The 114,182-nt window shown below is 72.3% G+C and carries 98 protein-coding genes (1 of these 98 running past the window's edge); 57 read left to right on the top strand and 41 right to left on the bottom strand.

What is annotated here, in order from left to right; all coding sequences use genetic code 11:
* From ACIBBD_RS15555 to ACIBBD_RS15540, 4 genes are all read left to right on the top strand, one after another.
* Positions 1 to 175 carry the 3' portion of an esterase-like activity of phytase family protein gene (locus tag ACIBBD_RS15555; RefSeq protein WP_399419910.1) on the top strand. It extends 860 nt beyond the left edge of the window, so the window shows 175 of its 1,035 coding nt (coding positions 861-1,035); the start codon falls outside the window, past its left edge; the stop codon is at positions 173 to 175.
* 146 nt (positions 176 to 321) lie between these two features.
* Complete coding sequence (locus ACIBBD_RS15550) at positions 322 to 4,026, top strand: ABC transporter ATP-binding protein (protein ID WP_399419909.1); 3,705 nt, start codon at positions 322 to 324, stop codon at positions 4,024 to 4,026.
* A 105-nt stretch (positions 4,027 to 4,131) separates the two neighbouring features.
* Positions 4,132 to 4,527: a hypothetical protein gene (locus tag ACIBBD_RS15545; protein ID WP_399419908.1), complete on the top strand. Its 396-nt coding sequence runs from the start codon at positions 4,132 to 4,134 to the stop codon at positions 4,525 to 4,527.
* Positions 4,528 to 4,637: 110 nt separating this feature from the next.
* Positions 4,638 to 6,062, top strand: a complete 1,425-nt coding sequence (locus tag ACIBBD_RS15540) for a S28 family serine protease (RefSeq protein ID WP_399419907.1) — start codon at positions 4,638 to 4,640, stop codon at positions 6,060 to 6,062.
* A 140-nt stretch (positions 6,063 to 6,202) separates the two neighbouring features.
* On the opposite strand, the gene ACIBBD_RS15535 is transcribed toward ACIBBD_RS15540, so the two are convergent.
* Together ACIBBD_RS15535 and ACIBBD_RS15530 are read right to left on the bottom strand one after the other, a co-directional pair.
* On the bottom strand, positions 6,203 to 7,999 hold the full coding sequence (locus ACIBBD_RS15535; RefSeq protein ID WP_399419906.1) for a glycoside hydrolase family 3 protein: 1,797 nt from the start codon (positions 7,997 to 7,999) through the stop codon (positions 6,203 to 6,205).
* A 349-nt stretch (positions 8,000 to 8,348) separates the two neighbouring features.
* A complete protein-coding gene (locus tag ACIBBD_RS15530) occupies positions 8,349 to 9,260 on the bottom strand; it encodes a LysR family transcriptional regulator (protein WP_399419905.1) in 912 nt (303 codons plus the stop codon).
* Positions 9,261 to 9,382: 122 nt separating this feature from the next.
* Between ACIBBD_RS15530 and ACIBBD_RS15525 the strand changes: the two genes are divergently transcribed.
* The 3 genes from ACIBBD_RS15525 (at position 9,383) to ACIBBD_RS15515 (ending at position 12,385) form a co-directional block, all read left to right on the top strand.
* Complete coding sequence (locus ACIBBD_RS15525; protein WP_399419904.1) at positions 9,383 to 10,306, top strand: EamA family transporter; 924 nt, start codon at positions 9,383 to 9,385, stop codon at positions 10,304 to 10,306.
* Positions 10,307 to 10,514: 208 nt separating this feature from the next.
* Entirely contained in the window at positions 10,515 to 11,759 is a 1,245-nt protein-coding gene (gene aroA / locus ACIBBD_RS15520) for a 3-phosphoshikimate 1-carboxyvinyltransferase (RefSeq protein ID WP_399419903.1), read from the top strand.
* Entirely contained in the window at positions 11,756 to 12,385 is a 630-nt protein-coding gene (locus ACIBBD_RS15515; RefSeq protein ID WP_399419902.1) for a GNAT family N-acetyltransferase, read from the top strand. The genes aroA and ACIBBD_RS15515 overlap by 4 nt, the downstream gene beginning before the upstream one ends.
* Before the next feature lie 24 nt (positions 12,386 to 12,409).
* Here the strand turns inward: ACIBBD_RS15515 and ACIBBD_RS15510 are convergent, their stop codons facing one another.
* The gene (locus ACIBBD_RS15510) at positions 12,410 to 13,372 is read right to left on the bottom strand and encodes a LysR family transcriptional regulator (protein ID WP_399419901.1); all 963 of its coding nucleotides are present in this window, start codon (positions 13,370 to 13,372) and stop codon (positions 12,410 to 12,412) included.
* A 51-nt stretch (positions 13,373 to 13,423) separates the two neighbouring features.
* On the opposite strand from ACIBBD_RS15510, the gene ACIBBD_RS15505 reads away from it, so the two are divergent.
* Complete coding sequence (locus ACIBBD_RS15505; protein ID WP_399419900.1) at positions 13,424 to 14,110, top strand: RBBP9/YdeN family alpha/beta hydrolase; 687 nt, start codon at positions 13,424 to 13,426, stop codon at positions 14,108 to 14,110.
* Here the strand turns inward: ACIBBD_RS15505 and ACIBBD_RS15500 are convergent.
* From ACIBBD_RS15500 to ACIBBD_RS15490, 3 genes are all read right to left on the bottom strand, one after another.
* A complete protein-coding gene (locus ACIBBD_RS15500) occupies positions 14,088 to 15,401 on the bottom strand; it encodes an MFS transporter (RefSeq protein WP_399419899.1) in 1,314 nt (437 codons plus the stop codon). The genes ACIBBD_RS15505 and ACIBBD_RS15500 overlap by 23 nt on opposite strands.
* Before the next feature lie 471 nt (positions 15,402 to 15,872).
* A complete protein-coding gene (locus ACIBBD_RS15495; protein WP_399419898.1) occupies positions 15,873 to 16,673 on the bottom strand; it encodes a sugar phosphate isomerase/epimerase family protein in 801 nt (266 codons plus the stop codon).
* 104 nt (positions 16,674 to 16,777) lie between these two features.
* Positions 16,778 to 17,824 carry a LacI family DNA-binding transcriptional regulator gene (locus ACIBBD_RS15490; RefSeq protein ID WP_399419897.1) on the bottom strand — a complete coding sequence of 349 codons (1,047 nt, stop codon included), beginning with the start codon at positions 17,822 to 17,824 and terminating at the stop codon, positions 16,778 to 16,780.
* Between the two features lie 288 nt (positions 17,825 to 18,112).
* On the opposite strand from ACIBBD_RS15490, the gene ACIBBD_RS15485 reads away from it, so the two are divergent.
* The 4 genes from ACIBBD_RS15485 (at position 18,113) to ACIBBD_RS15470 (ending at position 22,245) form a co-directional block, all read left to right on the top strand.
* Positions 18,113 to 19,264 (top strand): Gfo/Idh/MocA family protein, encoded by a 1,152-nt coding sequence (locus tag ACIBBD_RS15485; protein WP_399419896.1) that lies wholly within the window; start codon positions 18,113 to 18,115, stop codon positions 19,262 to 19,264.
* Complete coding sequence (locus ACIBBD_RS15480) at positions 19,261 to 20,412, top strand: dihydrodipicolinate synthase family protein (protein WP_399419895.1); 1,152 nt, start codon at positions 19,261 to 19,263, stop codon at positions 20,410 to 20,412. The genes ACIBBD_RS15485 and ACIBBD_RS15480 overlap by 4 nt, the downstream gene beginning before the upstream one ends.
* Before the next feature lie 35 nt (positions 20,413 to 20,447).
* Positions 20,448 to 21,248 carry a sugar phosphate isomerase/epimerase family protein gene (locus ACIBBD_RS15475; protein WP_399420122.1) on the top strand — a complete coding sequence of 267 codons (801 nt, stop codon included), beginning with the start codon at positions 20,448 to 20,450 and terminating at the stop codon, positions 21,246 to 21,248.
* A 220-nt stretch (positions 21,249 to 21,468) separates the two neighbouring features.
* Positions 21,469 to 22,245 (top strand): HupE/UreJ family protein, encoded by a 777-nt coding sequence (locus tag ACIBBD_RS15470; protein ID WP_399419894.1) that lies wholly within the window; start codon positions 21,469 to 21,471, stop codon positions 22,243 to 22,245.
* Positions 22,246 to 22,378: 133 nt separating this feature from the next.
* Here ACIBBD_RS15470 and ACIBBD_RS15465 read toward each other — a convergent pair whose 3' ends face one another.
* Entirely contained in the window at positions 22,379 to 23,302 is a 924-nt protein-coding gene (locus ACIBBD_RS15465) for a LysR family transcriptional regulator (RefSeq protein ID WP_399420121.1), read from the bottom strand.
* A 99-nt stretch (positions 23,303 to 23,401) separates the two neighbouring features.
* Between ACIBBD_RS15465 and ACIBBD_RS15460 the strand changes: the two genes are divergently transcribed.
* On the top strand, positions 23,402 to 24,232 hold the full coding sequence (locus ACIBBD_RS15460) for an oxidoreductase (RefSeq protein ID WP_399419893.1): 831 nt from the start codon (positions 23,402 to 23,404) through the stop codon (positions 24,230 to 24,232).
* 258 nt (positions 24,233 to 24,490) lie between these two features.
* Here ACIBBD_RS15460 and ACIBBD_RS15455 read toward each other — a convergent pair whose 3' ends face one another.
* Positions 24,491 to 24,748 (bottom strand): hypothetical protein, encoded by a 258-nt coding sequence (locus ACIBBD_RS15455; protein ID WP_399419892.1) that lies wholly within the window; start codon positions 24,746 to 24,748, stop codon positions 24,491 to 24,493.
* A gap of 85 nt (positions 24,749 to 24,833) precedes the next feature.
* Here ACIBBD_RS15455 and ACIBBD_RS15450 point away from each other — a divergent pair, with 85 nt between their 5' ends.
* From ACIBBD_RS15450 to ACIBBD_RS15425, 6 genes are all read left to right on the top strand, one after another.
* Entirely contained in the window at positions 24,834 to 26,084 is a 1,251-nt protein-coding gene (locus tag ACIBBD_RS15450; protein WP_399419891.1) for a DUF4190 domain-containing protein, read from the top strand.
* 147 nt (positions 26,085 to 26,231) lie between these two features.
* Positions 26,232 to 26,984, top strand: a complete 753-nt coding sequence (locus tag ACIBBD_RS15445) for a GntR family transcriptional regulator (protein WP_399419890.1) — start codon at positions 26,232 to 26,234, stop codon at positions 26,982 to 26,984.
* Positions 26,985 to 27,488: 504 nt separating this feature from the next.
* Positions 27,489 to 27,680, top strand: a complete 192-nt coding sequence (locus ACIBBD_RS15440; protein ID WP_399419889.1) for an SPOR domain-containing protein — start codon at positions 27,489 to 27,491, stop codon at positions 27,678 to 27,680.
* 42 nt (positions 27,681 to 27,722) lie between these two features.
* On the top strand, positions 27,723 to 28,133 hold the full coding sequence (locus ACIBBD_RS15435) for a (deoxy)nucleoside triphosphate pyrophosphohydrolase (protein WP_399419888.1): 411 nt from the start codon (positions 27,723 to 27,725) through the stop codon (positions 28,131 to 28,133).
* A gap of 295 nt (positions 28,134 to 28,428) precedes the next feature.
* A complete protein-coding gene (locus tag ACIBBD_RS15430; RefSeq protein WP_399419887.1) occupies positions 28,429 to 28,836 on the top strand; it encodes an ATP-binding protein in 408 nt (135 codons plus the stop codon).
* Positions 28,837 to 29,098: 262 nt separating this feature from the next.
* Positions 29,099 to 31,774, top strand: a complete 2,676-nt coding sequence (locus ACIBBD_RS15425; protein ID WP_399419886.1) for a SpoIIE family protein phosphatase — start codon at positions 29,099 to 29,101, stop codon at positions 31,772 to 31,774.
* Here ACIBBD_RS15425 and ACIBBD_RS15420 read toward each other — a convergent pair.
* Positions 31,737 to 33,332, bottom strand: coding sequence for a hypothetical protein (locus ACIBBD_RS15420; protein ID WP_399419885.1), 1,596 nt, complete (start codon positions 33,330 to 33,332; stop codon positions 31,737 to 31,739). The two genes, ACIBBD_RS15425 and ACIBBD_RS15420, sit on opposite strands and share 38 nt — an antisense overlap.
* Before the next feature lie 94 nt (positions 33,333 to 33,426).
* Here ACIBBD_RS15420 and ACIBBD_RS15415 point away from each other — a divergent pair, with 94 nt between their 5' ends.
* Complete coding sequence (locus ACIBBD_RS15415; RefSeq protein ID WP_399419884.1) at positions 33,427 to 34,749, top strand: hypothetical protein; 1,323 nt, start codon at positions 33,427 to 33,429, stop codon at positions 34,747 to 34,749.
* A gap of 352 nt (positions 34,750 to 35,101) precedes the next feature.
* Here the strand turns inward: ACIBBD_RS15415 and ACIBBD_RS15410 are convergent, their stop codons facing one another.
* The 4 genes from ACIBBD_RS15410 to ACIBBD_RS15395 are packed head-to-tail and all read right to left on the bottom strand — an operon-like array spanning position 35,102 to position 39,007.
* Complete coding sequence (locus ACIBBD_RS15410) at positions 35,102 to 35,869, bottom strand: succinate dehydrogenase/fumarate reductase iron-sulfur subunit (RefSeq protein WP_399419883.1); 768 nt, start codon at positions 35,867 to 35,869, stop codon at positions 35,102 to 35,104.
* Positions 35,866 to 37,830, bottom strand: a complete 1,965-nt coding sequence (locus ACIBBD_RS15405; protein ID WP_399419882.1) for a fumarate reductase/succinate dehydrogenase flavoprotein subunit — start codon at positions 37,828 to 37,830, stop codon at positions 35,866 to 35,868. Before ACIBBD_RS15405 ends, ACIBBD_RS15410 begins: the two co-directional genes overlap by 4 nt.
* A gap of 17 nt (positions 37,831 to 37,847) precedes the next feature.
* A complete protein-coding gene (locus ACIBBD_RS15400) occupies positions 37,848 to 38,681 on the bottom strand; it encodes a hypothetical protein (RefSeq protein ID WP_399419881.1) in 834 nt (277 codons plus the stop codon).
* A gap of 35 nt (positions 38,682 to 38,716) precedes the next feature.
* The gene (locus tag ACIBBD_RS15395) at positions 38,717 to 39,007 is read right to left on the bottom strand and encodes a hypothetical protein (protein WP_399419880.1); all 291 of its coding nucleotides are present in this window, start codon (positions 39,005 to 39,007) and stop codon (positions 38,717 to 38,719) included.
* A 333-nt stretch (positions 39,008 to 39,340) separates the two neighbouring features.
* Here ACIBBD_RS15395 and ACIBBD_RS15390 point away from each other — a divergent pair, with 333 nt between their 5' ends.
* The 4 genes from ACIBBD_RS15390 to ACIBBD_RS15375 all read left to right on the top strand — a co-directional run bounded on the left by ACIBBD_RS15390 (position 39,341) and on the right by ACIBBD_RS15375 (position 48,322).
* Positions 39,341 to 41,527 carry an ABC transporter family substrate-binding protein gene (locus ACIBBD_RS15390; RefSeq protein ID WP_399419879.1) on the top strand — a complete coding sequence of 729 codons (2,187 nt, stop codon included), beginning with the start codon at positions 39,341 to 39,343 and terminating at the stop codon, positions 41,525 to 41,527.
* A 231-nt stretch (positions 41,528 to 41,758) separates the two neighbouring features.
* Positions 41,759 to 43,666: a translational GTPase TypA gene (gene typA / locus ACIBBD_RS15385; protein ID WP_399419878.1), complete on the top strand. Its 1,908-nt coding sequence runs from the start codon at positions 41,759 to 41,761 to the stop codon at positions 43,664 to 43,666.
* Between the two features lie 447 nt (positions 43,667 to 44,113).
* Positions 44,114 to 44,620: a DinB family protein gene (locus tag ACIBBD_RS15380; protein WP_399419877.1), complete on the top strand. Its 507-nt coding sequence runs from the start codon at positions 44,114 to 44,116 to the stop codon at positions 44,618 to 44,620.
* Between the two features lie 387 nt (positions 44,621 to 45,007).
* On the top strand, positions 45,008 to 48,322 hold the full coding sequence (locus tag ACIBBD_RS15375) for a BTAD domain-containing putative transcriptional regulator (protein ID WP_399419876.1): 3,315 nt from the start codon (positions 45,008 to 45,010) through the stop codon (positions 48,320 to 48,322).
* A gap of 167 nt (positions 48,323 to 48,489) precedes the next feature.
* Here the strand turns inward: ACIBBD_RS15375 and ACIBBD_RS15370 are convergent, their stop codons facing one another.
* From ACIBBD_RS15370 to ACIBBD_RS15345, 6 genes are all read right to left on the bottom strand, one after another.
* Positions 48,490 to 49,275 (bottom strand): BTAD domain-containing putative transcriptional regulator, encoded by a 786-nt coding sequence (locus tag ACIBBD_RS15370; protein ID WP_399419875.1) that lies wholly within the window; start codon positions 49,273 to 49,275, stop codon positions 48,490 to 48,492.
* A 224-nt stretch (positions 49,276 to 49,499) separates the two neighbouring features.
* Positions 49,500 to 50,552, bottom strand: a complete 1,053-nt coding sequence (locus tag ACIBBD_RS15365; protein WP_399419874.1) for an ABC transporter ATP-binding protein — start codon at positions 50,550 to 50,552, stop codon at positions 49,500 to 49,502.
* A 26-nt stretch (positions 50,553 to 50,578) separates the two neighbouring features.
* On the bottom strand, positions 50,579 to 51,616 hold the full coding sequence (locus ACIBBD_RS15360; protein WP_399419873.1) for an ABC transporter ATP-binding protein: 1,038 nt from the start codon (positions 51,614 to 51,616) through the stop codon (positions 50,579 to 50,581).
* A gap of 55 nt (positions 51,617 to 51,671) precedes the next feature.
* Entirely contained in the window at positions 51,672 to 52,652 is a 981-nt protein-coding gene (locus ACIBBD_RS15355) for an ABC transporter permease (protein WP_399419872.1), read from the bottom strand.
* Positions 52,653 to 52,772: 120 nt separating this feature from the next.
* The gene (locus tag ACIBBD_RS15350; RefSeq protein WP_399419871.1) at positions 52,773 to 54,542 is read right to left on the bottom strand and encodes an ABC transporter substrate-binding protein; all 1,770 of its coding nucleotides are present in this window, start codon (positions 54,540 to 54,542) and stop codon (positions 52,773 to 52,775) included.
* Positions 54,543 to 54,621: 79 nt separating this feature from the next.
* Entirely contained in the window at positions 54,622 to 55,611 is a 990-nt protein-coding gene (locus ACIBBD_RS15345) for an ABC transporter permease (RefSeq protein ID WP_399419870.1), read from the bottom strand.
* Between the two features lie 602 nt (positions 55,612 to 56,213).
* Between ACIBBD_RS15345 and ACIBBD_RS15340 the strand changes: the two genes are divergently transcribed.
* The 5 genes from ACIBBD_RS15340 to ACIBBD_RS15320 are packed head-to-tail and all read left to right on the top strand — an operon-like array spanning position 56,214 to position 61,835.
* The gene (locus tag ACIBBD_RS15340; protein WP_399419869.1) at positions 56,214 to 57,839 is read left to right on the top strand and encodes an ABC transporter substrate-binding protein; all 1,626 of its coding nucleotides are present in this window, start codon (positions 56,214 to 56,216) and stop codon (positions 57,837 to 57,839) included.
* A 6-nt stretch (positions 57,840 to 57,845) separates the two neighbouring features.
* Entirely contained in the window at positions 57,846 to 58,769 is a 924-nt protein-coding gene (locus ACIBBD_RS15335; protein ID WP_399419868.1) for an ABC transporter permease, read from the top strand.
* Positions 58,762 to 59,808 (top strand): ABC transporter permease, encoded by a 1,047-nt coding sequence (locus ACIBBD_RS15330; protein WP_399419867.1) that lies wholly within the window; start codon positions 58,762 to 58,764, stop codon positions 59,806 to 59,808. The genes ACIBBD_RS15335 and ACIBBD_RS15330 overlap by 8 nt, the downstream gene beginning before the upstream one ends.
* Positions 59,809 to 59,815: 7 nt before the next feature.
* Positions 59,816 to 60,799, top strand: coding sequence for an ABC transporter ATP-binding protein (locus ACIBBD_RS15325; RefSeq protein ID WP_399419866.1), 984 nt, complete (start codon positions 59,816 to 59,818; stop codon positions 60,797 to 60,799).
* The gene (locus tag ACIBBD_RS15320) at positions 60,783 to 61,835 is read left to right on the top strand and encodes an ABC transporter ATP-binding protein (RefSeq protein ID WP_399419865.1); all 1,053 of its coding nucleotides are present in this window, start codon (positions 60,783 to 60,785) and stop codon (positions 61,833 to 61,835) included. The genes ACIBBD_RS15325 and ACIBBD_RS15320 overlap by 17 nt, the downstream gene beginning before the upstream one ends.
* Positions 61,836 to 61,964: 129 nt before the next feature.
* Here the strand turns inward: ACIBBD_RS15320 and ACIBBD_RS15315 are convergent, their stop codons facing one another.
* Complete coding sequence (locus ACIBBD_RS15315; RefSeq protein ID WP_399419864.1) at positions 61,965 to 64,082, bottom strand: prolyl oligopeptidase family serine peptidase; 2,118 nt, start codon at positions 64,080 to 64,082, stop codon at positions 61,965 to 61,967.
* A 177-nt stretch (positions 64,083 to 64,259) separates the two neighbouring features.
* On the opposite strand from ACIBBD_RS15315, the gene ACIBBD_RS15310 reads away from it, so the two are divergent.
* Positions 64,260 to 64,454, top strand: coding sequence for a hypothetical protein (locus tag ACIBBD_RS15310; protein WP_189934182.1), 195 nt, complete (start codon positions 64,260 to 64,262; stop codon positions 64,452 to 64,454).
* 734 nt (positions 64,455 to 65,188) lie between these two features.
* Positions 65,189 to 65,476: a methyltransferase gene (locus tag ACIBBD_RS15305; RefSeq protein WP_399419863.1), complete on the top strand. Its 288-nt coding sequence runs from the start codon at positions 65,189 to 65,191 to the stop codon at positions 65,474 to 65,476.
* 3 nt (positions 65,477 to 65,479) lie between these two features.
* Here ACIBBD_RS15305 and ACIBBD_RS15300 read toward each other — a convergent pair whose 3' ends face one another.
* Together ACIBBD_RS15300 and ACIBBD_RS15295 are read right to left on the bottom strand one after the other, a co-directional pair.
* Entirely contained in the window at positions 65,480 to 65,689 is a 210-nt protein-coding gene (locus tag ACIBBD_RS15300; protein ID WP_399419862.1) for a DUF397 domain-containing protein, read from the bottom strand.
* On the bottom strand, positions 65,686 to 66,564 hold the full coding sequence (locus ACIBBD_RS15295) for a helix-turn-helix domain-containing protein (RefSeq protein ID WP_399419861.1): 879 nt from the start codon (positions 66,562 to 66,564) through the stop codon (positions 65,686 to 65,688). Before ACIBBD_RS15295 ends, ACIBBD_RS15300 begins: the two co-directional genes overlap by 4 nt.
* Before the next feature lie 356 nt (positions 66,565 to 66,920).
* Here ACIBBD_RS15295 and ACIBBD_RS15290 point away from each other — a divergent pair, with 356 nt between their 5' ends.
* A complete protein-coding gene (locus ACIBBD_RS15290; protein ID WP_399419860.1) occupies positions 66,921 to 70,475 on the top strand; it encodes an AAA family ATPase in 3,555 nt (1,184 codons plus the stop codon).
* A gap of 8 nt (positions 70,476 to 70,483) precedes the next feature.
* On the opposite strand, the gene ACIBBD_RS15285 is transcribed toward ACIBBD_RS15290, so the two are convergent.
* Positions 70,484 to 70,783, bottom strand: a complete 300-nt coding sequence (locus tag ACIBBD_RS15285) for an NIPSNAP family protein (protein ID WP_399419859.1) — start codon at positions 70,781 to 70,783, stop codon at positions 70,484 to 70,486.
* A gap of 171 nt (positions 70,784 to 70,954) precedes the next feature.
* Between ACIBBD_RS15285 and ACIBBD_RS15280 the strand changes: the two genes are divergently transcribed.
* The 5 genes from ACIBBD_RS15280 to ACIBBD_RS15260 all read left to right on the top strand — a co-directional run bounded on the left by ACIBBD_RS15280 (position 70,955) and on the right by ACIBBD_RS15260 (position 75,388).
* Entirely contained in the window at positions 70,955 to 71,131 is a 177-nt protein-coding gene (locus tag ACIBBD_RS15280) for a hypothetical protein (protein ID WP_399419858.1), read from the top strand.
* 117 nt (positions 71,132 to 71,248) lie between these two features.
* Positions 71,249 to 71,542 carry a hypothetical protein gene (locus ACIBBD_RS15275; protein WP_399419857.1) on the top strand — a complete coding sequence of 98 codons (294 nt, stop codon included), beginning with the start codon at positions 71,249 to 71,251 and terminating at the stop codon, positions 71,540 to 71,542.
* A gap of 27 nt (positions 71,543 to 71,569) precedes the next feature.
* A complete protein-coding gene (mshB, locus tag ACIBBD_RS15270; RefSeq protein WP_399419856.1) occupies positions 71,570 to 72,433 on the top strand; it encodes an N-acetyl-1-D-myo-inositol-2-amino-2-deoxy-alpha-D-glucopyranoside deacetylase in 864 nt (287 codons plus the stop codon).
* Positions 72,433 to 72,843 (top strand): DUF6113 family protein, encoded by a 411-nt coding sequence (locus tag ACIBBD_RS15265; RefSeq protein ID WP_399419855.1) that lies wholly within the window; start codon positions 72,433 to 72,435, stop codon positions 72,841 to 72,843. The genes mshB and ACIBBD_RS15265 overlap by 1 nt, the downstream gene beginning before the upstream one ends.
* A gap of 154 nt (positions 72,844 to 72,997) precedes the next feature.
* Positions 72,998 to 75,388: a hypothetical protein gene (locus ACIBBD_RS15260; protein ID WP_399419854.1), complete on the top strand. Its 2,391-nt coding sequence runs from the start codon at positions 72,998 to 73,000 to the stop codon at positions 75,386 to 75,388.
* 102 nt (positions 75,389 to 75,490) lie between these two features.
* Here ACIBBD_RS15260 and ACIBBD_RS15255 read toward each other — a convergent pair whose 3' ends face one another.
* Positions 75,491 to 76,324, bottom strand: coding sequence for a transglutaminase-like domain-containing protein (locus ACIBBD_RS15255; RefSeq protein WP_399419853.1), 834 nt, complete (start codon positions 76,322 to 76,324; stop codon positions 75,491 to 75,493).
* Positions 76,321 to 77,379: a GNAT family N-acetyltransferase gene (locus tag ACIBBD_RS15250; RefSeq protein WP_399419852.1), complete on the bottom strand. Its 1,059-nt coding sequence runs from the start codon at positions 77,377 to 77,379 to the stop codon at positions 76,321 to 76,323. Before ACIBBD_RS15250 ends, ACIBBD_RS15255 begins: the two co-directional genes overlap by 4 nt.
* 141 nt (positions 77,380 to 77,520) lie before the next feature.
* Here ACIBBD_RS15250 and fdxA point away from each other — a divergent pair, with 141 nt between their 5' ends.
* Together fdxA and ACIBBD_RS15240 are read left to right on the top strand one after the other, a co-directional pair.
* Positions 77,521 to 77,841, top strand: a complete 321-nt coding sequence (gene fdxA / locus ACIBBD_RS15245; RefSeq protein WP_003998156.1) for a ferredoxin — start codon at positions 77,521 to 77,523, stop codon at positions 77,839 to 77,841.
* Between the two features lie 121 nt (positions 77,842 to 77,962).
* The gene (locus tag ACIBBD_RS15240) at positions 77,963 to 79,063 is read left to right on the top strand and encodes a bifunctional succinyldiaminopimelate transaminase/glutamate-prephenate aminotransferase (RefSeq protein ID WP_399419851.1); all 1,101 of its coding nucleotides are present in this window, start codon (positions 77,963 to 77,965) and stop codon (positions 79,061 to 79,063) included.
* Positions 79,064 to 79,195: 132 nt separating this feature from the next.
* Here the strand turns inward: ACIBBD_RS15240 and ACIBBD_RS15235 are convergent, their stop codons facing one another.
* The gene (locus ACIBBD_RS15235; RefSeq protein WP_399419850.1) at positions 79,196 to 79,630 is read right to left on the bottom strand and encodes an ATP-binding protein; all 435 of its coding nucleotides are present in this window, start codon (positions 79,628 to 79,630) and stop codon (positions 79,196 to 79,198) included.
* Between the two features lie 334 nt (positions 79,631 to 79,964).
* A complete protein-coding gene (locus tag ACIBBD_RS15230; protein ID WP_399419849.1) occupies positions 79,965 to 80,972 on the bottom strand; it encodes a heavy metal transporter in 1,008 nt (335 codons plus the stop codon).
* A gap of 94 nt (positions 80,973 to 81,066) precedes the next feature.
* Here ACIBBD_RS15230 and dapE point away from each other — a divergent pair, with 94 nt between their 5' ends.
* A complete protein-coding gene (dapE, locus tag ACIBBD_RS15225; RefSeq protein WP_399419848.1) occupies positions 81,067 to 82,146 on the top strand; it encodes a succinyl-diaminopimelate desuccinylase in 1,080 nt (359 codons plus the stop codon).
* Between the two features lie 113 nt (positions 82,147 to 82,259).
* Positions 82,260 to 83,018: a TIGR00730 family Rossman fold protein gene (locus ACIBBD_RS15220; protein ID WP_399419847.1), complete on the top strand. Its 759-nt coding sequence runs from the start codon at positions 82,260 to 82,262 to the stop codon at positions 83,016 to 83,018.
* A 50-nt stretch (positions 83,019 to 83,068) separates the two neighbouring features.
* On the opposite strand, the gene folP is transcribed toward ACIBBD_RS15220, so the two are convergent.
* Entirely contained in the window at positions 83,069 to 83,929 is an 861-nt protein-coding gene (gene folP, locus ACIBBD_RS15215; RefSeq protein ID WP_399419846.1) for a dihydropteroate synthase, read from the bottom strand.
* A 131-nt stretch (positions 83,930 to 84,060) separates the two neighbouring features.
* On the opposite strand from folP, the gene ACIBBD_RS15210 reads away from it, so the two are divergent.
* A complete protein-coding gene (locus tag ACIBBD_RS15210) occupies positions 84,061 to 84,411 on the top strand; it encodes a DivIVA domain-containing protein (RefSeq protein ID WP_399420120.1) in 351 nt (116 codons plus the stop codon).
* Positions 84,408 to 85,058, top strand: coding sequence for a DNA-3-methyladenine glycosylase I (locus ACIBBD_RS15205; RefSeq protein WP_399419845.1), 651 nt, complete (start codon positions 84,408 to 84,410; stop codon positions 85,056 to 85,058). The genes ACIBBD_RS15210 and ACIBBD_RS15205 overlap by 4 nt, the downstream gene beginning before the upstream one ends.
* A gap of 2 nt (positions 85,059 to 85,060) precedes the next feature.
* On the opposite strand, the gene ACIBBD_RS15200 is transcribed toward ACIBBD_RS15205, so the two are convergent.
* Complete coding sequence (locus ACIBBD_RS15200) at positions 85,061 to 85,864, bottom strand: enoyl-CoA hydratase/isomerase family protein (RefSeq protein ID WP_399419844.1); 804 nt, start codon at positions 85,862 to 85,864, stop codon at positions 85,061 to 85,063.
* Between the two features lie 365 nt (positions 85,865 to 86,229).
* Between ACIBBD_RS15200 and ACIBBD_RS15195 the strand changes: the two genes are divergently transcribed.
* The gene (locus ACIBBD_RS15195; RefSeq protein WP_003966491.1) at positions 86,230 to 86,397 is read left to right on the top strand and encodes a DUF3117 domain-containing protein; all 168 of its coding nucleotides are present in this window, start codon (positions 86,230 to 86,232) and stop codon (positions 86,395 to 86,397) included.
* A gap of 112 nt (positions 86,398 to 86,509) precedes the next feature.
* Here ACIBBD_RS15195 and ACIBBD_RS15190 read toward each other — a convergent pair whose 3' ends face one another.
* Positions 86,510 to 87,262, bottom strand: a complete 753-nt coding sequence (locus tag ACIBBD_RS15190) for an O-methyltransferase (protein WP_399420119.1) — start codon at positions 87,260 to 87,262, stop codon at positions 86,510 to 86,512.
* Positions 87,263 to 87,442: 180 nt separating this feature from the next.
* Between ACIBBD_RS15190 and sigE the strand changes: the two genes are divergently transcribed.
* The 5 genes from sigE (at position 87,443) to ACIBBD_RS15165 (ending at position 92,992) form a co-directional block, all read left to right on the top strand.
* A complete protein-coding gene (gene sigE / locus ACIBBD_RS15185; protein ID WP_399420118.1) occupies positions 87,443 to 88,153 on the top strand; it encodes an RNA polymerase sigma factor SigE in 711 nt (236 codons plus the stop codon).
* Positions 88,150 to 89,130 carry a zf-HC2 domain-containing protein gene (locus tag ACIBBD_RS15180; protein WP_399419843.1) on the top strand — a complete coding sequence of 327 codons (981 nt, stop codon included), beginning with the start codon at positions 88,150 to 88,152 and terminating at the stop codon, positions 89,128 to 89,130. The genes sigE and ACIBBD_RS15180 overlap by 4 nt, the downstream gene beginning before the upstream one ends.
* A gap of 149 nt (positions 89,131 to 89,279) precedes the next feature.
* Complete coding sequence (locus tag ACIBBD_RS15175; protein WP_399419842.1) at positions 89,280 to 91,520, top strand: trypsin-like peptidase domain-containing protein; 2,241 nt, start codon at positions 89,280 to 89,282, stop codon at positions 91,518 to 91,520.
* 201 nt (positions 91,521 to 91,721) lie between these two features.
* The gene (locus ACIBBD_RS15170) at positions 91,722 to 92,162 is read left to right on the top strand and encodes a sec-independent translocase (RefSeq protein WP_399419841.1); all 441 of its coding nucleotides are present in this window, start codon (positions 91,722 to 91,724) and stop codon (positions 92,160 to 92,162) included.
* A 170-nt stretch (positions 92,163 to 92,332) separates the two neighbouring features.
* A complete protein-coding gene (locus ACIBBD_RS15165) occupies positions 92,333 to 92,992 on the top strand; it encodes a hypothetical protein (protein WP_399419840.1) in 660 nt (219 codons plus the stop codon).
* Between the two features lie 146 nt (positions 92,993 to 93,138).
* Here ACIBBD_RS15165 and ACIBBD_RS15160 read toward each other — a convergent pair whose 3' ends face one another.
* The 3 genes from ACIBBD_RS15160 to ACIBBD_RS15150 are packed head-to-tail and all read right to left on the bottom strand — an operon-like array spanning position 93,139 to position 96,185.
* Positions 93,139 to 94,272 carry an Mrp/NBP35 family ATP-binding protein gene (locus ACIBBD_RS15160; protein ID WP_399419839.1) on the bottom strand — a complete coding sequence of 378 codons (1,134 nt, stop codon included), beginning with the start codon at positions 94,270 to 94,272 and terminating at the stop codon, positions 93,139 to 93,141.
* Positions 94,273 to 94,315: 43 nt separating this feature from the next.
* Positions 94,316 to 94,912: a DUF1003 domain-containing protein gene (locus ACIBBD_RS15155; protein WP_399419838.1), complete on the bottom strand. Its 597-nt coding sequence runs from the start codon at positions 94,910 to 94,912 to the stop codon at positions 94,316 to 94,318.
* Entirely contained in the window at positions 94,902 to 96,185 is a 1,284-nt protein-coding gene (locus ACIBBD_RS15150) for a magnesium transporter MgtE N-terminal domain-containing protein (RefSeq protein WP_399419837.1), read from the bottom strand. The genes ACIBBD_RS15155 and ACIBBD_RS15150 overlap by 11 nt, the downstream gene beginning before the upstream one ends.
* Positions 96,186 to 96,468: 283 nt before the next feature.
* Here ACIBBD_RS15150 and ACIBBD_RS15145 point away from each other — a divergent pair, with 283 nt between their 5' ends.
* A complete protein-coding gene (locus tag ACIBBD_RS15145) occupies positions 96,469 to 97,227 on the top strand; it encodes a hypothetical protein (protein WP_399419836.1) in 759 nt (252 codons plus the stop codon).
* A gap of 68 nt (positions 97,228 to 97,295) precedes the next feature.
* Here ACIBBD_RS15145 and ACIBBD_RS15140 read toward each other — a convergent pair whose 3' ends face one another.
* The gene (locus ACIBBD_RS15140) at positions 97,296 to 97,811 is read right to left on the bottom strand and encodes a hypothetical protein (RefSeq protein ID WP_399419835.1); all 516 of its coding nucleotides are present in this window, start codon (positions 97,809 to 97,811) and stop codon (positions 97,296 to 97,298) included.
* Between the two features lie 23 nt (positions 97,812 to 97,834).
* Positions 97,835 to 98,950 carry a magnesium and cobalt transport protein CorA gene (locus ACIBBD_RS15135; RefSeq protein ID WP_399419834.1) on the bottom strand — a complete coding sequence of 372 codons (1,116 nt, stop codon included), beginning with the start codon at positions 98,948 to 98,950 and terminating at the stop codon, positions 97,835 to 97,837.
* 506 nt (positions 98,951 to 99,456) lie between these two features.
* On the opposite strand from ACIBBD_RS15135, the gene ACIBBD_RS15130 reads away from it, so the two are divergent.
* Entirely contained in the window at positions 99,457 to 100,041 is a 585-nt protein-coding gene (locus ACIBBD_RS15130; protein ID WP_399419833.1) for a suppressor of fused domain protein, read from the top strand.
* A gap of 60 nt (positions 100,042 to 100,101) precedes the next feature.
* On the opposite strand, the gene ACIBBD_RS15125 is transcribed toward ACIBBD_RS15130, so the two are convergent.
* Positions 100,102 to 101,325 carry an MFS transporter gene (locus ACIBBD_RS15125; protein WP_399419832.1) on the bottom strand — a complete coding sequence of 408 codons (1,224 nt, stop codon included), beginning with the start codon at positions 101,323 to 101,325 and terminating at the stop codon, positions 100,102 to 100,104.
* A 160-nt stretch (positions 101,326 to 101,485) separates the two neighbouring features.
* Here ACIBBD_RS15125 and ACIBBD_RS15120 point away from each other — a divergent pair, with 160 nt between their 5' ends.
* From ACIBBD_RS15120 to ACIBBD_RS15110, 3 genes are all read left to right on the top strand, one after another.
* Positions 101,486 to 102,127, top strand: a complete 642-nt coding sequence (locus tag ACIBBD_RS15120) for a DUF6758 family protein (RefSeq protein ID WP_399419831.1) — start codon at positions 101,486 to 101,488, stop codon at positions 102,125 to 102,127.
* A gap of 270 nt (positions 102,128 to 102,397) precedes the next feature.
* A complete protein-coding gene (locus ACIBBD_RS15115; protein WP_399419830.1) occupies positions 102,398 to 103,255 on the top strand; it encodes a PHP domain-containing protein in 858 nt (285 codons plus the stop codon).
* Between the two features lie 55 nt (positions 103,256 to 103,310).
* Complete coding sequence (locus tag ACIBBD_RS15110; protein ID WP_399419829.1) at positions 103,311 to 103,916, top strand: MarC family protein; 606 nt, start codon at positions 103,311 to 103,313, stop codon at positions 103,914 to 103,916.
* Positions 103,917 to 104,040: 124 nt separating this feature from the next.
* Here the strand turns inward: ACIBBD_RS15110 and ACIBBD_RS15105 are convergent, their stop codons facing one another.
* Entirely contained in the window at positions 104,041 to 104,193 is a 153-nt protein-coding gene (locus tag ACIBBD_RS15105) for a hypothetical protein (RefSeq protein WP_007384531.1), read from the bottom strand.
* A gap of 224 nt (positions 104,194 to 104,417) precedes the next feature.
* On the opposite strand from ACIBBD_RS15105, the gene ACIBBD_RS15100 reads away from it, so the two are divergent.
* Together ACIBBD_RS15100 and helR are read left to right on the top strand one after the other, a co-directional pair.
* On the top strand, positions 104,418 to 105,314 hold the full coding sequence (locus ACIBBD_RS15100; RefSeq protein ID WP_399419828.1) for an NYN domain-containing protein: 897 nt from the start codon (positions 104,418 to 104,420) through the stop codon (positions 105,312 to 105,314).
* 434 nt (positions 105,315 to 105,748) lie between these two features.
* Positions 105,749 to 107,896 carry an RNA polymerase recycling motor ATPase HelR gene (gene helR, locus ACIBBD_RS15095; RefSeq protein ID WP_399419827.1) on the top strand — a complete coding sequence of 716 codons (2,148 nt, stop codon included), beginning with the start codon at positions 105,749 to 105,751 and terminating at the stop codon, positions 107,894 to 107,896.
* Positions 107,897 to 107,968: 72 nt separating this feature from the next.
* Here the strand turns inward: helR and ACIBBD_RS15090 are convergent, their stop codons facing one another.
* The gene (locus ACIBBD_RS15090) at positions 107,969 to 108,844 is read right to left on the bottom strand and encodes an alpha/beta fold hydrolase (protein ID WP_399419826.1); all 876 of its coding nucleotides are present in this window, start codon (positions 108,842 to 108,844) and stop codon (positions 107,969 to 107,971) included.
* A gap of 172 nt (positions 108,845 to 109,016) precedes the next feature.
* The gene (locus ACIBBD_RS15085) at positions 109,017 to 111,710 is read right to left on the bottom strand and encodes a DEAD/DEAH box helicase (RefSeq protein WP_399420117.1); all 2,694 of its coding nucleotides are present in this window, start codon (positions 111,708 to 111,710) and stop codon (positions 109,017 to 109,019) included.
* A 508-nt stretch (positions 111,711 to 112,218) separates the two neighbouring features.
* Here ACIBBD_RS15085 and ACIBBD_RS15080 point away from each other — a divergent pair.
* Positions 112,219 to 112,956 carry a ferritin-like fold-containing protein gene (locus tag ACIBBD_RS15080; RefSeq protein ID WP_399419825.1) on the top strand — a complete coding sequence of 246 codons (738 nt, stop codon included), beginning with the start codon at positions 112,219 to 112,221 and terminating at the stop codon, positions 112,954 to 112,956.
* Between the two features lie 274 nt (positions 112,957 to 113,230).
* Here ACIBBD_RS15080 and ACIBBD_RS15075 read toward each other — a convergent pair whose 3' ends face one another.
* Together ACIBBD_RS15075 and ACIBBD_RS15070 are read right to left on the bottom strand one after the other, a co-directional pair.
* Positions 113,231 to 113,500, bottom strand: coding sequence for a hypothetical protein (locus ACIBBD_RS15075; protein ID WP_399419824.1), 270 nt, complete (start codon positions 113,498 to 113,500; stop codon positions 113,231 to 113,233).
* Between the two features lie 169 nt (positions 113,501 to 113,669).
* The gene (locus ACIBBD_RS15070; protein ID WP_030784015.1) at positions 113,670 to 113,897 is read right to left on the bottom strand and encodes a DUF3107 domain-containing protein; all 228 of its coding nucleotides are present in this window, start codon (positions 113,895 to 113,897) and stop codon (positions 113,670 to 113,672) included.
* Positions 113,898 to 114,182 lie beyond the last annotated feature (285 nt).

Here is a 114,182-nt window from a genome sequence, read left to right as displayed (position 1 = left end):
ACGCGGAGCGACGGCGAAGCAGCCGCAGCCGAACCCCCTGCTGGACAACATCGAGGGCATGGTGATCACGGGCCGCGGCAGGGGCGGGCTGAAGGTGCTGCTGGTGAGCGACGACAACCAGAACGCGGCCCAGACGACGCGGTTCCTCCTCCTCCGGGTGAGCACCGCGGGCTGAGGGGCGCGGGGAACCGCGCGAGCAGCCACCACGGCGCCGCACCCGCTCCGCGGCCGCCCGCGGAGCGATGTGTTGCGGAGGGATGAAATCCGCTTCGGTACACGTTGGTGCCTTCTGGAAGATCAGGACGATCGGAGGGCACCGGCGTGGAACCGCAACGGGGATGGGCACGACGACTGTGGGGCTACGCCTGGCGACACCCCGGGGACGTCGTCCTCGCCCTCGGCTCCTCCCTCGCCGGCATGGCCGTGATGGCGTTGGTCCCGCTGATCACCAAGGTGATCATCGACGACGTGATCGGCGACCACAGCCGCGCCATGGCCCCCTGGGCGGGCGCCCTGATCGGCGCGGCCCTGATCGTCTACGTCCTCACCTACATCCGCCGCTACTACGGCGGCCGGCTCGCCCTGGACGTCCAGCACGACCTGCGGACCGACATGTACGGGACGATCACCCGCCTCGACGGCCGCCGCCAGGACGAGCTCTCCACCGGCCAGGTCGTCGGCCGCGCCACCAGCGACCTCCAGCTCATCCAGGGCCTGCTGTTCATGCTCCCGATGACCATCGGGAACGTCCTGCTCTTCCTGATCTCCCTGGTGATCATGGCCTGGCTGTCCCCGCCGCTCACCCTGGTCGCGCTCGCCGTGGCCCCCGCCCTGTGGTGGATCGCCCGGCGCAGCCGTACGAAGCTGCACCCCGCCACCTGGTACGCGCAGGCCCAGGCCGCCGCCGTCGCGGGCGTGGTCGACGGCGCCGTCAGCGGGGTCCGCGTGGTGAAGGGCTTCGGGCAGGAGGAGCAGGAGACCGGGAAGCTGCGCGAGGTCGGCCGCCGGCTCTACGCGGGGCGCCTGCGCACCATCCGGCTCAACTCCCGGTACACCCCGGCCCTCCAGGCCGTCCCCGCCCTCGGCCAGGTCGCGATGCTCGCGCTCGGCGGCTGGCTCGCCGTCCGCGGGCACATCACGCTCGGCACCTTCGTCGCCTTCTCCACCTACCTCGCGCAGCTCGTCGGCCCGGTCCGCATGCTCGCCATGGTCCTCACGGTCGGCCAGCAGGCCCGCGCGGGCACCGAACGCGTCCTGGAACTGATCGACACCGAGCCCTCCATGAAGGACGGCACCAAGGAGCTCCCGGCCGACGCCCCCGCGACCGTCGAGTTCGACGACGTCTCCTTCGCCTACGAGGACGGCCGCCCGGTCCTCGACGGGCTCAGCTTCGAGATCCGCCCCGGCGAGACCCTCGCCGTCGTCGGCTCCTCCGGCTCCGGCAAGTCCACGGTCTCCCTGCTCCTGCCCCGCTTCTACGACGTCACCCACGGTGCCGTCCTGATCGGCGGCCACGACGTCCGCGAGCTCACCCTCGACTCCCTGCGGGCCGCGATCGGCCTGGTCCCCGAGGACTCGTTCCTGTTCTCCGACACGGTCCGCGCCAACATCGCCTACGGCCGGCCCGACGCCACCGACGAGGAGATCGAGGCCGCCGCCCGCGCCGCCCAGGCCGACCGTTTCATCGCCGAGCTGCCCGAGGGCTACGCCACCACGGTCGGCGAGCAGGGCCTCACCCTCTCCGGCGGCCAGCGCCAGCGCATCGCGCTCGCCCGCGCGCTCCTCACCGACCCGCGCCTGCTCGTCCTCGACGACGCGACCTCGGCGGTCGACGCCCGCGTGGAGCACGAGATCCACGAGGCCCTCAAACACGTCATGGAGGGCCGCACCACCCTCCTGATCGCCCACCGCCGCTCCACCCTCAACCTCGCCGACCGCATCGCCGTCCTCGACGGCGGCCGCCTCGCCGACCTCGGCACCCACGAGGAGCTCCAGGAACGGTCGGCGCTCTACCGCCGCCTCCTCACCGACCCCGACGAGCTGGGCGGCGTCTCCCCCGGCCACGCGCGCCCCGCCGCGCCCCGGGAGGACACCTCCGTACGCGAGGAGCTGGACGCCGAGTTCGACGCCGAGCGCGGGGTCACCCCCCGGCTGTGGACCGGTGACCGCGAGCCCAAGGACACCGCCCTGTCCGGGACGCCGGCCACCCCCGAGCTCCTGGCCCAGGTCGAGGCGCTCCCGCCGGCGACCGACGTCCCGGACGTCGACGAGGCCCGGGCGGTCACCGCCGAGGAGTCGTACGGCCTGCGCCGCCTCCTGCGCGGCTTCGGCATGCCGCTCCTGGTCAGCCTCGGCCTCGTCGCCGTCGACGCCGGCATGGGCCTGCTGCTGCCGGTGATGATCCGGCACGGCATCGACGACGGCGTCACGCGCACGGCGCTGGGCGCCGTATGGACGGCTTCCCTGCTGGCCCTGCTCGCCGTCCTCGCGCAGTGGGCCGCGCAGACCGGTGAGATCAGGATGACCGGCCGTACCGGCGAACGGGTCCTGTACTCGCTGCGCCTGAAGATCTTCGCCCAGCTCCAGCGGCTCGGACTCGACTACTACGAGCGGGAGCTGACCGGCCGGATCATGACGCGGATGACCACGGACGTCGACGCGCTCTCCACCTTCCTCCAGACGGGCCTGGTCACCGCCTTCGTCTCGGTCGTCACCTTCTTCGGCATCATGGCCGCCCTGCTGGTGATCGACGTACAGCTCGCCCTCGTCGTCTTCGCGACCCTGCCCCCGCTGATCGTCGCGACCTTCTTCTTCCGCCGGGCGAGCGTGAAGGCCTACGAACTCGCCCGCGAACGCGTCTCCGTGGTCAACGCCGACCTCCAGGAGTCGGTGGCCGGGCTGCGGATCGTGCAGGCCTTCCGGCGTGAGCGGGACGGCGGGCGCCGGTTCGCGCAGCGCAGCGACAGCTACCGCAGGGCCCGCATCCGGGGCCAGTGGCTGATCTCGGTCTACTTCCCGTTCGTGCAGTTCCTGTCGTCGGTCGCCGCGGCGGCCGTCCTGATCGCGGGCGCGGGCCGCGTCGACGACGCCACCCTGACGACCGGCGCGCTGGTGGCCTACCTCCTCTACATCGACCTGTTCTTCGCCCCCGTCCAGCAGCTCTCCCAGGTCTTCGACGGCTACCAGCAGGCCACGGTCTCCCTGGGGCGCGTCCAGGAGCTGCTGCGGGAGCCGACGTCCACGAAGGCCGCCGACGAGCCGCTGGAGGTCCTCTCCCTGCGCGGCGAGATCGCCTTCGAGGACGTCCACTTCGCCTACGGTGAGGAGGAAGAGGCCCTGACCGGGATCGAGCTGCGCATCCCCGCCGGCCAGACCGTCGCCTTCGTCGGCGAGACCGGTGCCGGCAAGTCGACCCTGGTGAAACTGGTGGCCCGCTTCTACGACCCGACCTCCGGCCGGGTCCTGGTCGACGGCACGGACCTGCGCTCCCTCGACCTCACGTCGTACCGCCACCGCCTGGGCGTCGTTCCGCAGGAGGCGTACCTCTTTTCCGGCACCGTCCGCGACGCCATCGCCTACGGCCGCCCCGACGCCACCGACGCCGAGGTGGAGGCGGCGGCGCGGGCCGTGGGCGCCCACGAGATGATCGCCACCCTCGACGGCGGCTACCTCCACGAGGTGGCCGAGCGCGGCCGCAACCTCTCCGCGGGGCAACGCCAGCTGATCGCGCTGGCCCGCGCCGAACTGGTCGACCCCGACGTGCTGCTCCTCGACGAGGCGACGGCCGCCCTGGACCTGGCCACCGAGGCCCAGGTCAACCAGGCCACCGACCGCCTGGCCGGCCGTCGTACCACTCTGGTCGTCGCCCACCGGCTGACGACCGCGGCCCGCGCGGACCGGGTGGTGGTGATGGACCACGGCCGGGTCGCCGAGGACGGCACGCACGAGGAGCTGCTGGCCCGCGGCGGACGGTACGCGCAGCTGTGGAAGACCTTCGTCGGAGAGCCGGTCGGCACGGCCATCTGAGGCGTCCCGCACCCTCCCGCGTCCGCCCGCGCAACCTTTCGCCCTACGCCGTGCGTCCGTACACCAGTACGGCGATGACGGTAGAGCGGGAGGGGACCGGTAACCGTGGACAGGGGTGCGATACGCCGACGCAGGTCGGCCGTGCCGGCCGTACTGGCCGTGCTGATCACGTCCGTACTGCTCGCGCTCGTGACACCGGGCAGCGCGCGGGCCGCTGCCTCACCGTGCCCCGGCCGGAAGGTGAAGACGGTGTCGTTCTCCACCGGCGCGGTGCACGTGTACAAGAGCCGCGGCTCCGTCTGCGCCTTCACCCTCCAGAAGAACCCCGGCACCAGGAAGAAGATGTCGGTGAGCGTGCAGGCGCGGGGCCACCGTCCCAACCGGCTGGAGGGCAGCCGCACCCGCCGGATCGGGCCGGTCGACGTGTACGCCGGTAACCGGCCCGTCCTGGTCACGGGCTCGGTCGGGCGCGCCTCGGGCAGCTCGGGCTGGTTCGGCTGACGCCGCGTCAGCCCCCGGCCTCGTCCTGATGGCCAACCCCCTCTGGTGTGACGGGTGTTGCTCCGATAGCTTCCGGCGCACATCTGTCTCACAGGGAAGGGTGCACGCGCATGCGCAACGCGCTCAGATGGCTGCTGGCCCTCACCGTGCTCATAGGCACGCTGGGCACGGCCGGAACGGCGACCGCCGCCGAGCCGGAGGCCACGGACATCAAGGACCGGCTTCTCGCGATCCAGGGCATGAGCCTGGTCCAGGAGAAGCCGTACCCCGGTTACCGCTACTTCGTCCTGAACTACACCCAGCCGATCGACCACCGGCACCCTGCCGCCGGCACGTTCCAGCAGCGGATCACCGTGCTGCACAAGGACGTCAGCCGCCCGACCGTCTTCTACACCGGCGGCTACAGCGTCTCCACCAACCCCAGCCGCCGCGAGCCCACCCAGATCGTGGACGGCAACCAGGTCTCCATGGAGTACCGCTTCTTCACCCCGTCCCGCCCCGACCCCGCCGACTGGTCCAAGCTGGACATCTGGCAGGCCGCGAGCGACCAGCACCGCATCTTCACGGCCCTGAAGGCGGTCTACCCGAAGAACTGGATCTCCACGGGCGGCTCGAAGGGCGGCATGACGGCCACCTACTACGAGCGCTTCTACCCGAAGGACATGGACGGCGTGGTGGCCTACGTCGCCCCCAACGACGTCGTGAACAAGGAGGACTCGGCCTACGACCGCTTCTTCGCCACCGTCGGCACCGAGGAGTGCCGCGACCGCCTGAACGCCGTCCAGCGCGAGGCGCTGGTGCGCCGTGAACCGCTGGAGAAGAAGTACGCCGAGTACGCGGCGGCCGAGGGCTACACCTTCGACACCATCGGCGGCCTCGACCGCGCCTACGAGGCCGTCGTCCTCGACTACGTCTGGGGCTTCTGGCAGTACAGCCTGCTCTCCGACTGCGACTCGGTCCCGGCGGACGCGGCGAACGCGACGGACGACGAGATCTGGAACTCGGTGGACGCGATCTCCGGTTTCTCGTTCTACACCGACCAGGGCCTGTCCCCCTACACCCCGTACTACTACCAGGCGGGTACGCAGTTGGGCGCGCCGACGATCCACTTCCCGCACATCGAGAGGCAGTACGTCCGCTACGGCTACCAGCCGCCCCGGAACTTCGTCCCGCGCGACATCCCGATGAGGTTCCAGCCGTTCGCGATGCGTGACGTCGACACCTGGGTGAGGCACAACGCCCGTCACATGCTGTTCGTGTACGGCGAGAACGACCCGTGGGGCGCCGAGCCGTTCCGGCTGGGCAAGGGGGCCAAAGACTCGTACGTGTTCACGGCGCCCGGCATGAACCACGGGGCGAACGTGGCCGGCCTGGTCGCCGACGAGAAGGCGCTGGCGACGGCGCGGATCCTGGAGTGGGCGGGCGTCGCCCCGGCCGCCGTCCGGACGGACGCCTCGAAGGCCGAGCCGCTGGCGAAGTTCGACGCGAAGCTGGACGTCCGCGACGTGGAGCGGGAGCCCGCGCTGCGGCCGTGACGTGCGGTGAGAGGTGACTGACGGCGGGCTCGGAAGGGCCCGCCGTCAGTCGTTCGAGGGGCGGACCGGATCCGCGGACGCGCCGAGCCGTTCCGGCTGCGCAGGGGGCCGAATCCTCCGGAGGGGAAAGGGGCCCGGCGTCAGGCGTACGGCCGGTACGTCAGGCCGTGGCCGATCGGATACAGCACCCGCGTCGGGTCGTCCGCCCGCTGCACCGGCACGGGGAGCACCCCCCGCGGCTGCACGACTCCCGCGATCACCCGTGCGGCGGCCCGCAGTTCGACGTCGGTCCAGGAGTAGGTGGCCAAGCAGGCGTGCACCGGCGGCAGATGAGCCACGTCGTACGGGTTGCGGAGCGCCACGGCCACCACCGGCCGTCCCGTCGCCCGCAGTCGCTCCACCAGCGTCCTCTGCGGACTCGTGGCGGTGACGTTGTACGTTCCCGCCACCACCGCGTCGGCCTCGGCCGCGGCCGTCACCGCCCGCCCGACCGTCCCGGCGGACGGGTCCGTGCCCGTGGACAGGGCCGTCGCCGTGAAGCCCAGCTCGGTGAGGGCGGTGGCGAGGACGCTCGTGGGCGGGCCGGTGGTGCCCGAGGGGGAGGCCGGGTCGGCGCCGACGACCAGGATCCTCGGGTGCGCGCGGGGGGAGAGGGGCAGCAGCGGGCCCTCGTTGACCAGCAGGGTCGTCGTCCGCTCGGCGATCCGGTCGGCCGCGGAGAGGTGGGCGCGGACGCCGACCGTCCGCCCGACGCCGTCCCGGTCGGTGTAGGGGTCGGTGAGCAGGCCGAGCCGGGCCTTGAGACGCAGGATCCGCAGGACCGACTCCTCCAGGCGCTGCTCGGTCAGCTCGCCGCCCCGGACGGCCTGGAGGACGGCGTTCCAGGCGACGTCCAGCTTCGGCGGGTTGAGCAGCTGGTCGACGCCAGCCTTCAGCGCGAGCACGGGGACACGGTCGTCGCCGTACTTCGTCCGGACGCCCGCCATGTCGAGGGCGTCGGTGATCACGACCCCGTCGTAGCCGAGGTGGCCGCGCAGGAGACCGGTGACGACGGGGCCGGAGAGGGTGGCGGGGTCGCCGGAGTCGTCGAGGGCCGGGACCAGGAGGTGCGCGGTCATGACCGAGTCGGCGCCGGCCGCGATCGCCGCCCGGAACGGCGCCGCGTCCAGCTCCTCCCACACCTCACGGGAGTGGGTGATGACGGGGAAGCCGTAGTGGCTGTCGACGGTGGTGTCGCCGTGTCCGGGGAAGTGCTTGGCGGTCGCCGCGACCCCGGCCGACCGGTAGCCGCGGATCTCCGCCGCCGTCAGGGCGGCCACCGCCTCCGGGTCGGCGCCGAAGGAGCGGACGCCGATGACCGGGTTGGCGGGGTTCACGTTCACGTCGGCGACGGGGGAGTGGTTCTGCCGGATGCCCATCGCCCGCAGCTCCCGTCCGGCGAGGCGCCCGAGCGCGCGGGCGTCGGAGAGGGAACCGCCGGCTCCGACGGCCATCGCGCCCGGGAAGAGGGTGGCCGGTCTGCCGACCCGGCACACGATCCCGTGTTCCTGGTCGGTGGAGATCAGCACCGGCAGCCCGCGCGGCTGCTCGAGCGCGGCCCGCTGGATGCCGTCGGAGAGGTCGGCGATCTGCTGGGGGTCCTGGGTGTTGTGCGCCCAGGTGAAGTAGATGACGCCGCCCACCCGGTAACGGGCGATCAGCTCGGCGGCCGTCCGGACGCCCAGCTCCTTGAGGTTGGCGTCCACGTCGGCCTGGTCGGGCGCGGTGGCCGAGTGGCCGTACACGCGGGTGACGAAGAGCTGGCCGACCTTCTCCTCCAGGGTCATGCCGGAGATCAGGGCGCGCAGCCGGCGGTCGTCCGCGTGGGCGGTTCCACCGAGGGCGAGGGCCGTGGTGAGGCCGGCGGTGGCGGCGAGGACGGTACGTCGGGAGGGCATGTGCGCTCCTTCCGGAGGGTTCCGGGGATGCGCACGGTACCTCCCGGAGGGGGCCGCCACCGGCGCTCGGGAGGGGGCGCGCCGATGGCGGCACGCTGACGGCCGCGGTACGGCGGAGAGGGAGGTCAGCGATCGCAGCCAGCAGCGAGGGCCGACACCGCACCGAGGTGACTCATTCCGACAGCTCGGGGGTTGGACGGGCGGGGGCCGGGGCGGGTTCCCCGGCACCGGGCATTTCCGCGAGGTGGTGCCCGGGGAGACCGGGGTGACGCGAGGAGGCCTCGCGGTGGCCGTCGGCGGGCCCGTGCCGGTCGGCCCACGCGGGAAGCGCGGTGGCGCCCCCGCGCCGTCAGTGGTGCGCCGACACCTTCGGCCACTGCTCCTGGAGGACGCCGACCGTCTCCGCGATCGCCGGCCGCCGGGCCGCCCCGGTGCGCCACAGGGCGTACAGCCGTCGTACGGGCATCGGGTCGAGCGGCACCTCGACGGCCCCCGGCGGCATCGGACCCCGGCCGAGCCTCGGGACGAGGCCGACGCCGAGACCGGCGGCGACCAGGGCGACGATGGTCGGGTTCTCCTCGGCCTGGTGGACGAGGTCCGGCTCGTGCCCGGCCGCGCGCAGGGTGCGGACGAGCCAGTCGTGGCAGACGCGTCCCGGCGGCTGGCAGACCCACCGTTCGCCGCCCAGCTCCTCCCGCCGTACGGCCGTCCGCCCGGCGAAGGGGTGGTCCTCGGGCACCAGCAGGTCGCACAGGTCGTCGCCGATCACCGCCTGCTCGACACCGGCCGGGGCGGGCAGCGGTGCGATGTCCCAGTCGTGGACGACGGCGAGGTCGATGGCGCCCTTGGCGACCAGGTCGACGGAGAGGTGCGGGTCGACCTCGGTGAGCCGGGCGTCCAGAGCGGGGTGCCGGCGGGCCAGCTCGGCGAGGACGGAGGGCAGCAGTCCGCGGGCCGCCGAGGCGAACGCGGCCACGCTCAGCCGCCCGGCCGGGACGCCCCGCCGCTCCTCCAGCTCGGTCTCGGCCCGCTCGACGATCGCCAGCAACTCCCGGGCGCGGGCGGCGAGCTGCAGCGCCTCGTCGGTCAGCCGGACGCCCCGGCCCTCCCGCTCCAGCAGCACGGTCCGGGTCTCCCGCTCCAGCTTGGCGATCTGCTGCGAGACGGCCGACGGGGTGTAGCCGAGCGCGGCGGCGGCACCGCCGACGGTGCCGTGGACGGCCACGGCGTGCAGGGCACGCAGCCGCTGGAGATCGAGCATCTGACCCTCCGACCGAGGAACGACCCGGTGAACGACCCACCGTCATTGATTAGCGCTTCTTCATCCAACCATGCAGCAATCCTCGCTGGTGCTTCATGGTCGCGTGCGGCGATCCTCGACGCATGCGACCCGCTCACCTCGCCCTCGCCGTCCTCGTCGCCGCCGTCTGGGGCGTGAACTTCACCGTCATCGAGATCGGCCTCGGCCACTTCCCCCCGCTGCTCTTCTCGGCGCTGCGCTTCCTGGCGGCGGCCCTGCCCGCGGTGTTCCTCGTGGGCCGTCCGAAGGTGGCCTGGAAGTGGATCGTGGCGGTCGGGCTGGTCCTCGGGGTGGCCAAGTTCGGGCTGCTGTTCGTCGGGATGGACGCCGGCATGCCGGCCGGGCTGTCCTCCCTGGTCCTGCAGATCCAGGCGGTGTTCACCGCGGGCATCGCCGCCGTCGTCCTGCGGGAACGCCCCACGCGCCTGCGCCTGTGCGGCATGGCCGTCGCTCTCGCCGGCATCGGCGTGGCCGCCGTGGACGAGGGCGCCTCGGGCCCGCTCGGCGCCTTCGCGCTGCTCGTCGCGGCGGCGGCCTGCTGGGGCGCGTCGAACGTCCTCACCCGCAAGGCGTCCCCGCCGGACGCCCTGAACTTCATGGTCTGGGTCAGCACGGTTCCGGTCCTGCCGCTCCTGGCCCTGTCCCTCCTGACGGAGGGCCCGTCGCGGGACCTGGCCGCTCTGCGCGCGCTGGACTGGCAGGGCGCCGGCACCATCGTCTACGTCGCCTGGATCACGACCGTCTTCGGCTTCGGCGCCTGGGGCTGGCTGCTGCGCCGTCACCCGGCGTCCTCGGTGGCCCCCTTCTCCCTCCTCGTCCCCGTCTTCGGCATGTCCTCGGCCGCCGTGTTCCTGGACGAGCCGGTGAGCGCCCTGCGCTGGTGCGCGGCCGCGCTGCTGGTGGGCGGGGTGGCACTGACCTCGCCGGCCCCGGCACGGCGGGACGTGCGTCCTGGGGACGGGGCGGTACGGGGGCGGCCGGTCGCCGAGGCGGTGGGGAAGCGCTGAGGCTGCCTTCGCAGCGGGGTGCGGGCGTGCGGGGGTGCGGAATGCGGACGAGGGGTGCGGGGTGAGCGGGGCGGGTTGAGTGGGTCGGTGAGGGGGAGCGGGGCGGTGGGGAGGTGCCGAGCTGGGACGACTCCGCTCCCGTGAGACGGGTCGTCCACCCCGTGGACGGGTCCGCGCCCTGGAAGGCGGCCGCGGGATCATCAGGGCCATGGCCCTCGTCGACATCCCCGGTTCCAAGTCCATCACCGCCCGCGCCCTCTTCCTCGCGGCGGCCGCCGACGGTGTCACCACCCTGCAGCGGCCCCTGCGCTCCGACGACACGGAGGGCTTCGCCGAGGGCCTGACCCGGCTCGGCTACCGCGTCGGACGGACCCCGGACGCGTGGCAGGTCGACGGGCGTCCCGAGGGCCCGGCGGTCACGGAGGCCGACGTGTACTGCCGCGACGGCGCCACCACCGCCCGCTTCCTGCCCACCCTGGCCGCCGCCGGCCACGGCACCTACCGCTTCGACGCCTCCCCCCAGATGCGCCGCAGGCCCCTGCTGCCCCTGACCCGCGCCCTGCGCGACCTGGGCGTCGACCTGCGCCACGAGCAGGCGGAGGGGCACCACCCGCTGACCGTCACGGCGGCCGGCGTCGAGGGTGGGGACGTGGTCCTGGACGCCGGCCAGTCCTCCCAGTACCTGACCGCCCTGCTCCTGCTCGGCCCGCTGACCCGCACCGGCCTGCGCATCACGGTCACCGACCTGGTCTCGGCGCCGTACGTCGGGATCACGATCGCGATGATGCGGGCGTTCGGGGTGGAGGTCGTCAGGGAGGGGGACGTGTTCGTCGTCCCGCCGGGCGGTTACCGCGCGACGACGTACGCGATCGAGCCGGACGCCTCGACGGCGAGCTACTTCTTCGCGGCGGCCGCCGTGACGCCGGGCGGCGAGGTCACCGTGCCCGGCCTCGGCAAGGGGGCCCTCCAGGGCGACCTGGGCTTCGTGGACGTCCTGCGGCGGATGGGCGCGCGGGTCACCGTCGAGGCCGACCGTACGACGGTGAAGGGCACCGGCGAGCTGAATGGCCTCACCGTCGCCATGCGGGACATCTCCGACACCATGCCGACCCTCGCCGCGATCGCGCCCTTCGCCTCCGGCCCGGTGCGCATCGAGGACGTGGCGAACACCCGGGTGAAGGAGTGCGACCGGCTGGACGCCTGCGCGGAGAACCTCCGGCGGCTGGGCGTGGAGGTGACCACGGGCCCCGACTGGATCGAGATCCGGCCCGGACCGGTCGCACGCGGCGGCACGCAGATCAAGACCTACGGTGACCACCGCGTCGTGATGTCCTTCGCGGTGACCGGGCTGCGCGCGCCCGGAATCTCGTTCGACGATCCGGGGTGCGTCCGCAAGACTTTCCCCGGTTTCCACGAGGCGTTCGCGCGGCTGCGGAAGGACATCACCGGGTGAGTTTCGAGCTGGAGGGGCCGGTTCTCGAGGGCACGCTGGTCCGACTGGAGCCGTTGGAGCACCGGCACGCGGCCGACCTGGCGGTGGCGGCGGAGGAGAACCGGGGAACGTACGCGTACACCTGGGTGCCGAGGGCCCACGAGATCGGCGACTACGTCGACGCCCAGCTCGCCCGCGCGGCCACCGGCCGGCTCGCGCCCTACGCGCAGATGTCGCTCGCCTCGGGCCGGGCGGTCGGCGCCACGTCGTACTGGGAGCCGCGCTCCTGGCGCGGCGACGACCGGCTGGACGCCGTCGAGGTCGGCTTCACCTGGCTCGCGGGCTCCGCCCAGGGCACGGGCGTGAACGCCGAGGCCAAGCTCCTGCTCTTCCGGCACGCCTTCGAGGAGTGGCAGGTGTCCCGGGTGGACCTGAAGACGGACGCCCGCAACAGCCGCTCCCGCGCGGCCATCGAGAGCGTGGGCGCCCGCTTCGAGGGCGTCCTGCGCAACTGGTCCCGCTCCTGGGCGCCCGGCGAGGACGGCCGCCTCCGTGACTCCGCGATCTTCTCGATCACGGCGGAGGAGTGGCCCGAGCGGCGGGCGCGACTGGAGGAGCGGGTGGCACGGTTGCGGGCGCGGGCCTGACCGACGGCCACCCCGGTCGGCAGGTCAGGTCGTCCTGGCGGCGCTCGCCCCGGCCGCGGTCAGCTCGTCCGCCGCCACCGCCAGTTCCTCCCGTACGGCCGCCATCACCGGATCGCCCTCCGAGCCCGCCCGTACGGCGACGAAGACGTTCCGCGAGGGCGGCTCGCCCGCGGCCGGGAGCAGCACCAGGTCGCGGTGGACGTACAGCGAGCGGACCATGCGGGGGACCAGGGCGACCCCCTGGCCCGCCTCGACCAGGCCGGCCAGCGCGGCCCAGTCGTCGACGGCGTCGCGGATCTCCGGGGTGAAGCCGGCCGCCGCGCAGACCGCACGGGTCACCGCCCCGCAGCAGCTGAACGCGTCGCCGACGATCCAGGGATCCCGGGCCAGCTCGCGCAGCGGCACCTCGGTGCGGTCGGTGAGCGGATGGCCGGGCGGGAGGGCGACGTCCAGGACGTCGGTGAGCAGGTCCTGCCGGGTGTAGCGGCGGTCGGTGGACGGGGGCGCCGCCGCGAAGTCGACGGCCACCGCCACGTCGACCTGCCCGCCGTCGAGCGCGGTGAACAGATCCGGCGGTTCCGCCTCCACGACGTCCACGCGCAGGTCGGGCAGGCGTGCCCGCAGCGCCCGCAGCGCCGTCGGCAGCAGGCCGAGGATGCCGCTGGAGAAGCAGCCGACGGTCACCGCGCCCCGGCCGCCCTCCCCGTACGCCGCCAGATCGGCGCGCGCCCGCTCCAGCTGGGCCGCGATGATGTCGGCGTGGGCCAGGACGACCTTCGCCTGACCGGTGAGGCGCACGCCCCGGCCGTCGCGTTCCGTGAGGGGGACGCCCAGGTCGCGGGCGAGGGCGGCGAGCTGCTGGGAGACCGCCGACGGGGTCAGGTGCAGGGCGGCCGCGGTTCTCGCCACACTGCCCCGGCGCTGGAGCTCGCGCAGGACGGCGAGGCGACGCAGATCGATGGTGAAGGCTGGGCTTAACGGTTCCACGCGGGAAGATTAACTGGACCTTCTTCGCGAGTCCCGGAAATGATCGGGCCCATGGCCACACACTCCTACCTCGTCCTCCACGGCTGGCAGAACCACCGCCCCGAGGGCCACTGGCAGCACTGGCTCGCCGACCGGCTGACCGAGCGGGGACACGCCGTCACCTACCCCCCGCTGCCCGACGCCGACGACCCGTCGCTGGAGGTGTGGCTGCGCGAGCTGGCCCGTCACCTCGACGGCCTCCGGGGCCCCGGCACCGCTGAGGACCCCGGCACCACGGATAGCCCCCGGCACTCCGAACCCCGCGAACCCCGCGAACACCTCGGAGGGGCCGGCGGCCGGGGCGGTGAGCGGATCGTCGTCGCCCACAGCCTCTCCGTCCCGCTCTGGCTGCACGCCGTCGCGCGGGGTGTGCCCGGCGTCGACGCCGTCGACCGCGTCCTGCTGGTGGCGCCGCCCTCCGGCTCCGTCCTCGCCCGTCACCCCGAGGTCGCCGGGTTCGCCCTTCCCGCGCTCGACGCCCTCACGCTCCCCACCCCGACCCGCCTCGTCGCCGGCGACGACGACCCGTACTGCCCGGAGGGCGTCCAGTCCGTCTACGGCGACCCGCTGGGCCTGACCGCTGAGCTGCTCCCCGGCGCCGCCCACCTCGACCTGGACGCCGGTTACGGCTCCTGGCCGTCCGTGCTGGAGTGGTGCCTGGACGCGGACGCGGCGTTCACGGTCCGGCCGGAGCGGTAGCCGGTGGTCCCCCGGGGTCCGGCGCCGAACCCCCGTCCGGCTCCCGGCCCGGTTCGGCCTCCGGTTCCGCCGCCGCCCGGCCCCGCAGTTCCGGTGTCGTGGCGGTCACCCCCGTCACCGCCAGCAGACACAGCAGGCCGCCGGTGATCAGGGCCATCGCGCCGGAGGACCAGCCGGCCACCACACCGGCGCGCAGGTTGCCGAGGTGCGGGCCCGCCTGGCCGACGATCGTCTCGGCCGCGGTGACCCGGCCCAGCAGCGCGTCCGGGGTGCGGGTCTGGACGATCGTCGTCCGGGACAGCACGGCCACCGCGTCCGCCGCGCCGGCCAGCACCAGCATCCCGAGGCCCGCCCACGCGTTCGTCATCACGCCGAACAGGGCGAGCGCCGCGCCCCAGGTGCCGGAGGCGCACAGCATGACCGGCCCCGGCCGGGCCGACCGGGTCACCGGCCCGGAGAACGCGGACGCGGCCACCCCGCCCACCGCGAGCGCCGACAGGAAGAGGCCGAGCGTGCGCGGGTCACCGCCGAAGCGTTCGGCGTTGACCAGCGGGAAGAGGCTCGTCGGCATCGCCAGCACGGTCGCGGCCAGGTCCGTGAGCAGCGCGCCGCGCACCACCCGGTGCCCGGTCAGGAAGCGCAGCCCGTCCAGGACGCCGTGCAGGCCGGGCCGGGACTTCTCGCCCTCGGGCGGCAGCGCGGGCAGCCCGAAGGCGCCGTAGAAGGACAGGCCGAAGCTGGCGGCGTCCAGCAGGTAGCAGACGCCGATGCCCCACCAGCCGAGCACCACACCGGCGACGGCCGGGCCGAGCAGCATCATCGCCTGGCCGGTGACCTGGTTCAGGGCGAGGCCCGCGGCCACCTGGTCCCTGGGCAGCAGCCGCGGCACGAACACCCCTGCCGCGGGAGCGCCGAGCGCCCCGAACGACGACTGCGCCGCGACCAGCCCCAGCACCACGGCCACCGGCACGTGCCCGGTGAAGCCCTGCACCGCCAGCAGCAGCGAGCAGACCGCCTGCCCGACGGTGGCGAGGAGATAGACGCGACGCCGGTCCACCCGGTCCACCCAGGCCCCCGCGAACAGCCCGAAGCCGATCATCGGCAGCGCCTGCGCGAGTCCGACCGCCCCGCTCCAGACCGCGCTGTGGGTCGTGTCCCACACCTGGTACATGACGGTGACCATGGTCATGAAGCTGCCGAGGGTGGACACCGTGCGCCCGATCAGCAGCCGCCGGAAGACGGGGGAGGTGCGCAGGGGGCGAACGTCGAGGAGGGTCCGTCGGAGACTCATGACGCCGCGGTCGCGGCGACGGGCGCGACGGGCGTTGCGGGCTGCTGAGGCACGCCGCGGAGGCTAACCCGCGCCGCCGCGGCCCCGCCAGCCGATTACGGGCCGCCCTCGGGCTGTCCGCCGGTGGTTGCGGGGTGTTTCCGGGCTCGGCCGGTGGGGGCGGGCTCTCTCCGGGCTCCGCCGGTCGCCTACGGGCCGTCTTCCGGCTCCGCCGGTGGTTCCGGGCCGTCTCCCGGCCGGGCCGGTGCTCCCGGGGCGTCTCCCGGTCCGGCCGGTGCTCCCGGGCTGCCTTCCGCCCCCGCCAGTTGCCCACGGACCGCCGCCGGCCAGCGGAAGGTGCCCACCGCCCGCGCCCCGAGCGCCCCGGCACAGCCTCCCGCTCCCGCCAGTCGCCCACGGACCGCCTCCCGCCCCCACCAGTCGATCACCCGCCCCGCCGCGCACCGTCGGCCCCGCGCCTCGGTGACCGACTCACGCGGAGTCGTTGAGCAGCCGGGCGAGGTGCCCGCGCCCCGCGTCCAGCAGACCCTCCAGCGGTTCGGCGGTCTCGTACCACCGCTTCTCGTACTCCCAGCACAGCCAGCCGTCCCATCCGTGCCGCGAGAGGACCTCCACGCACTCGGCGAGCGGCAGCACGCCCGCGCCCAGCGCCAGCGGGGTGGTGTCCTCGGCCGACGTGATGTCCTTGACCTGCACGTACCCGAGATACGGCGAGAGCGCCGCGTACGTCTCCTGCGGCTGCTCACCGCCCAGCCAGGTGTGCATCACGTCCCACAGCGCGCCCACCTGCCGGTGTCCGACCAGGCCGAGGACGCGCATCGCGGCGGCACCCGTGCGGTGCGAGTCGTGGGTCTCCAGCAGGACGCGGACGCCGAGGTCGGCGGCGTACTCGGCGGCGGCCCCGAGCCGCCGGGCGGCGACGGCGTCCGCCTCGGCGGGGGACTGCGCGTCGGAACCGCCGGGGAAGACGCGGACGAACGGTGCGCCGAGGTCGCGGGCCAGACCGACGAGTGCGCGCATCTCCTCGATCACGGGCTCGTCCGCACCGGGCGCGGCCACGCGCGTGTATCCGGCGAGCCCCAGGATCTGCGCGCCCGCCTCTTCGAACACGGCGGCCGCGTCGGTCCGCTCCCGCGGTCCCAGACCGAGGTGGACCGGTTCCTCGGCATGGACGCGCAGTTCCACCCCGTGGTAACCGTGCGCGGACGCGAGCCGCAGCACGTCGGAGAGCGGCAGACCGGGAACACCGAGGGTGGAGAAGGCGAGCTTCATGCTCCTCACTGTGACCCCTGCGCACCACCCCGTCCAGCCGCCGCTCCCGTCACCCCGCACCACCCAGTCGAGCCGCCGCCCCCGTCACCCCCGGCCACTTCCCGTCACTCCCGCGGCACCCCCGAGGACCCCCGCACCATCAACTCGCCCCGGACCGTGGCGATCCCACCGGGCGGCGGCTCCTCCCGGCCCATCGCGATGCGTCCCGCCCGCGCCCCCGCCTCGGCCAGCGGCAGCCTCACCGTCGTGAGGGCGGGGACCGCGTCGATGCTGAAAGGCAGGTCGTCGAAGCCCGCCACCGACACGTCCTCCGGGATGCGCAGGCCGGAATCCCGCAGGGCCGCGCAGGCGCCCAGGGCGACGGAGTCGTTGGCCGCGACGACCGCCGTCAGGGTCGGGTCCCGGCGCAGCAGTTCCAGCGTCGCCTCGTAGCCGGCCCGCCGGTCGTAGCGTCCGTGGACCGTCCAGCGCGGGTCCTCCTCGATGCCGGCGGCCACGAGCGCCGCCCGGTGCCCCTCCAGCCGGTGCCGGGTGGTGGTGCGCTCCTCCGGGCCCGCGATGTAACCGAGCCGCCGGTGTCCGAGTCCGATGAGGTGCTCGGTGAGTTCGCGGCCCCCGCCCCGGTTGTCGAAGGTCAGCGCGATCGCCCCGGTGTCCTGCGCGGGCGGGCGTCCGCACAGGACCACCCGCGTCCCGGCCTCGCCGAGCTTGCGCAGCTTCGAGGCGACCGCCGCCGCGTGCGGCTCGTCCTCCACGGCCCCGCCGGTCAGCACCACGGCCGCGGCCCGCTGCCGCTGCAGCAGGGTCAGGTACGTCAGCTCGCGCTCCGGCGAGCCCCCGGTGTTGCACACCACCGCCAGCCGCTCGCCGCCGGCTCTGCCCCCCGGCCCCCCGATCTCCGACTGGATCGCACTGGCCATGATCCCGAAGAAGGGGTCGGCGATGTCGTTGACCAGGATGCCGACCAGGTCCGAGGTGGCCGCCGCCAGCGCGCTCGCGGGGCCGTTCAGCACGTAGTCCAGCTCGTCCACCGCGCGCAGCACCCGCTCCCGGGTGGACGCGGCCACGGGGTAGTTCCCGTTCAGTACGCGCGACACCGTCGCGGGGGAGACCTGCGCGCGGGCCGCCACGTCCGCCAGGGTCACCGTCATCTCGTCGTCCTCCGGTCGCGCATCTCGTCGTACGTCGTCGTACGCCCAGGTAGACAGCCGTGCCCGGGGCGTGGTTCCCCGGCGTGCCGAGCAGACCTTACGGCCCGGAGCCCCGGATGTTCGCCCCCTCGAACAACTCGGGATGGACACGGTCTTGTCCATACCGCTGGTCAGAGGCTAGCTTCTCCGTAGATAGAAAGCGCTTGCTGTGACGCTGATCAGGACGAGGCGTACGCGGCGCGCACACCCGCGTACGACGCTGCGTACGACGCCTACGAAGGGACTGACGTGACACGCAAGACGGTGCGTATCGCCATGAACGGCGTCACCGGGCGCATGGGCTACCGCCAGCACCTGGTCCGCTCCATCCTGGCCATCCGCGAACAGGGCGGCCTCGACCTCGGCGACGGCACCGTGCTGTGGCCGGAACCGATCCTGCTCGGCCGCCGCGAGCACGCGCTGAAGGCGCTCGCCGAGCGGCACGGCCTGGAGCACGTCTCGACGGACGTGGACGCGGTCCTCGCCGACGAGACCGTGGAGATCTACTTCGACGCCCAGGTCACCTCCGCCCGCGAGGAGGCCATCAAGAAGGCCGTCGCCGCCGGCAAGCACATCTACACCGAGAAGCCGACCGCCACCGGCCTCGAGGGCGCCCTGGAACTCGCCCGCCTGGCGAACGAGGCCGGCGTCAAGCACGGCGTCGTCCAGGACAAGCTCTTCCTCCCCGGCCTGCTCAAGCTGAAGCGCCTCATCGACGGCGGCTTCTTCGGCCGGATCCTCTCCGTCCGCGGCGAGTTCGGCTACTGGGTCTTCGAGGGCGACTGGCAGGCCGCCCAGCGCCCGTCCTGGAACTACCGCGCCGAGGACGGCGGCGGCATCGTCGTCGACATGTTCCCGCACTGGGAGTACGTGCTGCACGAGCTGTTCGGCCGCGTGAAGTCCGTCCAGGCCATCGCCACCACCCACATCCCGCAGCGCTGGGACGAGAACGGCAAGCCCTACGACGCCACCGCCGACGACGCGGCCTACGGCATCTTCGAGCTCGAGGGCGGCGCCATCGCCCAGATCAACTCCTCGTGGGCGGTCCGCGTCAACCGCGACGAGCTCGTGGAGTTCCAGGTCGACGGCACGGAGGGCTCCGCCGTCGCCGGGCTGCGCAACTGCCGTGTCCAGCACCGCTCCGCCACCCCCAAGCCGGTCTGGAACCCGGACATCCCCGCCACCGAGGTCTTCCGTGACCAGTGGCAGGAGGTCCCCGACAACCAGGACTTCGACAACGGCTTCAAGGCCCAGTGGGAGCTGTTCCTCCGGCACGTCTACGCCGACGCCCCCTACCACTGGGACCTGCTGGCCGGCGCCCGCGGCGTCCAGCTCGCCGAGCTGGGCCTGAAGTCCTCGGCGGAGGGCCGCCGCCTCGACGTTCCGGAGATCGCGCTGTGACCATCCGACTCCCGGACCCCACGGGCGCCCTGCGGACGTACGAGCCCCGCACGGAGCCCCTCGCCCTCACCCCGGGCGCCCCCTTCACCTCCCGTACGGTCTTCTCCGCGGCGCACGTCGTCGCCGACCCGTACGCCGACGTCACCCCCGACTCGGCCGCCGCCGTCGACTGGGACGCCACCCTCGCCTTCCGCCGCCACCTGTGGTCCCACGGGCTCGGCGTCGCCGAGGCCATGGACACCGCCCAGCGCGGCATGGGCCTGGACTGGGCGGGCGCGGCGGAGCTGATCCGCCGCAGCGCCGCCGAGGCGAAGGCGGTCGGCGGCCGGATCGCCTGCGGCGTCGGCACCGACCAGATCACCTCCGGCACCCTGGCCGAGGTGCGGGCGGCCTACGAGGAGCAGCTCGCCCTCGTCGAGGCCTCCGGCGCCCAGGCCATCCTGATGGCCTCCCGCGCGCTGGCCGCCGCCGCGACCGGCCCCGAGGACTACCTGGAGGTCTACGGCCACCTCCTGCGCCAGGCCTCCGACCCGGTGGTCCTGCACTGGCTGGGCCCGATGTTCGACCCGGCGCTGGAGGGCTACTGGGGCTCCTCCGACCTGGACGCGGCCACGGACACCTTCCTCGAGGTCATCGCCGCGCACCCGGACAAGGTCGACGGCATCAAGGTCTCCCTCCTGGACGCCCAGCGCGAGATCGACCTGCGCCGCCGCCTGCCCGACGGGGTCCGCTGCTACACGGGTGACGACTTCCACTACCCCGAGCTGATCGCGGGCGACGAACAGGGCTTCAGCCACGCCCTGCTCGGCATCTTCGACCCGCTGGGGCCCCTGGCCGCCGAGGCCGTCCGCGTCCTGGACACCGGCGACACGGCAGGCTTCCGCGAGCTGCTGGACCCGACCGTCGAGCTGTCCCGCCACCTCTTCCAGGCGCCCACCCGCTTCTACAAGACGGGTGTGGTCCTCCTCGCCTGGCTGGCGGGCCACCAGGCGCACTTCACGATGGTCGGCGGCCTGCAGTCGGCGCGCTCCCTGCCGCACTTCGCCCGCGCCTACGAACTCGCCGACGGCCTGGGCCTGTTCCCCGACCCGAAGCTGGCCGAGGAGCGGATGAAGACCCTGCTCGCCCTGTACGGAGTGACCCAGTGAGCGATTCCGAGTTGGCGCGCTTCTCCGTCAACCAGATGACGGTGAAGCAGCTGTCGATGCCCGAACTCGTCGACGCCTGCCGCGACCTGGGCGTCGGCAACGTGGGCCTGTGGCGCGAGCCGGTGCAGACGTACGGCCTGGAGAAGACCGCGAAGCTGGTGCGCGACGCGGGCCTGACGGTGACGACGCTGTGCCGCGGCGGCTTCCTCACGGCGATCGACCCGCAGGAGCGGGCCAGGGCGCTGGACGACAACCGCCGGGCCGTCGACGAGGCGGCCACCCTCGGCACGGACACCCTCGTCCTGGTCTCGGGCGGTCTGCCCGCCGGCTCCAAGGACCTGCGCGCCGCCCGCGAGCGCATCGCCGACGCGCTGGCCGAGCTCGGTCCGTACGCGGAGGAGCACGGGGTGAAGCTGGCCATCGAGCCCCTCCACCCCATGTACGCCTCCGACCGCTGTGTGGTCTCCACCCTCGCCCAGGCCCTGGACCTCGCGCAACGCTTCCCCGCCCACCAGGTCGGCGTGACCGTGGACACGTACCACATCTGGTGGGACGACGCGGCGCCCGAGCAGATCGCCCGGGCGGGCGCGGGCGGCCGTATCCACACCTTCCAGCTCGCCGACTGGACCACCCCCCTGCCGGCGGGCGTCCTCAACGGCCGCGGCCAGATCGGCGACGGCTCGATCGACATGCGGGAGTGGCAGGGCTACGTGGAGGCGGCCGGTTACACCGGCGCCATCGAAGTGGAACTGTTCAACGACGCGTTGTGGGCCCGCGACGGACGGGAGGTGCTCGCGGAGACCGCCCGGAGGTTCGTGGAGAACCTGAACCTGTGAGCGACGGCTCCGGGCCACTCGTGCGGTCCGCCGGGCGCCGGGCACTTCCGCGCCCGGCGGACCCGCTGCCTCACCGCTCCCTGTCCGCCGCAACGATGCCCACGCATCCCTCCAGCGCCGCGTGCAGCGACGGTAGGAACGCGGCGAGTCGGGTGTCCGACGACCTGCGCTGCCGTACCGCACCGAAGCCTCGGCGGTCGGCGGGTGCCGCCGGACGGCCGTGCACCGCGGACGACCGTCACCAGGACGGCCGCGACCTCAGGGCGTGAGCATCGGCCGGTTTCCTCGAGGACAGCCCCTTCACTCGGCCCTCGTCCTCACCGGCATCGGGCCTCTTTCACGCAGAGCACACCGCAGCCTCCGGCGGCATCACCGAGGTGGTTCGCTCACAGGTGTCCGAGCCCGTTCGCTCACCCTGGCCCTGGCGGCCTCGGGAGTGGTGCGGGTGCCGTCACAGCCGGTCGAGACCCTGATCGCCCTCTCGATCGCGGTGTCCGCGGTCCATGCGACACGGCCGCTGGTGGCACGCGGCGAGGTGCTCATCGCCGCCGGTTTCGGCCTCGTCCACGGCCTGGCGTTCGCCTCGCTCATCGGCGACCTCGGCCTCGGCCGCGGGTCGCTCGTGACCACGCTGCTCGGCTTCAACCTGGGCATCGGACTGACGCAGCTGCTCGTCGTCGCCCTGATGATGCCGTCGCTGCTCGTCCTGGCCCGCACCGCCCTGTATCCGGCGTTCCGCGTCGGGGGGGCGTCATCGGCCTCGTCTTCTCGGTGTCCTGGATGCTGGAGCGAGCCGGTCCGACCTCCGGCGACCCGTTCGAGGGCGTCCAGACACGGCTGGTCGCACACCCCCTGCTCGTCGCCGGGACGCTCGCGGCATGCGCCGCCGCCGCCCGCCTCCGGGGCCCGGTGGCCGCGAGGTCCGACCGCCACGGCCGGCAGGTGCCGGCCGTGGGCCCGGCCGTCGCCAGGACGCGTGCGACGACGGCCTCGCTGACGGGGTCGTCCACCAGACGTGCCTCGGAGCAGCCGCCCCAGCCGTGGACCTGGACCCGGGCCGACACGGACGCCTGTCTGCCATGGACCGGCCTCGCTGGAGCAAGTGGCCGTCGGGGGAAGGGGTGTGGACGCTACGTCATGGGCGGCACCGCTCCCCCCGCCACGGCCAGGCGGCAGGCCCGCGCGTACCCCCGCACCAGCGGGCGGTCCTCGTCCTCGCGGCGCCAGGCCAGGACGTAGCGGCTGGGGGCGACGCCGTGGACCGGGCGGGTGGTCACGCCGCCGAGGGTGAGCAGCGGCACGTTGCCCGTGGCCACCAGGCAGACGCCCAGGCCGGCGACGAGCGCCTCGTACGTCTCCTCGGTGCCGGCGATCTCGGCGCCGATGCGGGGCGGGCGGCCGTCGCGGGCGTCCAGGGCGAGCCAGTGGTCGCGGAGGGGGCCGGAGCTCTCGGGGAGGGCCAGGAACGGCTCGTCCAGCAGGTCGGTGAAGTCGATCTCGGCACGGGCGGCCAGGGGGTGGGTCTCCGGGAGGGCGACGTGGACGGCTTCCTCGGCGATCGGGGTCCAGGCGTAGCGGTCCTGGTCGGGCAGCGGCAGCCAGACGAAGGCCACGTCCGACTCACCGCCGGCGAGGCCGGCGCTCGGATCGGACCAGTTGACCTGGCGCAGCCGGACGACGGTCCCCGGGTGCGCGGCCGTGAACCGGGAGCGGATCGCGGGCAGTAAACCGCCGCGGCCCGGGCTGGTGCTCATCCCGACGACCAGCGTGCCGCGCTCCGCCGCCCGCGTCCGCTCCACCACGGCCGTGCCCTGCGCCCAGGCGTCGAGCACCTGCCGGGCGTGCGGCAGCAGCGCCGTGCCCGCCGCCGTCAGCGCCACGCCGTGCCGGTCGCGCCGGAACAGCTCCACGCCCAACTGCCGCTCCAGCGCGCGGATCTGCTTGCTCAACGCGGGCTGCGACACGTACAGCCGCTCGGCCGCCCGCGTGAAGTGCAGCTCCTCGGCCACGGCGGTGAAGTAGCGCAGGTCCCGGACATGGACGTCGGTCGTCATGGCCATCGGTTATCACCGTGGGTCTTGGACGGGCAACCGCCTTTTCCCACAGGCTGGTCGCACAGAGATCGACAACTGATCGACCGATGGGGAGTGGTCATGGACAAGGTGTGGCTGATCACGGGCGCGAGCAGCGGCTTCGGGCGGGCGATCGCCGAGGCGGCGCTGGCCGAGGGCGATGTGGTGATCGGCGCGGCCCGGCGGACCGAGGGGCTGGCGGACCTGGTGGCCGCCCACCCCGACCAGGTGGAGGCGCTGTCGCTGGACGTCGCCGACACGGCCGCCGCGGAGGCCGCCGTACGGGATGTCGTGGCGCGGCACGGGCGGATCGACGTGCTCGTCAACAACGCGGGCCGGACGCACGTCGGGGCCTTCGAGGAGACCACGGAAGCCGAGCTGCGGGCCCTGTTCGACGTGCACGTCTTCGGGCCGGCCGCGCTCACCCGCGCCGTGCTGCCGTCCATGCGGGAACGGCGCTCGGGCGCGATCGTGCAGATGAGCAGCATGGGTGGGCAGATGTCGTTCGCGGGCTTCTCGGCGTACAGCGGGACCAAGTTCGCGCTGGAGGGTCTGAGCGAGGGCCTCGCCGACGAGGTGCGGGAGTTCGGGATCAAGGTGCTGATCGTGGAGCCGGGCGCCTTCCGCACCGGGCTGTTCGAGACCGGCCGGGCCGGCGCCAGCGCCGACAGCGGGGTGTACGGCAAGGTGAGCGACACCCGCGGCGTCGTCTCCGGCGGTGACGGCAGCCAGCCCGGCGACCCGGCGAAGGCCGCCGCGCTCATCCTCGCCGCCCTCGAGGCGGAGGAGACCCCGCTGCGCCTGCCGCTCGGCGACGACGGCGTCACGGCCGTCCTCGGCCATCTGGACGCCGTACGGGCCGACATCGCGCCCTGGGAGAAGCGGGCGCGGGACACGGCGTTCGACGACTGACGCCCGGACGACGACCGGCGCGTCCCCCTCGGACCCGTCATGGTCCTCCTCGGACCCGCCCCGGTCCCCCCCGGCCCGCCCTGGTCTCCCTCCGCCCCGTCCTGCCCGTCCCGGTGTCATGTGTTCGTCGGCGAGCGGCGGATGGACGTCGATCCCGGTGTCATCGAGGAGCTTCGCCTCGGTGACCCGGCCGTCGGGGAACGCGCGCAGCCGCCAGCCCGGCCTCCCGTTCCTCGCGCGGCACCAGTGTGGCCCAGGTCACAGGGCCCTAGGTGGATTGCCCCGTGAGGTCGGGGACGCGGCCGGGGAGGCGGGCAACTCCCCTGCTGCCCGGCCCGCCTGACCGGCCGGCATGCCGAGCGCCTCCGCCGGCTCCTCCCGCGCGGGGCCCGCCGTGCCGTCCGCCGGCAGGGCCGGCAGCGGCCGGACTCCGGCGGCCGAGGAGACCGACTTGCCCTCGGCGGCGCCGGACCACCGCGCGGTCAGCCCGTCCACTGCCCGGATCGCCGCATTCACGCCCCCCGTACCGCCCCCGCTCGCGCCGCGCTTACCATGCGCCCAGTCGTACAACAGTTCTGCGTCAGTCAGGAGCACGGTACTCGTGTCCATACCTCCGCCCTCCGGGCCCCAGCAGCCCCAGGACCCGTACCAGCCTCCGCAGCCGCAGGGCCCGTACGCTCCCCACCCGCAGGGGCCGGCTCAGGGTCCGTATCAGGGCCCGGCCCAGGGCCCGGCCCAGGGGCCGCGCCAAGGGCCTCACGGAGGGCCGCCGTACCCGGTGTGGGGGCAGGGCTACCTGCCGCTCAGCCGGCCCGCTCCGGTCAACGGGGTCGCCATCGCCGCGCTCGTCCTCGGCGTGCTGTGCTTCCTGCCGGCCGTGGGGCTGATCCTCGGGATCATCGCGCTTCTGCAGATCCGCAGAGCCGGGGAGCGCGGCAAGGGCATGGCGATCGGCGGCATGGTGCTGTCGTCCCTCGGGCTCGCGCTGTGGGTGGTGATGCTGGCCACCGGCGGCGCCTCCGCCTTCTGGGAGGGGTTCAAGGAGGGCACCGGCAACACCAGCCTCTCGCTCGCCGAGGGCGAGTGCTTCGACGTGCCCGGCGACACCTTCCACGAGGACGTCTACGACGTCGACAAGGTGCCCTGCTCCGGTGAGCACGACGGCGAGGTCTTCGGCACCATCCCGCTCTCCGGCACCAGCTACCCGGGCGACGACTACGTCACGGACACGGCCGAGGACAAGTGCTACCCGCTCCAGGACACCTACGCGATGGACCCCTGGGCGCTGACCGACGAGGTGGACATCTACTACCTCACGCCCACCCGTGACAGCTGGAGCTGGGGCGACCGCGAGATCACCTGCGTCTTCGCCAACACCGACGAGCGCGGCACGCTCACCGGCTCGCTGCGCGCCGACGAGACCACCCTCGACGCCGACCAACTGGCCTTCCTGAAGGCGATGGCCGCCGTCGACGAGGTGCTCTACGAGGAGCCGGAGGAGTACGCCGAGGAGGACCTTCAGGCCAACCAGACCTGGGCGGGCGAGGCCGGGGACGTCACCGGCGAGCAGGCCGAGGCGCTGCGCGGGCACACCTGGCCCGCCGACGCGCAGACGGCGGTCGCCGACCTGGTGAAGGACATGGAGGACGCCGCCGGGGAGTGGGCGAAGGCGGCGGACGCCTCCGACGTGGACGCCTTCTACGAGCACTACGACAACGCCTACGACTACGTCGACGGCGACACAACCGTCACCGCGCGCGAGGCTCTGGGGCTGGCCACCACCCCGCCCACCTACGAGGAGGACTCCGAGAGCGGCAGCGGCAGCGGGGACGCAGGCGGTCTCGATGTGTGATCACGTCCATAGCGGGGAGAAAGTGCCTGGGTAAAGCCCCTCCCCGGGATAAGTCATCACATCGAGTGGTTCTCTGGCCTTTGCTTGCGTGGCACAACCCACGGTTGCCAGGCTGTAGCTGTCTGTACAACCTGATGGGAGCGGCCAGTGACATTCGGTGAGCAGCCGGCGTACCTGCGCGTCGCGGGTGATCTCCGTAAGAAGATCGTCGACGGCTCGCTGCCACCGCACGCCCGCCTCCCGTCCCAGGCGAGGATCCGCGAGGAGTACGGCGTCTCCGACACCGTCGCCCTGGAGGCGCGCAAGGTCCTGATGGCCGAGGGCTTGGTCGAGGGCCGCTCCGGGTCCGGGACGTACGTCCGTGAGCGGCCGGTGCCGCGCCGGATCGCCCGCTCCGGCTACCGCCCGGCCGGCGGTGCCACGCCGTTCCGGCAGGAGCAGGCCGACGCCCGCACGCGCGGCACCTGGGAGTCCAGCAGCGAGCAGACCGAGGCGAGCCGGGCCGTCGCCGATCGGCTCGGCATCCAGCCCGGCGACCGTGTGATGTGCACGAAGTACGTCTTCCGGGAGGCGGGCGAGGCGATGATGCTCTCCACCTCCTGGGAGCCCCTCGCCGTCACCGGCCGCACGCCCGTCATGCTGCCCGAGGAGGGCCCGCTCGGCGGCATGGGCGTCGTCGAGCGCATGCGCGCCATCGACGTCATCGTCGACAACGTCACCGAGGAGGTCGGCGCCCGCCCCGGCCTCGCCGAGGAACTCCTCGCCCTCGGCGGCGTCCCGGGCCACGTCGTCCTGGTCGTCCACCGCACGTTCTACGCGTCGGGCCGTCCGGTGGAGACGGCCGACGTGGTGATCCCGGCGGACCGCTACCGGGTGGCGTACCACCTGCCGGTGAAGTAACCGGGACCCGGCCGGGGTTTCACCCCCGGTGAGGTGAGACCGGGGTTCCTCCCGGGTGAGGTGATACCCGCGCGGCCCCCGCCCCTGGCGCACCGGCTTCCCTGCCCCCGTGGGCGAATGGTTGGCGTTCCGGCTGTCGGTGGGACGGGGGCGTTTCCGCGGGGAGGTGGCGCGTCGCGTGAGACAGCGCACACCCTTCCGGCAGTTGCCCCCGGAAACCGCGCGCCGCGAGGTCGCTCACGCGCCGTCGGAATCCGGTCGATTCCCGTCGTTCCCGCAGGTAGCCCGCCGGATGGCCGGCATGCCGCCGACCGGAGGCGTCGCGCCGCGCGCACGGCGCGTTCGGCCACGTGCGCCCCCTCCGTCTTGGCCGGTTGCGTACCTGTTCGTGAAAAGCCGTGTTCGCTGCGTAAAGGTTAGGCGTACGCTCGGGCATATGCGGATTGCGGTTTCCTTAGAGGGCGGGGCGCGGTGCGGGCCGCGAACGGGAAGCGGAGGGGCGCGATGAACGACAGCACCATCTCTCTGCCCTGGCTCGTCATACGGCAGGACGACAACGGCAACCGGTACCGCGTCGGCCGGTACGCGACGCGGGCCGAGGCCGAGAAGATCGCCGACAGTCTCGACCACCGCGGACACAAGCAGCTCTACTGGGTCGAACGCATCGGCCAGACCGGGGACGCGTCCCGGAACTGACCGACGGGACCGGCCTGCGCCCGTTCCCGTAGGCTCCGGCGCATGACGGAACGGATCGTGGTGGTCGGGGCCGCCCTGCTCGACGGCGACCGCCTGCTCGCCGCGCGCCGGAGCGCGCCCGAGGACCTCGCCGGGCGCTGGGAACTGCCCGGCGGCAAGGTCGAGCCGGGTGAGCGGCCCGAGGAGGCCCTCGTGCGTGAACTGCGCGAGGAACTGGGCGTGACCGCCGAGGCCGTGGAGCGGGTGCCGGGGGAGTGGCCCCTGAGACCGCCGTACGTCCTGCATGTCTGGACCGCCCGCCTGCGCCCCGGCTCGCCGGCCCCCGCGCCCCTGGAGGACCACGACGCCCTGCGCTGGCTCACCCCCGACGAGATCTGGGACGTGGACTGGCTAGACCAGGACGTGCCGGCCGTACGGGAGACGATCACGCGGCTGGGGACGAGAACGCGTTGACCCCCGCCCGGCCTGCGAGTCCGGGTCCCGCACCGAGCCTCCCGCGTCCGACCGGCTTCCGCGCCGACCCCTGCCTCCCCCCGGCTCCCGGCCTCATCGACCGGCTCCTGCCTTCCTCCCGCTCCGGTCTCCGTGCTCGAACCCCCGTTTCCTCCGGCCGTCTTCCGACCCCCTGTATCTGATACGCCGTTGGTGCCACCGTGCCCCCTCCCGTGCGGTACTGGCCCCCGGATATCGGGTATGTGCCCATTAACCCCAAGAAATCGGACATGGGTGTACCTCGCTGGCTCGGGAAGTGATCGGCGTGATCGACACCGAAGGCCACCACGCCGAGTGGACGTTTCCCGCGGAGCCCGGCGCGGTGCGCACCGCCCGCAGCGCGGTGCGGGGACAGTTGCGCGGCTGGGAGCTGGACAGTCTCGGTGATCTCGCGGCCCTGCTGGTCAGCGAACTGGTGACGAACGCCCTGCGGCACGCCACCGGCCCCATCGGCGTCCGCCTGGTCCGCCCCGCCCGTCTGGACGGCGTGCTGCTGGTGGAGGTCTCCGACCCGCTGCCGGACCCGCCGCGCGAGCGCGCCGCCCGGCCCGACGACGAGAGCGGCCGCGGGCTGCAACTGGTGGCCTCCTCCTCGCGCCGCTGGGGAACTCGTCCGGGTGACACCGGCAAGACGGTGTGGTTCGAACTGGGGGTGCCCGAGTGAAACCGCGACCCGGTGGGGGAGGCTGAGGGCCCAGGGGGCGCTGCCCGTCGGGTCTCCCCGGCGACCCGTGCCGGATGGTGTGGTTCGAGGCCGTGTCCGCTGGTTAGAAGACTGGAAGTGTTGTCACGGAACGGTCCGGAAAACGCCTGGACCGTGCTGTGATCGTGAACACCGTGCCGCGCGGCGCCGTAGTGCTGGATACTGCGGGCAGCCGCCACCGGTGACCGGTGCCGGGCGCGGTGAGCTGGAGGGGACGGTTCGCGTGAGCGAGATACCAGCGAAGGCCACGGAGTCCGAGGACCCGTCGGACGGCGCGAGTGCAGATGCCGACGGCCCGGTGGCCGAGGCCGCGGGCGCGCTCGCAGCCGATGCCGGACACGCCCCGCCCGACGTCGCCGAGGGCGGCGAGGGCGAGGTGCCGGCCGGGGACGCCCTGTGGCAGAGCAGTCCGCCCGGCTCGATCTACGACTACATCAAGGTCGCCTCGTTCTCCATCGGCCCCGACGGACTGGTCGACCAGTGGAGCCTGCGTGCCGAACAGATCTTCGGCATTCCCGCCCAGCGGGCCGTCGGCATGGACCCCATCGACGCGTTCATCGATCCGCGCCTGCGCGAACGCGGCCAGCGCAAGATGGCCGAGATCCTCGACGGGCGGGAGTGGACCGGCGTGGTCCCCTTCCGGATGCCCGGCACCGCGGACCGCAGGCGGGGCGAGGACGGCCTCGCCGAGGTGTACGTCATGCCGACGCGCACCCAGGAGGGCGAGAAGGCCGCCGTGTGCATCGTCGTCGACGTCCGCACCCTGCGCAGCATCGAGACCGACCTCGCCGCCTCGCAGGCGATATTCGGTCAATCTCCGTTCGGTTTCCTGCTGATCGACCCCGAACTGCGGGTCCGCCGCGCCAACCAGCGGTTCGCCTCCCTCTTCGGCGGAACCCCCGACGACCACCGCGGCAAGGGCGTCCACGACTACCTGCCCCGGCCCGAGGCCGAGCGGGTCACCGCGGTCCTGCGCCGCGTCCTGCGCACCGGTGACTCCATCACGGACATGCACGTCACGGGCTTCCTGCCGGGTTCCGACGAGCGCCGCCACTGGTCGATCAACCTCTATCGCGTGAACAGCGGCTCCGGCCGCCCGATCGGCATCGCCTGGCTCGGCACCGACATCACCGCCCGCCGCGCCGCCGCCCGCGAGGCCGCCGCCGCACGGCGCAATCTCGCCCTTCTCAACGAGGCGGGCGCCCGCATAGGGAACTCCCTCGACCTGGAGACGACCGCGCGCGAACTCCTCGACGTCGTCGTGCCCGGCTTCTGCGACCTGGCCACCGTCGACCTGTACCAGGGGCTCCTGGTCGGCGACGAGACCCCGCCCGGGCTCGCCGACGGCAGCGCCGAACTGCGCCGCGTCGCCTTCTCGTCCGCCGTCTCCGACGCGCCCTTCGCCGGCACCGGCGCGCCCGTCGCGGTCGGCGCCGTCCACCACTACCCGTTCAACTCGCCCTGCGCGGACGCCCTGCGCACCGCCCGCCCCCAGGCCGTCCCCGGCGAGGAGGGCGGCCTCGTGCAGTCCACGCTCGCCGTCCCGATGGTCGCCCACGACACCGTCGTGGGCCTCGCGCAGTTCTCACGGACGAAGGGCAGTGAGCCGTTCGGGGACCGGGACCGGGATCTGGCGGTGGAACTGGCGGCCCGGGCCGCGGTCTGCATCGACAACGCGCGCCTGTACCGGCGTGAGCACGAACGGGCGTTGATACTGCAGCGGTCGCTGCTGCCGCCCGGCGATCCGGTGGCCTCCGGCCTCGACATCGCCTGCCGCTACCTGCCCGGCAACGTCTCCACCGGCCGCCCCAGCGAGGTCGGCGGCGACTGGTTCGACGTCATCGAACTCCCCGGCCACCGGACGGCCTTGGTGGTGGGGGACGTGATGGGGCGCGGACTGCGCGCCGCGGTCGCCATGGGTGAACTGCGCACGGCGGTACGCACCCTCGCCCTGCTCGACCTCGAACCGGCCGAGGTGCTCTCGGCGTTGGACGAGATCGCGCGCGGGCTCGGCACCCCCGGCGGCGTCCAGCAGGCCACCCGTGCCGCCCGCCGCCCCCGCGAGGCCGACCTGTCCGAGGTGTACCTCGCGACCTGCGTCTACGCCGTCTACGACTCCGTCACCCGACGCTGTACGTTCGCCAACGCGGGCCACCTGCCCCCCGTACTGGTCGAACCCGGGGAGCCGGCCCTGATGCTCGACGTGCCGCCGGGCATGCCGCTCGGCGTGGGCGGGGAGCCCTTCGAGGAGGTGGAGGTCGAACTCCCCGAAGGCGCCCTGCTGGCGCTCTACACGGACGGCCTGGTCGAATCCCGCGACCACCCTCTGGACGAGGGCCTCCAGGCCTTCGTGGGAGCGCTGACCGACCCCTCCAGCCCCCTGGAGGACGTCTGCGACCACGTCCTCAACACCCTCGACACCCACCACGGCGAGGACGACATCGCGTTGTTGATGGCACGTGTCCAGGGCCTGCCCGCCGAGTCCGTCGGCGACTGGACACTGCCGCGCGAGCCGCGCAGCGTGGGCCGGGCCCGTGAGTACGCCCGCGGCCAGCTCCTCAGCTGGGACCTGGAACCGCTCGTCGACACGACCGAGCTGCTCGTCAGCGAGCTGGTGACGAACGCGCTGCGGTACGGCGAGGGCGAGATCAGACTGCGCCTGCTGCTCGACCGCACGCTCGTGTGCGAGGTCTGGGACGCGGGCCTCGTCCAGCCCCGCCGCCGGCGCGCCCGGGACACCGACGAGGGCGGCCGCGGTCTGCAGCTGGTGGGCCTGCTCTCCGCGGCCTGGGGCTCCCGGCGGACCCCGCGCGGGAAGACCGTGTGGTTCGAACTGCCGCTGCCGGACGGGGAGACCGGGCTCACGGACCCGGCGGAGGCGTTGCTGAGCCTGTTCTGACGGGCGGTGCCGCGAAGCCCGCCGGACAGCCGCCCTCGGGATCCTCGGCGGGGACGATGCCGCCGAGGACGGCGCCGGACGTCCCCGCTGTGGCGCTCACGGCGGAGGAGGCGCCCGCCGCGCCGCCCGCCACCCCCGCATACGGGTTCCCCCGCACCCGCACGTCCTGCTCCGCCAGCTCCCGGGCCTCCAGCGCCAGCGTCTCGGCGTGCGGGCGGTCGGCGGGGGCGCCGGTCGCCAGGAGCCGCCGGGCCTCCGCCAGGCGGGTGCGGGGGGTGGCGTCCACCGCGCCCCGGTGGGTCGCGACGAAGTCGTCCGCCGCGGCGGTGGCGGCGCGCGCGGTGAGCAGGGCGGCGGCCGAGAGGACCCCGGACCGGCCCGGGACCAGCGGCGTGGTCGCGCGCACGATCCGGCGCAGGACGCCGACCGGGTCGTACGGCTGCCCGGCGGTCAGTTCACGGCGTACGGCGGCGAGGACGGCGTCGGCGTGGAGCAACCGGGCGAGGGGCTCGCCCCCGGCGCCGGCCGGGCCGCGCACCGCCGCGAGGTCCGCCTCCGCGCCGGTCAGCGCGGCCGGGACCATCGACTCGGCCTCCCGCAGCTCGGCGGCCAGCCGTTCGACGCCCTCGACGAAGACGGCCGCCTGGGCGACGGCACCCTCGGCGGCGCGCAGGTGCCGGGCGGCGTCCCCGGGCCGGCCCAGGTCGGTTGCCTGCCGGGCCAGGTTGAGGCGGACGGTGGCGAAGAGCAGCCGGTCCTTGGCCTGTTCGACGTGCCCGACGACGGGGGCGGTCGCGGTGGTCGCGTAACGCGCGCCCAGCCGGTCGAGCAGCGACTCGGCCGCGCCCGTGCGCACGGTCAGCTCACGGAACCGCGTCTCCGCCACCCCCAGCGCCCCGCCCGCCCCCTGCTCCAGCCCCCGCAGCCGCACGAAGTCGCCGGCCACCGTGTCCAGCCGCCGACCCGCCTCCTCGCACCGTCCGACGATCCCGGCGAGCGTGTGCCGCCGCGCCGCCTCCTCCTCCGGTACGCCCTCGTCGTAGCGCTGCCGCAGCCGGAAGGCGGCCGCCAGTTCGCGCTCCGCGTCCCGCAGCGCACGGCTGAACGGAGCCACCGCCTCCGCACCGGACAGCGCCTCGGCGAAGCCGAGTTCCACGCGGGCGGCGCGCAGCCTGTCGTCGGCCTCGACGAGCAGCTCCCGGGCGCGCTCGTCGAGACCGGCCGGCGGTGGCGCGGCGGGCGGGGATATGCCGGCCCCGCCGGGCGTCGTCCGGCCACGGCTGCGGCGGACGCGGCGCAGGTACCCGTATCCCGCGGCCACCCCCGCCGCGACGAGCAGCGCGAGCGGCAGCACCAGATCCACCGCGGACGTCCCGTTCTCCTCCGGCGCGGCGGACACGGCACGGGTGATCGCAACCGGAACGTCCGTTCCCGTCGTCATCCCCGGCAACAGCAGCCACACGACTCCCGCAGCACCGCCCAGCGCGGCCCGCGCCCACCGCACCGACAGGTGCGCCCCGGCACGCCGCGTCCGGCCTCGGAAGAAGGACGACGTCACATTTCGGAGCGTATGGCCGCCTCTGCGGCCCCGCGACCGGGATACACCCGAGGCGGGGCCCGTGCGACGGAGCGACACGGGAGGGAGAACGGTGATGGACCGCTCGCGGATCGGGGCGCCGGGACCGGCGGGGGAGAGGAACGGGGAGACGGCTTCGGGCACGGACGCGGAGAAGGCGGGGCCGGGGGCGACGCCGGTCGGCGGCGCGGACGTGGCTGCTGAGCAGGAGGAGGCGGCGTCACCCGACCCCGCCCCCGGAGCGGGGAAGGGCCCTGTCCCCGCGGCCGCCGACGGTGCGGACGCCCCGCCCGGGCCGTCCGCACCGGGAGACGGAACCCGCGCCGGTGGAGCGGGCGGGCAGGACGGCGGCGGCGACACGGCCGGGGAACCGGTGGTGCCGAAGCCTGCGCGGAGCCGTCGGCGTCGGGTGCGGCGGGTTCTCCTCGGGCTCGTCCTGCTTCTCGTCCTCCCGCCGCTCGCCGCGGCCACCGCCCTGTGCGCGAACTACACGGGTGACCCTGCCGACAGCGCCCGCACCCGCGGCAAGGACGCCATCTGGCTCGGGCACGCCTGGGTCGACGGGCGGAAGAAGGACGCGGACGTCAGCGCCCTGGCCGCCCGGCTGAAGGGGACCGGGATACGCGATCTGTACGTCCACGCCGGTCCCCTGGAACACGACGGCACGCTCCCCGGGTCGGCCTACGCCAACGCCCCCTGGTTCATCGACGCCGTGCACCGCGAGATGCCCGGGATCAGGGTCCACGCCTGGCTCGGTGACGTGCTCGCCAGTGAGGGACCGCGCGGCATGCGGCTGGAGCGCGCGCGGACGCGGGCCGCCGTGGTGCGCTCGACCCGCGAGATCCTCGCCGCCGGCTTCGAGGGCGCCCACTTCGACCTGGAGCCGCTGCACTCCGGCGACCGGGACTACCTCACCCTCCTCGACGCCCTGCACCGCGTGACCGCCGCCGAGGACGCCCCGCTCTCCGTCGCCGCCCACCAGATAGACCCGCTGCCCGCCCTGCACTCCGTCGCCGGCTCCCTCACCGGCCACCCCAAGTGGTGGTCGCAGGAGTTCTTCGGCCAGGTCGCCCGCCGCGTCGACCAGATCGCCGTCATGTCCTACGACACCGCCATGCCGCTGGAGAGCATGTACGGCGGCTATGTCGCCCAGCAGACCTCCCTCGCCCTGGAGGTCACCCCGCCCACCACCGATCTGCTGATGGGCCTGCCCTTCTTCCACGAGAGCGACATCGGCCACCACGAGTCCGCCGAGACGGTCTCCGCCGCCGTCCGGGGCGTCCGCCTCGGCCTGTCCCGCACGGACGCCGACCGCGCCGACTTCGGCGTCGCGCTGTACGTCGACTTCGCGGCGAAGGAGGCGGACTGGGCGGCGTACCGGAAGGACTGGGTCCGCTGAAACCCGGCTGCGGCCGACGCGACCGGGTGCGACGAACCGGCGCATGACCGCGACCGGCGCCCCCTGACCCGCGGCGACCCGCGGCGACCCGCGTCCCCTCGCCCCCGGCGATCTCACCCCGCTCGCCCGGGCGGTGACCGGCCCGCACCGCACCCGGCCGGCGTCGTCCTGCTGCGCGGCGGCAGCGGCCGGCCACCCGCCTGTCCCTGGTGTCCGGCGTCCGGTCCCCTCCGCCTCCTGGTCGGCGGCTTCCCGGACCCGGAGCCGACGCGCGCCGTCGCGGAGGCCGGCCCGCGCAGGGCCCTGACCCTGGTCGGCGGCCCCCTGCCCGGGAGGTGGGGCCCGGGGTGGCTCAGGCGCGCCGCCGGATCTTGTCGCCGAGCCACACGAGCGGGTCGTACTTGCGGTCCACGGCCCGCTCCTTCAAGGGGATCAGCGCGTTGTCCGTGATCCTGATGCCCTCGGGGCAGACCTCCGTGCAGCACTTGGTGATGTTGCAGTAGCCGAGACCGTGCTCGTCCTGGGCGGTGCGCTTGCGGTCCAGGCCGGTCTCGTCCGCCGCGTCCAGCGGGTGCATGTCCAGCTCCGCGATCCGCATCAGGAAGCGCGGGCCGGCGAAGGCCTGCTTGTTCTCCTCGTGGTCACGGACCACATGGCAGGTGTCCTGGCACAGGAAGCACTCGATGCACTTGCGGAACTCCTGCGGCCGGTCCACGTCCTCCTGGAACATGCGGTACTCGCCCGGCCCCACCCCCGCGGGCGGGACGAACGCGGGGATCTCCCTGGCCTTCCGGTAGTTGTAGCCGACGTCCGTCACCAGGTCGCGGATGACCGGGAAGGCGCGCAGGGGCGTGACGGTGATCGTCTCCTCCCGGTCGAACACCGACATGCGGGTCATGCACATCAGCCGGGGCCGCCCGTTGATCTCCGCCGAGCACGATCCGCACTTGCCCGCCTTGCAGTTCCAGCGGACGGCGAGGTCGGGAGCCTGGGTCGCCTGGAGGCGGTGGATGATGTCCAGGACGACCTCGCCGTCGTTGACCTCGACCGCGAAGTCCTCCAGGCCGCCGCCCTGCGTGTCGCCCCGCCACACCTTGAAGCGGGCCTCGTAGCTGCTCACTCGTACAGCTCCTCTTCGGCGAGGTACTTGACCAGCTCCTCCTTCGCGAAGAGGGCGAGCAGGTCCGGGCGGATGGGGTCGGTGGTCTCCCGGGTGAGGGTGATCTGCCCGTGCGTCGGGTCGGTGGCCGCCAGGCCGCCCGTCGGGTCGGTCAGCCGGCACAGCAGGTTCACGTTGCGCCAGGCGCGGTCCATCGTCGGGTGGTCCTCGCGGGTGTGGCCGCCGCGCGACTCGGTGCGCTCCAGCGCGGCCCGCGCCACGCACTCGCTGACCAGCAGCATGTTCCGCAGGTCCAGGGCGAGGTGCCAGCCGGGGTTGAACTGGCGGTGGCCCTCCACCCCGGCCCGCCGGGCCCGGACGCGCAGCTCGGCGAGCTTCTTCAGGGCCTGGACCATCTCGCCGTCCCGGCGGATGATGCCGACCAGGTCGTTCATGGCCTGCTGGAGTTCCTGGTGCAGGGTGTACGGGTTCTCCGCCGGCGCCCCGGACGGTTCCCCGCTCCCGCTCTCCGCCGAGAAGGGGCGCAGCGCCTCCGCGGCGGCCGTGTCGACCTCGGTGTCGTCGACGGCCGGCCGGACGGCCAGGGCCGCCGCGTACTCGGCCGCGTGCCAGCCCGCCCGGCGGCCGAAGACCAGCAGGTCGGAGAGGGAGTTGCCGCCGAGCCGGTTGGAGCCGTGCATGCCGCCGGCGACCTCGCCGGCCGCGTACAGCCCCGGCACCCCGCGCGCGGCGGCCGTGTCGGAGTCGACGGCGATGCCGCCCATCACGTAGTGGCAGGTCGGCCCGACCTCCATCGCCTCCGCGGTGATGTCGACGTCCGCCAGCTCCTTGAACTGGTGGTACATCGACGGCAGCCGGCGCTTGATGACCTCGGCGGGCATCCGCGTCGACACGTCCAGGAAGACGCCGCCGTGCGGGGAGCCGCGGCCCGCCTTCACCTCGGCGTTGATGGCGCGGGCGACCTCGTCCCGCGGCAGCAGCTCCGGTGGACGCCGGTTGTCGTCCGGGTCGTCGTACCAGCGGTCGGCCTCGTCCTCGGACTCGGCGTACTTGTCCTTGAAGACGTCGGGGATGTAGTCGAACATGAACCGCTTGCCCTCGGAGTTCCTGAGCACCCCGCCGTCACCGCGCACGGACTCGGTGACGAGGATGCCCTTGACCGACGGCGGCCAGACCATGCCGGTCGGGTGGAACTGCACGAACTCCATGTTCAGCAGGGGTGCCCCGGCGAGCAGGGCGAGGGCGTGGCCGTCGCCCGTGTACTCCCACGAGTTCGACGTCACCTTGAACGACTTGCCGATGCCGCCGGTCGCGATCACCACGGCGGGGGCCTCGAGGACGAAGAAGCGGCCGGTCTCGCGGTCGTAGGCGAAGACCCCGGAGACCCGCCCCGGGCCCGTGGCGGAGTCGCCGTCGGGCCCGGTCTTCAGGACCCGGGTGACCGTGCACTCCTGGAACACCTTCAGCCGGGACTCGTAGTCGCCGGTCTCGCGGTGGTCCTCCTGCTGGAGCGCGACGATCTTCTGCTGGAGGGTGCGGATCAGCTCCAGGCCCGTACGGTCGCCGACGTGCGCGAGCCTCGGGTACTCATGGCCGCCGAAGTTGCGCTGGGAGATCCGGCCGTCCGCGGTGCGGTCGAACAGGGCGCCCCAGGTCTCCAGCTCCCACACCCGGTCGGGAGCCTCCTGCGCGTGCAGCTCGGCCATCCGCCACTGGTTGAGGAACTTCCCGCCGCGCATGGTGTCGCGGAAGTGCACCTGCCAGTTGTCGTGCTCGTTGGCGTTGGCCATCGCCGCCGCGATGCCGCCCTCGGCCATCACGGTGTGCGCCTTGCCGAACAGCGACTTGCAGATCACGGCCGTACGGGCGCCCCGCTCGCGCGCCTCGATGGCGGCCCGCAGGCCGGCGCCACCGGCCCCGACCACGACGACGTCCCACTCCTGACGGTCGACCACGGACATCACAAGGCCCCACTCATCTAGAAGAAGCGCGGATCGTCGAAGGCGCCGGACGCGACCAGGTAGACGTAGAAGTCGGCGAGCGCCACGCTCACCAGCGACGCCCAGGCGAGCTGCATGTGCCGGGCGTTCAGCTTCCCGGCCCACTGCCACATCCGGTAGCGCACGGGATGCTTCGAGAAGTGCCTGAGCTTGCCGCCGACGATGTGCCGGCAGGAGTGGCAGGAGAGCGTGTACGCCCAGATCAGCACGATGTTGACCAGGAAGACGAGCGTGCCGAGGCCCATGTGGCCCCACGCGTAGTGCTCGTCGCGGAAGGCGAGCACGGTGTCGTAGGTCAGGATCCCGGCGACCGGGATCGCCGCGTAGAAGAAGTACCGGTGGACGTTCTGCAGGACGAGCGGGAAGCGGGTCTCACCGGTGTACTTCCGGTGCGGCTCGGCCACGGCGCAGGCCGGCGGGGACGCCCAGAAGCCCCGGTAGTAGGCCTTGCGGTAGTAGTAGCAGGTCAGGCGGAAGCCGAGCGGGAAGATCAGGATGATGACCGCGGGCGAGATGCCCCACCAGCTGCCGAAGATCTCCCAGTTGGGGCCCGCGCGCATCGGCGCGCAGTTCTCCGCCAGGCAGGGCGAGTAGAACGGCGAGACGTACGGCGCCGCGTAGTAGTCCGCGTTCGCGAAGGCCCGCCAGGTCGAGTACACGATGAAGGCCAGCAGCCCGGCGGCGGTGACCGCGGGGGCCAGCCACCAGCGGTCGGTGCGCAGGTGGGGCGCGGTGATCGCGGCGCGCGTGGCGGTGCGCACGCCGCGGGACGGAGTGGGTTCGGTGGCGGGCGGTTCCGTACCAGTGGCCAATTCACGACTCCGGTCGGCTCGGGACTCCGGGAGGTTCAGGGGGCACGGCGGTCACGGGCCCCGAGTCCCTCGTCGTCCGTGTCGATCCACAGGGAGTCGTCGTAGGGAGTGTCGGGGATGGTGACGAGTTCGGGGCGCTTGGGCGAGGCGGAGGTGGCGGCCGCCTCGCGCAGCAGCGCGACGCTCTCGCGCAGATGGGTGGCGTCGGTGCGTACCCGGCGCATCTCCAGCCCGCCGCTGCCGAGCTGCTGCTCCAGGCGCCCCACCGACCGCGCCAGGTCGTCGAGACAGCGCTGGACCGTTGTCAGATCGTCTTGCACGGACATGACGTGACCTCACTTCCGCGGGCCCCGGGGCCCTGGACGGCGACGCTCCATGCGCCTGCGAGTGTTGCGCGTCACACCTGTGGATGTGAAGGCGTGTGCAGCGATTGGCCGATGGCACGCCATCGGTGCACGCCCCAACGCGCTCTGTGTGCGCCGGGGGAGTGCGTTGCTCCGCACGGGTGGGCTTACGCGTCCCCGCCGCCGTGTCGCCCCCGACAGGCGAACCCTTTCCTCTTCAGTGGTCCGTAGATCAGATCAGCTCCAAAATACCGCCAAATGTGAACATAACGCACCCGTGTCAGTGGCGGGAGTGGCCCCCCGGAGGTACCTGAGATGTCCCACGACGGCGTCAGACTGCGCGCGGTCATGCGCTCGGTCGCCTTCCTCACCGCGGGTGCGCTCGCGGTCCCCGCGCTGGCCGCCTGCGGCACCGAGGACCAGGCCGGCAAACCGCTGGCCCCGCAGGACATCGCCCGGGCCGCCCGCGCCCAGGTCGCCGACGGCGGCACCCTGCGCTGGGCGGTGGACACCGTCCCGGAGACCTTCAACACCTTCCAGGCGGACGCCGACGCCACCACCACCCGGGTCGCCCAGGCCGTCCTGCCGTCGATGTACCGGCTCGACGCCAACGGGCGGCCCGCCCGCAACGCCGACTACCTGGAGTCCGCCAAGGTCGTCGAGACGGAGCCCAAACAGGTCGTCCTGTACAAGCTCAACCAGCAGGCGGTGTGGAGCGACGGCCGTGAGATCGGCGCCGCCGACTTCGCCGCCCAGTGGCGCGCCCTGTCCGGCAGGGACAGCGCCTACTGGACCGCCCGCAACGCCGGCTACGACCGCATCGAGAAGATCGAGCGCGGCGCGAACGACCTCGAGGTCAGGGTCACCTTCCGCCGCTCCTACGCCGACTGGCAGTCGCTGTTCTCCCCGCTGTACCCGAAGGACGTCATGGGCACGCCCGACTCCTTCAACGACGGTGCGCGGCGCAAGCTGAAGGTCACCGCCGGGCCGTTCGCCCTGAAGTCGGTCGACCGGGAGAAGGGCCGGATCCGGCTCGCGCCCAATCCGCGCTGGTGGGGGCAGCCCGCCAAGCTCTCCGAGATCGTCCTGACGGCCGTCAAGCGCGACCGGCGGGCCGCCGCGCTCGCCGCCGGGGAGATCGACCTGGCCGAGATCGACCCGGCCGCCGCCCGGCGCATCGACGGTGCCGCCCAGGGCGGGGCCGGACCGCTGGCCGGCCCCGGCGGCCGCAGCGCTGCCAAGGCGCTGAGCTCCTGGGCCCTCGCCCACGGCTCCGACGAGGAGGCGGCCAACGACGAGCTGCACGCCCGCAGGGAGCTGGGCAAGTCGGTCGCGACGTGGGAACGCCAGCAGAAGGCGCTGCGGGACTACGAGGTGCGCAAGTCACTGGAACCCGCCTACACCCAGCTCGCCCTGAACGGCGCCGGCGGTCCGCTCGCCGACGAGCGGGTGCGCCGGGCGGTGGCCCGGGCGCTGGACCGCGAGGAACTGGTCGAGGTGGTGCTCGAGCCGCTGGGCCTGCCCGCGGTGCCCGTCGGCAGCCATCTCGCCCTGTCCGGGCAGGAGGCCTACGCCGACAACAGCGGGGCGCTCGGCGGACAGGACACCAAGGAGGCGCAGGCGCTGCTCGCGGACGCCGGATGGGTTCCCGGCGGCCCGGTGAAGGAGCGGAAGAAGACGGAGAAGGCCGCCGGGGCCCAGGGCGAGAAGTCCGGGCTGGACAAGGCCGGCGAGGTCCCGTCCGAGGGCGGTGACGACGGCACGTACATCGTCGGCCAGGACGACAAGGCCCCGGGCCGCGCGGACGGGGAGCACGGCGGCGACCACGGCAGGCAGCTCGCCCAGGACGGCAAGCAGTACGTCGACAGGAACGGCGCGCCCGGCGCCTACGCCCCCCGGGGCACCGCCGCCCCGGCCGGCCCCGCACCCGGGGCGCTGGCCAAGGACGGCAAGGCGCTCACCCTGCGGTTCGTGCTGCCGACCGGCGCCGGATCCGAGCCGTTGCACGCGGTCGCCGGACGGATCACCCGGATGCTGGACCGGGTCGGCATCCGCACCGAGCTCACCAAGGTCTCCGGCGAGAGCTACTTCAAGGACCACATCGCCTCCGGCGAGTACGACCTGGCGCTGTACTCCTGGCCCGCCTCCGCCTTCCCGGCCACCGACGCCCGGCCGATCTACGCCAAGCCGGTGCCGGCCGCCGACGGGTCGCTGAGCGTCGAGCAGAACTACACCCGGGTCGGCACCGACCAGGTCGACCAGCTGTTCGACCAGGCGATCTCGACCCTGGACGAGGAGGAGGAGCGGTCCCTGCTCCGCAAGGCCGACGCCCGGATCTGGGCGGCTGCCGGATCGATTCCCCTCTACCAGCGCCCCCAGCTCACTGCCGCGAAGAAGAACGTGGTCAACGCCGGTGCCTTCGGCTTCCAGACGCCGGTCTACGAGGACATGGGCTTCCTGAAGAAGGGGGCGAGGATCTCGGCGAGCCCGTCCGAGAAGTGACGAGGATCTCGGCGGGGCCGGTCCGGGACGCGAGGTGACGGACCGGTGACGGACCAGGTGAGGGGCCCGGTGACCGCCGGGGTGAGATGAGCCTCGTGGCCCTGCGGAGGTTGTCCGTCGCGGGGCCACGTACCATGGGGTGAGGCCGTGGCGTGTCAAGCCCGGCAGGGCCCGCGTAACACGGACGTACGCAGCAGGGCCGGTCCTCACACTCCGGGAGAACGCCGCTTTATGGCCACGCGCCACGACATTCGCAACGTAGCCATCGTCGCTCACGTCGACCACGGCAAGACGACCATCGTCGACGGCATGCTGAAGCAGGCCGGTGCCTTCGCCGCCCACCAGCTCGACTCCGTCGACGACCGCATGATGGACTCGAACGACCTGGAGCGTGAGAAGGGCATCACGATCCTGGCCAAGAACACGGCGGTGAAGTACCACCCGAAGGATGGCGGCGACGTCATCACCATCAACATCATCGACACCCCCGGCCACGCCGACTTCGGCGGCGAGGTCGAGCGCGGTCTGTCGATGGTCGACGGCGTCGTCCTGCTCGTGGACGCCTCCGAGGGTCCGCTGCCGCAGACCCGCTTCGTGCTGCGCAAGGCTCTCCAGCAGCGGCTGCCGATCATCCTCTGCATCAACAAGACGGACCGGCCGGACGCCCGGATCGACGAGGTCGTCAACGAGACCTACGACCTCTTCCTCGACCTGGACGCCGACGAGGAGCAGATCGAGTTCCCGATCGTCTACGCCTGCGGGCGGGACGGCGTCGCCTCGCTGACCAAGCCGGAGGACGGCACGGTACCGGCCGACTCCGACTCGCTGGAGCCGTTCTTCTCCACGATCCTGGAGCACATCCCGGCCCCCACCTACGACGAGGCCGCCCCGCTCCAGGCCCACGTCACCAACCTGGACGCCGACAACTTCCTCGGCCGTATCGCGCTGCTCCGCGTCCACCAGGGCGAGCTGAAGAAGGGGCAGACCGTCGCGTGGATGAAGCGCGACGGGTCGGTCTCCAACGTGCGCATCTCCGAGCTGATGATGACCGAGGCGCTCACCCGCAAGCCGGCCGAGAAGGCGGGCCCCGGTGACATCTGCGCCGTCGCCGGCATCCCCGACATCATGATCGGCGAGACCCTCGCGGACACCGAGAACCCCGTCCCGCTGCCGCTGATCACGGTCGACGAGCCCGCGATCTCCATGACCATCGGCACCAACACCTCGCCGCTGGTCGGCCGCGGCGGCACCGGCAAGGGCGCCGACGCGAAGGCCGCCGTCAAGGACCGCAAGGTCACCGCCCGCCAGGTCAAGGACCGCCTCGACCGCGAGCTGATCGGTAACGTCAGCCTCCGCGTCCTCGAGACCGACCGTCCCGACGCCTGGGAGGTCCAGGGCCGCGGCGAGCTGGCGCTGGCCATCCTCGTCGAGACCATGCGCCGCGAGGGCTACGAGCTGACCGTCGGCAAGCCGCAGGTCGTCACCAAGGACGTCGACGGCAAGGTCTACGAGCCGGTCGAGCGCATGACGATCGACGTGCCCGAGGAGCACATGGGCGCGGTCACGCAGCTGATGGGCGTCCGCAAGGGCCGGATGGACAACATGTCCAACCACGGCTCCGGCTGGGTGCGCATGGAGTTCGTGGTGCCGTCCCGTGGTCTGATCGGCTTCCGGACCGAGTTCCTCACCCAGACCCGCGGCACGGGCATCGCCCACTCCATCCACGAGGGCCACGAGCCCTGGTTCGGCACCCTGCAGACCCGCAACAACGGTTCGCTGGTCGCCGACCGCGCCGGTGCCGTCACCGCGTTCGCGATGACGAACCTCCAGGAGCGCGGCGTGCTCTTCGTGGAGCCGGGCACCGAGGTGTACGAGGGCATGATCGTCGGTGAGAACTCCCGCTCCGACGACATGGACGTCAACATCACCAAGGAGAAGAAGCTCACCAACATGCGGTCCTCGACGGCCGACGTGACCGAGTCGATCGTGCCGCCGCGCAGGCTGTCGCTGGAGCAGTCGCTGGAGTTCTGCCGCGACGACGAGTGCGTGGAGGTCACCCCGGAGGCGGTGCGCATCCGCAAGGTGAACCTGGACGCCCGCGAGCGCGCCCGCGCCGCGAGCCGCGCCAAGCACGGCTGATCAGCGGTCACGTGAGTCGCTGACGCTCCGTCATTGAGCCCGGGTGCCCCCTCGTGGGGTGCCCGGGCTTTTCGCGACCCGCTTTCTCGAGGCGCCTCACGGCACCGCGACGGCACTGTGTCCGATACTCGGAGCCTCCCGCCCGGCATCCAGGGACCACGTCCGTTTCGCGGTCGCCGCCGCTCCGGCCCCCCCGTTCGGCCACGACGACGGCGACGGGGTCGATTTCGAGCCCTTCGGCGCCCTCAGCTGCGCCGCTGAGACGGGCCCCAGCGGGCGGCGACCACCGGGCACGGAGGCCTGCGGATCCGGCGGGTGACCCGCATCCGGTACCCCTCCACGAAGCCGTACACCCGGCGTCGCCGTCGCCACGGTGATGGTCGAAGATCATCGGCGCCGTCTTTTTTCCCTCGACATCACCCGCCCCGGCCGGACATGCTCCTTCCGATGACCAGAATCGACGACATGCCTCCCGCGTGGGACGAGCGCACCCAGCTCACCACCTTCCTCGACTACGCCCGCGACACCGTGCGCGCCAAGTGCGAGGGTCTCTCCGACGAGGACGCCCGCAGGGCGCCCCTGCCGACCTCGCCACTGATGACCCCGAGCGGCCTGATCAACCACCTGCGCTGGGTGGAGTACTACTGGTTCCAGGTGGTGTTCCTCGGGGAGGAGGACGAGGGCCCCTGGACCGACGAGGACCCCGACCGCGAGATGCGCATCGCCGTCGACATCCCGCCGGCGCGGCTGCTCGACGAGTACGCCGAACAGGCCGAGCGGTACCGGAAGCTGGTCGCCGAGCACGATCTCGACACCCGGGCCGTGGGACAGGTCCGCGAGGGTGTCTCCGTCGACCTCCGCTGGATCCTGCTGCACCTGACCGAGGAGACGGCCCGGCACAACGGCCACCTCGACATCCTGCGCGAGCTCATCGACGGCAGCACCGGCGTCTAGGTATTGCCCCGAGGGGGCGCCGGGCCACGGCGGACATCCCGCTGACACCCTGCTGGAGGACCGCCAGAGGCCCGCTGGGGGACCGCTGGGGGAACGCTGGGGCTGAAGGGCGACTGAAGGGTTCTGAAAGACCGTGGAAAGAGCGGCGAAAGGCCGCTGAAGGAGCCCGGAAAGAGGGCTCGGCCAGGGTGGTGTGCGCGGGGCGGGCGACCGACGGGGGATGCGCGACGCCCGCCCCGCCCCGCCGGCTCGCCGGCTCACCGGCTCGGCGGTGGGGCTGGAGCTCTGCTGCCCCCGTGGCCGAATCCCGTTGCCCGTTCGGTCCCTCGCACCCTGTTCGAAAGGGCAGACGTTGCCCGGTGGTCAGCCCTGGACTACGTTCTGTGAATGCTCACCCCCCGACCTCGTTTCCATCTGCTCGGCCCCCTGGAAGTCGAGATCGACGGGCGGGCCGTCGTGCTCACCGGGCGTCAGCGCGCTTTGTGCGCGGTGCTGTTGCTGCACGCCAACCACGTCGTGTCCGTCGACCGGCTGGTCCACTTCCTGTGGGACGGCCGTCCGCCCGGCGCCGGCGCGGCCCGGGTGCGGGCCCTGGTCGCCGAGGTCCGGCGCGCCCTCGGCCCCTCCGGACCCACCCTGCTGACCACCCGTCGGCCGGGTTACGTCATGCACGCCGGCCCCGACGAACTCGACCTGCTCGCCTTCGAGGACCTCATCCGTGACGGCTCCCGCGCCGCGGCCGGCGGCGACTGGCCGACCGCCCGGCGCCTGGGCGAACGGGCCCTCGCCCTGTGGCGCGGCGAACCGCTGTCCGACCTGCCCGAGGTGGCCGTACGGGAGGCCGAGCGGCAACGGCTCGGCGAACTGCACCTCGTGGCCCGTGAGGGCGTCGCCGAGGCCGAGATCGAGACCGGCCGGCACCGGCAGGCGATCGCCGAACTCCTCCGGCTGACCGCCGCCCACCCGCTGCGTGAGCGTCCGCACGCCCTGCTGATGCGCGCGTTGCAGCAGGACGGCCGCAGCGCCGAGGCACTGGAGCTGTACTCCGCGCTGCGCCGCCGGACGGTGAACGAGCTGGGCATGGAGCCGTCGCGCGAGGTCCGGGCCCTGCACCAGCGCCTGCTCGGCGGCGACATCCCCAGCGGGGCCGGCACGGTACCCGCTCCCGCCGAGCGCCGCGTTCCCCGCCAACTTCCGCCCGCTCCACGCCGGTTCGTCGGCCGCGCCGAGGAACTCGACCGCCTCGACTCCTGTCTGCGCACCGCCGAACCGCTCGCCCTGATCGTCGGACCGGCCGGCGTCGGCAAGAGCGCCCTGGCCCTGCACTGGGCCCACCGGGTCGCCGACCGCTTCCCCGACGGACAGCTCTTCCTCGACCTGCGCGGCTTCGACGACGCCGAGCCGATGACCCCCGAGGAGGCACTCCCGCTGCTGCTCCAGGGCCTGGGCTGCGCCCCGCGCGACATCCCGCTCGGCCCGGAGGCGCAAACCGCGCTGTACCGGACGCTGCTGGCGGACCGCCGGATGCTCATCGTCCTCGACGACGTGGCCGACGCGTCCTTCGTACGGCGGCTGCTGCCCGCCTCCGAGGGCTCCCTCACGCTGGTCACCAGCCGCGACAAGCTCAGCGGGCTGGTCACCCTGGACGGGGCGTACCGGCTCTCCTGCGACGTCCTCGACCGCGCCACCGCGCTGGAGCTGATCAGCGGCGCGGTGGGCGCGGACGCCGTCGCCGCCGACCCGGAGGCCGCCGCCCGGCTGGTCGAACTCTGCGACCGGCTGCCCCTCGCCCTGTGCGTGGCCGGCTCCTGGATCGGCGACCGGCCCGGCAGCATCCGCGCCTACGTCCGTGACCTGGCCGATCGCGGCCGGCTGGCCCGGCTGCACGTCGAGGGCGAGGAGTCCGTCGCCGTACGGGCCGCGCTCGACCTGTCGTACGGGGTGCTGCCGGAGGAGGGACGCCGGGCCTTCCGGTCGCTCGGGCTGCTGCCGGGCACCGGCCGGTCGGTGGCGGCCGCCGCCGCGGCCGCCGGACTCGACGAGCCGCACACGGCCGACCTGCTCCGGCTCGCCCAGCGCGTCCACCTGCTGCGCGACGTCGAACTCGGCCGCCCCGCCTGGCACGACCTCGTGCACGAGTACGCGCGCGACCGAGCCGCCGCCGAGGACGGCCCCGCCGAGCGGGAGGCCGCTGTCACCCGGGTCCTCGACCACTACCTGCAGAGCGTCGTCAACGCGGCCGCGACCGCGGGCCTGTACGTCATGCGCGGCTGCCCGGACCCCGTCGAGGGCTCCCTGCCCCGGGAGTTCACCACGGCGGAGGAGGCGTACGCCTGGTTCGACGGAGAGTGGGACGACATCGCGGCCGCGATCGGGCACGCCGCCGAACACGGGCCCGCCCCCTTCGTGTGGTGGCTGGTGGACGCGCTCCAGGACCTCTTCCACCACCGCCGTCCGCTCGCCGACTGGATGCGCCTGGCCACCCTCGCCCGGGAGGTCGCCGAACGCTCCGGTGACCGCGAGGGCCAGGCCGCGATGCGCATGTCCGTCGGCCACGCCCGCTGGCGCAACGGCGACCTGCGCGGCGCGCTCGTCGAGTACGAGGCGGCCGAGGAGCTGGCACGCCGCGCCGGCTGGCGCTACGGCGAGGCCGCGAGCCTCCAGGGCAAGGGCGTCACCCTGAAGCTGCTGGGCGAGCCGCTGCGCGCACTGCCCTGCTACGACCGGGCGCTCACCCTCTACCGCGTCCTGGGCAACGTCAAGAACGAAGAGATCATGCTGATCAACACGGCGTCCCTGAACCTCGCCCTCGGCCGCCTCGACGCGGCCGAGCGGGCGGCGGGCGACGCCCTCGCGCTGATCGGCGACGCGGCCCACCACAATCGGGCGATGGCCCTCGTCAACCTCGCCCTCGTCCGGCAGAAGCAGGCCCGGTTCGAGGAGGCGGTGGCCGCGCTGCGCACCTGCTTCCGCGTCTGCCGCGACTCCGGATCCACCTACGCCGAGGCGGTCGCCCTGGAGACCCTGGGCCGGGTGCGCGCCGACGCCGGCCAGGACGCCCGCGCCCTGCTCGCCTACGAGGACGCCCTCGCCGTCTCCCGGCGGGTGGAGAACCGCAACTGCCAGGTCGATTCCCTCGCCGGACTCGCCGGCCTCAAGCTGCGCGCGGGCCGGGTGGACGAGGCCGCCGACGACCTCGACGCCGCCTTCGAGATCGCCGAACGCACCGGACACCGCGCCGGCCTCGTCGAGGTCCTGCTGGAACGCGCCGCCCTGGCCCGCGCCCTCGGCCGGCCCGCCGACGCCCTCGACCAGCTGGAGCGGGCCGCCCGCCTGGCGGCCGACGGCAACCCCCTCACACTTCCGCGCGTCCGCATCGCCACCTCGGTGACGCTGCTGGAGACCGGTCTGCCGGTACGGGCACGGGAAGCGGCGGAGGAGGCGGCCGCCCTGGCCCGCGACTCCGGCCAGCGCCTGCTGCACGCCCGCGCCGCACTCGCCCTGGCCGCGGCCCACCAGGCCCTGCAGCGGACCGAGCCGGCCCGGGCCGCCCGCGCGCAGGCCACGGCCCTGTTCGCGGCGATCGGCTCCCCACCCCTCGAACCGGCCTCACCCACCCGTCACCACCACGGCCACCACGACCTGCCCCCGGACGCGGCCTCCCGCCTCACCCTGTACCTCACCGAGCACTTCGACGGCTGAACCCCCAACCGGCACGGGGGCCGGCCGCCACCGGACCGCTCTCACGGCCGTCCACTGCCACGGTCGGCGTGCGCCACGGCGGACGGCCGCCCCGGCCGACCACCGTGCCGGCCGCCGCCGTCACTCCTGGCCGCCGCCACGACCGACCGGCCTCACCCCGACCGGTCTCACACGGACGCCGCGTACGGAACGCCCAGCAGCAGGGACGCGTCGCCGGTCAGGATGCGTTCGTGCAGGGCGCGCAGGTCCGGGCCCGGCTCGCAGCCCAGCAGGTCCACCATCCGCAGGCGGAGCAGCTGGAAGCAGTCCAGCGCGTCGGCCTGCCGTCCGCCCCGGTACAGGGCGAGCATCAGCAGGCCCGTGACCTTCTCGTCGAAGGGGTGCATGTCGGCCAGCCAGTGCAACTGCGGCAGGCACTCCTCGTGCCGTCCCGCCCGCAGGTACAGCTCGGTGCTGCCGACCAGTGCCTCCCGGTGCTCGCGCCGCAGCGTCACCCGGGCCGACTCCGCCCACGCCGTCCGCACGTCGGACAGCGGCTCCCCCCGCCACAGCTCCAGGGCGCGGCCGTACAGGGCGAGGGCGGTGTCGGCGTCCCCGGCGCGCACGGCGTGCTGGGCCTGCCGGACCAGGGCACGGAACCGTGCGGTGTCCACGCTCTGTTCGTCGATCGCGAGGACGTATCCGCCGCGCCTGCGGGACAGTTTGAAACCGTCGTCCCCGAGGCCGTCCGCCCGCAGTGCCTTGCGCAGCCGGGTTGCCTGGATGTACAGGGCGTCCAGTGGACGCTGCGGCCTGCGCTCCGGCCACACCCGCTCGATCAGCACCTCGTCGGCCACGAAGGCGTTCGGGGTCCAGGCCAGCGCCGCCAGCAGCAGCCGCGTGCCGTGCGGAAGCGGCAGCCTGCCGCCGGTGTGGGCGCGCGCCTCGACGCAGCCCAGCAGTTGAATGTCCATGGCGTTCCCCGTACCCCGTACCTAGAACCACTGGAGTCACCACTGTGCGCGCCGGGTGTTCGGCTGCCGCACGGATCCTGCACGGCGGGCCGGGACGGGGCCCGGAGAGGGGAGAAGGCCCGCGCCGGGTGGGCGCGGGCCTTCGTCACCGGGACCGGACGTTCGTGGGCGAGGGGCCGGGAAAGTCCGCTCCGGAAGGAGGCGGCCGACGGTACGGGGGTGTGTCAGGCCGCCGCCTCGGGGTCCTTGGCGAGACGCGGAGCCGGGACGGTGTCCTTGGCGTCCGCCGTCTCGGGGTAGTGGCAGGCCGTCAGGTGGCCGGGCTTGTTGCCCGCGACCTGGACCAGCGGCGGGGCCTCGGTCGCGCACTTCTCCGTCGCCTTCCAGCAGCGGGTGCGGAAACGGCAGCCGGAGGGCGGGTTGATCGGGGACGGCACGTCACCCTGGAGCCGGATGCGTTCCCGCGGGGTCTCCTCCACCGTGGCCTCGGGCACGGCGGACAGCAGCGCCCGGGTGTAGGGGTGGCGCGGGTTGCCGTACAGGTCCTCGCGGTCGGCGATCTCCACGATCTTGCCGAGGTACATGACGGCCACGCGCTGCGAGAAGTGCCGTACGACGGCGAGGTCGTGGGCGATGAACACGAACGCGATGCCGAGGTCCCGCTGGACCTGCTGGAGCAGGTTGACCACCTGCGCCTGGATGGAGACGTCGAGCGCGGAGACCGGCTCGTCGGCCACGATCAGCTTCGGTTCCAGCGCCAGGGCGCGGGCGACACCGATGCGCTGGCGCTGACCGCCGGAGAACTCGTGCGGGAAGCGGTTGTAGTGCTCGGGGTTGAGACCCACGATCTCCAGCAGCTCGCGCACGCGCTTCTCGCGTCCGCCGTCCGGGTTGATGTCGTTGATCTCCATCGGACCGGAGATGATCTTGCCGACGGTCTGCCGCGGGTTCAGCGAGGCGTACGGGTCCTGGAAGATCATCTGGATCTCGGACCGGACCGGCGCCAGCTGCTTGCGGTTGGCGTGGGTGATGTCCTTGCCCTGGTACCTGATCGTCCCGCCGGTCGGCTCCAGCAGACGCGTGATCAGCCGGCCGGTGGTCGACTTGCCGCAGCCGGACTCGCCGACCAGGCCGAGGCTCTCGCCCTCACCGACCTGGAAGTCCAGCCCGTCGACGGCCTGGACGTGGCCGACCGTGCGCCGGATCGGGAAGCCGCCCTTGATCGGGAAGTGCTTGGTGAGCCCGGAGACGTCCAGGAGGGGAGTGGTGCTGCTCATGGTGGTGAAATCCCGTCTCTTGTACGTCAGTTGGCCGCGCTGTCGGCGAGGTCGCCGAAGAACTCGCGGCGCTGGCCGGCGGTCAGGTGGCAGGCGGAACCGCGTCCGTCCACGATCTCCAGGAGCGGACGCTCCTTGCGGCACAGGCCCCCCTCGACCTTCTCGGCGAAGGCGCAGCGCGGGTGGAACCGGCAGCCCGACGGGGGGTTCAGCAGCGAGGGCGGCGAACCCGGGATCGGGTTGAGCGGCACGTCCACCGGGTGGTCCAGGCTCGGCATGGAGCTCAGCAGGCCGAAGGTGTAGGGGTGCTGCGGGTCGCGCAGCACCTCCTGCTTCGTGCCGCGCTCCACGCACCGGCCGCCGTACATCACCAGCACGTCGTCGGCGATGTCGGCGATCACGCCCAGGTCGTGCGTGATGAAGATGATCGCGGTGCCGAACTCCTTCTGGAGGTCCTTCAGCAGGTCCATGATCTGCGCCTGCACGGTCACGTCGAGGGCCGTGGTCGGCTCGTCGGCGATCAGCAGCTCCGGGTCGCACACCAGCGCCATGGCGATCATCGCGCGCTGGCGCATACCGCCGGAGAACTGGTGCGGGTAGTCGTCCACCCGGATCTCCGGCTGGGGGATGCCGACCCGCCGCAGCATCTCCACCGCCCGCACGCGGGCCTGCGTCTTCGAGCACCCGGTGTGCTTGCGGTAGGTCTCGGCGATCTGTGCGCCCACCGTGTGGTACGGCGACAGCGAGGTCAGCGCGTCCTGGAAGATCATCGACATCTTGTTGCCGCGCAGCTTCTCCAGGGTCTTCTCCGGAGCGCCGTTCAGCTCCTCGCCGTCCAGCACGATCGATCCCTCGACCAGGGTGCTGTCCGGGTTGTGCAGGCCCAGGATGGTCAGGTTGGTGACCGACTTGCCGGATCCCGACTCACCCACGATGCCCAGCGTCTTGCCGCGTTCGAGGTCGAAGGAGAGACCGTCGACGGCCTTGACGACGCCGTCCTCGGTCGAGAAGTGCACCTTCAGGTCCTTGAGGGACAGGAAGGGCTGCTGATCGGTGCTCGTCACGGGGACGCTCCAGAGGGGGGTGATGCGAGAGCTGGCTGGCGGGGGCGGGCGGGGGTCAGGCGAGCCGGATACGCGGGTCGATGAGCGCGTAGCAGGCGTCCACGACGATGTTGGCGACGACCACGAAGGAGGCGGTCAGCACCATCACGCCGAGCAGCATGGGCAGGTCGCTCGTCTGCACGGACTTCACGGCGAGCATGCCGATGCCCTGAAGGCTGAAGGTCTTCTCCGTGATCATCGCGCCGCCGAGCAGGACCCCGAGGTCGATACCGAAGATGGTGACGATCGGCCCCATCGCGCCGCGCCAGGCGAAGCGGAAGAAGACGGTGCGTCCGGACAGACCCTTGGCCCGGGCGGTGCGGACGTAGTCCTCGCTGAGCGTCTCGACCATCTGGGAGCGCGTCATACGGGTGTAGTTCGCGGTGAAGATGAGCGCCAGGATCATCCAGGGCAACATGAGCCCGCTGAACCACGCGCCGGGGTTCGTGGAGAAGTTGGTGTACGACGGCTGGTCCAGGATGTGCCACTGGTACACGAAGAAGTAGAGGGCCAGCGTGCCCACGAAGTAGATCTGCATCGACGAGGCGACCAGCGAGGCGCTGCTGGCGATCTTGTCGACTGCCTTGCCCTGCTTCATGGCGGCCACCATGCCCATGCCGACACCGAAGATCAGGAACACCACGGACGCGCCGAGGGCCAGGGAGAGCGTGGTCGGGAACCGGTCCCAGATGGTCGCCAGGACGGGCTCGCGGTTGACGAAGGAGTAGCCCAGGCAGGGCGCGTCGCAGTTGCCGAAGGACGCGAAGTCCCGGCCGACGAAGATGCCCGTGAGCCAGTGCCAGTACTGCACCGGCAGAGAGTCCGTGATCCCCATGTTGTGGCGGATCACCTCCAGCGTCTCCGGCGTGCAGAGCTTGCCGCAGGCCAGCCGGGCCGGGTCGCGCGGCACCGCGTAGAAGAGCATGAAGGTGACCGCGCTGATGATCAGCAGCGTGATCACGGCGCCGAGGAGACGGCGGGCGATGAAGCGAAGCATGGGGAGTGGCTTTCCTGGGAGGGCCGTCGTGCGGAGGGGCCGAACCGGGGTGACCGGGGGCCACGAGGACGAGCCGAGGGTGGGGACGGCGGGTGCCGCCCCCACCTCTCAGGGGATGGATCAGGCCTTGACGTACAGCTTGTAGAGCATGCAGCCGTCGAAGTTCGGGTCCATCTTGACGTTGCCGAGCTTGGAGCCGTGCAGGTAGATGCGCTTCATGTACACGTCGGGGATGAAGGCGCCCGTCTCGGTGACCTGCTTGTCCAGGGCCGCCCACATCTTGTTGGCCTTGTCCTGGTCGGGCTCGGCGGTGGCGGCCTTGATCGCCGCGTCGATCGCCGGGTCCTTCAGGTGCGAGTAGTTCTGGCCCTGGTCGACGACGTTCTTGCTGGCGAACAGCGGGTCGAAGACCGAGTAACCGGTCGGCCAGTCGGAGGACCAGCCACCCCAGTAGACGTCGAACGGGTTGTCCAGCTTGCCGATCTGGTCGTACCAGGTGGTGGAGTCGACGGGCTTGGTGACCACGTCGAAGCCGGCCGCCTTCAGGGCGTTCTCGATGACGACCTTGATCTTCGACTGGGTGTCGTCCTGCTGGTAGGCGTAGACGATCTTGGCGCCGGACTTGCCGGCCTTCTCCAGGATCTTCTTCGCGGCGGCCGGGTCGCCCGCCGGGTTCTTCAGCTTGCCCCAGACGTCCTGCGACTCGTAGCCGGCGACGAGCGGGCTCATGATGCCGGTCGCGTAGTCACCGCGGACCGCGCCGCCCTGCAGCTGACGGATCGCGGCGGTCGGCCAGGCCTTGATGAGGGCCTCGCGGACGGCCTTGTCCGTCACCCGGCTGGTGTTGATCCAGTAGCAGCTGACGCCGTTGCTCAGGGCCGAGAAGACGCGGTCCTTGGCCTCGGTCTGCGCCTTCTGGACGCGCTCCTGCGGGATGGTCCGCCAGCTGACGGCGTACTGGTCGTTGCCGGTGTCGGCCAGCAGACGGTCGATGGCCGTCAGCTGCTCGATGCCGAAGCTGAACTGGAAGGTGTCCGGGTAGGCGTTGCGGATCGGGTCGGTGGCCGGGTCCCAGTTCGTGTTGCGGACCAGGACCATCGACTTGTCGGTGGTGTGCGACTGGATCTTGTAGGGACCGTTGGAGACCGGCTTCTTGTCGTAGTTCTCCTTGGTGTCCTTCTTCACCGGGGTGGGCGCGTAGGTGTGCATCGCGACCACGTAGTTGAAGTCGGGGCGCGCCTCGGAGAGGTGGAAGGTGATGGTCTTGCCGCTGGTCTCGATCGACTTCAGGTGCTTGCCGCCGTACGGGCCGGGGTAGGCCTTGCGGTACTCGGCGCTGCCCGTCAGCCACTGCTGGACGTAGTTGGCGCCCTCGGTGATGTAGCTGGCGAAGGCGCGCTCGAAGCCGTGGCGGACGTCGTCGACGGTGACGTCGGAACCGTCCTCCCACTTGACGCCGTCCTTCAGGGTGAAGGACCAGGTCTTGCCACCGTCCTTCATGGTGCCGGTGTCGGTGGCGAGGTCGCCGACCAGCGTCATGGAGCCGTCGTCCGCGACCTTGTAGCCGGTCAGGGTGCGGGAGATGACGATCGCCGCGAGGGAGTTCCAGGCGTAGTAGATGCGCTGCGGGTCGAGGTGCGAGAAGTCGTCGTCGTTCAGCAGGTAGACGGTGCCGCCCTTCTTCGCGCCGGAGACCTCGGGGGCCGGGCCCTTCGAGTCCTCCGCGGTACCGATCTTGACCACGGTCGCGTTGGCCTTGGCGGCCTCCTGCTTGCCACCGCCACCGCCGGTGTTGCTGGTCGAGTCACCGCTGCTGCACGCGGTCAGCACGGAGCCCGCGGCGGCGGCAACGCCGGTGGCTATCAGGAAGTTTCTACGCGAAAAGGACATCGCATCCTGCCTTGGAAGTGAGAGTGATGAGAGAGATCCGGCACCCCGGCGTCCTTGCCGTGGTCCTGAAGGGCCGGAGTCAGCGCTTGGTCTTCGGGTCGAGGGCGTCGCGTACCGAGTCACCGAGCAGGTTGAAGGCCAGGACGAAGATCACCATGGACAGGCCCGGGAAGAGCAGGTAGGTGATGTCCTCCTGGTAGACCTGGGCGGCTCGCCCGATCATGACGCCCCAGTCGGGAGTGGGGTCCTGGATACCCACTCCGAGGAAGGCGAGACCCGCTTCCGTGGTGACCATCAACGGCAGGTTGAGGGTCGCCTGGATCAGGATCGGCGTCCAGAGGTTGGGCAGCAGTTCCTTGAAGATGATGCGCGCCGGTGAGGCGCCCGTGACCTTGGCGGCCTCGACGAACTCCCGCTCGCGCAGGGCCAGGACCTGACCGCGCAGCAGTCGCGCGATGGAGGCCCAGCCGAAGAGGGTGAGCAGGCCGATGAGGCAGGCCACCGTGAGCCAGACCGGCGTGTTCTCCTCGGGGGAGACGAACAGCGCGAGCACGACGGGGGTGAAGGCCACGAAGAACAGCTGCGAGGGGAAGGCCAGCAGGATGTCGATCACCCGGCCGATGAACCAGTCCGTCTTGCCGCCGATGTAGCCGGCGGTCACACCGACGATGACGCCGATGATCACCACCAGCAGGGTGATCGCCGCCGAGATCAGCAGCGAGTTGCGGATCGCGTAGAGCAGGAAGGTGAAGACGTCCCGGCCGAGCCCGGGTTCGATGCCGAACCAGAACTCGCTGCTGATGCCGCCGTTGGGCAGGACCGGGTAGCTGTTGTCACCGAGCAGCCCCGGCGTGTTCAGCCCGTACGTGGTGTACGGGTCCTTGCCGTAGAGCTTGGCGATCAGCGGGGCACACAGTGCGATCACGAAGAAGAAGATCACGATGCACGCCGATATGACGCCCGTGCGGTCCCGTTTGAACCGGCGCCAGGCCAGCTGCCCGGGGGAGCGGCTCTCGTTGGCCTTCGGGGCGTCAGAAGTGGTCGACTTCTCGACGCTCTCGTCGGTCACCTCAAGCGGGGCAGCCGCTGATGGAGTTGGGGGGGTCATGGTGCTCCTGGCCCAAGGGAGGGTCTGATGACTCCGCAGGGCACTCCCCTACGGGCTACGCGGGACTTTTTCAACGCAATTCGTTCAAGGTCAATAAATTCTGGTCTGCCTTGGTCTTCTCTTTACCTTCTTTACCTCGTCTTGACCATTCCGTAGCTACGCGTGTAGCGCGCCGTAATCGTTCCGTGTCCGCATTCGGGCCAATCGGGCGAAGCGGACAACGAGTTCGATATCCGGACGCCTGGGTGTCGAAATGCGTACATCTTGTGGTCACAATCCAACGGTTCGGCATCGGATCCCGATGATCCGTTGCGTCCTCCGGCGGAGATCCATTGTGACCTGCGCAGAAGATCCTTTTCGACCCTTTGGCGGGCGCCTGTTGTCGCGAGGGAGGATTTTCGGGCGTCCCTCCAACGGGCGCCCGACGGGCGCGGTGCGTGTGCGGTATGCACCTTTAGCGCTGATATTGGCCGGTAGTGGATCGATCTGGATCGATACGGATCAGGACCTTGGCACCGACGGCACGGCGCTCAGGTAAAGGCGCGGTCAATGAGGAGGCATCCATGCGTGGAGCCACGCACGCCCGGTGGGCCGCATGCGCGGTGGCGCTGACGTTCACGGCGACGGCCTGCGGGGCAGGAGCCGAGGCCGGCGGTACCGGTGCCGTGCTCAGCTCGTCCTGGTCAGACCCGCAGAACCCGCTGGAGCCCGCCAACACCAACGAGGTGCAGGGCGGCAAGGTCCTCGACATGATCTTCCGGAGTCTGAAGAGGTACGACCCGCGGACCGGCCGGGCCGAGAACATGCTCGCCGAGCGGATCGAGACCTCGGACTCGCGGAACTTCACGATCACCGTCAAGGACGGCTGGACGTTCAGCAATGGCGAGAAAGTGACGGCGAAGTCCTTCGTCGACGCCTGGAACTACGGCGCGAGCCTGAGGAACAACCAGAAGAACGCCTACTTCTTCGCGTACATCGAGGGCTACACCGAGACCCACCCGGATGACGGCGGCAAGCAGAGCGCCGAGACCCTCTCCGGACTGAGGGTCGTCGACGAGCGGACCTTCACCGTCCGGCTCCGGCAGAAGTTCTCGACGTTCCCCGACACCCTCGGCTACCCCGCCTTCGCCCCGCTGCCCCGGGCCTTCTTCACCGACCACGCCGGCTGGCTGCGGAAACCCGTCGGCAACGGCCCGTACATGATCGAGTCCTACACCAAGGGCTCGCAGATGGAGCTGAGGACCTGGGAGGAGTACCCCGGCCCGGACAAGCCGGCGAACGACGGGGTGACCCTGAAGGTCTACACCGACAACAACACCGCCTACACCGACCTGATGGCCGGCAACCTCGACCTCCTCGACGACGTGCCCGCCTCCCAGCTCAAGAACGTCGCGAACGACCTCGGCGACCGCTACCTCAACACCCCGGCCGGCATCATCCAGACGCTCGCCTTCCCCCACTACGACAAGCGGTGGAACACGGCGGGCGCCCGGAAGGTCCGCGCCGGCCTGTCCCGCGCGATCAACCGCGAGCAGATCACCCGGACGATCTTCCACGACACCCGCACCCCCGCCACCGACTGGGCCTCCCCGGTGCTCGGCGAGGACGGCGGCTACAAGAAGGGTCTGTGCGGGGACGCCTGCGTCTACGACCCCGCCGAGGCCAGGCGGCTCATCGAGGAGGGCGGCGGGCTGCCCGGCGGCCAGGTCAAGATCACATACAACGCGGACACCGGCTCCCACCGGCAGTGGGTCGACGCGGTCTGCAACTCCATCAACAACGCCCTCGGCAACGACAGGGCCTGCGTCGGCAACCCCGTCGGCACCTTCGCCGACTTCCGCGGCCAGATCGGCGACCGGAAGATGACAGGCCCCTTCCGCGCCGGCTGGCAGATGGACTACCCCCTCATCCAGAACTTCGTCCAGCCGCTCTACTACACGAACGCCTCCTCCAACGACGGCAAGTGGTCCAACAAGGAGTTCGACCGACTGGTCGACGAGGCCAACGCCGCGAGCGACGCCGCCACGGCCGTCGAGAAGTTCCAGCAGGCCGAGGCGATCGTCCGCGACCACATGGCCGCCATCCCGCTCTGGTACCAGAACGGCAGCGCCGGCTACTCCGAGCGGCTGTCCGGCGTACGGCTCAACCCGTTCTCCGTCCCCGTCTACGACGAGATCAAGGTCAGCTGACCCGCCATGGGGCGGTATGTGATCCGGCGCCTGCTCCAGATGATCCCGGTGTTCGTCGGCGCCACCCTGCTGATCTTCCTGATGGTGAACGTGATGGGCGACCCCGTCGCGGGGCTGTGCGGCGACCGGGAGTGCGACCAGGCCACCGCCGCCCGGCTGCGGAAGGAGTTCGGCCTCGACCAGCCGGTCTGGCAGCAGTACCTGACCTACATGGGGAACGTCTTCACCGGTGACTTCGGTACGGCGTTCAACGGCCAGCCGGTCACCGAGCTGATGGCGACGGCGTTCCCGGTCACCATCCGGCTGACGATCGTGGCGATCCTTCTCGAGATCGTCGTCGGCGTCACCCTCGGCGTCGTCACCGGCCTGCGCCGGGGCCGGCCCGTGGACACCGGTGTCCTGCTGGTCACCCTCGTCGTGATCTCCGTCCCGACCTTCGTCACCGGCCTGCTGCTCCAGCTGCTGCTCGGCGTCGAGTGGGGGTGGATCAGACCGTCGGTGTCCTCCGAGGCCGGCTTCGGCGAGCTGATCGTCCCGGGCCTGGTGCTGGCCTCGGTCTCCCTGGCCTACGTCACCCGGCTGACCCGCACCTCCATCGCGGAGAACAAACGGTCCGACTACGTCCGCACCGCGATCGCCAAGGGCCTGCCCCGGCACCGGGTCGTCACCCGGCACCTGCTGCGCAACTCCCTCATCCCCGTCGTCACCTTCATCGGCACCGACATCGGCGCGCTGATGGGCGGCGCGATCGTCACCGAGCGCATCTTCAACATCCACGGCGTCGGCTTCCAGCTCTACCAGGGCATCCTCCGCCAGAACACCCAGACCGTCGTCGGCTTCGTGACGGTCCTCGTCCTGGTCTTCCTGGTGGCGAACCTGCTCGTCGACCTCCTCTACGCCGTACTCGACCCGAGGATCCGCTATGCCTGAACAGCCGTACGAGCCCGAGGGCGTCGTCGCCGCGACCGGCATGGGCGGCGCGATGGATTTGGCGGCGACCGAGGGGGCGACGCTGGAGCAGCGGCGGGCACCGGCGCGCGAGGCCGCCTCGGCCGGACGGGCCCCGGGAGGGCCGGACGGCACCGGCCCCCTCGCGCCGGTCCCGCCGGCCGCCGCCGACGGACGGGCGCGCTCCCTGTGGTCCGACGCCTGGCGGGACCTGCGCCGCAACCCGGTCTTCATCGTCTCCGCGCTGGTCATCCTCTTCCTGGTCTTCGTCTCCCTGTGGCCCTCGGCCATCGCCCCCGGCTCCCCCCTGAAGTGCGACCTCGCCAGGGCCCAGGAGGGCTCCCGGCCCGGCCACCCCTTCGGCTTCGACGGCCAGGGCTGCGACGTCTACACCCGCACCGTCCACGGCGCGCGCACCTCCGTCACGGTCGGCGTCCTGGCCACGCTCGGCGTCGCCGTCCTCGGCAGCGTCCTCGGCGGACTCGCCGGGTTCTTCGGCGGGGTGGGGGACGCGATCCTGTCCCGGATCACCGACGTCTTCTTCGCGATCCCGGTCGTCCTCGGCGGTCTGGTCCTCCTCTCGGTCGTGACCAGCAATACGGTCTGGCCGGTCATCGGGTTCATGGTGCTGCTCGGCTGGCCCCAGATCTCCCGCATCGCCCGGGGCTCGGTCATCACCGTCCAGCGGAACGACTACGTCCAGGCCGCCCGCGCCCTGGGCGCCTCCCCCTCCCGCCTGCTGCTGCGGCACATCGCGCCCAACGCCGTCGCCCCGGTGATCGTCGTGGCGACCATCGCGCTCGGCACGTACATCGCCCTGGAGGCGACCCTGTCCTACCTCGGCGTCGGCCTGAAGCCGCCGACCGTCTCCTGGGGCATCGACATCTCCGCCGCCTCGCCCTACATCCGCAACGCCCCGCACGCCCTGCTGTGGCCCTCCGGCGCGCTGGCGGTCACCGTGCTCGCGTTCATCATGCTCGGCGACGCGGTGCGCGACGCCCTCGACCCGAAGCTGAGGTGACGGCCGCATGCTGCTCGAAGTACGCGATCTGCACGTGGAGTTCCGCACCCGCGACGGCATCGCCAGGGCCGTCAACGGCGTCACCTACGGCGTCGACGCCGGCGAGACCCTCGCCGTGCTCGGCGAGTCCGGCTCCGGCAAGTCCGTCACCGCCCAGGCGGTCATGGGCATCCTCGACATGCCGCCGGGGCGGATCACCGCCGGCGAGGTCCTCTTCCGGGGCCGGGACCTGCTGAAGCTCAGGGAGGAGGAGCGCCGCAGGGTCCGGGGCGCCGAGATGGCGATGATCTTCCAGGACGCGCTGTCCTCCCTCAACCCCGTCCTCTGCGTGGGTGACCAGCTCGCCGAGATGTTCGTCGTCCACCGGGGCCTGTCGAAGAAGGACGCGCGGGCCCGTGCCGTCGAGCTGATGGACCGGGTGCGCATCCCGGCCGCGAGGGAGCGGGTCAGGGACTACCCGCACCAGTTCTCCGGCGGCATGCGCCAGCGCATCATGATCGCGATGGCGATGGCCCTGGAACCCGCGCTCATCATCGCCGACGAACCGACCACCGCCCTGGACGTCACCGTCCAGGCCCAGGTCATGGACCTGCTCGCGGAGTTGCAGCGCGAGTACCACATGGCCCTGATCCTCATCACCCACGACCTGGGCGTGGTCGCCGACGTCGCCGACCGCATCGCCGTGATGTACGCGGGCCGGGTCGTGGAGTCGGCCCCGGTCCACGACCTCTACAAGGCGCCCGCCCACCCGTACACCCGCGGTCTGCTCGACTCCGTCCCGCGCCTGGACCACAAGGGACGGGAGCTCTACGCCATCAGGGGCCTGCCGCCCAGCCTGACGGACATCCCGCCGGGCTGCCCCTTCCACCCGCGCTGCCCGACGGCCCGGGACGTGTGCCGCACCGACGTGCCGCCCCGGTACGAGGTGGACGAGGACCGGGGCAGCGCCTGCCACTTCTGGAGGGAGTGCCTGCATGGCCACCACGGCTGAGCCGATCCTGGAGGTCAGCGGCCTCGTCAAGCACTACCCGCTCACCCGGGGCGTCCTCCTCAGGAAGCAGACCGGCGCGGTGAAGGCCGTCGACGGCGTCGACTTCATCCTCCGCCGGGGCGAAACCCTGGGCATCGTGGGGGAGTCGGGCTGCGGCAAGTCCACGGTCGCGAAGATGCTGGTCCACCTGGAGAAGCCGACGGCGGGCCGGATCCGCTACCGGGGCGAGGACGTCACCGGGCTGTCGGGAAAGGCCCTCAAGGCGGTCCGCCGCAACATCCAAATGGTCTTCCAGGATCCGTACACCTCCCTCAACCCCCGGATGACGGTCGGCGACATCGTGGGGGAGCCGTACGAGATCCACCCGGAGGTGGCCCCGAAGGGCGACCGGCGCCGGAAGGTCCAGGACCTGCTGGACGTCGTCGGCCTCAACCCCGAGCACATCAACCGCTATCCGCACCAGTTCTCCGGAGGCCAGCGCCAGCGCATCGGCATCGCCCGCGGGCTCGCGCTGCGCCCCGAGGTGATCGTCGCCGACGAGCCGGTGTCCGCGCTGGACGTCTCGGTCCAGGCCCAGGTCATGAACCTCCTCGACCGGCTGCAGAGCGAGTTCGAGCTGTCGTACCTCTTCATCGCGCACGACCTGTCGATCGTGCGGCACGTCTCCGACCGGGTCGCGGTGATGTACCTCGGACGGATCGTGGAGATGGGCAGCGACACCGAGATCTACGACCACCCCACGCACCCCTACACCCAGGCGCTGCTGTCCGCGGTGCCCGTGCCCGACCCGGGGGCGCGGGAACGCCGGGAGCGGATCATCCTCTCGGGCGACGTGCCCTCACCGACCGACGTCCCCTCCGGGTGCCGCTTCCGCACCCGCTGCTGGAAGGCGCGGGAGCGCTGCGCCCTGGAGGTCCCGGTCCTCGCGGTCCCCGCGGAGCTCCGCCACCCGGGCGGCCCGGCGGCCCACGACTCGGCGTGCCACTTCGCGTCCGAGGCGGCGCAGAGCAGCACATTTGTGCAGCAACCGCGTTAACATGCAGGCAACTTGGCTGACCCGATTCCGATATACGGACGCGTCAGGCTGAACAGCGTACGGCCGTGCGGGTGCCGTGAACGGGCCGGGATGCGCCATGTCATCCCGGCCCGTTGCCCTTCTCGGGCCTCAGTCCAGGCGGAGAGCGCGCCTGAGGAAGTCCACCTGGAGCAGCAGCAGGTTCTCCGCGACCTGCTCCTGCGGGGTCATGTGCGTGACCCCGGACAGCGGCAGCACCTCGTGCGGGCGGCCGGCGGCCAGTAGTGCGGAGGACAGCCGCAGGGCGTGCGCCACGACCACGTTGTCGTCGGCCAGACCGTGCACGATCATCAGCGGACGGTGGGGCTCGGCGGGGGAGGAGAGCCCCCCGTCCGTGACGAGCGAGTTCCTCGCGTACGTGTCCGCAGCCGTCGTCGGGTCGCCGAGGTACCGCTCCGTGTAGTGGGTGTCGTACAGCCGCCAGTCCGTCACCGGGGCGCCCGCGATGGCCGCGTGGAAGACGTCGGGGCGGCGCAGCACCGCCAGGGCCGCCAGGTAGCCGCCGAAGGACCAGCCGCGGATCGCCACCCGGGACAGGTCCAGGGGGTGGTTCCTCGCCAAGTCCTGGAGCGCCTCGATCTGGTCGTCGAGGGCGACCGTGAGGTCGTGGTGGATCGCCTTCTCCCAGCCGGGGGAGCGGCCCGGCGTGCCCCGGCCGTCGGCGACGACCACCGCGAAGCCCTGGTCGGCGAACCACTGCGAGGTCAGATGCGCGTTGTGGGCGGCGAGCACCCGCGGCCCGTGCGGCCCCCCGTAGGGGTCGAGGAGCACCGGCAGCGAGGTGTCACCGGGGTAGTCCGTAGGCATAAGCACGGCGCACGGGATACGGCGTGCGCCCCCCTGGGTGAGCTTCACGCGGGGGGACAGACCGGGATCTTCCGCATATGAACGGACAGTCACCGTCGGCTTCCCGTCCCGCATCACCCGCACCTGGCTCCCCGGCCGGTCCGGCACCGCCGACACCAGCACGGTCACCCCGCCGGAGCGCACCGCCGAGTGCACCCCGGGCTCCCGGGAAAGGCGCTCGACGCCGAGCTCGTTGACGCGGTAGACATGCACCTCGCCGACTTCCGGCTGCTCCGCGCCCTCGCCGGCCGACGCCGAGACCAGCACGTCGTCGGCCGTCACGTCCAGCACGGCCCGCACGTGCAACTGCCCTCCGGTCAGCGGCCTGTCGCCGACCGCGAGAACCCGCGCTCCGCCCTCGTCGGCGATCCGGACCAGGTGTCCCGAGGGGCTCCAGCACGGCACTCCAGGGAAAAGATCAAGCCAAATCCGATCTTCGTCCGCGTGCACCATCCGGGTCACCCCGGAGTCGGTGTCCACCGCCAGGAACAACTGACTGCGCTGGTCGCGCGCCTGTACGAGCAGCAGTGGCGCCCCCGCCCCTGACCAGTGCACTCGCGCCAGATACGGGTAACGCGCCCGATCCCAGACGACCTCAGTGCGCACCCCGTCCAGGCCGATCAGGAAGAGCCGGACCTCCGCGTTGGCCGTCCCGGCCACCGGATACCGGACGTGTTGTGGGTCACGTTTCGGCTGGGCCGGATCCGAGATCCACCACCGCTCCACCGGCGTGTCGTCCACCCGCGCCACCAGCAGCCGGTCGGACTCCGGAGCCCACCAGAAGCCCCGCGAACGCCCCATCTCCTCGGCCGCGATGAACTCGGCCAATCCATAGGAAACCGACTCCGACTCCGGCTCGGCCAGCGCCACATCGCCCTCGCCCTCGGCGCCCACGACCCGCAGCGCGCCCCGCGCGACGTACGCGACGAGCCGTCCGTCCGGCGAGGGCCGGGGGTCGATCACCGGCCCGGGGACGGAGATCCCGCGTGCCGTGCCGGCCCGCAACTCCGCCGTGAAAAGCCGCCCTGACAAGGCAAAGGACGCCAACTCGACCGCATCGTCGGTGGCGTAGCCGACGATCCCCGCCCCGCCCTCGCGACTGCGTTCACGGCGCGCCCGCTCCTCGGGCGAGAGGTCCTCCGAGGCGCCGCCCAGGAGGGCGCGCGGGTCGGCGGCCACGCGCTCCCGGCCGTCCGCCGGATCGAGCACCCACAGCGCGCCCGCCCGGTCCGTGCCGGAGTGCGAGCGCAGGAACACGACACGGGAGCCGTCGGGGGCCACCGTGAACGAACGCGGCGCGCCGAGCGTGAAGCGCTGGGTGCGGGCGTGCCGCCGGGGGAAGGAGTCGGACTCGGTCGTCATCCCCCGACCATATTGGCCATGCGCCCCCTTGTGCGGCTGTGCGCCACTCGATGCGCACGTACTCATAGTTATGATCACTAGCGCTGAGTGGGTATGAACCTGCTGGCAGTTGTATGGATTTACAAGTTCCCTCGCTCTGTTTCCCCCACGTACCCGGGTTCTTGGAGGTGAGCCGCCGTGGCACTCTCGATTTCGGCGGTGGTGCTGCTGGCGATCATCGTCTTCTTGTTGATCAAGAAGTCAGGGCTGAAGGGCGGTCACGCGGTTGTCTGCATCCTGCTCGGCTTCTACCTCGCCTCCTCGACGGTCGCGCCCACGATCAGCGATCTGACGACGAGCGTGGCGAGCATGATCGGCAGTATCAAGTTCTGACGCGTGCCGGCCCGTGGGCTCCGGTGGGCGGTTGACCGGAGCCCCACGACTTCCCCGCATCCGGATCCATAAGCCCGTCGGATCCGGGGCGAGTGCGGGGCTGGAGCGGGGGCGCGTGAACGGACTCGACGCTGACGACCGACTGCGGAAGCCGGCGAAGGCCTCGCCCGACTCCGGGCGTCTCCACGCGTACCAGCCTCTCCTGGCCATCCACGGCTCGCAGGCGGAGCTCACCGTCCTGACCAAACCGAACGCCGCCTATGTGAGCGCGGGGCAGTTCGGCGAGGTGTTGGCGAGCAGTTCGTCACCCGGACCGGCACACGGGTCGAAGGCACCAGCCAGTTCGACCGCCTCAACGCGCTCACGCGGGCCGGCGTGCGTCATCTACGTCGACGGGAAAATCGGCGGCGTCATCGAGGCCAAGCGGGAGGGAACCGCGCTCGCCGGGGCCCTCGCCCAGAACGAGCGGTATGCGGCCGGGGTGCTCAAGGAGCACGCGACGGCCGTGTGGCGCCGGGAGGAGCCCTTCGCGTTCCGGTACGTCAGCACGGGCACGGAGACGTACTTCCTGAACCGTGGCGACCCCGACGCCCGCTCCCGCGAGGTCTTCGCCTTCCACCGCCCCGAGACCATCGCCGCGTGGATGAAGCGGGCCGACGAGGAACCGGACACCCCCACCTTCCGCGCTGCCCTCCAAGCAGCGCCCGCTGACCCCCGCCCATCTCGACGACTTCGTGGCCGCCTACCGGGCCCGGCGAGCCCCGTCGTCCCGCGTCGAGTCCGAGGACGAGAACGGGCCGTTCAAGAAGTTCAGCTACGAGGACCTGATCGCCCGCGACAAGGTCAACCTCGACATCACGTGGATGAAGGACCCCGCCCTCGACGACGCCGACAGCGGACTCTCACCCGAGGAGATCGCCGAGGAGATCGTCCGCGACCTCCAGTCGGCGCTGATCGAGTTCACGGCCATCGCCCGCTCCCTGGGCGGCGAGGTCGACGTACCCGAGGCTGAGGTCGAGTAGGCGTCAGCCTGCGGACGCGTACGGCACGAAGTCGGCCCAAGCCTTCGGTGAGAGCTGGAGGCGAGGGCCGGCGGCGCGCTTGGAGTCGCGGACGTGGACAGTGCCGGGACTGGCGGCGACCTCGACGCAGTCGCTCGGGTTGCTGCTGTCGCTGTAGCTGCTCTTGAACCATGCCAACCCGGACACGTCTTCGTTGGAGGCCTTGCCGATCATGTTTCTCCCACCAGTTGCTCGATGAAGGCCAGTGACTCTCGTGCGGTCAGAGCCTCGGCCCGGATGATGCCATAGCGCAGTTCGAGGATCCGGAGCTGCCTCGGATCGTGGACGGGGCGACCGTTGAACTCGTCGTCCATACGCCCAACTGCCGTACCGTCTCCGAACTTCAGCACCTGGATGCGTCCTCCCGTGCCAGGGTGGTCCCAGCGGTCCGTAGGCATCACCTGAACTTCGACATTCCGCAACTTGGCCATTTCCAGAAGGTGTTCGAGCTGCCTGCTCCACACCATCCTGCCTCCGACTGGGCGCCTCAGCGTGGTCTCTTCCAGGACGAAGCTGAGTTCAGGCGCGGGGGAACGTTCGTAGATCGACTTGCGGGCCATGCGCGCCGCCACTGCCTGCTCCAGCTGGTCTTCCAGACTGACCGGCCGTCGGGTGCGCAGCAACGCGCGTGCGTACTCCTCGGTCTGCAACAGACCGTGCAAGTTGTGGTTGCCGTACGAGAGCAGTTCTACGGCCTTCGCCTCCAGCTCTGCCAGGTCCCGAACCTTCTTCGGATACTGGACCTTGCGCACGTCCTCCTTCATAGCCGAGAGCAACCCGCCCGCCCCCAGCAACTCGTCCGCCCTGTCCAGGAACTCCGGTCGGGGGATCCGCTTTCCGCCCTCGATCTTGTAGATCATGTCCTCGCCGTAGCCGACGGCCTCCGCGAACTGTGCCGCCCGCATCCCCTTGGCTTCGCGCCGCAGCTTCAACTGCCTTCCCACCGTGGCGACTACCGCGAGGCCCCACTCGTCGTCCGGGTCCACCTCCCAACCCGGCTCGTCCGTCTCGCCCGTGCCGAGCCGTCCCGCGTCACTGTCCACGCTCACTCCGCGTCCTCCCGTCGTACGACCTGGCAACGACGCTCTACCCGTGCCCGGCACCCCGACCTGCCCGGACAACGCTGGACAGAGTCCCGACAGTTACCACTCGTAGTCGCCCCGTCACTCATCACGGTAGGTCGGGTCCGCTACTCGGTGTGACGTAATCGGGGAAACCGGCGCTGCTGAAGGTTTCGAGCCGGACCACTCCCTCTGCTGGCCGAAACCCGTATGCACCGTTGAACGCCTTAGTGCGGCCTCGGAGGATGGTCATGGGCGGATGACGCGATGCCGGTGCTTCGCAACCGGTGGATCGGGGGATGAGCGGTGCTGGCAGGTGGCGACGCGGTCGTGAGTGGTGCCGGATGAGGAACCGTTTACAGGTCGCGCTCCAGATCATGCTGGCGCTCGTCGCCTGCTTACTCGGAATCGCCACCAACTACGCGACCAGCACCGACGAGGCTCCCTGGGTGCTGGAGGCGATCCAGAGGTTCTCCGTTCCGGCCATCGGATTGCTGATCGTGGCACTCGTGGTCGGGCAGGTCGTCGTCTACCGGCTGGAGAATCCCGCGCCACCCCGTGTCGAATGGCCGCGCGACCGGGTTCCCTACCCGGGCCTCGACGCCTTCGACGAGGACGAGGCGCCGGTCTACTTCGGCCGGGAGGCGCAGGCCGTCGAACTGACGCGCAGGTTGCACGCGACCGCGACCCACCCCGCCGATCGGTTCCTGCTGCTGGTCGGGGCGTCCGGAAGCGGAAAGTCCTCGCTGGTCAGGGCCGGAGTGATGCCCCGGCTCCGGGAACGCCGCTGGACCGTCGTACCGGCCTTCGCCCCCGGTCCCAGCCCGCTGGGTGCCCTCGCGGGTGCGCTGGCGGCCGCTGCCGACGGGCAGGAACCGGCGAGTGCCGTACTGCGCAGGCTGCGCCAGGGACCGGGCGCGCTGCGAGCCGAGTTGTCGCGGCTGCGCGGCGGTCGGTTCCGACGGGTGCTCCTCGTGGTCGACCAGTTCGAGGAGGTCGTCACCCTGGCGGGGGAGCGTGAACGCGCCCAGTTCCTCGAAGCCCTGCGCACCTGCGTGGAACAGGATCCGGCGGTCCGCGTACTGGCCACTCTCCGGGTGGACCTGCTGGGCAGGCTCCTCGGCACCGGGCAGGCGGAACTCCTGCAACACCCCGTCGCCATCGGCACATTGGGCAGAGTGCAGTTGATGGAAGTCGTGCAGCGGCCCGGGTCCCTCGTCGGCCTCGACTTCGAGCCCGGAGTGGTCGACTCCATCGTGAGCGAGACGGGGACGGACGACGCGCTGCCGCTGCTCGCCTACCTCCTCCAGGAGCTGTACTTCGCCTGCGGACCCGGCGGCACGGTGACGGAGGAGCTGTACAGGCGGCTCGGCGGGGTGCCGGGAGCACTCGCGCGGCAGGCGGACAACACCGTGACCGGGCTCGGGACCGGTGTGGGCATCGACTCCGTCCTCCGCGTTCTGCTCAGGTTCGTCACCGTCGAAGACCAGGACGTGGCCCGCCGCCACGTACCGCTGTCCGAACTCGACGAACAGGACCGTCACGTCGTCGACGCCTTCGTCGAAGCACGGTTGCTGCGCACCGACGTCACGGGCAGCGGCTCCACGGCCGGCAGTGAGCCCTGTGCGCAGGTGACGCACGAGGCCCTGTTCCGCCAGTGGGCCCCGCTGCGGCAGGAGGTCGAGGCGCGGGCGGAACGACTCCGCGAGCGCGCCGAACTGGAGCGGTGGGCGGCCGACTGGGAGCGGGCCGGACGCAGCGACGACTATCTCCTCACCGGGGAACGCCTCACGACGGCCCGGCGCTGGCTGGAGGCGCTGGAGGAATCCGGGCAGGCATCCGTACCCGCCCGCGCGCTCGTCGAGTCCTCACAGCGCCGCGACCTGACCTTCCTGAGCCGGGTCTCCGACAGCATCGGCAGGCAGGTCCTTCTGAGCGCGGAGAGCGAACCGGAACGCTCCCTGCTGCTCTCGCTCGCCGCGCTCGGGGAGTGCACGCCCACGCCCTCCGCCAGGCGCGGGCTGATGGCGGCGCTGGCGGCGAGTCACCTCCGCTCCCGGCTCGACGGACACACGGACACCGTCCGGCACATCGCCTGGTCACCCGACGGACGCACGCTGGCCACGGCGTCCAGGGACGGCACGGCCCGTCTTTACGACGCGCGGTCCGGTCGCACCCTGCTGGTGCTGCCGAGCGACGGCGTCATGGTCGAGTCCGTGGCCTGGTCACCGGACTCGACGAGGGTGGCCACCGTCGGCCGTGATCGTGTCGTACGGATCTGGGACGCCGTATCGGGGGAGCCGGTCCGGCTGCTCACCGGGGCCGGGGACATCAATCGGCAGGTGGCCTGGTCGCCCGACGGCCGGCACTTGGCTGCGAGCTCCAAGGACCGGATCGTCCGGGTCTGGGAGTCCGCTACCGGACGGCTCGTGCACGAACTCCACGGGCACGGCGACGACGTGTGGGGTGTGGCCTGGTCGCCGGACGGCAACCGTCTCGCGTCCGCCTCCCACGATCAGACCGCGATCGTGTGGGACCTGACGACGGGTATGGCAGCCACCACGCTCACCGGGCACTCGGACTTCGTCGAAGGCGTGGCCTGGTCACCCGACGGCCGGCGCATCGCCACGGGGTCAGGGGACCACACCGCCCGCATCTGGGACGCCACGACCGGCGACCTGCGCATGTTGCTGCGAGGACACACCGACTACGTGTGGAACCTGGCCTGGTCGCCGGACGGGCGGATGCTGGCCAGTGCTTCCTCAGACCGCACCGTGCGCATCGTCGGCACCGAGGACGCCAAGGTCCTGGCCGTGCTGCGGGGCCATACGGACACCGTGTGGGGCGTCACCTGGTCGCCCTGCGGGACCATGCTGGCCACCAGCTCCACCGACAGCACGGGCATGGTGTGGGACCTGCGCCCGCGCGGCGCCGAGGCCGTGCTGGCCGACGGACACCGGGGTCCGGTGAACCAGGCCGCGTGGTCCGGCGACGGCGACCGGTTCGCCACCGCCTCGGACGACGGCACCGTACGGGTGTGGGACGCGGGCACCGGAGTTCCGGCCGGACCGGTGACCGCGTTGGAGGACCGTGCCTGGGCCGTGGCCTGGGCTCCGCGGGGAGAGCGGGCCGCCTTCAGCAGCAACGACGGCCTGTTCCGGGTCGCCGACGGGCGTGGCGGCACGCTGTTCGAGCGGCACGGCGAGGTCGTCGAGGGGTGCGCGTGGTCCCCGGACGGCGGCCGTATCGCCACCGGTGGCCACGACGGCGCCGTGCGCGTCCTGTCCGCGTCGGACGGGACCGAGCTGCTGAAACTGACGGAGCACCAGGACTGGGTGGGCCGCGTGGCCTGGTCGCCGAGCGGACGGCTGCTCGCCAGCTGCTCCGACGACCGCACGTGCCGGCTGTGGGACATCGGCGACGGGCGGCAGTTCACCGTGCTCCGCGGCCACGACAACTACGTGGAGGACGCGGCCTGGTCCCCGGACGAGACGAGGATCGCCACCGCTTCCGGCGACTGGACCGCCGCTGTCTGGGACATCGCCACCGGACGCCGCATCGAGGTGCTGAAGGGACATGAGGGGCGGCTGCGCGCCATCGCCTGGTCGCCCGACGGACGCCACATCGCCACGGGCTCCGACGACCGCACCGTACGGGTCTGGTCCGCCGCCACCCTCGAGGAGATCGCCGTGGTCGGTGTGCACCAGGACAAGGTCACCTCCGTGGCCTGGTCCTCGGACGGCACGCGGCTGCTCACGGGATCGGCCGACGGAACGGCGCGGGTCTGGCGGGCGGAGCCGGACTACGACCGGCTGGAAGCGACCGCCCGGGGAAGGGTCTTCCGCACCCTCACCCACGAGGAACGACGGCAGCACCTGCTGCCGCTCGACCCCGCTTGACCGTGTGATCAGTAGGCCGTCTCGACCGTGCGTTCCTCCGTGCGGACAAGGTAGTCGTCCGGGTTCAGGCCCATGGCTTCGCGCTCGGGCGACGACCAGTACAGCGCGTTGCGCTCGGCGAAGGACTCCGGGCCCTCGTACGCGATCAGCCAGACGAACTGGTTGTGCTCCCGGTCCACCCAGGCCCCTCCGATGGCGAACCCCAACTTCAGGCGCAGTGGAACAATCTCCTCCCGCCAGCGCTCCACCCACTCGTCGAGCAGGCCGTCCCGGACGGTGTACGTACGCAACTGTGTGGTCTTCGGCATGGCGACATCTTCTCGGAGTGAACGGCCGGGGGCCACGAGTCGGTGTCCGGTCCCGCGTGATCCGGGTCACCTCCGGCTGCGGATGCCGACCGGCCGCCATGTGTACGAACGTGATCCGGAAACCGAAGGGCCGAATTCGGCCACCTTCCACCGAGCAGCGAGGCGGGGCGGATGCTGACCCCCTTCGAATCGCCCACCATCGACATCGACGACTTCTACCGTGCCGCCTGGGTGCAAGCGGTCGCAGCCATCGACCACTGGCTGCACGAAAAGGTCCTGCGCCGGGTCGGCGAGCTCGCGGCCAAGGACAGCCCGACATGCCGCGCCACCTGCGCGTCTACGAATTGACGCTGCACAGGGTCGAGGCAGTGCGGCGAGGTGATGTCACCCTTTCCGAGGCTGTCGTCGACCACCTGCGGGAAAAGCTCGCGGCACAGTCCCTCCAGCCCCGGAAAGATTTCGGAGGTGCTCAAGCTCGTCACGGAGAAGAAGGTCTGGTATCTGTCCGCCGGGTGGATCAACACGACGTTCTTCCAGGGGACGTACTTCGCTGAACGAGAAGACGCTTTTCGCAGTCGTTATCTGGAGATCACGCGGCGTCGCAACAAGATCGCTCATGATGCCGACCTGATCGACGGTGAGCGCCGCCCCATCGACGAGGCCGTTCGTGAACGACGCCATCGACTGGATCGAGCGAATCGCTCGTCATCGCCCACGTACTCGACGGGAGTGAGCGTCGGGAGGGAGGTGGCATGGTGACCAGCGCCGCCTCGTAGGGTTGGCCCCATGACGGAACCGCCCTCCCGGCGTCTGCTGCTGGTGCACGCGCACCCGGACGACGAGTCGATCAACAACGGCGCGACCATGGCCAGGTACGCGGCCGAGGGTGCCCACGTGGCCCTGGTCACCTGCACCCTCGGTGAACGCGGTGAGGTCATCCCGCCAAAGCTGCGGCACCTCACGGGCGCCGCCCTGGGCGAGCACCGGCTGCGTGAGCTGACCGCCGCCATGGCCGAGCTGGGCGTCGGCGACGTCCGGCTGCTGGGCGGAGTCGGCCGCTTCGCCGACTCCGGGATGATGGGCATCCCCGACAACGACGACCCCGCCTGCTTCTGGCAGGCCGACGTCGACACCGCCGCCGCCGCGCTCGCCGAGGTGATCCTCGACCTGCGCCCCCAGGTCCTCGTCACCTACGACGACGACGGCGGCTACGGCCACCCCGACCACATCCAGGCCCACCGCGTCGCCACGCGGGCCGTGGAGCTGGCCGCGGACGCCGGCTGGAGCGTCCCCAAGGTCTACTGGAACCGCGTCCCGCGCTCCGTCGCCGAGGCCGCCTTCGCCCGGCTCCGGCAGGAGCTGCCCGGCCTGCCCTTCACCAGGAGCGCCACCGTCGCGGACGTCCCCGGCGTCGTCGACGACGAGCGGATCACCACCGAGATCGACGGCACCGCGTACGCCGCCGCCAAGGCCGCCGCGATGGGCGCGCACGCCACCCAGATCGAGGTCGCCCCCGACGGGCGGTCCTTCGTGCTCTCCAACGAGCTCGCGCAGCCCCTCTTCACCACCGAGTACTACGAACTCGTCCGCGGGAAGCCCGCTCAGGGGCGGGAGACCGACCTGTTCGCCGGCGTCGAGGAGGTGGCGTGATGTCCGACCGGGGTCCGATGCTCGCCCAGCCGCTCCCCCGCCCCTCCGCCGGACGGATCGCCGCCCACCTGGGGCTCCTGCTGCTCGGCGCGGTCACCGCCCTCGCCGGGGCGCTCGTCCAGGCGGCCTGGTTCCCGGGCGGGCTGGTGCTCGCGCTCGTGGGCGCCGCCGGCCTCTTCCTCGGCGGGGCGCGCGCCCTGAACAGCCGGGGCGGGGCGGTCGCGCCCGCCGTCGGCTGGATGGTCACCGTCGTCCTGCTCACCGCCGGCCGCCCCGAGGGCGACTTCCTGTTCGGCGCGGCAGGCGGCTCCTACCTCTTCCTCCTCGGAGGTATGGCCCTGGCTGTGATCTGCGCCACCCTTGGCCCCGGGCGGCAACCTGTCGGCGGCACCGTCCGACTTGGCAAGTGACGTACTACTTCGCCATGACGTGACCGTGCGAGTCCGGTGTGGGTTTCAGCGGCGGTCGCGGTATACGCGCCAGAAGTGGCCAGTATGGTGGTGCGCGCCGCCGAGCCGCCCGTGAGGTCGTGGCGGGCGGCGGAGCCAACCTGGAGAACCTGCCTTGAGTCGTGAAACTGACAGTCCGTCCTCCGGACCCAACGGGCGCGGCGGAGCCGCATACCCCTCGGGCACCCCGCCCTACGGCACCCCGATGGTGTCCGACGGCGGTGCGGACGCGGGCCGTTCGTCCGCGCAGCCGGAGGAACGCAAGACCGAGACCACGCTGACGACCCGGATCCGGATCAACATCCCCGGGTCGCGGCCCATTCCGCCGGTCGTCATGCGCAAACCCGTCACGGACGCGGACGGCGCGGGCGACGGCGGCGCCGACGCCCAGGCCCCGGGCTCCGCCACGGGAGCGGGCGCCGCGGCGGCGTCCGCGGCTTCCGGCGGCGGGAGTTCCGCGCCCTCCGCGGGTCCCGTCGAGGCGTCCGCCGAGCAGGGTCCGGCGGGCGACGAGAAGCCGAGCGACTGGTTCGTGCCGCGCAAGTCCGCGCCGGCCAAGGGCGGTCAGGGCGGCGGCGCCGCCAACGGTGCCGCGACGGCGGGCGGTTCGGCCGCGGGCGCCGGTGCGGGCCCGGCCGCGGGTGCCCCCGGAGGCACGGGGGGCGCGCGTCCGGCCGGATCCGGCGGCGGTGCGCCGGGTGGCGCACGTCCGGGTGCCGGGCGGCCCGGCGGTGTCGTCGGCTCCATGAGCGCACCGGGCGCCGGCCGCCCCGGCGGTACGAACGGCGCCGGGCTGCCAGGCGCCACCGGCGGTCCCGTGGCTCCGGGGCACGGCGGCGGCACCGGCTCCTTCGACGTGACCGAGGCGCTCGCCGCGGGCCCGCTGGGCGGCGGTGCCCGTCCCGGGCAGGGGAGCGACGCCGAACCGCGCCGCGACGGCCTGCCGTACTTCTCGGACAACGGCGGCGGCCAGAACGGCTTCGCCGGGGCCAACGGCCAGGGCGGCGCCCCCGGCGGTCCCGGTGGCCCGAGCGACTTCAACGGCCCGGAGGGCCCCGGCGGCCGCGGTGGCCGGAGCGGCCCGCAGGGCCCCGCGGGCCCGACCGGCGGCCCGGTCACCGGCGACGGCCCGATGGTGCCGCCGGTGAACGGCGCGGCGCCCGGTGCTCCCACCGGCCCCGGCGGCCCGGGTGCCCCGGGTGGTCCCGGTGGTCCCGGTGGTCCCGGTGTCCAGGGCGGTCCCGGCGGGCCCGGTGGCCCCGGTGTCCAGGGCGGTCCCGGAGCCGGTCATCTCCCCGGCGGCGGTCTCAGCGACGACACCGCGATCCTCACCCCGCAGAAGCCGGCCCCCCAGCCGGGCGCGGGCGGCGGCTACGGCCGTCATGACAACGTCTCCGGGCACACCGTCACCAGCGGCATCCCGGTCGTGCCGCCGCCCGGCCAGGGCGCCGGTCCCGGCGGACCGTTCGCGCCCGGCGAGCACCCCGACGGGCCGCTGCCGCACACCCCGCCGAAGGCGTCCGGGCCCGTCGCGCAGAACGCTCCCGCGGCCGGCTCGAAGAAGAAGGGCCGCAGCAAGCTGGTCCTGCTCGGCGGCGTGGTCGTCGTCGCCGCGGCCGGCGCCTACGGCGCCGGACTGCTGATGAACCACTCCGACGTGCCCAAGGGCACCACCGTGCTCGGCGTCGACATCGGCGGCGGCACCCGCGACGACGCCGTCAAGAAGCTCGACGAGGCCTTCGACACCCGGGTGAACCAGGCGCTGAAGCTGTCCGTGGACGGCGACACCGTCACCCTCAAGCCGGACCAGGCGGGCCTGCAGTTCGACATGCAGTCCACGGTCGACCAGGCGGCCAGGAGCGACTACAACCCCGTCTCGGTGATCGGCTCGCTGTTCGGGGAGCACCGCCAGGTCGAGCCGGTCATGCCGGTCGACGAGGAGAAGCTCCAGGCCGCCCTGGAGACCGCCGCGGGCGGGGCCGGCTCGGCCACCGACGGCACGGTCACCTACAAGCCGGGCAAGGCCGTCGCCGTCTACGGCAAGGCGGGCAAGGGCATCGACGCCACCAAGGCCGAGACGGCCGTCGTGGCCGCCTACCGCACACAGGTGGAGAGCGGCACCGCCACCCCGGTGAAGGTCCCGACGACCACCAGGCAGCCGACGGTCTCCGACGCCGAGGTCGACCGGTTCATGAAGGAGTTCGCCGAACCGGCGATGTCCGGCACCGTCACGGTCCAGACCGACGCGGCGCACACCGTCCGCTTCAGCCCGCAGAACTCCCTGTGGAAGTTCCTCGAGGTCAAGGCCGTCGACGGCAAGCTCGTCGACAGCTACGACGAGACGGCCCTCACCGAGCTGTACGGCGGCACCTTCGACGGCGTCCAGATCACCCGCGCCACCGGCCAGAAGACGGACGTCACCGTCCAGGACGTGATCGGCGCCCTGCGCCAGGCCCTGAAGAGCAGGACCGACCGCGTCGCGGTGATCGAGACCGACCCGAGCTGACGCACGGCGCCGACAGGAGAGGGCACCCCCGGGTGCCCTCTCCGTCGTTGCCGGGGGCGGTGCGGGGAGCGGGGGAGAAAAGCCGGCCGTGGGGAGCGGCCGTCAGTTGAGCATCGCCCGGGCGGCCCGAGCCTCCCTCAGCACCCGCTCGGCGAGCCCCGGATCCACCACCTCCACCAGCCCGGCGTACTCCTCCATCTCCGCCGCGCCGTCCAGGAACTCCCCCCGCAGCACCAGGAGCCGGCCCCTCTCGTACCGCAGCCGAGCCGGGTGGGAGGGCAGCAGCAACGACAACTCGACCGCCGCCAGGCCGACTTCCGACCGCTCCGGCCGGGCCGCCGCCCACGCCCGGATGTTGTTCAGAATCCTCATCACCACGTCGAGGGTCTCCGCCGGCACCAGCATGGACGGCTCGAGCGCGGCCCCCGTCGCCCCCGCCACGAGCAGCTCAGCGTCCCGCTCCGTCAGAATCCGCCCCCCGTCGAAGGGATCGACGAGCACCTGCTCCCCGGGCGGCCCGAACCCCACCACGAAGTGCCCCGGCAGGGCCACCCCGTACACCGGCGCCCCCGCCCGCCGGGCGACCTCGATCCACACCACGGACAGCAGGATCGGCAGCCCGCGCCGGCGCCGGAGCACCTGGTGCAGCAGGGACGACTCCAGCCGCTCATAGTCCGCGGCAAAGCCCCGGAAGCCGTACCGCTCACCCAGCAGCTCCCGCAGCGCGACCGCCCACGACCGCGGCCCGCCGGGCCGGAACGGCACCTGCCCCGCCAGGTCGTCCAGCTCGACCTGCGCGGCGTCCAGACCGGCCTCGTCGAGCCCGCGGTCGCCCTCCGCCCCCACCAGCAGACACAGCACGGCCAGATCGGGACGCTCGGCGCGCGCCTCCTCGGCGAACCGCCGCCGCAGCTCGGCCGGCTCGAACCCGTTCACGGCGCGCCGGCCCCCGGTTCCCGGTAGTGGTGGTACGAGTGATGCGGCCCGAAACCCATGCCGCCGTACAGGGCCCTCGCCGCCGCGTTGTCGTCCTCCACCTGCAGCCACGCGGCCGAAGCGCCCTCCTCCAGCGCGCGGTGCGCCAACGCGGCCATCACGGTGGTCGCCAGGCCCCGCCGGCGCTGCTCCGGGTCGACCTCGACGGCTGCGAACCCGGCCCACCGCCCGTCCACGACACACCGCCCGATGGCGGCCGGAGCGGCCCCCTCCTCGCCGGGCACGGACGCGAACCACACCGAGGGCCCGCTCCCCAGCACCTGCAGAGCCACCTCGCTCACCCCCTTGCGCTGGTAGCGCGCCAGCCACGCCTCGTCGGCCTCCCGGGTGAGGACCACCCCCTCAGCCTCCACCCGGTCGGCGACCGGCGCCAGCGCCCCGATCCACAGACCGGCGGTCACCTCCCGCACCCACCCGCGCCGCTCCAGCTCGGCGCAGAGCAGCTCCTGGGTGCCCTCGGCGCCCGTCGCGGTCTGCACGTAGGCGGGCAGCCCCCGCTCGCCGTACCAGCGCCGTACGGCGTCCAGCGCCTCGTCGAGCGGCAGGCCGGGGTCGCCGAGGGGGAGCACGGAGTTGGCGCGGCGCGTGAAGCCCGCCGGCCGGCCGGGCACCGCCTCCGAGGGACCGGCTCCGCGCGCCCGCTGGACCGCGGCCCGCAGTTCCCACTCGCCGAGCCGCTCGCTCTCCAGCGGCCGCCAGGCCCGCGCGGAGACCCGGGCGAGCTCCTCGTAGGAGGCGGCCGGTCCCCGGCGCCGCGCCGGAGCCGCCGGCACGACCTTCCCGGCGACGAGCGAGGACTCGGCAATCCGGACGGTCTCCCCGCTCTTCCGTGTGATCAGCAGCACACCGGCGTTCCATGATGTGAGAACACCCACCGTGTCGGTGAAGATTCCCTCTGTGACCCCAGGCTCGCTCAAGCGGCGTACGGAAACGCGTTTGCCCACGTCAGCAGTGGTGATACAGACCTCGAGGCGTCCGGCGACCGAGATTTCCACAGGTCAGTTCACCCCTCCTGTTCGGATCGTGCCCAAGAACGGAGATACTAGGGGCGGGCATCGACGACGCCGCGCTCCCGCGCGCCAGGCGGCGGAGCCTGTGGGAGGCCCGCCAGCGCCCTATCGAGGAGGAACGACAGCGTGACCTACGTCATCGCGCAGCCTTGTGTCGACGTGAAGGACAAGGCGTGCATCGAGGAGTGCCCGGTCGACTGCATCTACGAGGGCTCCCGGTCCTTGTACATCCACCCGGACGAATGCGTCGACTGTGGTGCCTGTGAGCCGGTCTGCCCGGTGGAGGCGATCTTCTACGAGGACGACGTGCCGGAGGAGTGGAAGGACTACTACAAGGCGAACGTCGAGTTCTTCGACGAGCTCGGCTCGCCCGGTGGCGCCAGCAAGCTGGGGCTGATCGAACGCGACCACCCCTTCGTCGCCGCCCTGCCGCCGCAGGCCGAGTAATCACCTGAGCGGCCCGCACATCGTGCCGCCTCGGTCCCGTACGGCCTGATCGCCTCGATCGCCGCACGGGACCGAGGCGTTTGCCGTACGGGCCGTCCCGACGAAAGTGAGCCAGAGAACCGTGTCCGCAGTCTCCGACCGTCTGCCGACCTTCCCCTGGGACAAGCTGGAGCCGTACAAGAAGACGGCCGCGGCGCACCCGGACGGCATCGTCGACCTCTCCGTCGGTACCCCGGTCGACCCGGTCCCCGAGCTGATCCAGAAAGCGCTGATCGACGCGGCGGACTCCCCGGGCTACCCGACGGTCTGGGGCACCCCGGCCCTGCGCGACGCGATCACGGGCTGGCTGGAGCGCCGGCTGGGCGCCCGCGAGGTCACCCACCGCCACGTCCTGCCGATCGTCGGTTCCAAGGAGCTGGTCGCCTGGCTCCCGACCCAGCTGGGCCTCGGCCCCGGCGACCGGGTCGCGTACCCGCGCCTGGCCTACCCGACGTACGAGGTCGGCGCCCGCCTGGCCCGCGCGGACCACGAGGTCTACGACGACCCGACGGAGCTGGACCCCGCCGGCCTCAGGCTGCTCTGGCTGAACTCCCCGTCCAACCCGACGGGCAGGGTCCTGTCGAAGGCGGACCTGACGAGGATCGTCGCCTGGGCGCGCGAGCACGGCGTCCTGCTCTTCTCCGACGAGTGCTACATCGAGCTGGGCTGGGAGGCCGACCCGGTCTCGGTCCTCCACCCGGACGTCAACGGCGGCTCGTACGAGGGCATCGTCGCGGTGCACTCCCTGTCGAAGCGCTCGAACCTGGCCGGCTACCGCGCGGCCTTCCTCGCGGGCGACCCGGCCGTCCTCGGCCCCCTGCTGGAGATCCGCAAGCACGGCGGCATGATGACCTCGGCGCCCACCCAGGCGGCGGTGGTGGCGGCCCTGGGCGACGACGAGCACGTCCGCGTCCAGCGGGAACGCTACGCCGTCCGCCGCACCCTCCTGCGGGACGCGCTCGTCGCCCACGGCTTCCGCATCGAGCACAGCGAGGCCAGCCTCTACCTCTGGGCCACCAGGGACGAGTCCTGCTGGACCACGGTCGGCCACCTCGCCGAGCGGGGCGTCCTGGTCGCCCCCGGCGACTTCTACGGCCCGGCCGGCGACACCTTCGTACGCGTGGCACTGACGGCGACGGACGAGCGGGTGGCGGCGGCGGTGGAGCGGCTCAGGGCCCGATAGCCGGCCCCCCTGGCCGCAGCCGCCGCGGGGCCCTGCCGGCCTGGGCGGAGGAGACACCGCCTGAGCGGAGACACAAGGCGACGGGGCCCAGGGCGGACCTGGACCCCGTCACCGTGCCCGGTGCGGACGCGTTCAGCCGAGCGGCAGCGTCTTCGCCCCCGGCAGCCCGCCCTTGGTGAGCGACTCCGTCGGCAGGCCGCCCTTCGTCGCCGTCGACGCGGTGTCGCCGAGGACGTCACCGGCGGAGCCCGCCACCTCACCGGCCGCCTTCTGCGCCGCCGGCGTCGCCTTGTGCACGGCCTTGCCGCCGGCCTTGCCCGCGGCCGGCACCGCCTGCTCGACCGCCTTGCCGCCGGTCTTGGCCGTGGTCCCGGTGACGTTCTGCGCCGCGCTGTCGACCGTGGTGCCGGCGTTCGCCCCGTCCAGGGCCGTGAGGCCGCCGAGGTTCGGGGTGGCGGGCAGACCGGGTGCCGCGCCGGCGGAGCCGGCCGCACCGACCCCGGCAGCCGCTCCCGCAGCGACGAGCAGCGCGGCACGGGCGATCCTGCGGGTCAGGGGGAGGGACATGATGCTCCTTAGACGGGAGGAAACGGTGGAGACGCTGAAGAATCGGTCCGTGCCCGGCGTTGACCGACCGACTGTCGATCGTCCGGGCTCGGACGCAGTGACTACCGCTCGAAGCCCGCGAAGGTTGCGGACCGCCGACGTAAAGAGTTGGCAATGCGTCGCATTATCGGCTGCGGATGAAAGCGGGCAAAAAGCGCCCGGTGTGAAAGTCCGCCAAACCGGTGCAGCCCTTTGTTCCCAACGGTTTCGGCGGACGGGGGAGTGAGGCCGCGAAAACCTGACCGTACGGCGTCCCCCGTCCGCCCCGCACAACCCGTCCGGGCGATGCCCCGTACTACTGCGCGGTGACGATCCGCACGGTGCCCGTCCCGGCGCCGGCAGCCGAACCCGGGGCGCCGGCGGCCGCGGTCCCGCCGGTCCTGGTGGCGCGCCACGTGCTGTCGGTGTTCCCGGCGACCCACTCCCGGCCGGCGTACGCGACCCGCTCGATGTGCAGGGCCGAGGCGTTGGCCACCGCCCAGTGGGCGAGCTGCCAGCCGCGCTCCCGGACGCCGCGTCCGGCGGCGGTGGCGTCGGTGACGGGGAGCGTCACCGTCCGCCCGCTGGTCTCGGCGGCGGGCACGTCCTCGGCGGGCGTGGACGCCGCCGCCGTACCGGTCCCGGTGCCGATCTGCGCGCCCGCCTGCTCGAGCGCGTCCCGCCCGAAGTCCCGTACCAGCGCCGCGCGCACCGCGTCCGGACCGGTGGCCGTCGCGGTCTCCGGGCGCCCCTTGCAGGTCAGCGTGGCGGCCGAGGTGCCCGTGAGGGCGGCGGCCAGCAGCGTGGCGTCCGGCTCGTGCTTGGCGTACGCCTCCGGGTAACCGCTGCGCTGCACGCGCTGCGCGGCGACGGTGAGGGGCAGCTCGGTGTAGTCGGGCACCTTGGCGAGGTGCTCGTAGAAGATGTTCGCCGCGTAGGTGGGGTCGGTGACCTCCTGCGCGGTGCCCCAGCCCTGGGAGGGCCGCTGCTGGAACAGGCCGAGCGAGTCCCGGTCGCCGTGGTCGAGGTTGCGCAGCGCCGACTCCTGCAGCGCGGTCGCGAGCGCGATGGTCACGGCCCGCTCGGGCATGCCCCGGTTGGTGCCGACGGCCGCGATCGTGGCCGCGTTCACCGCCTGCTCCGGCGTGAACTCGTACGTCGTCCCGCCACCCTGTGCGGAAACGACTCTGCACCCCGGCTTCCCGGCGCCGCCCGTCACGTACTGGACCACGACATAACCCGCGACGGCGGACAGGACCACGCAGGCCGCCCCGAAACGGAGGAGGCGGCCGCGGCGCTGGGGAGAGGGTGACGGCTCTGGCACGCGTACAAGGTACTGGACAGTACGGAAACCGGGGAGGCGGACGGGAAACGGTGGGGCCAGCGCGACGCGCGGTCCCCGCGTTAGGGTCGACGGCATGGCCGAGACCCCGCTTGACCTCACCCTGGACGCCGCGCTCCTCACGGCACAGCTCGTCGACTTCCCGTCGGAGAGCGGCACCGAGAAGCCGCTCGCGGACGCGATCGAGAGCGCCCTGCGCGCCCTGCCCCACCTGACGGTGGACCGCTACGGCAACAACGTGATCGCGCGCACGGACCTGGGCCGTCCGGAGCGGGTCGTCCTCGCCGGCCACATCGACACCGTCCCGATCGCCGGCAACGTCCCCTCCCGGCTGGACGCGGACGGCGTGCTCTGGGGCTGCGGCACCTGCGACATGAAGGCGGGTGTCGCGGTGCAGCTGCGTATCGCGGCCACGGTCCCGTCCCCCAACCGCGACCTCACCTTCGTCTTCTACGACAACGAGGAGGTCGCCGCCGAGCTGAACGGACTCAAGCACGTCGCCGAGGCCCGCCCGGAGTGGCTGGAGGGCGACTTCGCGGTGCTGCTGGAGCCGTCCGACGGCCAGGTCGAGGGCGGTTGTCAGGGCACCCTGCGGGTCCTGTTGAGGACGAAGGGCGAGCGGGCCCACTCGGCGCGCGGCTGGATGGGCTCCAACGCGATCCACGCCGCGGCCCCGATCCTCGCCCGCCTGGCCGCTTACGAGCCGCGCTACCCGGTGATCGACGGCCTGGAGTACCGCGAGGGTCTCAACGCGGTCGGCATCACGGGCGGAGTCGCGGGCAACGTCATCCCCGACGAGTGCGTCGTCACGGTCAACTTCCGTTACGCGCCGGACCGCACGCCGGAGGAGGCCGTCGCCCACGTCCGCGAGGTCTTCGCCGACTGCGGGGTGGAGGAGTTCGTCGTCGACGACCACAGCCCCGCGGCCCTGCCCGGCCTCTCCCACCCGGCCGCCGCGGCCTTCATCGACGCGGTGGGCGGCACCCCGATGCCCAAGTACGGCTGGACGGACGTCTCCCGCTTCTCCTCGCTCGGCGTCCCCGCCGTCAACTACGGACCCGGCAACCCGCACCTGGCGCACAAGCGGGACGAGCGCGTGGAGACGGCGAAGATCCTGGCGGGCGAGGAGCGGCTGCGGGCCTGGCTCACGGCGTGATCTTGGGGCATACGAGCCGAGGGCGCTTCGCGGCGGACACGCCGACGTCCCCCGCCCGTAACCCGCGTAGATCTACGCTGAGGTGGAACGACCCGCAAGCGGAGGGAGCTCATATGGCTACCGGCAACCCGGAGGGCAAGCAGCAGCCACCGGAGGAGAAGCGCCTGGGACCGGTCCTCCGGAGGCGGGACCAGGTACAGACGAGCACCACGGACCAGCGGCTGCTGGACGAACGGGCCCCCTCCGACTGGGTCCACACGGACCCCTGGCGGGTGCTGCGCATCCAGTCGGAGTTCATCGAGGGCTTCGGCACGCTCGCCGAACTGCCTCCCGCCATCAGCGTGTTCGGCTCGGCCCGGACACCGGTGGACTCGCCGGAGTACGAAGCCGGGGTGCGGCTGGGCACGGGCCTGGTCCGGGCCGGCTGGGCGGTCATCACGGGCGGCGGTCCGGGCGCGATGGAGGCGGCCAACAAGGGCGCCTGCGAGGCGGGTGGCGTCTCGGTGGGACTCGGCATCGAGCTCCCCTTCGAGCAGGGGCTGAACCCCTACGTCGACATCGGCCTGAACTTCCGCTACTTCTTCGTCCGCAAGATGATGTTCGTGAAGTACGCGCAGGGCTTCGTCGTCCTGCCCGGCGGCCTCGGCACCCTGGACGAGCTCTTCGAGGCCCTCACCCTCGTGCAGACCCAGAAGGTCACCCGCTTCCCCATCGTCCTGTTCGGTACGGAGTACTGGGGCGGCCTGATCGACTGGCTGAGGAACACCCTGATCGCCCAGGGCAAGGCGTCCGAGAAGGACCTCCTCCTCTTCCACGTCACGGACGACGTGGAGGAGGCGGTGGCGCTGGTGTCCAAGGAAGCGGGCCGGTAGCGGCCCGGCCGGGGGCGGGCCACGGTCGTCGCGGCCCGCCCCCGCCCGGCCTACGCGAGTCCCCGCCGCGCCACGGCCGGCTCCCGGTGGCCCGCGATCGACGCCACCATGTCCAGGACCTGCCGGGTCTCCGCGACCTCGTGCACCCGGTACACCTGGGCGCCGAGCCACGCCGACACCGCGGTCGTCGCCAGCGTGCCGACCACCCGTTCCTTCACCGGACGGTCCAGCGTCTCCCCGACGAAGTCCTTGTTGGACAGGGAGACCAGCACCGGCCACCCCGTCTCCACCATCTCCCCGAGCCGCCGCGTGGCCTCCAGGCTGTGCCGGGTGTTCTTGTTGAAGTCGTGCCCGGGGTCGATGAGGATCGACTCCCTCGGCACGCCCAGCGCCGCCGCCCGCTCGGCCAGCCCCACGGTCACCCGCAGGATGTCGGCCATGACGTCGTCGTACGTCACCCGGTGCGGACGGGTCCGCGGCTCCGCGCCTCCGGCGTGCGTGCACACCAGCCCCACCCCGAAGCGCGCGGCGACCTCCGCGAGCCGGGGGTCGACTCCGCCCCACGCGTCGTTCAGCAGGTCCGCGCCCGCCTCGCAGACGGCCTCGGCGACCTCGGCCCGCCAGGTGTCCACGCTGATGACGACGTCCGGGAAGCGCCGTCGCACCTCGGCCACGAAGCCGACCGTCCGCCGCGCCTCCTCCTCGGCGGTCACCTCCTCGCCGGGCCCGGCCTTCACCCCGCCGATGTCGATGATCGCGGCCCCTTCCGAGACCGCCTGCTCCACCCGCGCCAGCGCCGGCTCGTCACGGAAGGTGGCGCCCTGGTCGTAGAAGGAGTCCGGGGTCCGGTTCACGATCGCCATGACCACCGGCTCGTGCGCGCCGAACGCGCGCCTGCCCAGCCTGAGCATCCCCTGTGACCTCTCCTAGTACGTCCTGGACATCCGCCGCCTGCGACCCTAACCGGCACACCCGCATGGCACGATCGGAGCCTGACACATTCGACACCGAGCACAGCGAGCGTGGGGACCCACCGATGGTTATGTTCTTGTTCCTGGTCGTCGCGCTCGCCGTCGTGGTCGCCGCGGTGACACTCGCCGTGGTGGGCGGCGGCGAGGGCACCGGCCCGCTGCCGGAGGTCGCGCCCGAGCGACTGCACGACCCGTTGCCCCCGGACCGCCCCCTCGACCGGTCCGACGTCGACCGCCTCCGCTTCCCGCTCGCCGCCCGCGGCTACCGCATGGCGGACGTCGACGACGCCCTGAACCGCCTCGGCGCCGAGCTCGCCGAACGCGACGCCCGGATCGCCGAACTGGAGTCCGCCCTCTCCGTGGCCCGGACGCCCGAGCCGCAGGTGTCCATGGAGAAGCCCGCGCGGCAGGAGTCGCAGTGAGCGACGGTACCGCCCTCGCCGGTCCGGACGGCGCCCTGCGCTGCCCGTGGGCCCTGTCCACCGCGGACTACGTGACGTACCACGACGAGGAGTGGGGCCGCCCGGTCCACGGCGACGACGCGCTCTTCGAACGCCTCAGCCTGGAGGCGTTCCAGTCGGGCCTGTCCTGGATCACCATCCTGCGCCGCCGTCCCGGATTCCGTACCGCCTTCGCGGACTTCAAGATCGCGTCCGTCGCCGCCTTCACCGACGAGGACCGCGAGCGCCTCCTCGCCGACCCCGGCATCATCCGCAACCGCGCCAAGGTCGACGCCACCCTCGCCAACGCGCGCGTGCTGGCCGACTGGGCCCCGGGCGACCTCGACGAGCTGATCTGGTCCCACGCCCCGGACCCGGCCGTCCGCCCGGTCCCCCGGACCCTCGCCGACGTCCCGGCGGTCACCCCCGAGTCGACGGCCCTGTCCAAGGCGCTGAAGAAGCGCGGGCTGCGGTTCGTGGGACCGACGACGGCGTACGCGCTGATGCAGGCGTGCGGGCTGGTGGACGATCACCTGGAGGGTTGCCTGGCGAGAGGCGCCGCCCGGGGACCGCGGCTCCCCCGCGAAGGCGACGGAGCCGCGGCCCCCGACGGCACCCGCATCCCCTGAACTCAGCGGCCCAGGTACTTCGGCGTCTCCTTGTTCACGAACGCCTGCACCGCGATCGCGTGGTCCTCCGACCGCCCCGCCCGCGTCTGCAGCTCGTCCTCCTTCTCCAGCGTCTCGGCCAGCGAGTGGGAGAAGCCGTAGGCCATCGCCTCCTTGATCGCCGCGTACGCCACCGTCGGCCCGTCGGCCAGCATCCGCGCCACCTGCTGGGCGGCGGTGCGCAGCGAGTCCGCCGGCACCACCCGGTTGGCGATGCCCAGCTCGTACGCCTCCTGCGCCTTGATGCTGCGCGGGAAGAGCAGCAGGTCGGCGGCGCGGCCGGGGCCGATCACGCGGGGCAGGGTCCACGAGACGCCCGAGTCCGCGGTCAGCGCCACGCCCGCGAACGAGGTGTTGAAGGACGCGGTGTCCGCGACGACCCGGTAGTCGGCGGCCAGCGCGAAGCCGAGGCCGGCGCCCGCGGCGACCCCGTTCACCGCGGCGACCACCGGCTTCGGCGCCTCGGTCAGCGCGCGCACGATCGGGTTGTAGTGCTCCCTGACCGTGGTCATGGTCCGGCCCGAGCCGGTCTCCCGGTCGGTCACCAGCAGCCCGATGTGCTCCTTGAGGTCCTGACCGACGCAGAAGGCCCGGTCACCGGCGGCGGTCAGCAGCACCGCGCGGACGGCGGTGTCCTCAGCGGCCGAGCGCACCGCCTCCCGCAGGGCGACCTTGGTCGCGATGTTCAGCGCGTTCATCGCCTCCGGGCGGTTCAGGGTGATCGTCGCGAGCCCGTCGCTCACCTCGTAGAGCACGGTGTCGGCCATGGGGTGTCCCCTCCGGTGTCAGTCTGCGGCGTACCGACCGGTACGCCCGTCTCCGAAGGACAGCATGAAGGAAGGTCATCGCGCAGCACGTGTGACCTGGGTCAAAGAATTCGGGACGATTTCCGGTGGCCGGAAGTCGGTGCGGGCGCGCAGTATCGCAGTCACATCGCCGAATTGAGTGGTTTTGCTCGCGCGCGTTGCCCAAGCGATGCCGACCGATGTTGGTCATCGGGTCCTGAGATGCGGGATAATGGCTGGGAAGCAATGTGTTCGATGCCGGTGTCGCGTGTCCCACGCTGGACTGCGCGTGCCCTTCACGGGCCGTCGGCTTTGACGATGAGCTGGTTTCAGGAAGGGGAACGAGCATGGCGGCCATGAAGCCGCGGACGGGCGACGGCCCGCTCGAGGTGACCAAGGAGGGGCGGGGCATCGTCATGCGCGTTCCGCTCGAAGGCGGCGGTCGACTTGTCGTCGAGCTGACCCCTGACGAGGCCGACGCGCTCGGCGACGCCCTCAAGAAGGTCGTCGGCTGACGCGCAAGCGACCATACCCTTTCAGCCGCCCCGGCATCCTCTTGGGTGCCGGGGCGGCTGTTTCATGCCCGCACCGCTCACCCTCACGCCCCGCGCCCGGACGGACCCGCGCTCACCGCTTGACCGCGCACAGCAGCCCGTCCCCCACGGGCAGCAGCGACGGCACCAGCTCCTGGCTCTCGCGTACGGCGCGCAGCAGCTCGCGGATGCGTATGACCTCCGTGGGCTGCGGCCCGGAGTCGATGGTGCGGCCGTTGGCGAAGACGCCCTCGAACACCACCAGCCCCCCGGGGCGCAGCAGGCGCAACGATTCGGCGAGGTAGTCCATCACCTCGAGCCGGTCACCGTCGCAGAAGACGAGGTCGTAGCCGGCGTCCGCGAGGCGGGGCAGGACGTCGAGCGCACGGCCCGGGATGAAGCGGGCCCGGTTGCTGGCGAAACCGCAGGCGCGGAAGGCCTGCCGGGCGAACTGCTGGTGCTCCGGCTCGGGGTCGACGGTGGTCAGGACGCCGTCGGGGCGCATGCCGTGCAGCAGGTGGATCCCGGAGACCCCGGTGCCGGTACCGATCTCCGCGACCGCCTTGGCGTCCACGGTGGCGGCGAGCAACCGCAGTGCGGCGCCCGTGCTGGGCGACACCGAGCGCAGCCCTGCCTCGCGGGCCCGGTCACGGGCCCAGCGCAGCGCTTCGTCCTCGGCGACATAGGCGTCGGCGAACGCCCAGCTCGTCTGCCGGTTGCCGGTGATGACCCTCTCCTGTCCCCTGGTTGCCTCGGCGTGACTGTATCCGTTGGCGCCGGGAACCCGCAGATGGGACCGGGCGTTTGAAGGGGTGGGACGAACGCCGGGGGGACACAGTTGCATCACGACGAGGGACGAGCCGCAGAGCAAGTGCTGACGCAGCCGTATGAGCCGTGTCAGCACAGATCAATTTCTCGTAAAACCGCTTATCCGGAGCTAACGGGCGAGGTGGCTATGGTAGGGGCTCCACTGGACACCACCAGAGCCGACAGGGGAGGTGCGGCTGCGCCTGTGGATCGGGGAGGAGTGCTGCGGCGCTTTCTCGGGTCGGCGGGCAGGCCGAAATCCGTGAACGACACCGCTGACCACAGCCACGCCGCCGGTCTCACCGCCGGCCGGACCCAGACCGCGACCTTCTCCACCGACGCGGACGGGCAGGCGTGGACTCCGCCCACGTGGGAGGAGATCGTCAGCATGCACAGCGGCCGGGTCTACCGGCTCGCCTACCGCCTCACGGGCAACCAGCACGACGCCGAGGACCTCACCCAGGAGGTCTTCGTCCGTGTCTTCCGGTCCCTGTCGACGTACACGCCGGGCACCTTCGAGGGCTGGCTGCACCGCATCACCACCAACCTCTTCCTGGACATGGTCCGCCGCAAGCAGCGCATCCGCTTCGACGCGCTCGGCGAGGACGCCGCCGAGCGGCTGGCCAGCAAGGAGCCCACCCCGCAGCAGGTCTTCAACGACGCCCACTTCGACGCGGACGTCCAGCAGGCCCTCGACACCCTCGCGCCGGAGTTCCGTGCCGCGGTCGTCCTGTGCGACATCGAGGGACTGTCCTACGAGGAGATCGCCGCGACCCTCGGAGTCAAGCTCGGCACGGTCCGTTCGCGCATCCACCGCGGCCGTTCGCAGCTGCGCAAGGCGCTCGCGCACCGCTCGCCCGAGGCGCGCGCGGAGCGGCGCTCCTTCGTGGCCCGCGTGCCCGCTCTGGGGGGAGGGGGCGCGACCGCGTGAACGGATCCCGACACAACCCCGCCGAGCGACTCCTGGCGGAACAGCACCTCGGCGACCGGCTCTCGGCCCTCGTGGACGGCGAGCTCGGTCATGACACGCGGGAGCGCGTCCTCGCGCACCTGGCGACCTGTCCCAAGTGCAAGGCGGAGGTCGACGCCCAGCGCCGGCTGAAGAACGTCTTCGCGGAAGTGGCCCCACCCACCCCCTCCGAGAGCTTCCTGGCCCGTCTCCAGGGGCTCCCCGGCGGAGGTGACACGGACGGCGGCGGAACGCCGCTCGGGGGAGGAATCGGCGACCGCTTCGGCTCCCGCCCGGGAGCCGCCGGAGTCTTCGGAGTGAAGCGGGACGAACCCTTCGAGTTCGGTTACGTCCCCGCGCGCGAGCACGGGTCCGTGCTGACGCCCGCCACCGAGCGCGGTTTCCGTATCCACGCCGTCGGCCGCGGCGACGCCGAGCGTTCGCGCGGCCTGCGGTTCGCCTTCGTCGCCGCCGGCGCCGTGTCGCTGGCCGCGATCGCGCTGGGCGGGGTGAACACCGGCGCCCCCACGGTCGACACGGATGCCCGCGGCGGCTCCGGCAGCAACGTCACACCGGCCCGCCCCCCCGGCACCGGCTCCGCGACGACCCCCGACAACCAGCGCCGCCGCACCACCGGGCCCCTGCTCGCCCAGGGCGGCCAGCTGCTCGGCGAGACGCCGGTCGCCCCGACCCAGGTCTCCGCGCCGCTGCTGCCCGGAGTGCCGGCCCCGGCCGCGGTCCACGCCGACCAGGCCGCCCTGCACGGGCTCACCACGCCCGTGGTGGCCGGCGCCGCCGCCATGTCCCCCCTGATACGTCCGCTCGGCGCCACCCCACCGATCGCCCTGACCTCCTGGTCCACGGCCCCCGAGGTCACGGCACCCGGACTGCTCGCCGCGCCCGTCCCCGGCACCACCCCCGCCCCCACCGCCTCCCCCTCTTCGCCGAACGCCCGCTGATCCGGCGCCGGCGCCGGTACGCCGCGAACCTGGTTGAATCCTGGGAGGACCGCACCCGAACCGGACGGCCGGCACGGAGGCGGAGTTCGACGAGCTACGGCCCCCCGCCGACGAGCCATGCCGCGACGGGGCCCGAGTGCGGGGAGAGCATGAACGAGGGGAAGCCCACGAAGGGGAAGTGGTGGAGCCGGCCTCGCCCGCAGGGCACCGCCGGGCCGGAGAGCGGGCCGGACACCGGGCGGGAGAGCTCCGAGGGGGACTTCGAGCTGGCGCGGCCCGCAGGGGCGGCGGCGGAGGAGCACACCGGGCGACCGGCCGGCACACCCGACGACGGCCGCGACGACGGTGACTACGCACTGAGCCGACCGGTGAGCGCGACTGTCGCTCCGGCGACGGCCGGGGCCGCCGGGACGGCCGGGGGTGCTCCGGCGACGGCCGGGGCCGCCGCCGAGGAGTCCGTGGAGCAGCGGCCGGCTGCGGTGGCCGGGCCGGTGTCCGTGCCGGGGTCGCAGGCGGGGTCGGTCGAGGCGGTGTCTGCGGGGGAGCCGGGGGCGGGCTTGGTCGAGCCGGTGTCCGCGGGGGAGCCGCAGGTGGAGGCGCTTCAGCCGGTATCGGAGCAGGGACCGTACGTCGAGTCGGCCCAGCCGGCACGGGCGCAGGAGCCGTACGGCGAGCCGGTCCAGCCCGCACCGGCGCAGGAGTCGCAGGCCGAGTCGCCCCAGCCGGCACCCGCGCGGGACCCGCACGCCGAGTCGCCCCAGCCCGTTCCTTCGGACGGTGCGGCCGGCCCCGCTGCTTCCGCTGCCCCCGTCTCCCCGTCCTCGGCCACAGGTGACCGGCCCAGGCCCCTGCACGACCCCGACCCCTACAGCACCCCGCCGTACGGCGAGCCGGGCCCCTGGGCGCCCGCACCGCCCGTACAGCACCCGGCGGTCAGGCCCGCCCGGAACACGGCGCCGGGCACCCCCGCGCCCGGCATGGCCGACCCCGTGCCCGCCTTGCAGGCGCCCGCGCCCGGCATGCCCGACGCCGTGCCCGCCATATCCACCCCAGCGCCCACCATGGCGGCGCCCGCCCCCGTCACGCACGCGTCCACCACGTCCGCGCCCGCCCCCGACTCGCCACTTCCTCCGTCACCTTCTGTCGGCGCCGGGGAAGTCCCGGCGGCGGCCGCACCCCCGGTGCTTCCGGCCTCCCCCGCCGCCCCCTGGCACCGTTACGACCCCTGGTCCGCCGCCCCCCTCCAGCAGACCGGCGCCGCCGTCCCCACGGAGCGGCAGCGGCGCAGGCGGGTGCGGGCGACGCTGGTCGCAGGCGCCCTGACCCTCGCTCTCGTGTCCGGGGCGCTCGGCGGGGCCGTGGGCGTCTACCTGGAGCGCAACGGCGGGTTCGACGGCGTGGAGCTGCCGCAGGCGTCCGCGGAGCCCACCGGGCGTGCGGCGGACAGCGTGTCCGGGATCGCCGCGCGTGCCCTGCCCAGCGTCGTCACGCTGCACGTCAGCGGCAGCGAGGAGTCCGGCACCGGTACCGGCTTCGTGCTCGATGCGCGTGGCCACATCCTCACCAACAACCACGTCGTCGAGCCCGCCGGTTCCGACGGTGAGATAACGGTCGTGTTCAACGGCGGTCAGACCGCCGAGGCGGAGATCGTCGGCGGAGACAGCGGTTACGACCTCGCCGTCGTGAAGGTGACCGGGGTGAAGGGCCTGAAGCCCCTGAACCTCGGCAACTCGGACAACGTCCAGGTCGGCGACCCGGTCGTCGCCATCGGCGCCCCCTTCGACCTGGAGGGCACGGTCACCTCCGGCATCATCAGCGCCAAGGAGCGGCCCATCACGGCCGGCGGCGAGAGCGGCGACGGCAGCGACGTGTCGTACGTCGACGCCCTGCAGACCGACGCGCCCATCAACCCCGGCAACTCCGGAGGCCCCCTCCTCGACGCGCGGGGCCGTGTCATCGGCGTCAACTCCGCCATCCGCTCCGCCGCCGACGCCGCCGACTCCGAGGGCGGGCAGGCCGGGTCGATCGGCCTGGGCTTCGCCATCCCGATCAACCAGGGCAAGCGCGTCGCCGAGGAGCTCATCAACACCGGTAGGGCGACCCATCCGGTCATCGGCGTCACCCTCGACATGGACTACGCGGGGGACGGCGCCCGGGTCGGCACCCAGAGCGGTGACGGTGGCTCCCCGGTCACCCCGGGCGGCCCCGGCGACCGGGCCGGCATCCGGGCGGGAGACGTCATCACCGAGGTCGACGGCCGGCGCGTCCACTCCGGCGAGGAGCTGATCGTGAAGACCCGCGCCCACCGGCCCGGCGACCGCCTGGAGCTGACGATCGAACGCGACGGAGAGGAACTCTCCCTCTCCCTGGTGCTCGGGTCCTCCGATTGACAGAAACTTCACAGATCGGGCCCCGAAACACGGCCCGACTAGGCAAACAACGGGGAAAACAGGTCACCCGCACCCACTCGGACACCTCCGGAAGGTACCGGTCGGACAGGTGCGACAGGTACCGTGGACCCGGCCCGGACCACGGAAGACCGGAACTGACCACCGAGGGCCGAGGACCGCGGACATCGCAAGGAGCTTCAGGTGTTCAATGACATAGGACCGCTCGAGCTGGTGACGATCATCGTCCTGGCCGTGCTCGTCTTCGGTCCGGACAAGCTCCCGAAGGTCATTCAGGACGTGATGCGCACCGTCCGGAAGATCCGTGAGTTCTCGGAGAGCGCCAAGCAGGACATCCGGCAGGAACTGGGCCCGGAGTTCAAGGACTTCGAGTTCGAGGACCTCAACCCCAAGACGTTCATCCGCAAGCAGTTGGACAGCGACGAACTGGGGCTGAAGGAGATCCGCAACGGCTTCGACCTGAAGAAGGAGATGGCCGAGGTCACGGACGCGGTCCACGCCCACGAGCCGGATTCGTCCTCCTCTTCCTCGTCGTCCACGTCCGGTGGCCGCGTCGACATGTCGAAGAAGCCCGAGGAACCGGCCAAGGACACCCGCCCGGTCTTCGACGCGGACGCCACCTGAGCCACACGCGCCCCCCGGTGTGAGGGGGCGCACGCCCTACGCGCCGGGCGGCTTCCCCCCTACCAGGAGCGGGATGGCTATGCTGCCTGGTTGTTGTGCGGACCGGACGAGTACGCCCGAAGGGGGGCGGGCCGCGACGGTCCGGCGAGAGCGAGGAGGCGTCCGGGCACATGGAGACGACGAGTCGGGCAGTCGCACAGACGCCGGCCGCGGAGGGTGGACAACAGGTCCCCTCCGCCCGGCGTACGGTCGACGGCTTCCTGGAGGCGCCGTTCCCGTGGTACGGCCTCGACGAGGCCTTCACGGGACCGCGCTGGCTGATGCAGGTCGGCACGGCGGCCGACGGTGCCGTCGAGCACGGTTCGATCGGGCACGGTGACGAGCCCTCCGTACGGCACGAGACGGCGGGCGAGGACCGCGGCAAGTTCGCGGTCGTCGTGACGGTGGCCGCGAACCCCTCCCGCAGGAGCGCCGACGGCACGGGGCTGCTGGAGGCCACGTCGGTCTCCTCGGCGGCGTGGCTCGCCGGGGTGGGGCTGCTGTCCTTCACCTGGCCCGGCCAGATGGACCACAGCCTGCGCGACGACTGGCTGGAGCAGCAGACCGAGACGGCGTGGGTGCTGGCCGACGACCTCGTCGGCCCGGACTGGTCCACGCTCTCCCTTCCGGTCGACGGCGTGCCCACCCCCTTCCACTACCGCGAGTCCGAGTTCGGCTGGGTCCTGGCCGGCTCGACGAAGGAAGGGGTGCACGTGGGGGCGTACGGGAGAGGGATGAGCGCGTACGGGCTCGGCTTCGCCATGATCAAGGACATCGCCGCCTACGCATGACACAGGGGCGCCGCGGCTCGCGGCGCCCCTTCGCTGTCGTGCTTCGCGCGCGGGCGACTGCGGAACGGGGTCGCCCGCGCCCGCGCGGCCAAGGCGCGGAGGGCTGCGGCCCCGCGCCCCAGGTGTGTCCGCGCCCCCGGGTGTCTCTAGAACTTGTTCTTCGGGGTGATCCCCAGGGACAGTCCCGACAGGCCCCGCTGCCGGCCCCCCAGCTTCCCCGCGATCGCGCGCAGGGCGGAGCCCGCCGGGGACTGCGGGTCGGTCAGGACGACCGGCTTGCCCTCGTCGCCGCCCTCGCGGAGGCGGACGTCGATGGGGATGTTGCCGAGGACCGGGACGGACGTACCCGTCGTACGCGTCAGGCCGTCGGCGACCAGCTGGCCGCCACCCGTGCCGAACACGTCGACCATCTCGCCGCAGTGCGGGCACGGGAGGCCGGACATGTTCTCGACGACGCCGACGATCTTCTGGTGGGTCTGTACGGCGATGGAGCCGGCCCGCTCGGCCACCTCGGCGGCGGCCTGCTGAGGCGTCGTCACGACCAGGATCTCGGCGTTCGGGACCAGCTGGGCCACCGAGATGGCGATGTCGCCGGTGCCCGGCGGCAGGTCCAGGAGCAGGACGTCCAGGTCGCCCCAGTACACGTCCGCCAGGAACTGCTGGAGCGCCCGGTGGAGCATCGGGCCCCGCCAGACGACCGGGGCGTTGCCCGGGGTGAACATGCCGATCGAGATGACCTTCACGCCGTTCGCGGACGGCGGCATGATCATGTTCTCGACCTGGGTGGGACGGCCGTCGGCGCCCAGCATGCGCGGCACGCTGTGGCCGTAGATGTCGGCGTCGACGACACCGACCTTCAGACCGTCGGCCGCCATCGCCGCCGCCAGGTTCACCGTCACCGAGGACTTGCCGACGCCGCCCTTGCCGGAGGCGACCGCGTACACCCGGGTCAGGGAGCCGGGCTTGGCGAAGGGGACCTCGCGCTCGGTCTGGCCGCCGCGCAGGGCGGTGGCCAGCTCCTTGCGCTGCTCGTCGCTCATCACGTCGAGCGTGACGTCGACGCGGGTGACGCCCTCGACCCGGGAGACCGCCTCGGTGACGCGCTGCGTGATCGTGTCGCGCATCGGGCAGCCGGAGACCGTCAGGTACACGGTGACCGCGACCGCTCCGTCCGCACCGATCTCCACCGACTTGACCATCCCGAGTTCGGTGATGGGGCGGTTGATCTCGGGGTCGTTCACCGTCGACAGTGCTTCGCGCACCGCGTCTTCCGTAGCCATAAGGACGATGGTACGGCGCCCCGCGGGCGCCCCGGGATGCCCGTCAGCGGTCGTCTACGTCACGTCCGTGCGACCGTTCTGCCGTGACTGTCGGGAATACGCCGTGCCCGTTGTGCCGCCCGTCCAGCTCCTTGACCATGTCCTGGAGCTCCGAGCGGATCCAGTCCCGGGTGGCGACCTCGCCGAGCCCGATGCGCAGGGCGGCGATCTCACGGGTGAGGTACTCGGTGTCCGCCATGGACCGCTCGTTCTGCTTGCGGTCCTGCTCCAGGTTGACCCGGTCGCGGTCGTCCTGCCGGTTCTGAGCGAGCAGGATCAGCGGGGCCGCGTAGGAGGCCTGGAGGGACAGCATCAGCGTCAGGAAGATGAACGGGTACTCGTCGAACCGCAGGTCGCGCGGCGCGGACACGTTCCACACCACCCACAGGATGATGACGATCGTCATCCAGACGATGAACCGCCCGGTGCCCAGGAAGCGCGCGATGCGTTCCGAGAGACGCCCGAAGGCCTCCGGGTCCCACTCGGGCACGATCCGGCGCCGGGGCGGGCGCGGCTGGTCCAGGCGGACGCGGGGACGGCCCGTGGCGGTGGCGCCGGCCGGGGTGCGCTCGGCGCGGCCGCTCTCACGCTCAGGCGCCATCGGACACCTCTTCCTCGACCAGGTGGAACTCGGTCTCCCGCCAGTCCTCCGGCAGCATGTGGTCCAGCACGTCATCCACGGTCACCGCGCCCAGCAGCGACCCGGCCTCGTCGACGACGGGCGCCGCGACCATGTCGTACGTCGCGAAGAACCCGGCGACGAGCGGCAGCGTGGCATCCGGGGCGAGGGCCTGCAGGTCGTCGTCGAGCACCGCGCTGACCAGCGTGTACGGCGGTTCGCGCAGCAGCCGCTGGAAGTGGACGGTGCCGAGGTACTTGCCGGTGGGGGTCTCGTCGGGCGGGCGGCAGACGTAGACCTGGGCGGCGAGGGCGGGGGAGAGGTCGCGGTTGCGGACGCGGGCGAGGGCGTCGGCGACGGTGGCGTCGGGGCGCAGCACGATCGGCTCGGTCGTCATCAGACCGCCCGCCGTGTGCTCCTCGTACGACATCAGGCGCCGCATGTCGGCCGCGTCGTCGGGCTGCATCAGGCTCAGCAGCCGCTCCTTGTCCGCCTCGGGGAGCTCGGCGAGCAGGTCGGCCGCGTCGTCGGGGTCCATGGCCTCCAGCACGTCCGCCGCGCGCTCCTCCTTCAGCTTGCCGAGGATCTCGATCTGGTCGTCCTCCGGCAGCTCCTCCAGGACGTCGGCGAGGCGGTCGTCGTCGAGGGCGGCGGCGACCTCCGCGCGGCGCTTGGGGGAGAGGTGGTGCAGGACGTTGGCGAGGTCGGCCGGGCGCAGCTGCTCGAAGGTGGCGAGCAGGCTTTCGGCGCCCTGCCCGTGCTCCTCCAGGGAGAAGCCGGTGACGGCCGACCATTCCACGGTCAGCTGCTCGCCCCTGCCGCGCCGGAAGGCGCCCGTCTTCTTCCCCTTGCGGACGAAGACGCGGTCGATCTCCCAGTCCCGGCGGGCCGGCAACTGCTGCACGGACACGTCGAGGACGGTCACCTCCTCGCCGGTCTCGACGAGCGTCACGCGCCGGTCGAGCAGTTCTCCGAAGACCAGGCGCTCGGTGGGCCGCTGCTCGAAGCGGCGGACGTTGAGCACACCGGTGGAGATGACCTGGCCGGACTCGATGCTGGTCACCCGGGTCATGGGCAGGAAGATGCGGCGGCGGGTGGGCAGTTCGACGACCAGTCCGAGCAGCCTCGGCGGACGCCGGCGGACGCGCAGCATCACGACCAGGTCGCGCACGCGTCCCACCTGGTCGCCGTTGGGGTCGAAGACGGCGACACCGGCGAGGTGCGAGACGAAGATCCGGGGGACGCCCGCGGCCATGGCCGCACCTCCTTTTCGTGAGCGCTCGTACGAGACGTTCGCTGCCCGTTGTACCGGGGTGTCTGTCCGGGCCCTCGCCCGGGGGTCTCCCGGGCTGTCTGCCGGGTCGTTTCCTGTGGGGCTCTTTTCCCAATTGCCCGCTGCTGCGGGCTTCAGGCTAGCCCGTCCCGATCGGGTACGCCCTGGTGAGGGGTCCGGACGGACTGGCTCCGCTCCCGGTCCACGACCCCGGTACGCTGCGGTACGCCGCTCAGGACTCCCCCGCAGAAAGGCAGCCTCCTCTGTGACTGCGATTCCCCAGGGCCGTACCCACCGTCGGGCCGCGCTGGTGAGCGCGACGTGCGCACTGGTCGTGACGGGCCTGGGCGTGACGGGGTGCAGCGAGGATCCGGACGCGGGCACGAACGGGGTCGGCAAACTGTCGGCCGACCGGATCCAGGCGAAGACGAAGGCGGCCGCGGGCGCGGTCGACGCGGTGCGGCTGTCCGGGACGGTGGTCGCCGGCGGGAAGTCGTACAAGCTCGACATGCGCCTGAAGGCGGACGGCGGCACCGGGTCGGTCACCGCCGAGGGGGTGGCCTTCCACCTGCTGCGGGTCGGTGAGCAGCTGTACCTGAAGGCGGACGCGGCGTTCTGGAAGAACGAGGACGGCGAGGCGGGCACCAGCGACTCGGACACGGCGGCCGCCGACAAGCTCGACGACAAGTACGTGAAGGTGCCGACCGGCGACCCCTCGTACAAGAAGTTCAGCGGCTTCACGGACAAGGACCTCCTTCTCGGCGATCTGCTGACGTTGCACGGTTCACTGGGCAAGGACGGGCACCACGAGCAGGCGGGCGTGCGCACCATCCGCATCACCGGCGACGGCGGCTCCGGTGGCACGCTGGACGTCTCCCTGGAGGGCAAGCCGTACCCGCTGCGCCTGGTGCGCGCGGGTGGCGCGGGCACGCTGAGCTTCTCGGCCTGGGGCCAGGACTTCGCCCTGGAGGAGCCGGCGAAGGACGAGACGGTGGACTACGGCAAGGAGCTGCCGACCTCGTGAGCGGCCCCCTCCGCGGCTTGCGGTAACCGCCGGCCGGGCCGCCGCCGGGCGACGACGCCGGCGGCCCGCTACTTTCTCCTCCGCCTCTTCAGCAGCAGCCGCGGCAGGCCGGCGGGAATCTCCCGACGGGTCGTGGCCGGTGAGGGCCGCGGCGCCTCGGCCAGGGTGCCCTCGGGCAACGGCACCGTGGCCCCGGTCGGTTCCAGGCGGAGCACGCGGCACTCCCGCGCCCAGCGCTCGGTCATCGCCTCGCCGTCGGGTGCGTTCAGGCGCTTGCCCTTGAGCTCGGCGACGGAGGCGTCCCACGCCTCGGTGCCGGGCGGGAGCTGGACGACCCGCGCGGTCCAGGAGACCAGCCGGCCTCCCTTGTCCTTGCTGCGGACCGTCACCTCTGCCGACGAACCGTCGGTCAGCCCCGGCAGTGGCTGCTCGCCGGGCCCGTCGCCGACCAGGCAGGCCGCGCCCTCGTGCCACACGTGCCACAGCGCCCGGGCGGCCGGTTCCCCGGATCCCCTGACCCAGATGAGGCCGGACTTCTTGGTGGCCTCCTCGATGAGGGCCCGGTCGAGCAGCTCGCGTGTCATGACCTCACCCTATCCAGGCGTGCTCACAGCCAGCCGTTGCGCTTCAGCGTGCGGTGGATGCCCAGACAGAGCATCACCGTGACGCCCATGATCACCGGGTAGCCGTACCGCCAGTGCAGCTCCGGCATGTGGTCGAAATTCATGCCGTACACACCGCAGACCATGGTCGGTACGGCGATGATGGCCGCCCAGGACGTGATCTTGCGCATGTCCTCGTTCTGGGCGACGGACGCCTGCGCGAGGTTGGCCTGGAGGATCGAGTTGAGCAGCTCGTCGAAGCCGACGACCTGTTCCTGGACGCGGGCGAGGTGGTCGGCGACGTCCCGGAAGTACTTCTGGATGTCGGGGTCGATCAGCCGCATGGGCCGCTCGCTCAGCAGCTGCATCGGGCGCAGCAGCGGCGAGACCGCTCGCTTGAACTCCAGCACCTCGCGCTTGAGTTGGTAGATCCGGCCGGCGTCCGTGCCGCGCGGGGCACCCTTGCGGCCCGGCGAGAAGACCTCGGTCTCGACCTCGTCGATGTCGTCCTGCACGGCGTCCGCGACCGCGATGTAGCCGTCGACGACGTGGTCGGCGATGGCGTGCAGCACGGCCGAGGGGCCCTTGGCGAGCAGCTCGGGGTCGTCCTGGAGGCGGTGGCGCAGCCCGCGCAGCGAGCCCTGGCCGCCGTGCCGGACGGTGATGAAGAAGTCCTTGCCGGTGAAGCACATGACCTCGCCGGTCTCGACGACCTCGCTGTTGGCGTCGAGCTGCTCGTGTTCGACGTAGTGGATGGTCTTGAAGACGGTGAACAGGGAGTCGTCGTAGCGCTCGAGCTTGGGGCGCTGGTGGGCCTGGACGGCGTCCTCCACGGCCAGCGGGTGCAGCCCGAACTCACCGGCGATGCCGGCGAATTCGGCCTCGGTCGGCTCGTGCAGCCCGATCCACACGAAGCCGCCGTCGCGCCGCACGTGCCGCATCGCCTCGTGCGGGGTGAGCGGCGTGGCGCTCGGGACGCGGGCGCCGTCGCGGTAGACGGCGCAGTCGACGACGGCCGAGGGCGTGGCCGGGTCGCGGGTGGTGTCGTACGCGCCGCCGTCCTTGCGCAGGGAGGGGCGGGACGGGCGGACGGCGGCACGCAGGTCGCGGATCATCGACATGGCAGGCTCCTTCGCGACGGGCAACGAAAGGCGCCGACGACGGGTGGAACTACCCGGAATGGGGACGTCCTGACTGCGGATGTTTGGCACGTCCACAAAGCGGGGAGCACCGCACCGTCGCGGTGGCGGGTTTCGCTACTGATTCAGCTACTGCTCAGATCAGACAGATCGGATGGATCAGATGGATCGGACAGATCCGGAAGATCCGGGAGATCCGGTAAAACGAAACGAAATGCTCTTCCGTGTGAAGACGCGAGCGCGAGAGGCGGCGGTCGGCCGGAGCCAGCTACATCAGCGGCGGGAAGAGCGAGTGGTACTGCACGGTCGACTTCGATCCATGACAGCCCCACCTCCTCCAGCCGGTCCCCCGTAGGGGAATCTCTTCGGCGTCGGGGCTTGATCGCGACGCTTCTGCGTGCTGCCCCGAACCACCGGGCAAGAGTATCAGCCGGCCGAAGTGTCAAGGCGCTGCTTTGCCCGGTACTGACGAGTTCTATTCTCGCGACATGACTGATGTTCTCCCTTTGGTCGAGGCCCGGTTGCTCACCGCGCTCGGCGAGCCGGACGCCCGCGCCGCGGTCACCTTCCTCGGTACGGACCGCATCGAGGTGCTGCGCTTCCATGAGGGCGACGTCGTCCGCTACGCCACGCTCGGCATGTCCGCGCAGCCGATGGGCGATCCCACGGCGATGATCGCCGATCCGGTCAGGGGCCCGCGCGCCGAGCTGCTGCTGTCCGTGCGCGGCGGTCTCGCCGACACCGACAAGGTGCTCCGCCCGCTCGCCGTGCTCGCCGCGTCCCCGCAGGTCGAGGGAGTGATCGTGGCTCCCGGCGCCTCCCTCGACGTCGGTGAGCCGCTGTGGCCCGGCGCGCCGTTCACCTCGGTGCTGGTCGCCGAGCCGGGCGGTCTGGTCGAGGACCTGGAGCTCGACGAGCCCCTCGACCCGGTCCGCTTCCTGCCGCTGCTGCCGATGACCGCGAACGAGGCCGCCTGGAAGCGCGTCCACGGCGCCCAGGCCCTCCAGGAGCGCTGGCTGACGAACGGAACGGACCTGCGGGATGCGTCCCGCAGATCCGTCCCGCTGGACTGACGTCACGTGAGGAAGGTCACCAACCGGTCGTGTCAACAGGTCAGTTGACCCGGTGTCTGTTCAGCCGGCGAAGACGGTGACCCCGTCCTCCGCCGCGTGCCGCGGCTCCAGCTCCTCGGCCTCGCGGGTGAGCGCCCCGCGCCGTACGACGACCACGAGCGCGCCCGCGACCGCGGTGACCGCCGCCACCACGAACGGGATGTGGACGTCGGTCCACTCCTCGATCTTCGGCGCGAAGTAGGGCGCGGCGGCCGCCGCGAACCACCGCACGAAGTTGTAGCCCGCGCTCGCCACCGGGCGCGGGGCGTCCGAGACGCCCAGGGCGAGTTCCGTGTACACGGTGTTGTTGACGCCGATGAAGGCGCCGGACAGAACGGTGCAGACGACGGCCGCGGTGTGGCCGCCGTAGCCGAGGACCAGCACGTCCGCGGCGAGCAGTACCAGCGAACCGCCGAGCACCTTCAGCGAGCCGAACCGCTTCTGCAGACGTGGCGCCACGACGACGGAGAACACGGCGAGCAGCACGCCCCAGGCGAAGAAGACCGCGCCCGACCGGTAGGGCGTCATGTTCAGCACGAACGGCGTGAAGGCCAGCACGGTGAAGAACGTGTAGTTGTAGAAGAACGCCGAGACCGCCGCCGAGGCGAGACCGCCGTGGCCCAGCGCCCGGATCGGGTCGAGCAGGGAGGTCTTGCGGGCCGGCCTCGGCTGCTCCTTCAGGAACGCCGTGATGCAGAGGAAGCCGACCGCCATCAGGAACGCGGTGCCGAAGAAGGGGTAGCGCCAGCTCGCGTCGCCGAGCAGCGCGCCCAGCAGGGGCCCGCAGGCCATCCCGAGGCCCAGGGCGGACTCGTACAGCAGGATCGCGGCGGCGCTCCCTCCGGCCGCGGCCCCGACGATCACCGCGAGGGCCGTGGAGACGAAGAGGGCGTTGCCCAGGCCCCAGCCGGCGCGGTAGCCGACGAGCTGGCCGACCGTGTCGGAGGTGCCGGCCAGGCCCGCGAAGACCACGACGAGGGCGAGACCGAGCAGCAGGGTCTTGCGTCCGCCGACGCGGCTGGAGACGAAGCCGGTGACCAGCATCGCCAGGGCGGTGATCAGGAAGTAGGAGGTGAAGAGGAGGGAGACCTGGCCGGCGGAGGCGTCCAGGCCCCGGGCGATGGACGGCAGGATCGGGTCGACGAGCCCGATGCCCATGAAGGCGACGACGGACGCGCCGGCGGTCGCCCAGACCGCCTTGGGCTGCCGCAGGATGCCCCCGGCACCCGCGTCGAAGGGGTCCATGACTGCTCCCATCCGCACGTAGACAGTTGGTATATGCACATAGTAAGTTAGTCATGCTAAATAATGCAAACTACATCTACATCCTGGCGACGGGCCGACTTCCGCCCGGACGGGTGATCGTCCTTGACGTGGCGCGGAAGGGGTAGGACCGTGGGGCCCTATGAGGGGCGAACCCAGTTGCCCGAAGTGTGGTGGCCGGGTCAGGGCTCCCGGACTCTTCGCCGATTCCTGGCAGTGCGATGTGCACGGGACGGTGCATCCGCTGCAGCCCGTGATCCCGCCCAGCGTCGAGGCCCTCAGTGTCGTCGTGCACCGCACGCAGGTGCCGGTGTGGATGCCGTGGCCGCTGCCGGTCGGCTGGCTGTTCACGGGTGTGGCGTACGCCGGTGACGACCGCAGCGGTGGCCGCGCGTCCGCCGTCGCCTGCTCCGGTCCCGGTCCGCTCGGCGGTGTGGGCGAGCTGATCCTCATCGCCGAGGAGCTCGGCGTCGGACTCGGTGCCCGGTACGCCGGGATCGACGGCCCGGACCCCGGCCCGTACCTGAACGTCGAGAAGCCGCCCCAGGCCAAGGTCCTGGCCGCCGGCCGCCCGACGCCGCTGTGGCACGTCTCGGGCGCCCCCGACGACCGCGCGGTCTTCGCGGGCGAGGCGCGGGGTCTGTGGCTCTGGGCGGTGGTCTGGCCCGAGCAGTCCGGGCTGCTGATGTACGACGAGCTGGTGCTGACCGACCTGCGGGACGCGGGCGCCGAGGTCGAGCTGGTGCCGTGCGGGGCGCTGTCGCCGCGCCTGCTCAAGCCGTAGCGGCAAAGGGGCGCGTCCGGTCGCGGGGCGGCTGTGGGTCGAGGTGGCTCGGGCGAAGCGGGTCGGGTCGAGTGGCCGGGGCGAGGCCCGGTCAGGCCGAGGCGGGCTGGTCGAAGGGGGGGCGGGTCGCGTGGTTCGTCGCGCCCGTGAGGGGGTGCTCGCGCGGTAGGTGTAGGGGGTGCTCACCCTGTGTGGGTGTGACGGGGGCGTTCGATTTCCCGTTATGCTGGAGCGTCCCGTTCCGCCCCGTCACCGCCTGGAGCCCGCGTCGTGCGCATCGATCTGCACTGCCACTCCACGGCCTCCGACGGCACGGACACCCCGGCCGAGCTGGTGCGCAACGCGGCCGCGGCCGGTCTGGACGTCGTCGCGCTGACCGACCACGACACCACGCGCGGGTACGCCGAGGCGATCGCGGCGCTGCCCCCGGGGCTCACCCTCGTCACCGGCGCCGAACTGTCCTGCCGTATAGACGGCATCAGCATGCACATGCTGGCCTACCTCTTCGATCCCGAGGAGCCCGCGCTGCTCGCCGAGCGGGAGCTGGTGCGCGACGACCGGATGCCGCGGGCCCAGGGCATGATCGCCAAGCTCCAGGCGCTGGGCGTGCCCGTCACCTGGGAGCAGGTCGCACGGATCGCGGGCGAGGGGTCCGTCGGGCGGCCGCACGTCGCGACCGCGCTGGTGGAGCTGGGTGTCGTCCCGACCGTGAGTGACGCCTTCACCCAGGACTGGCTGGCCGACGGCGGCCGGGCCTACGTCGAGAAGCACGAGACCGACCCCTTCGAGGCGATCCGGCTGGTCAAGGCCGCGGGCGGGGTCACCGTCTTCGCCCACCCGGCCGCGCGCAAGCGGGGCCGTACGGTCCCGGAGTCAGCGATCGCCGAGCTGGCCGCCGCCGGCCTCGACGGCATCGAGGTCGACCACATGGACCACGACCCCGACACGCGCGCGCGGCTGCGCGGGCTCGCCGGGGAGCTGGGGCTGCTGGTGACCGGGTCCAGCGACTACCACGGCAGTCGGAAGACCTGCGTGCTCGGCGAGTACACGACCGACCCCGAGGTGTACGGGGAGATCACGCGGCGGGCGACCGGGGCGTTCCCCGTCCCCGGGACCGGCGGGGCCTGAGGATCACCCCCGCTCGTCCACGTTCCGCTCACTCTCTCGCAAGGCCCCTGTACTGATGTTCGACGTCGCCGTCTTCGGCTCCCTGTTCCTCACCCTTTTTGTCATCATGGATCCCCCTGGGATCACCCCGATCTTCCTCGCGCTGACCGCCGGGCGCCCCGGCAAGGTGCAGAAGCGCATGGCGTTCCAGGCCGTCTGCGTGGCCGGCGGTGTGATCACCGTCTTCGGACTCCTCGGGCACCAGATCCTGAACTATCTGCACGTCTCCGTGCCCGCGCTGATGATCGCGGGCGGCCTGCTGCTCCTGCTGATCGCCCTGGACCTGCTCACCGGCAAGACCGACGAGCCGAAGCAGACCAAGGACGTCAATGTCGCGCTCGTCCCGCTGGGGATGCCGCTGCTGGCCGGCCCCGGCGCGATCGTGTCGGTCATCCTGGCCGTGCAGAAGGCCGACAGCGCCGCCACACAGGTGTCGGTGTGGACGGCGATCCTCGCCATCCACGTCGTGCTCTGGCTGGTGATGCGCCACTCGCTGCTGATCATCCGGGTCATCAAGGACGGCGGTGTGGTCCTGGTGACGCGCCTCGCGGGCATGATGCTCTCCGCCATCGCCGTGCAGCAGATCATCAACGGGGTCACCCAGGTGATCCAGGGAAGCTGAGCCCTGCCGGGCGCCTGGCGCGTACCCCTGCGGGGCGCCCCCGACGTACACATACGCGGAGCCCCGTACGCCATTCGAGTGATGACGTACGGGGCTCCGAAGTGTGTGTAAGGGACCCGTGGGGTTACGAGGCCGAGGTGTCGGCCGGACGGATCCACAACCGCTGCCCGATGGCGGCGGCCTGCTGAACGATCCGGTTGACGGAGGCGGCGTCCACGACGGTGCTGTCCACGGGCGTGCCGTCGACGTCGTCGAGTCGCATGATTTCGAAGCGCATGGCTTCTCCCTTCGTCTGGTCATCCTCCTGAGGAGAACTACTGATGTGTGGCCCACGGGACGACGGTGCCCCCTGTTCCGTTCGTATTCAACGCGGTGCTTGTTACAAACATTCCCTACGCTAAAGAAATTTTTCGAACGACTAATTACTAGCGAGTAAGAGACTTCGGTGGACCGAACGGGACCGGTTGTGTTCGCAGCGTGACCGCCAGGACAATGGATGTGATGAACGACGACCTCGCGGCCCTCGCCGCCCGCATCGACCGCACGAACGAGCTGCTCACCCGCATGCTCGCCGAGGTGGCGAAGACACCCTCGACCCATGCGATCTTCGTCGACGCGGGATACCTGTACGCGGCCGCGGGCCGGCTGGTCGCCGGGACCGAGGACCGCCGGGCCTTCGAGGTGGACGCCGAGGGCCTGATCGAGGCGCTCATCGACCGGGCCCGCAGCATCTTCGCGGACAGCCGGCTGCTGCGGGTCTACTGGTACGACGGCGCCCGGCGCCGCATCCACACCGCCGAGCAGCAGTCCATCGCCGAACTCCCGGACGTCAAGGTCCGGCTGGGCAATCTGAACGCCAACAACCAGCAGAAGGGCGTCGATTCACTGATCAGGTCGGACCTGGAGTCCCTGGCCAGGCACCGGGCGATCAGCGACGCGGCGTTGCTGGGCGGCGACGAGGACCTGGTGTCGGCGGTCGAGGCGGCCCAGGGCTACGGCGCCCGCGTCCACCTGTGGGGCATCGAGGCCCCGGAGGGCCGCAACCAGGCGGAGCCCCTCCTCTGGGAGGTCGACAGCCAGCGCACCCTCGACCTCGACTTCTTCAAGCCGTACGTCTCACGGCGCACCGCCCCCGCCTACGAGGCCGTCGGCGCGGCCAGGCCCACCCGCGAGGACGTCCGCTTCGTCGGCGCCCAGATCGCCGCGAAGTGGCTGGCGGCGCGGGGCAGGGAGGCCCTCGTGGAACTGCTGCCCGGCCACCCCTACCTGCCCGGCTCCGTCGACCAGGATCTCCTGGTCGACGCGGAGGGCGTCCTGCAGTACTCGCTGCGCGGCCAGGCGGATCTCAGACGGGCCCTGCGCGACGGGTTCTGGGAGCACTTGCAGGCGCAGTACTGAGGCTGGTGGCGGCGCTCCGGCCCGTGCTTCCGGCGGAGGGCTGAGAGGTCGTCCGTCCATGGCGGACGTCAAGGGGCGCGGGCGCGGGGGCGGGCGCTGGTGGGAGGCGCAGGGGGTCCGCAGGGCGCGAAGGCGGCCGTGAGCAGGCCGGGCGGAGGCGTAGAAGAGTCCCCACTCCTTGCCACTGTCAACCTATAGCGCACCGGGGGGCTTGCGGCAAGGCCCCCGTCGTACCGCAGAATCGCTCGCCAAGGCCAGGAACCTGCAGAAACGGGAGATTCACTAAGTGCGCTTGCCTATGTCGGTATACGGGTTGTGCGGCGACGTCGAGCCGGTGGGGGAACCCGCGCCGCGGCTACGGGCGTTCGACGCCGAGCCGAGGATCGGTGTCCCGCCGGGACTCACGGGAACGATCCCGGACGGGAGCCGATGACATGAACTCTCTGACCGACAGCGCGTTCGACCTTCCCGACCACCTCGCCCCCAAGGCCGACCCGGCACTGATCACCGGCGACGAGCGACACTTCGCGGCCATCGCGGAGAGCCTCGAGCAGACGATCGCCGAACTGTCCGACCGTCTCGACGCCGAACGCAGGGCGCCCGGTGGCATCGGCCGGGAGGCGATGGAGAGGGACCTGGAGATCCACCGGCTGACCGGCCGTCTGCGCACCCTGCGCCGCTTCGGTCTGGACCTGTGCCTCGGCCACATCGTCAGCGCGGACGACCCCGAGCCCCTGTACATCGGACGACTCGGCCTCACCGACAGCGCGGGTCGTCGGCTCCTGGTCGACTGGCGTTCCCCGGCGGCCGAGCCGTTCTTCGCGGCGACCCACGCCAACCCGATGGGTCTGGCGAGCCGCCGCAGGTACCGCTGGACCCGTGGCCGGATCAGCGACTACTGGGACGAGGTGTTCACCGCCGACGGACTCGAAGGACACGCCGCGCTCGACGACCAGTCCGCCTTCATCGCCAGCCTGGGCGGCAACCGGTCGGCCCGGATGCGGGACGTGCTCGCCACCATCCAGGCCGACCAGGACGCCATCATTCGAGCCGGATCCCGCGGCGCGCTCGTCGTCGACGGCGGTCCGGGCACCGGCAAGACCGTCGTCGCCCTGCACCGCTCCGCCCACCTCCTCTACTCCGACCCCCGCCTGGGCCACCGTCGGGGCGGCGTACTGTTCGTCGGCCCGCACCAGCCCTACCTGGCCTACGTCTCCGACGTCCTCCCCAGCCTCGGAGAGGAGGGCGTGCAGACCTGCACCCTGCGGGACCTCGTGGCCGAGGGAGCCGGTGCGGCGGCCGAGACCGACCCGGACGTGGCCCGCCTGAAGTCGTCCGCGGACATGGTGAAGGCGATCGAGACGGCCGTCAGGTTCTACGAGGAGCCGCCCACCGAGGGGATGACGGTCACGACCCCCTGGTCCGAGGTCCGCCTGAGCGCCGACGACTGGGCCGAGGCGTTCGCGGCGCCCGCACCAGGAACCCCGCACAACGAGGCACGCGACCAGATCTGGGAGGAACTGCTCCAGATCCTGATCGACAAGCACGACGGCGAAATCCCGCACGACCAGTTCCGCAGGGCGCTGCTGCACGACAAGGAACTGGTCGGGACCCTCAACCGCGCGTGGCCGCTGCTCGAGGCGACCGACCTGGTCGCAGACCTGTGGTCGGTACCCGCCTATCTGCGGATGTGCGCCCCCTGGCTCGGTCCCGACGACGTCCGCAAGCTGCGGCGCGCGGACGCCGAGCCCTGGACGGTCTCCGACCTGCCGCTCCTGGACGCGGCACGGCAACGGCTCGGCGACCCGAAGGCGTCACTGCGCCGCCGTCGGCACGAGGCCTCCGTAGCCGCCGAACGCGAGCGCATGGCCCGCGTCATCGACAACGTGATCGCGGCCGACCACGACGGTGAGGGCGCGGTGACGATGCTGCGCGGCCGGGACCTGCAGGACAGCCTGATCGACGAGACCGGGCTGCCCGGCGCCGACCGGGACCCGCTGGCCGGCCCGTTCGCGCACATCGTCGTCGACGAGGCACAGGAACTGACCGACGCGGAGTGGCAGATGCTGCTGCTCCGCTGCCCGTCCCGCAGTTTCACCATCGTCGGGGACCGCGCCCAGGCCAGGCACAGCTTCACGGAGTCCTGGCGGGAACGGCTCGAACGGATCGGGTTCGACCGGATCGACGTGGCCACCCTGAGCGTCAACTACCGGACGCCGGAAGAGGTGATGGCGGAAGCCGAGCCGGTCATCCGGGCCGTGCTCCCGGACGCCAACGTGCCGACCTCCATCCGCAGCAGCGGCGTCCCCGTCGTCCACGGGTCCGTCGCGGAACGGGACTCGATCCTCGACACCTGGCTCGCCGCCCATGCCGAGGGGATCGCCTGCGTCATCGGCGATCCCACGTTCCGGGCCACGCCCCGCGTCCGGTCGCTGACCCCGGAGCTGTCGAAGGGGCTCGAGTTCGACCTGGTCGTGCTCGTCGACCCGGAGGAGTTCGGCCAGGGGGCCGGGGGAGCGGTCGACCGCTATGTCGCGATGACGCGAGCCACCCGACAACTCGTCGTCCTCACGAGCTCCTGAGGCCGGCCGAGGCGGCGCGAGCGCCGTCGGCCGGTCACGAGGACCACGCCGACGGCCCCCTCCGGGCGGGATTCAGCGATCCTGAGGGTGCTTGTCCCAGAAGTCGGCGAGGGCGTGGGCGGTCGGCAGCGGCTGGTCCATGTTGGGGGAGTGCTCGGCTCCCGGGACGACCGTCCGGTGCGCGTTCAGGCGTACGGCCATGTCGTCCAGGAGGGTCACCGGCCAGGTGTCGTCACGCGCGCCCGACAGGACGTGGAACGGCAGCGGCACGGCGGCGAGTTCGGCGACCCGGTCCGGCTCGACCGTCAACTGACGTCCGGTCGCCAGGAGTTGGGCGGGCTTGTGGTTGAGCCAGCGTCGGCGCAGCAGGGCGAGCTCCCCGAAGCCGCGGGCGGGTCCGCCGACCTCCTCCGGCGGGCCCATCGCGAGGATGGCCTGCCACACCTCGGGCATCGTCATCACCGTGAGTGCTTCGTGCAGCAGCTTCACGCGCTGCTGCTGGGACGGGGAGATCTGCGCCGGGCCCGACGCGACCAGGGTGAACGACACGAAGGGGGAGTGGTCGAGGAGGACGGCGGCCCGGGCGATCTGGCCGCCCAGGGAGTGCCCGACGAGGTGCAGAGGAGTGTCGAGGGCGGCCGCCTGCGCGAGCACGTCCCGCGCCAACTCCTCCTGCGCGTACGGCGCTTCGTCGTCCGCCGGCCCGTCCGACTCGTTCTGCCCGCGCCCGTCCACGGCGATGGTCCGGTACCCACGGGCCGCGAGGGGCTCGTGCAGGAAGTGGAAGTCCTCCTTGCTGCCGGTGAAGCCCGGCAGCATCAGCGCGACGCCCCGCGGCTCGACCCCGGTCGCCACGGGCGCGTCGACGACGGCGAACTCACCGCGCTCGGTCCGCAGCTGGTAGGCGCGGGCGCCCGCGGGCGGGGTGAAGCTGATCGGCGTGGTCACGGGGTGAGGCTACCGGCAGGTGGCCGTGGGATGGAGGGAGGCCGTGGGGTCGAGGGCGGCCGTGGGGCGGAGGGAGGCCCTGCGGCGAGGCGGAGTCCCGGGCGCAACGCCGACGGCCCGGCTCCTCCGTGAGGGAGGGGCCGGGCCGTCCTGCCGGGTGTTCGCCGGGCAATCAGCTGTCCGCGGGCTCCGCGGCGGCCGTCGCCTTTCGCGTACGCCGTACCTTCGGCTTCGCCTCGGCCGCGTCGGCCGGCGCTTCCACCGTGGCCGCGGTCTTGCGGGTGCGGCGGGGCTTGGGCTCCGGTTCCGCGGTGGCCTGGGCCGGGATGTCGGCGGTGGTGACCGCCTCCGGCTGGGTGGCCTTGCGGGTGGTGCGGCGGCGGGGCTTGGCCTCGGTCGCCTCGGCGGTGTCGACGGCGGGGGCGGTGGCCGCGGTCTTGCGGGTGCGGCGCGGCTTGGCCTCCGCGGCCTCGGCGGTGTCGACCGCGGCCTCGGCCGGGGCCGTCGCCTTGCGCGTACGCCGCGCCTTGGGCTTGGCCTCGGTCGCCTCGGTCGCCTCGGCCGGCGCTTCCGCCGTGGCCGCGGTCTTGCGGGTGCGGCGCGGCTTGGCCTCGACCGCCTCCGCCGTGTCGACCGCGGCTTCCGCCGTGGCCGCGGTCTTGCGGGTGCGGCGCGGCTTGGCCTCGGTGGCCTCCGCCGTGTCGACGGCGGCTTCGGCCGCGGTGGCCGTGGCCTTGCGGGTGCGGCGGGGCTTGGGCTCCGGTTCCGCGGTGGCCTGGGCCGGGATGTCGGCGGTGGTGACCGCCTCCGGCTGGGTGGCCTTGCGGGTGGTGCGGCGGCGGGGCTTGGCCTCGGTGCCTTCGGCGGTGTCGACGGCTGCCTCGGCCGGGGCGGCTTCGACGGCTGCCTCGGCGGGGGCGGTGGCCGCGGTCTTGCGGGTGCGGCGCGGCTTGGCCTCGGTCGCCTCGGCGGTGTCGACGGCGGCTTCGGCCGCGGTGGCCGTCGCCTTGCGGGTGCGGCGCGGCTTGGCCTCCGTCGCGTCCGCCGGTGCCGCCTCCGTGGCCTCGCCGGTGTCGACGGCTGCCTCGGTGGGGGCGGTGGCCGCGGTCTTGCGGGTGCGGCGCGGCTTGGCCTCGGTCGCCTCCGCCGTGTCGAGCGCGGCCTCGGCGGCCGGGGCCGTCGCCTTGCGCGTACGGCGGCGCGGCGTGGCCTCCACGGTCTCCGCCGTGTCGACGGCGACCTCGGCGGCCGGGGTCTCCGTCACCGTCTCGCCGGTCCGGACCGTCTCCACCGTGCTGTCCGCGCCACGACGGGTGCGGCGGCGACGCGGCTTCGCCGGGGTGTCGGCGGTGTCGAGGGCCGGGCCCTCCGCCGTCGTCACGGCCGCTTCCGCGGCCTCGGGGGCGGGGGACTCGACGGGCGTCGCGGGCGCGGCGGCGACAGCCTCCGGCGCGGCCCCGCCTCGGGTACGGCGCCGGCGGCGCGGAGTGCGGGAGGAAGCCGCCTCCTCCGCCACCGGGGTCTGCTCGGCGGCCGGCGTCGCGTCGAGCGCGGACCCGCCCCGCGTACGACGACGGCGGCGCGGCGTACGGCTGGAGCGCTCGTGGTCCTCGGACCGGGACTCCTCCCGGCCGCCACCCCGGCGGTCACCGCGACCGCGGCCGCCACGGCCGCCCGGCTCGCCCAGGTCCTCCAGCTCCTCCGCGTCGAGCCCGGCGCGCGTGCGCTCCGAGCGCGGCAGGACGCCCTTCGTGCCCGCGGGGATGCCGAGCTCCTCGAAGAGGTGCGGGGAGGTGGAGTACGTCTCCGGCGGGTCGCTGAAGCCGAGGTCCAGCGCCTTGTTGATCAGCTGCCAGCGGGGGATGTCGTCCCAGTCGACGAGCGTGATCGCCGTACCCTTCGCGCCCGCGCGGCCGGTCCGGCCGACGCGGTGCAGGTACGTCTTCTCGTCCTCGGGGGACTGGTAGTTGATGACGTGGGTCACGCCCTCGACGTCGATGCCGCGGGCGGCGACGTCGGTGCAGACGAGGACGTCGACCTTGCCGTTGCGGAAGGCGCGCAGCGCCTGCTCGCGGGCGCCCTGGCCGAGGTCGCCGTGGACCGCGCCGGAGGCGAAGCCGCGGCGTTCGAGCTGCTCGGCGATGTCGGCGGCGGTCCGCTTCGTCCGGCAGAAGATCATCGCGAGACCGCGGCCCTCGGCCTGGAGGATGCGGGAGACCATCTCCGGCTTGTCCATGGAGTGGGCGCGGTAGACGTGCTGCTTGATGTTCGCGACCGTCGCGCCCTCGTCGTCCGGCGCGGTGGCGCGGATGTGCGTGGGCTGGGACATGTAGCGGCGCGCGAGACCGATGACCGCGCCCGGCATGGTCGCCGAGAACAGCATGGTCTGCCGCTTCGCCGGCAGCATGTTGATGATCTTCTCGACGTCGGGCAGGAAGCCCAGGTCGAGCATCTCGTCGGCCTCGTCGAGGACGAGGGACTTGATGTGCTTCAGGTTCAGCTTCTTCTGGCCCGCGAGGTCCAGCAGGCGGCCCGGGGTGCCGACGACGACGTCGACGCCCTTCTTCAGGGCCTCGACCTGGGGCTCGTAGGCCCGGCCGCCGTAGATGGCGAGGACGCGCACGTTGCGCACCTTGCCCGCGGTCAGCAGGTCGTTGGTGACCTGGGTGCACAGCTCGCGCGTGGGGACGACGACGAGCGCCTGCGGGGCGTCGGTGAGGTCCTCGGGCTGCGCGCGGCCGGCCTCGACGTCGACGGGGACGGTGACGCGCTCGAGGAGAGGCAGGCCGAAGCCGAGCGTCTTGCCGGTGCCGGTCTTGGCCTGGCCGATGACGTCCGAGCCCGACAGGGCCACGGGCAGCGTCATCTCCTGGATGGGGAAGGGGGTGGTGATGCCGACGGCCTCCAGGGCCTCGGCGGTCTCGGGAAGGATTCCGAGCTCTCGGAACGTCGTAGTCAGGGTGCTGCCTCTTCTGTGTGCGCGGTGCGAGGCGAGCGCGGGGGTCGTGTCGGACCGTGCCGGGGACGTCGGCTGCCTCACGGGCTGGCCGTCAGGACACGGGACCTCTGCCGACGCTCTAGCGCTCGTACCGCTGAGGGGTTCCCTCCGATCGTCGTACGCGTGGTGCCGTACGGTCAGGGAGGGCTGTCGGGTCGGAGCCGATCGGGCCACCGACCGGGCATCCTCATGCGTGCGGCCCGTCGAGATACGTCGAAGTACTCAGCAGGCGCATTACCACCATACCCCGGAATCGCGCACACGCGATGGCCGATTCGGTCACGTTGTGGTTGTCACACCGACGGGTCCGGTCCTTCGGGGTGTCCTGGGCGCACTGACTGAGCAGGGACTTCCGTCATGCGACGGGCGGGCTATTGTGCGCTTCATGACGACCTCTGACAAGCCTGAGAACGCCGCCACCGGTATCGCCGCCCAGGACTGGGCGAACGCCTCCACGGATCCCCAGTACCGGGCCGCGGTCGTGGACCTGCTCGGTGCGCTCGCGTACGGCGAGCTGGCGGCGTTCGAACGGCTCGCTGAGGACGCCAAGCTGGCGCCCTCGCTGGAGGACAAGGCGGAGCTGGCGAAGATGGCGTCGGCCGAGTTCCACCACTTCGAGCGGCTGCGGGACCGGCTCACGGAGATCGGTGAGGAGCCGACGCGCGCGATGGAGCCGTTCGTGGCCGCGCTCGACGGCTTCCACAAGCAGACGGCCCCCTCGGACTGGCTGGAGGGCCTGGTCAAGGCCTATGTCGGCGACTCGATCGCCAGCGACTTCTATCGCGAGGTCGCCGTGCGCCTGGACTCCGACACCCGCGCCCTGGTGCTGGCCGTGCTCGACGACACCGGTCACGCCGGCTTCGCCGTGGACCGGGTGCGCGCGGCGATCGACGCGGACCCGCGCGTGGGTGGACGCCTCGCGCTGTGGGCGCGGCGGCTGATGGGTGAGGCCCTGTCGCAGTCCCAGCGGGTGGTCGCGGACCGCGACGCGTTGTCGACGATGCTCGTGGGCGGTGTCGCGGACGGCTTCGATCTCGCCGAGGTCGGCAGGATGTTCTCCCGGATCACCGAGGCGCACACCAAGCGGATGGCCGCGCTGGGCCTGGCCGCGTAGCGCGCGTCCGGGGATCGGGCAGCGGCTGTCCGGCGGATCGTGCAGAGCCTTGGTAGCGCCTGTCCGGCGGATCGGGTAGCGCCTCTCCGGCGGGTTGGGCGGCGCGTGTCCGGCGGATCGGGCCGCAGGAGACCGGCCGTGAACCGATCGGCGCAGGCACAGGGGAGTGGGGGAAAGGGCTGCGGGCGGAGTGCCGCGCTCCCCTCTCGATGCTGTCGGCCCAGGTGCGTCGTTCGGGGACGGCCTGTCCGGCATGATCCGTCGGACAGCGCACCTAGGCCGTGGCTGATCGTCGGCGCAGTCGGCCCGAGGGGCGCAGCAGCAGGGAGAGCGAGGCGGCGGAGACGACCGCCGCGCCGAGGAGACTCAGCAGCGCGGAGCCGGGGCCCAGCGCGCTGTGGGTGACGAAGTCGCCGAACAGGGCTCCGGCGACGCCCGTCGCCAGCACCAGGGTGGGCCTGGGCAGCCGGTGGGACAGGCGGTGGACCGCCGCCCAGGCGAGCACCAGACCGAGCACAGCGGAGCCGAGCGCTTCCAAGATCATGCGGGTCCCTCCCAGACGGCCGGGCTGTGCATCGAAGTCGTAGCCCGTCATACCCGTGACCTGCGGAATGCAATCCTCCTGTGGGGCCGGGGCGTGCGCCATCCGTGGAGAACATGCGTGAGGGGCCCGGCAGCCGCACGGCTGCCGGGCCCCTCACGCATGTGTCCGCCTACAGAGCGCCGAAGCCCACCTTGCGCGGGGCCGGCTCGCCCAGCTCGACGTAGGCCAGGCGGTCGGCGGGGACCAGGACCTTGCGGCCGTGCTGGTCCACGAGGCTGAGCAGCTGCGACTTCCCGGCCAGTGCCTCGGCCACCACGCGCTCGACCTCCTCGGGGGTCTGACCGCTCTCCAGAACGATCTCGCGGGGCGCGTGCTGCACGCCGATCTTGACCTCCACGGCTATGTCCCTCCGACGGTCAGTGATGCGCGGGCGTCCGCGCCGTACGCTGCACACATTAGCCCGGCGAGGGGACGGACATCGCGCGGCCGTCCACGCCAGGAGCGAACAGCGGACGGGAACAAACGGCCGACGGGCGGGTGCCCGGTGCCGCCGCGGGGGGGGGGGGGGGGGGGGGGCCGCCGGGGGGCGGGGGGGGGGGGGGGGGGGGGGGGGGGGGGGGGGGGGGGGGGGCGCCCCCCGGCGAGGCGGTCAGGCGGGCGTGTACGGCTTCGGGGGTGCTGC

It is taken from the genome of Streptomyces sp. NPDC051315 (assembly GCF_044455165.1).
In the GTDB taxonomy this organism is placed as follows: Bacteria; Actinomycetota; Actinomycetes; order Streptomycetales; family Streptomycetaceae; genus Streptomyces.
The sequence above is the reverse complement of the archived record's forward strand: the minus strand, read 5'-3'. Positions and strand labels throughout refer to the sequence as shown.

Bases quoted from the DNA above. Each gene is read 5' to 3' on its own strand.
- ACIBBD_RS15540 (WP_399419907.1), top strand. From the start codon at position 4,638: ATGCGCAACGCGCTCAGATGGCTGCTGGCCCTCACCGTGCTCATAGGC.
- ACIBBD_RS15535 (WP_399419906.1), bottom strand. From the start codon at position 7,999: ATGCCCTCCCGACGTACCGTCCTCGCCGCCACCGCCGGCCTCACCACG.
- ACIBBD_RS15530 (WP_399419905.1), bottom strand. From the start codon at position 9,260: ATGCTCGATCTCCAGCGGCTGCGTGCCCTGCACGCCGTGGCCGTCCAC.
- ACIBBD_RS15525 (WP_399419904.1), top strand. From the start codon at position 9,383: ATGCGACCCGCTCACCTCGCCCTCGCCGTCCTCGTCGCCGCCGTCTGG.
- aroA (WP_399419903.1), top strand. From the start codon at position 10,515: ATGGCCCTCGTCGACATCCCCGGTTCCAAGTCCATCACCGCCCGCGCC.
- ACIBBD_RS15505 (WP_399419900.1), top strand. From the start codon at position 13,424: ATGGCCACACACTCCTACCTCGTCCTCCACGGCTGGCAGAACCACCGC.
- ACIBBD_RS15500 (WP_399419899.1), bottom strand. From the start codon at position 15,401: ATGAGTCTCCGACGGACCCTCCTCGACGTTCGCCCCCTGCGCACCTCC.
- ACIBBD_RS15495 (WP_399419898.1), bottom strand. From the start codon at position 16,673: ATGAAGCTCGCCTTCTCCACCCTCGGTGTTCCCGGTCTGCCGCTCTCC.
- ACIBBD_RS15490 (WP_399419897.1), bottom strand. From the start codon at position 17,824: ATGACGGTGACCCTGGCGGACGTGGCGGCCCGCGCGCAGGTCTCCCCC.
- ACIBBD_RS15475 (WP_399420122.1), top strand. From the start codon at position 20,448: ATGACGGTGAAGCAGCTGTCGATGCCCGAACTCGTCGACGCCTGCCGC.
- ACIBBD_RS15465 (WP_399420121.1), bottom strand. From the start codon at position 23,302: ATGACGACCGACGTCCATGTCCGGGACCTGCGCTACTTCACCGCCGTG.
- ACIBBD_RS15460 (WP_399419893.1), top strand. From the start codon at position 23,402: ATGGACAAGGTGTGGCTGATCACGGGCGCGAGCAGCGGCTTCGGGCGG.
- ACIBBD_RS15440 (WP_399419889.1), top strand. From the start codon at position 27,489: ATGAACGACAGCACCATCTCTCTGCCCTGGCTCGTCATACGGCAGGAC.
- ACIBBD_RS15435 (WP_399419888.1), top strand. From the start codon at position 27,723: ATGACGGAACGGATCGTGGTGGTCGGGGCCGCCCTGCTCGACGGCGAC.
- ACIBBD_RS15415 (WP_399419884.1), top strand. From the start codon at position 33,427: ATGGACCGCTCGCGGATCGGGGCGCCGGGACCGGCGGGGGAGAGGAAC.
- ACIBBD_RS15405 (WP_399419882.1), bottom strand. From the start codon at position 37,830: ATGTCCGTGGTCGACCGTCAGGAGTGGGACGTCGTCGTGGTCGGGGCC.
- ACIBBD_RS15395 (WP_399419880.1), bottom strand. From the start codon at position 39,007: ATGTCCGTGCAAGACGATCTGACAACGGTCCAGCGCTGTCTCGACGAC.
- ACIBBD_RS15390 (WP_399419879.1), top strand. From the start codon at position 39,341: ATGTCCCACGACGGCGTCAGACTGCGCGCGGTCATGCGCTCGGTCGCC.
- typA (WP_399419878.1), top strand. From the start codon at position 41,759: ATGGCCACGCGCCACGACATTCGCAACGTAGCCATCGTCGCTCACGTC.
- ACIBBD_RS15380 (WP_399419877.1), top strand. From the start codon at position 44,114: ATGACCAGAATCGACGACATGCCTCCCGCGTGGGACGAGCGCACCCAG.
- ACIBBD_RS15375 (WP_399419876.1), top strand. From the start codon at position 45,008: ATGCTCACCCCCCGACCTCGTTTCCATCTGCTCGGCCCCCTGGAAGTC.
- ACIBBD_RS15370 (WP_399419875.1), bottom strand. From the start codon at position 49,275: ATGGACATTCAACTGCTGGGCTGCGTCGAGGCGCGCGCCCACACCGGC.
- ACIBBD_RS15365 (WP_399419874.1), bottom strand. From the start codon at position 50,552: ATGAGCAGCACCACTCCCCTCCTGGACGTCTCCGGGCTCACCAAGCAC.
- ACIBBD_RS15355 (WP_399419872.1), bottom strand. From the start codon at position 52,652: ATGCTTCGCTTCATCGCCCGCCGTCTCCTCGGCGCCGTGATCACGCTG.
- ACIBBD_RS15350 (WP_399419871.1), bottom strand. From the start codon at position 54,542: ATGTCCTTTTCGCGTAGAAACTTCCTGATAGCCACCGGCGTTGCCGCC.
- ACIBBD_RS15340 (WP_399419869.1), top strand. From the start codon at position 56,214: ATGCGTGGAGCCACGCACGCCCGGTGGGCCGCATGCGCGGTGGCGCTG.
- ACIBBD_RS15335 (WP_399419868.1), top strand. From the start codon at position 57,846: ATGGGGCGGTATGTGATCCGGCGCCTGCTCCAGATGATCCCGGTGTTC.
- ACIBBD_RS15330 (WP_399419867.1), top strand. From the start codon at position 58,762: ATGCCTGAACAGCCGTACGAGCCCGAGGGCGTCGTCGCCGCGACCGGC.
- ACIBBD_RS15325 (WP_399419866.1), top strand. From the start codon at position 59,816: ATGCTGCTCGAAGTACGCGATCTGCACGTGGAGTTCCGCACCCGCGAC.
- ACIBBD_RS15320 (WP_399419865.1), top strand. From the start codon at position 60,783: ATGGCCACCACGGCTGAGCCGATCCTGGAGGTCAGCGGCCTCGTCAAG.
- ACIBBD_RS15315 (WP_399419864.1), bottom strand. From the start codon at position 64,082: ATGACGACCGAGTCCGACTCCTTCCCCCGGCGGCACGCCCGCACCCAG.
- ACIBBD_RS15300 (WP_399419862.1), bottom strand. From the start codon at position 65,689: ATGATCGGCAAGGCCTCCAACGAAGACGTGTCCGGGTTGGCATGGTTC.
- ACIBBD_RS15290 (WP_399419860.1), top strand. From the start codon at position 66,921: ATGAGGAACCGTTTACAGGTCGCGCTCCAGATCATGCTGGCGCTCGTC.
- ACIBBD_RS15285 (WP_399419859.1), bottom strand. From the start codon at position 70,783: ATGCCGAAGACCACACAGTTGCGTACGTACACCGTCCGGGACGGCCTG.
- ACIBBD_RS15280 (WP_399419858.1), top strand. From the start codon at position 70,955: ATGCTGACCCCCTTCGAATCGCCCACCATCGACATCGACGACTTCTAC.
- mshB (WP_399419856.1), top strand. From the start codon at position 71,570: ATGACGGAACCGCCCTCCCGGCGTCTGCTGCTGGTGCACGCGCACCCG.
- ACIBBD_RS15265 (WP_399419855.1), top strand. From the start codon at position 72,433: ATGTCCGACCGGGGTCCGATGCTCGCCCAGCCGCTCCCCCGCCCCTCC.
- ACIBBD_RS15235 (WP_399419850.1), bottom strand. From the start codon at position 79,630: ATGTCCCTCCCCCTGACCCGCAGGATCGCCCGTGCCGCGCTGCTCGTC.
- dapE (WP_399419848.1), top strand. From the start codon at position 81,067: ATGGCCGAGACCCCGCTTGACCTCACCCTGGACGCCGCGCTCCTCACG.
- ACIBBD_RS15220 (WP_399419847.1), top strand. From the start codon at position 82,260: ATGGCTACCGGCAACCCGGAGGGCAAGCAGCAGCCACCGGAGGAGAAG.
- folP (WP_399419846.1), bottom strand. From the start codon at position 83,929: ATGCTCAGGCTGGGCAGGCGCGCGTTCGGCGCGCACGAGCCGGTGGTC.
- ACIBBD_RS15210 (WP_399420120.1), top strand. From the start codon at position 84,061: ATGTTCTTGTTCCTGGTCGTCGCGCTCGCCGTCGTGGTCGCCGCGGTG.
- ACIBBD_RS15200 (WP_399419844.1), bottom strand. From the start codon at position 85,864: ATGGCCGACACCGTGCTCTACGAGGTGAGCGACGGGCTCGCGACGATC.
- ACIBBD_RS15195 (WP_003966491.1), top strand. From the start codon at position 86,230: ATGGCGGCCATGAAGCCGCGGACGGGCGACGGCCCGCTCGAGGTGACC.
- ACIBBD_RS15175 (WP_399419842.1), top strand. From the start codon at position 89,280: ATGAACGAGGGGAAGCCCACGAAGGGGAAGTGGTGGAGCCGGCCTCGC.
- ACIBBD_RS15165 (WP_399419840.1), top strand. From the start codon at position 92,333: ATGGAGACGACGAGTCGGGCAGTCGCACAGACGCCGGCCGCGGAGGGT.
- ACIBBD_RS15160 (WP_399419839.1), bottom strand. From the start codon at position 94,272: ATGGCTACGGAAGACGCGGTGCGCGAAGCACTGTCGACGGTGAACGAC.
- ACIBBD_RS15155 (WP_399419838.1), bottom strand. From the start codon at position 94,912: ATGGCGCCTGAGCGTGAGAGCGGCCGCGCCGAGCGCACCCCGGCCGGC.
- ACIBBD_RS15150 (WP_399419837.1), bottom strand. From the start codon at position 96,185: ATGGCCGCGGGCGTCCCCCGGATCTTCGTCTCGCACCTCGCCGGTGTC.
- ACIBBD_RS15140 (WP_399419835.1), bottom strand. From the start codon at position 97,811: ATGACACGCGAGCTGCTCGACCGGGCCCTCATCGAGGAGGCCACCAAG.
- ACIBBD_RS15135 (WP_399419834.1), bottom strand. From the start codon at position 98,950: ATGTCGATGATCCGCGACCTGCGTGCCGCCGTCCGCCCGTCCCGCCCC.
- ACIBBD_RS15130 (WP_399419833.1), top strand. From the start codon at position 99,457: ATGACTGATGTTCTCCCTTTGGTCGAGGCCCGGTTGCTCACCGCGCTC.
- ACIBBD_RS15125 (WP_399419832.1), bottom strand. From the start codon at position 101,325: ATGGACCCCTTCGACGCGGGTGCCGGGGGCATCCTGCGGCAGCCCAAG.
- ACIBBD_RS15120 (WP_399419831.1), top strand. From the start codon at position 101,486: ATGAGGGGCGAACCCAGTTGCCCGAAGTGTGGTGGCCGGGTCAGGGCT.
- ACIBBD_RS15110 (WP_399419829.1), top strand. From the start codon at position 103,311: ATGTTCGACGTCGCCGTCTTCGGCTCCCTGTTCCTCACCCTTTTTGTC.
- ACIBBD_RS15105 (WP_007384531.1), bottom strand. From the start codon at position 104,193: ATGCGCTTCGAAATCATGCGACTCGACGACGTCGACGGCACGCCCGTG.
- ACIBBD_RS15100 (WP_399419828.1), top strand. From the start codon at position 104,418: ATGAACGACGACCTCGCGGCCCTCGCCGCCCGCATCGACCGCACGAAC.
- helR (WP_399419827.1), top strand. From the start codon at position 105,749: ATGAACTCTCTGACCGACAGCGCGTTCGACCTTCCCGACCACCTCGCC.
- ACIBBD_RS15085 (WP_399420117.1), bottom strand. From the start codon at position 111,710: ATGACGCTGCCCGTGGCCCTGTCGGGCTCGGACGTCATCGGCCAGGCC.
- ACIBBD_RS15075 (WP_399419824.1), bottom strand. From the start codon at position 113,500: ATGATCTTGGAAGCGCTCGGCTCCGCTGTGCTCGGTCTGGTGCTCGCC.